The following is a 113,489-nucleotide window of genomic DNA, read 5'->3' as shown; positions in this document are numbered from 1 at the left end:
CCGCGCTTTTGGCGGTGATCGGGTTTTCAGAATTGGCACTGACTACAAAGCAGGCCGCAGGTGCGACGAAATCATACTTCTTGTTCTATATGGTGGCTGCCGTTTTGTATCTGTGCGTGACACTTATATCGAATGTCGTCCTAAAGCGTATTGAGCGGCACTATCGCCGCGGTCAAAAACAGCTCGCATAGGGAAGAAAACATGGACTGGTCCTGGATTCCGCAATATGCGCCTAAGCTGTTAGAGGGGCTTTGGCTAACTCTGCAACTTACCTTCCTGTCGATCTTCTTTGGAATGATGCTGGCCATTCCAATTGGGCTAGTGCAGGTTACCGGGCCAAAGTGGGCTGCACGCCTAGCTCTGGCATTCTGTACACTGATACGCGGCACGCCACTACTGATACAGCTTTGGCTCTTGTATTTTGGACTTGGTTCGTTGTTTCCGTCCATTCCAGTTATTCGCGAGACCTGGCTCTGGCCAATTCTACGTGAGGCGTTTCCTTTTGCGCTCCTCGCATTCACAATTTCAGTGGCCGGTTATTCTGGGGAAGTCATGCGCGGAGCGTTTCAAAACGTCTCGAAAGGGGAACTGGAGGCGGCCCAGTCGTTTGGTATGCGACCTATCAAAGTACTATCGAGGATTTGGGTGCCACGTGCCATTCAGTCGGTTCTGCCGACACTTGTGGGCGAATTCATCATGACACTGAAGGCAACACCACTTGCTGCAACAATCACTGTCTTCGAGGTCTACGGTGTCAGCAATTCGATCCGGCAGAATACTTTTCTGGTTTATGAACCGCTCTTGTTGGTTGCGGGAATTTATCTGGTGCTAGTTCTCATACTGGTTGCAGTGTTTCGATACATTGAGAACAAAATGCCACAACGTGCTTTGCACTAGACCTGACAAAGGTGGACACGAAAGGCCTTGCGAAGCAATCTACGACGGCGGTAACCGATGTAACAATACTAAGTCGTTGAAACCACGGGGAGGCGAGTCTCAAAGAGACGACCTCATTATGTTCGTACCCCGGCAGCTTTTCGGCTACAGAAATACTGCGTGTAAGCCAAATTATGTTCAGACGCGTTAGCTGAGCTACAAAGCAATTACAGAGTTTCTTAAAGCGAAACTATTCTCATGGTTTAGAGAGCCGAGGGTCAATCTGTGTATTTTCATATTCATTTTGAGTTCACTCCGGAAACCCGAGACGCTGCGCTGAAACGGTTTATGGATTCTGGCGACGGAATACCTGACGGCGCAAAGCCCATTTCCAGACCTTGGTTCTCGACAACTCTATTGGAAGAGTGGGGTATCGTTGAGTCAGACGATGCGTCGGTACTTGCGACGCTGCTAAGCAGCAGGACTGATTTGGCTGTTGACCACATCGCACCGGTAATAAGTGGTGGGGATGTCCTCAAACTTCTACCATTGAAGCCCAATCCCAACGAATGACTTCGCAGCTGAGAGCTTTGCTCTGAAGTCGCGCGGAGTGTTGCTTGGTGAAAGTGTGCCATGCCGCGTATTGTGGGAAACAGCCCCAATACAGAGAAAAGTGGACCAGATGGAAATCTTAGGAAAAACTGCGGTTGTTATGGGCGCAGGCAGCGGCATCGGTCGCGGTCTTGCGCGGGTTCTATCCAAAGCGGGAATGAACCTTGTTTTGGTTGGACACCACAGGCCTCCGCTGGAAGAAACGGCGTCCTCTCTGATGGGCGATTCCATCATTGTAAAAGCGGATGTTTCAAACCTTGAAGATGTTCAGCATGTGGCAGAGGAAACGATACATGCTTTCGGCGCAGCCCACTTACTATGCAACAACGCCGGGGTGGGCCCGTTTGCTGCGACGCAGGAGACGACCATAGAGGAATGGGAGTGGGTCTTGTCCGTCAATCTGTGGGGCGTTATTCACGGCTTACATGTCTTTCTACCACTGTTTGAGGCCCAGAACGAAGGTCATATCCACGCGACTGCATCAGAGTCAGGCCTTTATGGGGTGCCCTTTCTAGCCGCATACAATACATCAAAGTTTGCAGTTGTTGGATTGATGCAATCGCTTGAACGAGACTTACGGGCTACGGGTTCGAGTGTTACTTCCTCAGTTCTTTGCCCTGGCGCGACAAACACTCATCTTGTCGACGGGGAACGTCCCGTCGCGGCTCAAAGAGACGTGCCAGTATCAGAGAAAACCGATGCATTTCAAGAAGAGGTTGCACGGGTTGTGGAGGACGGTATGGACCCTGAAACTGTAGCCGAGTGCGTTCTCGAAGGGATTAGAAAGAAGCAATTCTGGCACTTTTCTCACGACCAGGTTCCACAAACGGCATTGAAACAAGCCGAGGTTATGTCAGCCAGTTGTAAGCTCAGCCAGCTATAAACCGAATTGTTTAACCGTCCCAATGGTGTTGTTGCAAAACTCTCACTTTGAAGGATTCACAACGAGAACCCACATGGTTAATCGGGTCGAATGAGTAAGCCATCATCCGCCCGCTACCGCGCCACGAACTGGTCTGACTACTACGCTGCGCTCAAGAGGCGCGGGTCCCTTCTTGTCTGGCTGGACAAGGACATGACCTGGCTCGCGGCGCATGAGGGTCGGCCTGGTCGCCCGCCAGTCTTTTCGAATGCGGCGATCCAATTCTGCCTGTCGATCAAGGTGCTGTTCAAGCTGCCTCGGAGACAGGCAGCGGAGATGGTTGCCAGCCTCTTGCGCATGGCTGGGCTGGACCGGCCGGTACGGTCGGGTGTTATGGAGGCGCTGGACAGGATATCACGCTCAGAGCCGGATCGAGGCGAAGATGCGCTGCCTCAAGGCGTTCGGCGAGCGCATCGCAGCAAGAGACCCCGGCCGACTAACCGCCGAAATGCACATCCGCGTCGCTCTCATGAACCGGTTCAATGCTCTCGGCACCGCCGAAATCGTTCGTGTGGCATGACATCAGCGGGGGAAAAGGGGCGCTCACGCCTTACGCCCGAGTTACGAAACAACGCCGGTCAAATACATCGATGTCTGTCTAAGGTGTTCGCACTTTCGAACAATGATGGAGCGATTGCTCCTCATTCTGGCATTCTCCATGCGCTTCTTCGCATCATAATCCTAGACTTCGAACTCTGATGCCACCAGATCATCAACCCGGCTTGCCTCAGCCACTGTCGTCTTGCCCTGAATGATCTCAACAACCCGTGCTGATTTGCACTTGGCCGATACACACAGGCCAGTTTCACAAAAGAGTTTGCCGGAACTCAACAGTTGGTCACAGACAGGGTCACGCCGGGACGCCCGGTTCGGGAAGCCGGAGTGTAACTCTCTATGACCTAAGGCTCAGCTATCATCAGATCTATTTTCTGGGTCTCTGCGCTCTTTCGTTCTTCTTCAGTAGCTGTGGTTCCATAGTCCGGTCAGAGAAGGCCCAATTGATCCACTCTTCATTTTGTGCAGCCAGACGTTTGCCCTCGGCGGCCGCGGCAGCGTTTGCTTTACGAAGCTTCTCAAGCCGCGACACCAGTGAGCCCATGTAACCTGCGAAGTTCTTAGCATCCTGGGCTAGCGCGAAGAATTCGGCATTCTGGGAAGTTCCGGAAAGGTTGGGGATTTTGGCACACGTCATAAATGCCTTGTTGAGAGCGGTACCATATTTTTGCAACGATCTGGCGGTAGCCAGTTTTCCATCGAGAAGCTTCTGCCTCTTTTGCAGGTCGTGCAAAAGTGTTCTGAGCGTTCGCGCATACGAAGACAATTCCGCTTCGTAGGCCTTTTTCGCCGCCTTGGCCTGCTTGCTGTCATGACCCGACTTGTAGGCTGCGGCAAGTAACTTTGCATATTTTTTGCTTGAGTCTGTTGCGGGCAAAATTGCTTTGACTTTCAACGCAGTGTCCGCCGCCTTAACAGCCGCCTTGGCATTTTTCAGTGCGGTCTCCATCCGACCGTTCTTGAAGTACTTCAAATTATTCCAAGAAAGGGATTTCTTTTTGCTGATCTTCTGTCCGTAATCATGGACATCCTTGATCTCTTTGGCTTTGTCATAAACGTCTTTTACTTTGAAGAAACGGTCTAGTGCTTTCAGCCAGTCCATCTTGAACCTCCGGTTATCAGTAATGGGAAATGCGCTCACAGCGCTTGCCGACTAAGTCGGGTTGGAGCTTTCGGTCGTGGTCTCCGTTGTTCCTCCGTCCTGGAGAGACTTGCGCATGAGAAAGACTGAGAATGAAACCCCACCCTCTGACAGTTGGAGCGTCTCAATCGTCTCGTAGCCGCAGGACAAATAGAGCAGTTGGCCGATAGGGGTCGCGACCAGTTCCAGTTTGTCACGGCCCGACAATCGAGCCGAGGTCTCGCACACCGTAACGATCGCGCGGGCTAAGCCTTGGCGTGCGAAAGCTGGATCGGAATACATCGCTCGGATGCATGCTGGACCGGTGGCTTCGATCGGTGGGGGCCTTTCGTCGCTACCCGGCTGGTGGATCAGCTGGTAGCGCCCGCTCCAGCCGCCCGACGCCCTTATGCGTCCGTCGATCTCGGCAACAAAATACGTGCCGTCAGCGACTAACCAAGGATCAATCGGCGTAAGAACCCCCGCCTGCGCGCGCTGCGCGCTGGTGAGGAACGGGCCAAGCAGATCACGGGTCGCGATCTGTGCCAAGCACTCCAAAGTGGGAAGATCTCCTGTCACGGCCGGTCTGATAGTGAGTGGCACAGTCGCGGAATCCGACGAAAGGGGATCACCAAACGGCAACGGTCTCAAACCCATCTTCTGAGAAAACCACCTCTCGGTACGTGCCGGTCGCATCCCCCTCTGCTGTGAATTCCACGTCACTGGCACCCACATAATTAATCTCAAGTCCCTCGCTTAGAGTGCGCAGACCTTTCCCAATTTCACCGGGCCCGATCTCGATGCCCGGTGCGTTTGCCACCCAGTTGAGCGCTTCGCCCAACTCGTGGCCGCCAGTGACCTCTTTCGCGTGGATTGCCAGCGCCAGTAGGGCAGCAGCGTCATAAGCCTCTGCGCGATAGGGGGCCTGGCCGTCGATCCCATGATCTACGAGCATCTGGTCAAACGCGGTGGCCTGGGGATTGTCGGTTCCGGGCAGGGTACCGATGGTGCCCTTCAGCGCGGAGCCGAACGCGGCCACCATCGAGTTGGCGACCATGCCGTCAGGAAACACGAAGCGCTCAAAGACCCCCAAGTCCAATGCTGTGCGTACGATAGCCTGCCCGCCCTGATCGGCATATCCCGCAACAAGCAGAACCTCGGCGCCACTAGCAGCTAGTGTCGCAACCTCTGCCGAATAGTCACCGGCTCCATCGACATGGGGTAAATCGGCCAGGATTTGACCGCCCCGAGCGGAGAAGGCACGAGCGAAGGCGTTGGACAGACCTTTGCCGTAGTCATTGGCCGTGTAGGTCACTGCCACAGTATTGATCCCGTTTCGGATTAACACTTCTGCAAGCACTTCGCCCTGACGTGCATCGGATGGCGCGGTGCGAAAGAACAGCCCGTTGTCGTCGAGCGTTGTCAAACCGGGCGAAGTCGCGGTTGGAGATACGGACACAATTCCATTGGGTATGGTGACTGCGGTTGCAACAGCGCTTGCGACACCTGAGCAATCGGCTCCGATGAGCGCCTCGATCCGTTCTGCGGTGACGAGGCGCTCGGCCGCCGCTACGGCTCTGGGCGCGTCTATGCATGTGCTGTCTGCGCGTATGGGCAAGATGTCTCGTCCACCAAGGAACAAACCCGATAGAGCAGCCTCTTCCAGTGCCAGTTCCGCTGAAGCCGCTATTTCTGGTGACATCGACTCGATGGGCCCCGTGAAACCGAACAATAGGCCGATGCGAACAGGATTTTCTGAAGCGGCCAGAGAGGTTGCAGCGCAGGTGCAGAGCGCGGCCAGCATACTCGTTCTAAGCATAGTTTGTCTCATAGTAGTGGTTGGGAATGTCATGTGGGGACTTTCTGAGTCTTGAAGGGATTTGATCCTTCGCGATCCTGTTGCCGGTCGCTCTGAGCCGAAACGACCTTGTCAATCTCGTCTCGGGTAATGCCAAGATCGGCCAGAAGGTAGCTCGGCAAACGACGTAGGTGTTGCGCATCTCGATGCCGACGCTGCAGAAGCCTGAGCCAGTCGACGCATCTTCGAATATGTGGGGTTCGGTTCTCTGTGGGTGAATTGAACATAAGGCCTCCGCAGATGATGCAATGACCAAAGGATAGTGACGCCGGATCGACGAGGTTCTCGAATTTACCGCTCAAAAGGCGAGCGCTTCGCAAAACTTTACCGATTTTGCGACTTTCTCTCGGTATATGAAGATATACTCCAAAACGGAGGTTCTTATGGAAGATCTCGACTCGTTTGACCGCCTGTTGTTGGAGCAGCTGCAAATTGACAGTAGGCAAACCGGACGTGAGTTGTCCGAGAAGATCGGCCTGTCATCTGCTGCATGCCTGCGCCGGGTCCAGAGATTGCGCAAGATCGGAGCTATTGAGCGTGAGGCCGCGATCATATCACCTCGGTTCGAGGGCGCGCTCACGCGAGTAATTGTATTGCTCAGTGTCGCGAGGGACCATCCACAGCGGCTAGATGTCCTGAAGCAGAAATTGCGTCGTCTTAAAGAGGTGGAGCGTCTGTTTTACGTTACTGGCGATGCCGACCTTGCGATCATCGTGAAATGCGCCTCAATGGAAGACTATGCGGCCTTCACTGAAAGGTATCTCTTCGAACCGCCCTTGAAAGGTTTCGAAAGCCTGGTTGTGCTCAGAGAGTACCCCAAAGAAAGCGATGACTGACAACTTAGCGAGAAATGGATATGGCAATACGTTTCAACCCGGCCACCGCCTGGCCGAGACAAGGGCGTGCGTTTAACCATGGCGTCGTCGCCCCTGATGGCCGCACTCTCTATGTGACCGGTCAGGTTGCCTGGGACAAAAATGGCCATCTTGTTGGCGAAGGCGACGGTGAAACTCAGATCAGAAAGTGCTTTGATAACGTATGTCAGATACTCGCAGAGGCTGGCGGTAACCTCGAGGATATTGTTTTGTTGACGATTTATTTCACTGATCCTGCTGACCTGCCCGCAATCCAGGCCGTGCGCGCAGAAAAAATCTCTGCCGATACAGCCCCAGCCAGCGTTCTGATCCAGGTGCCCGGCCTAGTCTCACCAGAGCTACGAGTCGAACTCGTTCCCATCGCTGTGGTCCCTCTGGAACGCTTCCGCGAACCTTCAGGTCAATCATGACCGTGTTGCAGTGCGTTTCTCTGATCTGACTAAGCAGAAGGTGCGCTCGTCGCGTGCGGACCCGGCGCTTTGCTCACGTCAAAACGTCGAACTCCTGAAACAAGTATCCGTCACCATAGTCGGTTTGGTAAGTCAGCTTCAGTTTGAGCTGTTGTTGAAACGGAGCGAACAAGGGAATACCGCTGCCCAATATGATGGGCGCGCGTTTCAACCGCAATCCTTGCAAATGTCCAAGCTTCAAGAGCGATGTTGCCAGGATTCCGCCGCCGCACAGGTAGACCGTGGAGGGGCTGCTGTTTCGTAACTCCGTCAGCCAGGCGTCGTTCAACCCCGAGCAAACGGCCACGGTGGCGTCCTTGGGCAGGTCGATGTTTTGTGAGATGACGTATGAGGCCGCGTTTGGGTAAGGGTTTTCTCCCGGCTTCAAGCCAAAACTGTAGCCGAATTCATAGGTTGCGCGACCCATCAAGACCGTCTTGTAGGTTGAGAGCCGTGCGAGATAGTCTTTGACGACCTGCTCTGTATTTGGAAATGCGGAAACGTCATTGCCGAGCCCCGCAATGAAGCCATCGGCGGATACCGCCACGTCATAGACTATCGGTTGCATGGTGTATTCCCGGGGTTGAAAGGCAAGTGATAGGCCCGCTGCGGCGGACTGATCGGATCAGGTTTTCAGGATCATCGGCTGGGCACTCCGGAGTTGGGGGACGGATTTACCACTGCAAAGGCGGCGCCGTCAATCTGTGAAACCCGTCAGACGCCATAGTGGCATTTGGCTATCTGGTACGATTGCGTTGTCCAGGCTGAGGCCTCGTCAGGTGCTTAGTCGTGTGGTCCTGATTGAGCATCTGTCTGTTGTGTGCTGTCAGCCCGGTATCTTGCAAGCCCTGAACCACGCCACTCTCAGCAGATGGGTTACGATTATTCGCCGATGGTCTCCGCGCGCGCAGTCGAAGAAGCGCCCGACACAGAAGCCCAGGAGAATGGACGAGACCTAAGTACGGTTCGCAGCAAATGGATGTAACTCTATCGAGGGGTAGACAATGCGGGAAATACACTTGATTTCATGCTTCCTGAACGATGAAATACGCCTGCGGCAACCAGTTAACTGGCAAATCTCTGTCGTCAAATGGAATCCGAGACAAGATCGTTATCGACAAAAGAAGGTCCCATGCCGCAGAAAAACATGAGGTAAACAAGCTCCTCAAACGGTTCGGTTGTTCGGCCAAAGCGCAGACGATCAGGCCCAAACACCTAATTGACATCGTGAAACAAGCTAACGTTCTATCAAACGCCGTGTCCGACACATGTGCGGTTTCACATCGTTTCCGAACGCGTCCGCCGGCTTTGATAGCGTCGAGATTGCCAACATGATCCGAAAGAAACGATTTCCTCGCATAATGACCTCCGGCTTTCGACTGTTTGTTCAGTACGTTGGGTAAGTGTGCCCAATGCAATGCTGGAACTGTTCGCCTTACAAAGCTGACTACCCAACCTGTAGACCTGCTCATTGACAGCACAGGCATCAAGTTGCGCAATGACGGGGAGGGATCTGAATTTGCGCCCCCCGGTAGATCCCAGGTGGTCAACACGACCGAAATAAGGATTGATTACATTGCCCAGGATTCTCGGCTAAGACGGATTGATGGATATCGTCGTCATCACGACCATCATTGCTTCTCTTTTTGTCGTGATTGGCGTGGCGGAGCCACTGGCTGCTCGGATGCGATTGCCCTACAGCGTAGTCCTTGCCCTTCTTGGGATAGTGATTGGTCTAGCGGCGACCTATTTTCTCAACACTGATCTGACGGATGCGCTGAACCCAGTGGCGAGAGCGATCATCGACCTGCCAATTCGGTCCAACGTGTTTCTTTACGTCTTCCTGCCAACGTTGCTCTTTCAGGCGACGCTTGGCATGAACTTGCGCAGAATGCTGGATGACTGGGTGCCCATCTTAGTGATGGCCGTTGTGGCAGTGGTTGCGGCAACACTTGCCATCGGCTTTGCGCTGAGCTGGGTTAGTATGCTTCCACTGGCAGCGTGCTTGCTGATCGGCGCAATTGTTTCGACAACTGATCCCTCGGCGGTTGTTAGCATTTTCCGGTCGATCTCAGCTCCGCGCCGATTGTCGCGGATCATTGAAGGCGAAAGCCTGCTCAATGATGCTGCAGCAGTGGCGTTGTTTGGACTCTTTATGGGCTTTGTTTTGCTCGGCAGGCCCGACCCAGAACTTGGCGACGCCTTGGGGCGATTTCCGCTGCTGATCGCGGGTGGTGCTGTCACCGGCTGGCTCACAGCGCGTATGGCAGTTTGGGTAATGGCAGTCGTTGATCGATGGGAGGCGGCGCAGATCTCCGTTTCGGTTGGCCTACCCTATCTCTCCTATATCGTTGCAGAACAGAGCGTTGGGGCTTCAGGAGTGGTCGCCGTGGTAACCGCAGGTCTCACGCTCAACCTCACCGGCCCCGGTCGTCTGTCACCCACCGCCTGGACCAATCTGCAAGAGGTGTGGGATCTGCTGGCACATTGGGCTGGAGCGCTGATCTTCATCCTTGCCGCCTTGCTGATACCAAGATTGCTGGAGGAAGTGCGACCATCTGACATCGGCCTGCTCTGTGTGGTGGTTCTGGCTGCCACCTTCGCGCGCGCGGTCATATTGTTTGGGTTGCTGCCTTTTCTCACGGTAATCGGTCTGTCGCCAGCCGTAGACCGGCCGTATCGCACTGCCATTCTTTGGGGAGGGCTGCGTGGAGCCGTCACACTTGCCTTGGCGCTCGCTGTCACCGAAAGTTCGCACATCCCGCTCGAGACCAAGCGCTTAGTAGGAATCTTAGCGACCGGTTTCACGCTCTTTACCCTGACTGTTCAGGGGACGACCTTGCGCATGGTGATCGCAAAATTGGGGCTCGACAAGCTTTCTCCACTTGATGTCGCCTTGTCGCGCCAAGTGGTAGCAGTCGCTTTGCAAACCGTACGCGAAGACGTGTCCCGCACTGCAGACAATTACAATTTGACCCATGATATCGTCCGATCCGAAGCAAAACAGTTTGGTGAGCGCCTCGACGAAGCTGTGAAGGCGGCTGAAGACAGCACTCAGATACTGGATCGTGACCGGATCACCCTTGGATTGATCGCGCTAGCTGGGGCTGAGCGGGATTCAATTCTGGCGCGGATGCGAGAACGCACCCTGTCATCGGCTCTGAGTGAAAAGGTTCTATCCGACGCCGATCGGCTCATTGAGGGTGCCCGCACCGGCGGTCGTATCGGCTATCAGCGCGTGTCTAGCCGTACGGTTGTTTACGGCAGATCATTTCGGATTGCGGTTTTTCTGCACAATCGCCTACGATTCTCGCGACCGCTCAAACGCCTTACGGCAGATCGGTTTGAACGATTGCTCACGCAACGTCTCGTCCTGCGAGATCTCGATGGATTTGTCCGAGGTCGCATTCGCAGGATTCATGGCCGCCGAGTCGCGGAATTGCTTGATGATCTGCTGGCGCGTCGGCTTGAGGCCATCGAGACGGCGCTTGAAGGACTGCGTCTACAATATCCAGGCTATGCCGAAGAACTGGAGCGGCGGTTCATCCGACGTACGGCGTTACGACTGGAAGAGCGTGAATACGCGATCATGCGAGAAGACGGGCTGGTGGGCGAAGAACTCTATACGGTGTTGATGCAGGAAGTGGCGGTACGACGAGGTCTTTCGCAAGGGCGTCCGGCGTTGGACATTGCCCTCAAGGGGCGGGACCTTGTCAGGCAATTTCCGCTGTTCTCGGATCTCGACAAAGCTTCGCTAAGAAAGCTCTGCAGGGCTCTGCGCACACGTCATGCCAATGCAGGGGATATCATCATATCAAAAGATGATCCGGCTCGGAGCGTCTTTTTCATTGCATCCGGGGCGGTCGAAGTGGAATTCGCGGGACATTCATCGCGGCTGGGGCGCGGCGAAATGTTCGGTCAACTGGCGATGCTAATGAAGCGACCCCGCCATGTCGAAGTGCGAGCCTTGGCGCCTTCGACCTTACTGACGCTCGACGAAGTCCGTTTTCGTCGCTTAATACGGCGAAGCAAAGCTATGCGAGAGTCTGTCCGAAAGAGCGCGGAAAACCGTATGATCGACCCGGCCCTGTTGGCACTGGACAAGCCCACAGACGCTCCTGATTGAGAGTTAGGCTTTTGGACACCATACAAATCCTAGGATCAAACACCTAGTGAACTGCCACGTCCACGAGCTGGCAGTTGATCCTTACTTTCAATCTTGAGCGGCCGAAGAAATTTTGATCGAAAGCCGCCAAAATGCACTCATAGGTTTCGAATCCAGACTTTTCGATAAGCATCTTTATCAAATGCGGCATTTACGGCTTCGACAGAAATTTGAAACCGTCGTGACAAGGTCACCGCTTCGACCGGAACAAAGCTAGTAAGGTCCCAAACCTGCCGACCCCAATCAAAGGAAATTATCTCATAGTTATTGCGGGTCCAGTGCACTATCCCACCAAGTAGAACACGCTGATCCCGATCGACGACTTCTAACACCGGATTTGCGAAGAAGTCGGTCCACTGTAGTGTTCCAACACTCACAGCGCGCCCGACAGCCTGCTCAATCGTGTTGCTTCTGAACTTGGACATAATGGAGTCCGAAAGTATGTCGACCAGGCCGGAGGAAAAGCCAACTTGGCGGACGATGCTCTGCGGAGACAAACCAGCCGCTAGCATTATCAAGACATCTCGTTCGTCCCCAGACAAAGGCTCTGCCGGAAATCTGTCGCAGATTTCTTGCAACTTGGCTTCGCCGGGTTGGTGAAAATCTAGGGTACTCTGCCCGATAACTGAAATTTGCATGTTTGTTGTCCTCGGGCGCTTTGTTTGTACTTGCTGGCGTTCAGCTAATGGTTGTTGAAAGCACAAGAAATCATTTCGCCGTGCTATCTTACTGGTTGATTGCCACAGCTGCTTGACAATGCCACGAAACGGAACGAGATCAGACGAGAAGATGTGAGAGCAAATCAGCCAAGCAATTGAAAATTATAGAAAGAAATATTGTCTTCCCGCCGAAAAATGGCAGCGACTTTAAGGAGCTGTTCAAGTACGCGACGGAGATCGGCGTAGGTTTGCCGATAGGTGGCGATGGTTTGCCGATCGGAACCTGGACGCCACAATCGCTTGCGGCTGCTCTCTCTGAGATTGAGACAAACAAGGCTGGCGCTGACCTTCGTGCCGTACAGCACTGGTTCGAAGATAATGACAAAGGAATAAGCGCTCCGAGCATCAATTTGTTGGCCCGGGTGTTCGGTGCTGATGATACCGAAGCCACAACAGCGTGGCGCTCTGAGCTGACCGCTGGGCAAAGGCGGCTGATGGCAAAAAGGAAAGCGACGCGCCAACCCAGCAATCGGCGCAAGCCTGTCTCTGTACTCAATTCAGTAACAGAAAAGTCTGATGGTTCGCAGGACTCCGATGAAAAAAGAGCCGTAGCACCTCACCCAGCCAACACCTATCGGCGCTCCAGACTTGCCACAGGCGTCAGTGCAATGCTGACGGGTAACAATAGCATCTATCTACTGATCATGGTGTGGGCGGCTTGGTCTGTATTGGCCCTTGTCGCGGCCATCCTTGGCGTGGGCGATATCACCTATAAAGCGGCCGAAGGGATAAACAAGCAGGTCGGTTTCTATCACTCACCGACTTGGACAATCGAAAAAATCGTTCTTGTCCCAATCTATCTGATCGTCACATCAAAGGCGGTCATCGCGTGGCTTCAATACCGCGACTCATTCGCCAGTATACCGGGCTTCAGCGCATGGGAGTACCGTGTATCAACATTCAGGATGGCATTCTACGCTGTCCTTATCGTCAGCATAGTCGTCATTTTCGGGCTCCAGTGGTACGGCAACTACTTGCAACCGATACTCGATGGGCCTAATGCGGTCGTCGCGCCGAACTGGATAAGGGTCACAACCAATCCTATCGAATTGGCTCCCGAACGCTTAGTGGTCGGCATCTCGCTGTTTGCTGGTCTGTACATTGGTACAATCTACTGGCTCTGCTTCTCTTCTTTGCTCTTGCTCTATATAGCAGCCCACGACCTTTCGGAGATCCACGAAAAGGACAAATCCCACGACAACACAAGCCGCTATGGCGAAAGTCGCGCTGCCGCACAAGCCTTGATCATCGCACTTTACAGGAGCGTCATTTGCGGCGTTCTCATGTCGATGGTCATCAAGGTCAGCGTACTTTACTTGGATACTGACGCTCCAAATATTACGACGTGGTTTACGAGGGACATCCTATCCGGCTTTGGATATGCGGAACAGTCCTGGAACTGGCTTGGGGACCGCCAGCTTGCAGCACAAACCAGTTTCATGTTCCTGTTCACCATAACGTCTGTGGCCTACCTTGGTATCTACCGCGTCAAGCTGGCGGTGGAGGCAGCCAAACAGCCGCTACTCGTGTCCCATTTGTCTTTGACAGCTGTACCTACCGCGATGATAATGACCTTCGGCCTAGTGGGTGTTTTTCAAGGTTTCTCGTTGCTGGTTTTGCTCAGCTTGATCGTCGGAGCTTGGCAACTTATCACACCAAGCCTGCGGTTCCATCCGACAACTACGCAGTTACCGCCTAGTACTTCCCCCAGACGTTGAAAGCCAAAATCTTGAAAAACTTAGACCTTAACACCCATTTGGCCTTAGCGCCCGCAAACGGCCAAGCATATCAAATCGCCTCGCAAGACGGCGTTAATCTGCGTATTGGTGTTTGGACGGAAGCCTGCCCCGAAAAAGGCACCGTTTTCCTCTTACCCGGACGCGCTGACTTCATTGAAAAGCAGGGACATGCCATCTCCGAACTTTGTGCACAAGGTTTCAGTGTCTGTGTTCTAGAGTTCCGGGGACTGGGCTTATCGGACCGTGTCATCAATGACAAAAGAGCCGGACACGTGCACCGCTTCACAGATTACCAATACGATGTCACTGCGATGATGGCCGCCGCCTCAGACCTAAGCTTGCCGCGGCCATTTTTCCTTCTAGGCAATTCGATGGGCGGTTGCGTCGGCTTGCGCAGCATCATCGAGGGTATCCCGTTCGCAGCAGCAGCTTTCACTTCCCCGATGTGGGGTATTCAGCTGTCCGCGATCTTACACCTCATCGCACCACCTGTTACTTTCGCAGCGCGGACTCTGGGTTTCGGGCATCGTTATGCCCCCGGTAAAAATGGAAAAAATGAAACCCTGGAATGGTCCTTCGAAGAGAACGAAATCACCGGTGATGAGGAAATGTTTGCGCATCTTCAACACGTGAACCGAGAGGTTGATCAGCACTGGATCGGAGGCCCGACCATTGGTTGGCTACAACAAGCCCTCAGAGAAACAAAATACCTTGCCAAGCAACCAGCGCCGATTACTCCAAGCATAGCTTTTGGTGCAGAACATGATTGTCTAGTAGAACTGGCCGCTATCGAAGCCCGGATGCGGTCATGGTCAAACGGTTCATACCATCTCATCTCTGATGCACGACACGATCTGTTGCGTGCAGGTCCAGATATCCGTTCATTCGTTTTGCAGAAGATTAGCGGTTTCTTTGAAGCCCATGCAAGTAGAGGCCTTTCCGCCGCATGATTGGGGTCTGTTTCCGCAACGCAGATTCTCCAAAGCATATGATACGATTCTGCCCCTACCGGAATCTACCCCAGCAGGCCAGTTTGTAGAATAGCCTCTTCTTCCTCTCTCGCTCTGCGCGCCATGAGGCCCGTAAAGCTAGAAATAGCGTTCAGTTCGCCCTTTTCACCGGCTTGGACCATGCCACGGAAGTAGCCGCCAGGACTGACCACGCGCGGTTGCCTCGGATCTGTCAAGCGAGCGCCCATAAACAGACCAGCCACGATCGCATCCTCTATAGCTTGTGTCGCCTAATAACGGACCAGTTCATAATCGTAGTTCGCAAATATGTCTGACCACTCGACGCCAACACCACGGAAATAGGTCGGGCACCTATCCTTGTTCAGGGGCAGCCAATCAGGACGGGGGCCCGGAGCGCGATCCGACCAGTGGAAGTTGGCGTTTTCGTCGTAGGTTCCGACGGCCATGTCCAAGCGGGTTGTGCAAGGGCCCTCACGTTCACGGACCCTGTAGCTGTAGTGACGAACATCCCAAACACGGATCGAGCGAATAACATCAAAATCTGCAGATGATAAATCAACGTTTGCAAGTGTTGGCGCGGGTAGGGCAGGGGAGTCGGGTCCGAGGTTGGTCCAAGACTCTAAGGCAAATGATGCTTCGATAACTACCGAGGGTTCTTGCTCTTCTTGGGGCAGTTCAGGGAGTGGCGTGGCACTGACTTCCCTGAATGCTTCCAGCCGTTGCATCGGTGTGAGATTGGAAGTGCCCAAGGCCGCGCCCATCGGACAGCGCCAAAGTTGCAATGGTGGTTCAACCGGCATGGGCGTGATGCGACGAATGAACTCCGCCCTTGCCGCGTTGCAGTCGGGATCGTTCGGCCATCCACCGGCTATACATAAGAAGATTGCACAGTCGATGGGATAGGCTTTGACCTCAGTGGCGGGCACACTTGCGACTGCGAGCGTACCAACCGCAAACAAGCTTCTAATCATGGGTGTCAAGTGTCTCATCGTGTCTCCTTTCATATATTGCTGCACACTATCAGTATTGACATGTTTTTCCAGTCTCTTCCCATATTAAGGTATCTGCGCAATTTATTAGATTGACACAACATAAGTTTTCCATCACAAATTTTGGGTGTAGAAGGCGGTCCAAGGGGGATCGCCATGGCGGACAATAAGAGACAGTACACCGTGGTAACCATTGATATGGTCCGGGGCTTTCTGGAAGATAACGTTCCCTTTACGTGCCGCTACGAACTCATCGGATTTGCGTCCCATGACCGGCCAAAATATCACTGCATTTACACGTCACCAGATTACGTTGGTGCGCTTTGTAAATCGAGGATCTCAAGGACAGGTGCCGTCCCACGCGAGCTTGTTCTTTGGCCCGGCCTCATCAATCACCACCAAGAATTCGGTGATGGTCGGTTCCTGTGCCTTAAGCCGGATTTCTCCATCGAGTCAGTTTCACCCAAACAACTCGAAGCAGTTCTGGCCATGGACACTCAGCCCTAACTCTATTCGAAGCCTGAACCGTGCCACTTGCCTTAGAAACTGTTCTAGTACTGCTTGCCCGGCCCGGCACGGGGCAGGGGGCACACCCGATGATGTCCATCGCCCCGTTGCCGCAGGGTCTGCCTTTCTCCTTCAGCAAGGAGGGCAGGGCGGATGAACAAACTCCTTCTGTCCTGCGCGGTATTGGCTGGTCTACTGACCGCAAAGCAACACCTTGGCTACACTGCTAAGGTTCTGAGTGCCACAGAGGTTTTTGCCATTGACGGCGACACCATCGACCATGGTGATGACCGGTATCGTCTCATGGGCTTCGATACGCCTGAGACCTTCCGGCCACAATGTGACGCTGAAAAGGCTCTGGGCTTTAAAACGAAAGCTCGGCTGGCAGAGCTCATCGAAACCGCTGGCCAAATCAAGTTGATCATAGAACCAGAACTGGACTTGCATGACCGTTTTCTGGCGGTCGGGCGCGTGGATGGGCAGGACGTCGGAACCATCCTGATTTCAGAAGGTCTTGCGCGACCCTATGACGGTGGCAAGCACCGGTCCTGGTGCATGTGAACGGAGAATAGAATGCAGCAAGAGGAAGGAAACTAATCGAGCAAGAAACGGTCCTGTCGGTTGCGCCAACAACCGACAGGGCCAGAAACGCCCAAGCCCAGGGCATTCCTCAAACATCAAGAGCTAACCGGAACGATGAAGCACACAGCAACCCCGATGCTGCTCCTAAAAAGGACAGCAAATGCGCCGGAGTCAATGGTTCTGACTCCGCGACGCAATAGCGACGTCTGAGCGGTGTTCGGGCGTCCAAACCTGTGTGCTCAGCGTCGCGGCAAACTGCTCGATAATGCCTATTATGTAAATATTACTGACCTATTTTCCGAAAGGCAGAAAATGATCGCCGTGACCTTCAATGCCATCGAACTCAGGTTGGATCGACACTGCGTGACCGTCTTAGCGGTCCGCCGTATTGTTCGGGTGGGCGCCCAATGACCCTGTTCCTGAATGGCAATCAGCTAGCGGTCGATAGCGAACAGGGACAACGCGTCCTGACGGCTGCGCATAGCGCTGGCACGCGCGTTGAATGCCGATGCCGGATGCCCACCCCGGAAATGTATATCGCGGCGACCGCTGGCAGGTTCATCGTCAAACGGATGCCCGGAACCGGGCCGGATCACGCGATTGAATGCCCGTCCTTCCTACCACCTGAAGAACTATCGGGACTGGCGCAGGTTCAGGCGTCAGCCATCACTGAAGATCCTGACGACGGCACAACCACGCTCAAACTCGGCTTTCCACTGCGGAAGAACAGCGAGGGCCGGACGGCCCCGGAAATGACCGGTGGCAAAGCGACCGAGGCCAAGATCGCCCCGCGCAAGCTGACGATCACCTCTGTACTGCACTTCCTCTGGCATGAGGCGGATCTAGGCAAGTGGTACCCCAAGATGGACGGAAAGCGGTTCTGGGGCGTGATCCATTACGCCCTGCGCCGGGCTGCAGCCGCAAAGATCGTCAAAGGCCAGGACCTGTCCCGCATTCTCTATGTCCCGGAATACTTCAAGCCCGGCGACAAGGCAGAGATAGCGGCCAGACGGAACCGGATCTTTGCCAACCTGCGACCGGTGGGGCGCGGTGCAACACCGTTCGGTCTTGTGGTCGCGGAATACAAGGGCATGGAACGCACGGCGCATGGCGCGCGGTTCACCTTCAAACATGCCCCCGACTGCGCGTTCTTCGCGGACGCGGATCTGGCAAAGAAGTTCGAGAACGTGTTCGGGGATCAGCTGCGCTTTCTCGAAGCGATGGGGTCTGGCCATGCCATCCTGATCGCCAGCTTTCTTATCGCCAAGGCGGGTTACCCGGTTCTGCATGAAATCGGCATGATGCTGGTGACGGAGAACTGGATTCCGTTCGAGGGCCTGCGCGAACTGGACGTGCTGAATGCGTTGACCGAACAGTACCGCGCTTTCCAGAAGCAATTGCGGTTCAACCTGCCAGCCGATGCGCCGATCGCATCGGCGGTGCTGCTGGATACCGCAGATCCAATAGCCCTGTTCGTTGCCGACAATCCCGACGATGCCGGTGCGCTGGCACTGCTCACCAAAGGCTCTGAAGAAAGCCGGTATGTGAGCTGGTGCTGGTTTGATGATGGGCCGATGAGCCCGTTCCCGGATCGCGGCGCGTCCCCCTCCAGCCTCCACTCACGGATACCGGAGGGGGGCGCGGTCGAAGCCCCGACGACCACACCCATCAAATCAGTCAACGAGGTTTCGCCCGATGAGGAATGAACAGCTTCAAGTGTTTGGCCGCGACCATAAAGCAATGATGCTGAGTGCTTTTGTGGCGGCTTTTTCCGGATTGGTCTTCGCATCGTCTGCTCAGGCGCAGAACGACGAGGCCGCAATTTGTGCGGGCCGTGATGGCCCGCTGTTGAGTGGAGGGCGCTTGCTGTGTGTGACCGCCCCCGCCCGCACCTGCCTGGAACCGTCATTCCGGGCAGGTGCAATGGTTTGCCTCAAATATGAGGATGGGGGCAATGCTGAACAGGTTGCATCCGTAAAAGCAAGCCCGCGCAGCAAAGGTGAATGGGCTGATGAAGCCGAGCGTGCCGCCAAACGCCACGGCGTTCCGGTGCCGCTGTTTCATGCGCTGGTTCATCAGGAAAGCCGCTGGAACGCTAATGCGGTCAGCCCCAAAGGCGCGCTGGGATTGGCGCAACTGATGCCACCCACCGCCGCCGCGCTTGGTGTTGATCCGCATGACCCGGTCCAGAACCTCGATGGCGGAGCGCGGTATCTCAAGGCCATGTTCCTGAAATTCGGAACGTGGCGGCTGGCACTGGCCGCTTACAACGCCGGACCCAAAGCCGTCGAACGCTATGAGGGCGTCCCGCCCTATTCGGAAACCACCCTTTACGTCGCAACCGTTCTCGAAGGGGCCGGGCTTCCGCCCGACGCCTGAACACCCCAGTCCAAGGAGACTATCTTAAATGAAGCGTAACCCTCAAAACGTCGCAGTGCTGACATTGCTGGCGTTCATGGCACTCAGCAACCCGGCCATGGCGCAATCGCTGTTTGATGCGCCGGTGTCCATCCTAACTCAGATCCGCACCTTTGTGACGGGCGCCAACGGTATTCTGCTTGGTGGTGCCGCCATTGCGCTGGCCGGTATCTCGGCCGCCAGCCCGCGCGTCCCGGTCACATGGGGCCATTTCTTTGTGATCCTCGTCGTGCTGGGTATTTTCTACGGTGCGTTTGGCATTGCCGAAGCCATTCAAGGTTTCGCGGCCTGATGAGCGACGATAACCGCATATTTCAGGCGATTACCCGGCCCTCTGAACGGGCCGGGATGCCGATGACGTTTCACATCGTGGCGATCAGCATCCCTTTGATGACGTTCATCATGACCCAAGGCTTTTTGGGCTTCTGGGGGTTGCTCGCCATCGCGCCGTCTTATGCCGCCGCCCGCTGGATCGTGAGTGTCGATCCGTATCTGCCGGATCACGTGGCGACCATGGCTGATTGCAAGCTGTTCACCAAAAACAAGCCCTTCTGGGGCGGCAATTCCTACGCCGGAGACTGACATGAATATGCACCCGGAGATTCAAAAGGCCATGCCCTCTGCGCGCTGCGCCGCGCGTGAGGTCCCGGCCACCACGCATATCCCGTTCGTGCGTTTCCTGCCGGACGGGACGTTCACAACGCGCAACGGTGATCTGGTGGCGGTCTTGGAACTCACCGGGTTCATCCACGAAACCGCTGACCAGGCTGCGATCAAGGCTGCCAATGATACGCTGGCCCGGCTTGCCTCCAGCTTTGAAGACAATCGGACGGCGTTTTACAGCCATATCATCCGCACCGAAGTGAAACTGTCCGACACGTTGCCTCCCGTGAACGGTCCCGCCTTCTCTGAAGACCTGGATCGTCACTATCGAGGCCAGCTGGACCAGGACGAGACGTTTCAGCTGCGCCACTTCCTGACGATCGTTCGTCGCCCCTATACCAGCGGCGAGCGGCTGCTGGATGCAGGGTTGCGGTCTTTCCGCGCGGCTGCATCAGATCCGGCAGCAACTGCCGCCCGCGCCAAGAACCGCAAAGCCCTGCATGTGGCCACAGAACAGGCGATGCGGGATCTGTCGGTGTTCGGCGCGCGCAGGCTCACGGGTTCAGAGGCGGATCGCAGCCGCACCTTGTCATTCCTCTCGATGCTGCAAAGCGGGATTTGGCAGAAGGCCCCGGCTGTCTGGACGCATCTGGCGGATGCGGTGCCAAACGGTCGCATTACCTTCCGCAAAGACCACATCGAAAGCCTGTCACCGGGCAGGGACAAGGACCGGTTCGCCGCCGTCTTTGCGGTCAACGCTTATCCCGAACGCTCGAAATACTATATGTTCGATGAATTGCTGGGTGAGCGCGGCGAGTTCATTGCAACGCAGTGTTATGCGCCGATGGACCGCGTGTCGGGTGGTGGCAAGATTCGTGACGCCAAACAAGGCATGGCCGACGCGGGCGATGAGGCGGAGTCGCTGCAAAAGGATCTGAATGAAGCGCGCGATGCGGTTGCCTCCCGCGCCATGTCCATTGGACGGCATCACTTCACGGTTTCTGTTCTCGGTGACACGCGTGACGAAATGGAAGACGCGGCCACGCGGGTGAATTCCTGTCTGACCGGCGCGGATCTGCGCACGCGGCGCGAAGACATCGGGTTGGAAGCGGCCTGGTGGGCGCAGCTGCCCGGCAACTTCGCCTATCAGACGCGCAGCAAAAAGCGCTTTGTGTCCGACAAGAACTTTGCCGATTTTGCAAACCTTCATTCATGGCCGACCGGATCGCGGGAAAAGCTGCGCTGGGGCGGGCCCGTGGCCGCGTTTCGAACGCTGGCCGGCACACCGTTCTGGTTCTCGTTTCACCGGGAAGGGTCCGACACATCCAAAGGGCCAGGCACCACGGCCATTTTCGGGGCGACGGGTGAAGGGAAAACGCTACTGGCAAACTTCCTGATGTCCTGCTGCTACCGCTTGCCCGAGCACCCTCACCTCATCGCCTTCGACAAAGACCGTGGCTCAGACACGTTCATCCGGGCCATTGGCGGCACATATCTTGAGCTCAAATCCGGTATGAACCTCGGCTTCAACCCGTTTGCTGTGGCCACGGATGAGGTTGGGATTGAATGGCTCGAAGGTTTTATTCACCGCCTGACGGGTGCTGAGAAGCTGACCCCGGAACAGGAGCGCCGCATTGCAACCGGCCTGCGCCGCCTCGCCGCCGGTGATCCGGCGCTGCGCACCTTCTCGGATTTTGTGACAACGCTGCGGTCTGTCGATGATGCCGACGCGCCAGTGCACCTGCTCGACGCGCTCAGCAAATGGTTCGGCACTGGAAACCGCGCCTGGCTGTTTGATAACCCGCAAGACAGTTTCAGCCTCGATCAGTCGGTCACCGCCTTTGACATGACGGCTCTGCTCAAGGCGTCCGACATTCGCCTGCCGCTGCTGGATTACCTGTTCTACCGGATCGAACGCAAACTGGCTGAAGGCAAGCCGCTGATTATCATGGTGGATGAAGCCTGGGCGCTGTTTGACGACCCAAAGTTTGGTCCCCGTATCAAGGATTGGATCAAAACCATCCGTAAGCTCGATGGCATTCTCGTGTTCATGACGCAGGAACCTTCGGACGCGGCCAAATCTTCCATCTCGGATACTTTGATTCAGTCCTCGGAAAACCGCATCTTCTTCCCCAACCCGAAAGCTGATCATGCGACTTATGTTGGTGCATTCCGGCTGACCGAGGCCGAGTTCAGCGCCATTTCAACGATGCCACCCAAGTCCCGCCTGGCACTGATCAACGATGGCGACGGATCAGCCGTGGTGTCCACGCGCCTCGACCTTCCCGAACCCTTCTATCGCGTACTGTCCGCGACAGGCGACAGCGTTGCCGAGATGGACCAGCTGCGCGCCGAGCATGGCGAGGACGGCTGGCTCAAACCCTTCATGACCCCCAAAGCCACTTAGGAGACCCCCCAAATGACCCGCACATGCTTGTTCCTTGTCTTCGGCCTCCCCCTGCTCGGGGCTTGCACGATTGCGGGTGATGTCGTCGATCCGCCGCGTGAGCTGAAAGTCAATTGCAACATCGCTGATGCAGAGCCGGTCCCACAGACCGGCCTTGCCACCACCCTGCCGCTCAGCGCGGGCAAACTCTGATCCAACCCCTGAAAGGACGAGACAATGAAGACCATTCTCAAAAGCACCGCCGCGGTTGTTGCCCTTGCACTGGCTGGAATTGTCGGGACGGCAGACACCGCCAGCGCCCAGGGCGTGCCAACCTATAGTGTGACCGAACATGCCGAACTGATCGCGCTGCTGAGTTCCAGCGGCGAAATGGTCGGTCTGAACACCCAGATGCTCGACAATGCCCTGCTGCAGCTGCAGGAGCTTCAGGAACAGCTGCGCCAAGCGCGGGCCACGCACAATGCCATCACCGGCGCCCGCGATACAATCAGCAACCTGTTCAGCGGCGATATCACCCCGCGCAAACTGGCCTCGTCTCTCTCAACCCTGTCCATGACAGGGAGTTCGGTGAACAACCGCCTTGGCAGGCACATGGAAGCGCTGAAAGTGGATTTCCAGCCCCTGAGCGGTTTGCAGGCGTTGGGCCAGGCCGCAGAAGATCCGGCCACCAAGTCACATGATTTGCTCTCGGGTTCGAGCCTCGCTGGCCTCGCCGTTGCCGAGGAAGGGTTTGCCGGGGCTGGGGAAGCGATGGAGCGGTATGACGGCTATCGTGAGCAGATTTCCGCAACCGATGATCTGAAAGCTAGCATTGATCTGAACACCCGCATAGCGATTGAGAATGGCATGATGCTCGCCACTTTGTTGCAGACCCTCTCCGCACAAGGCCAGCTAGACGCCGCAATCGTCAACCAGCGCCTGCGCGGTCAGGATATCGTCGCGCGCCAGGCCTACCGACCTGAAGGATCAAACTGATGCGCTTCCCCACCCCCACCCTCCTCATCGCAGCAACCGTCGCCACCACTCTGGCGGCGGGCCAGCCGGTGCTGGCTTTGACGGCTGATGAGAAACGGGAGAAATCTCGGCTAAGCAAAGCGTGGAACGTGTCAATGGCACGTAAGTCCGCTGAAATCCGCTTCACATTTGCGGAGAAATGCGAAGCAGCATTTGTAGCTGATGAACCCATGCCAGAGCCGGATCTGCGTATCACAGAAGAAGTTGAAATCGACGATGACCTGATCGGCATGACCGTCGAGGAAATCTCGGAACAATACAGGCTTTCCTCTGACGCATTCGATCAGTCGGACCGGGCGGTGAAAGACTGCATCCGCAAATTCAGAAAAAGGAACGATGGGTCATGAGCATCAGAGACTTCCTTGTTGGCACAGATCAGAGTTTTGACAACATTATCAACGGTGGGTCGCAGCAGGTGTTCCAGGCGCTTGCCACCCCCAGCGCCCAATTCCTGACACTGCTCGCCGGGGCCGCACTGGCGGTCTGGGCGGTCACGGCGGCGTACCGAGGCAGCTTCTCGCTTGATGGTTTTATCACCTTCGTTTTCCGATTTTCATTGTTCTATTTGGCCGTATCCGGCGGCGCCCTTTGGACCCAATACATTTTTCCGTTCATCACTCAGTTCCCCATCAATGTCGGCAATACAATAATCAGCGAGTTCGGTGGGACCGGGGCCGCTGGGGGAATTGCAACAGCCTTTGCTGAGTTTGCAAATACGGCATTCAGGAACATCGTTACAGCCATAGGATCATATGGGGTGGCGGACTACATCGCGGGCGACGCGCTAGGTGTGCTCCTCTTTGCCTTGTTGGCGGCTGGCGCGATATTGGCGATGATTATCATCGCACTTGCTCTGCTCGTAGCATCCAAAGTACTTTTGGCCATTCTGATTGCCATATTCCCGGTGATGGCAGTCTGGGCTTATCTCCGCAGTTCCGCTGAAATCTTCAATGGATGGGTGCGTGGGATTACGATGCTCATTCTTTTCCAGGTCTTGCTATTCGGTGTCATGGGCATCGCGCTCGCTGCAACTGAAAGTACAGCCGACGCAGTGTCAGCGGGTGTTGCTTCGGGAACAGACATACCGTTGGAGATGTTCAAATTAGCCGGAATGAGCGGGATCACAGCCGGATTGCTGCTCGTCTGCCCAATGATTGCACAACGGATCGGCGGTGCGGCACTAAGCCTTGGTGAATCTCAGATCAAAGGGGCCGGTGAACACGGGCTCAAACTCTTGGGTGGCAGGCTGACAGGTGGCGGGTCGGGTGGCAACAACCTGGGCGATGTCTCCAATCAGCGGGCCAATGCAGCGAATGAGGCCGACAGGCCATCCGCAACAGAGGCCAATAACCAGCGCATTCGAGATTCTGTCAGGCGCGGGGCCGAACGCATGGCCGAAGACGCACGACGGCGCGGTAGCTGATCAAATCCCATTGAAATCATTGGCGGGCTGGCCCCGCAACAGACGAGGAGTCACCAGATGCAACAGGCCACAGCAGATTTGAAGCCTGATCCGCTCAATCCTGACGGGCAGTATCAGGGCTCTCCCCTGCCCGATACAACCACCATTCATGACGGCCACGACCACTGGGAAGACGAACTGTATCTCTCGATGCGACGTCGAACGCGGCTGGCCTATGTCGTCGGCGGGATCGGCGCTCTGATCGGCGTCATGGGGGTAGTAGCGGTCATGGGTCTGACGCCTTTAAAGCAGGTCGTTCCAATCACCATGACCGTCGACAAGCATACCGGCCTGGTCAACGTGGAATCGCGTCTGGGCACTCTCACATTGGACGATGACGAATATGTCACCCAAGCGCTGATGTTCCAGTACGCCCGCGATCGCGAGACCTATGACGCCCATGATCAACGCGACCGCCTGAACGCGGTCTACGGCCAGACATGCGGCGGGGCGGCTGATGATCTGGCCGCCCTCTATGACGAGGAAAACCCCAACAGCCCTATGAACATCTATGGCAGCTATGGCCGCGTGGATGTGCGCATTCGGTCTGTCACTCTGCACAATGGAAACTCGGCGACGCTGCGCATGACAAAAAGCGCGCGGGCGCAACAAGGCGCACCCGTCTCAGAGCGGAATTTCGTGGTGACGATGGGCTACGAGTTCGACCGCACCGGAAACATGACGCTGGAAGAACGCTGGGAAAACCCAACCGGCTTCTGCGTCACCAATTACCGCCTGGATGAGGAGGCCGGCTGATGCTTCGTTTTATTCTAGCTGCTGCCGTGATGCTGGCCGTGGGCGCGGTCCCGATCTCTGCAGAACAGCAGGGGCGCGGCACACGCACCGATACCCGTATCCGGACGCTCAATTACCATCCTGACGATGTTTACAAGATCAACGCCTATACCGGCTATGCCACCACATTCCAGCTGGAAGAGGGCGAGGTGATGGTTGATGAGGTCCGTGGCGACCCCAAGACCTGGGACTTCATCCCCAACACTGCACGGGATGGGTTTGTCATCAAGGCAAGATACGCCACCCCGCAGGCCAGCAACCTCATTCTGGAAACCAATCTGCGCACCTACGTGTTCCTGCTACACGCTAAAAAGGGTGGTCCTCCAGCAGAGGTGGGGTTCCTCTACAGGTTCAACTATCCCGACCGGAAACGGGGATACAGACCCCGGCAGGCCGGAAACATCCAGGCGGCATTCAACACCACGGGGCGTCCCGCCAATCTCCAATATAGCGCCAGCGGTGACAGGCTGTTGCGCCCGGCGGTGGCGTTTGATGATGGCCGCAAGACCTACCTGCGCCTGAGAGAGCAAAGCGTACGCCCCTCGATCTTCGCAATGGGCGCTGATGGCCGTGAGCGCTTGGTGAACTCCACCGATCTGGCTGACGGCACCATTGTTGTGACCGGTGTTTACCCGCGCCTGGTGCTGCGTGACGGGCCCTATGTGGTCTGCGTGTTCAACATCCCGCTCTATGAGACGGATCAGAACCGAGACCCGAACCGCCCAAGAGCAAGCAGATCGCAACGGGCTTCTAATCGGAGTGGGGAGAACCGCTGATGTCTGAGCAAAACAAACTCCTGTCGGACCGCATCGACCCCGAAGAAGAGCAAAAGCGCGGCGTCAACCTGCCTATGATCCTGGGCGGGCTTGCCCTTGTCGGGTTCATTGGGGCGGCGCTCTGGATCAATCTCGGGGACGGTGAGGCTGGTCGTCGGGCCGGCATCATTCCCGAGGTCAACCAGACACCTGATCCGCGCAGTCGGGGCGGCAGCTTGTTCGGAACAGTCCCGACCCAGCCGCTGGCCCCGGTTGAGCCGCAGCAAGATCCGCGCGTGGCGGTGCTGGAGGCTGAACTGGCGGAGTTGCGTGAGTTGATAGCGGCTGCTCAGGCTCAGGAACCCGAACCGGCTCCTGAAGAACCGCAAGAGCCTGCGGCTGATCTGGATGCGCAAGCCCTCGCGGCTCTGGAAAAACGGGCAGAACGGCAAGAGGCGGCGTTGGAGGCCTTCCTGAAGAAGCTAGAGGATGACCGGCTGGCTGCAGAACGGCGCCAGCGCGAACTCATCGCGCGGATACAGGCGAACAGACCAATCACAGAGCCGGGCCAAACTGCAGAGACAGCACCAGATGGCGACACGGAAGCGCAGCGCTTGGAAGCGGCCCGTAAGGCCGAAGAGGAACGGCTGGCGCAGCCATTGACCAACAGCCTGGGCGGCAGTGGTCCGGGTGCTGGCGCGGACGACAACAACAGCAGCGGCAATGACTTCCTCGATGCCGCGGCCTCCCGCTCGGTACAGACGGCCCGGGCCACGCAGTTGAAAGATGTCCACCGCCTCGTGCCGCAGGGGCGCACGATCCCGGCCATCCTTGAAACGGCCATCTCATCGGATCTGCCCGGCGAGTTGCGCGGTCGCGTCAGCAGGGATGTCTGGTCAGCTGATGCAACAACAGTTCTGATCCCGCGTGGGTCAACAATAATCGGTGAGTATTCGTCAGATATCTCGCTGGGCCAGCGCCGGGTTCTCGTGGCCTGGAACCGGGTGATCACCCCGGATCAGCGCTCCATCATGATCGGGTCGCGTGGTGTCGATGCGTTGGGGCGGGCCGGTTTGACCGGAAACGTGCAGCATCACTTCGGGCTCAAGTTCGAAGCGGCGTTCTTCATCTCGATCTTCTCCGGAATATCGAGCTTTGGAAATCGTACCATCAATGACAGTGACGTGGCCGAAGGCACCGATGGGTTTGCAAATTCCGGCAAGGATGCCTTTGAGGAGTACCTGTCTATCCCACCCTCGATCTGGATTGACCAGGGCGAACAGTTCAACGTGTTCGTCTCGCGGGATCTGTACCTGTGATCCACTTGAGTTGATCCAATGCGAAGCTCAACGGCATTGGGACCGCATTGGTTTGAAATGTTCGAATACCACAAATTATTGCCCTGCAGGAGACCGTCATGAGCACAATACAGGCAAAAACTCACATTCCCTACACCATCGCAGTTGCCGTCATCAGCATCCCGCTCTGGGCGGCGCTTCTGATTGCGTGGAAAGTGAATGGCGACATCGAGACATGGCGGCCGTGGCTGCTGCTCAGCCAGCGCAATACTATGCACCCGAAGGATTGGAACCTGGTGCTCTGGGGCGGTATCACCCTCGGGCTGATGACTGGCGCGGGCCTTGCCTACCTGTTCGGCGGTATGGTGTTTGGCGTGACCGCAACTGACGCACATGGTGACGCCCGATGGGCTACAGCCAAAGAGATCCGCGCGGCGCGGCTGGTCAGTGACTGGGGCCTGGTTCTGGGCAAGCTGGGGAAACCGGAGAGAAAGGCCGCTCACCTGCGCGCCCATACCGATGATCAGGGCACGGTTCTGGTCTCGGGCCCGCCACGGTCCGGTAAAGGTGTCGGCATCATCGTCCCCACCCTTCTCGACTATCCCGGTTCGCTGATCGTTTATGATGTGAAGGGGGAACTTTTCGAAACCACCTCGCGTCGGCGTTTGGCAAAGGGCGACAAGGTGCGGGTCCTGTCCCCGTTCGATGTGCAGTTCCCCAACAATCCGGAGGGCTCGCTTGTCGGCCGGTCGCACAGCTTCAACCCGCTGATCGAGGTCGCCGCAATGGCGGACCTGGAAGATCGGCTTGTACGGATCTCTGAAATCAGCGCAGCGCTACTGGCCCCCAGAAGCACAACCGGCGCTGAAGCGTCCTTGATGGAAGATGCGCAGGAAATCTTTGAGGCCGCGGCGGCGATCGTCTGTAGCGAGTCGAAACCGTCGCTCGGGCGCGTCCTGCAGGTGCTGACGCCGGAAGTGGCAGGCGATGACGAGATACCGGATTATAAAGCCATGTTTGCCGGCCTCGCCCCGCGCGCGCCTGATCCGGTCTCGAAAGGCGCGATGCTGCGCATGGCCGGGCAGGACAACAAGCAGCTGGGCATCTATCTGTCTGTGCTGATGGGCGGTGGTCTGAATGCCTGGCGCAACCCCGCGATCGTTCGTGCGACCAAGACCAACGATTTCGACTTTGAATCGATGCGCTGGGAACCGCAGACCTGTTACATCTCGATTCCGGAGGCGCATAAGCAGGTGTCGCGGCCTTTGGTGCGTCTATTCATCCAATGCGCCATCAACGCGCTGCGTCGCCGGCTGATGGCGTCGGGTGAGGATTTCCTGCCGGTCCTGTTTCTGATCGATGAGTTTCATTCGCTGGGAAAAATGCAGGGCGTGCTCGATGCTGTGACCACCCTGCCCGGCTATGGCGGCCGTCTGTGCCTGATCGTGCAATCGCCGGCATCGCTGCGGGAACACTATGGGCAGGCCGGTGAAGAGATCCTGACGGAAAGCTCGCATCTGCATGTGTGGCTGACGCCCAATTCTGAGGAGACCAAGCAAAAGCTCTCTAAAGCGCTCGGCAACAAGACGGTGACGCAGAAATCCGTATCAGGCCGCAACTGGTCGAAAGAGCCCGGTCGGTCTGAGAGCTGGTCGGAGAAAAGCCGGGCGTTGATGACGCCTGAAGAAATCGGACGCCTGGGCAAAGAGGAGGTGATTATCACCGGCAAGGGAATGTTCCCGATCCGGACAAATCGGGTGTCTTATTATAAGGACAGTCGATTCAAAGCGCTCAATGACAGCCAGAATGGTAAGCCCTGGCCGGTTGTGCCGGTTGTCAAAGATGGCGTCGTGACCCGGTTCGATGAGTTCCTGAATGATGCAGGCTCTCCAAAATCGGCTGAGGCCGAAGAACCGGAGCCCGAGCCGGTTGCAAAGCCGCCTCTGTCGCAGCGCGCGGCGGTCTCGGTGCCGGCCGCGCCATCCTTTCCCGACGTTGGCGTGGCCGGCTATGGGTACTTCGAAGATCCAAGCGAGACGGCGGGTGACGAAGAAACAGCCGAGGACCGCCTACTAGCGCAAACAATCAAAATGGTGAAAGCACCAAGCTTTGCGAACAACCTCGGCAACCTCTTGAACCTGGCACCAGTCAGCCCGGACAGTGAGCCTGAACTTGCCGACCTGGCACACCGGCTCTCACCTGACGAGTTGGTCAACAGATTGATGCCGCTGTTCAGCGGCGAAAACTTGAAGATCAGTGGCCATTCGCTGCGTGGGGCATAAACTGGCAAGAAGCGGGACAAAGTTGCTGTAGGCTCAATGGTGGCTGATGAACGGTCTCAGCCCTAAGCGGAAGCGCTGCTCTTGGCAATAATCTGCAAAACTGGACTTTCGTTGCGTCGGTGGTGAACTGGAAAGTCGCGGGACACAGCCGCCTTTTGCCCACGCCGCTACTGCCGACGCAGAAAACTTTCGCACCCGCAGCGCCGAGAATTTGGCAGCGCGGCGATTTTCGCCAGAGCTGTCATTGATCGCCGGTCTGAGGCGCGAAATTCGAACCTCACTTTCGCTGCGGTCTGCTTCGAACATCGAGACGCGGGACTTAGTAAGCCTTCGCTGAGGCTGTTCCAACGGCTGGAATCTGCACAAAGCGCCCTCGCCAAAGCGCAGAAAATGCGAATTCTAACCGACTCCTGCTAACTCCAATGACAATAGATGGGCCGATAACCAGAGCGAAATTGATCGGCCAATTATTTGAATGCCAATCCTCATTTGATGGCAAGCCTTCAGTTTTTACGGGATTTTACGGATTCTTTGCGGCGCTCGCACCCTTGATCTGACGTTGAATTTGCGTGGCTGTGGGAAAAATTAACATCTCACCAAAATGGAGGATACAATGTTTCTAAGCAAACAAATCAGCACCGGAGCGACAAAAAGCAGCGCCAAGACCACCTTTTTCGGGATCATCAAAGAACTTATGATTTGGAACAATGCCTGGCGCGAATACTACCGCCTGCAAGAACTTGACGCAGATGCCATAAGCGACATGGGATTGTCCGATGAGTCCCGGGCATCCGTTACTGTTTCTCAAATTGCAGCACGGATGCGGGGTTGATCTCAGCCTTTCCATCCAGCCAGCCTTAGTCCATCTAGGATCGTCTCGACATGCTCGGGTCGGGCATAGGGGTAGGTTTCGCGCACATATGTCTCGTCAAAGTCTGGCTGCAACGCTAAAACCTTGGCCAGCACTTTGGCGGCCTCTTCGGTTTCACCGGCGTGACCTAGTGTGACCACCACTCGTTGCAGACCCCGACAATAATCCGGCGCGATGTCCCGAAGCTGACGCGCTGATTTAACAGCCGCTTCAATATTGCCCGCGAATAGCTCGCACGTGGTTATGTCTCCCAAAGCTGCCGCGCGATTTGGATAATTGGGATTAAGATCAAAAATTGCCTGGAGGTGAAGAAGCGCCTCTTCGGCGTCGCCGGTCCATTCCAACACACATCCGCAACCGTGCCGGGCATATGGCGCTGAAGGATTAAGTCGAACCGCTTCGAGCGCGTGAAACTTTCCCTGCCCAAAAGCATGTGTTCCAAAGATCAACGTCATTGCCAGAAGTGCCTGACCTTCCCATTCGGTAGGATCAGCTTTGACGGCGCGTCCACAGTAATCCAGAGCTTTTTCAAACGCGGCGTCCCGATCGTCTATCCATCCCTGCAAGGCGCTGCGAAAATAAAAACGGCCGAGCCGCGCCCATGCCCTCGCGTAGTTTGGCTCAAGCCGGATGGCCTCTTTCAGCAACGGGACCTGGGCCTGGTTGGATTCAGGCGAGCCATAACCTTCGCCCCCGGTTCGCTCCAGCTCATCGGTTTGAGCCACAAGTTGCCACGCGGCAATATTGGTAGGGTGCTGACGTACGATACGCTCGGATTCAGCCCTGCCGATTTCCGGTGCTACACGCGCAACGACGGACCGACCGATAGTTTCCTGCATCTCGAAGATATCTGACATCTCACCGTCAAATGTTTCCGTCCAGATCAGATGCCCTCTTTCCGTCTCGGTCAGACTAGCTGAGACCCGGATACGTTCTCCGGCTCTCTGAATGGAGCCGCTGATCGCGTAGGCGGCTCCGACTGATTTCGCGATCTCCCGCAAGTCGCCGTCCCTGTCCGTTTTCCAGCCAATCGCCTCCGGGGCGATTACGGGAAACCAGCGCCATAGTGAAAGCGAGGTGCGCAGTTCAATGACAAGACCGGTTGCGAAGGAGGCGTCCTGTGGTTCGGGACTAGCAGGTACAAACCCCATCACGAGAATCGATGGGTTATCGAAAATGTCATTTGCAGTGGTGTCCAGCACGCCGGGTTCGCTTGGCACTGGTTTGGTGTCAGGTAAACGAGAAGCTTCCGCGCGACGCCAGTCATCAAAGGGTTCCGACCGCAGATCGAGACCTTCAAGGAACTCACCATTTTCCGGTGCACCATGATTGGGGTTGACGGCATCGGCACTGATCCGAACACAGGTAGCGTCGGCCATGATCATGTCGGCGCCGTCCCCGAGAAGCCGGCGCAGGCTTGACAGTTCCTGCCTCAGCGAGGCACGCGCCTGTTCCTCCGCCCGATCCGGCCAAAGAGTGGCCGCTAGTCGATCACGTGCAACGGCCGACTTTGGCGCAAGGGCCAGCATCGCCAGCATTGCCTGAGACCGTCGCGACCCGATTTTGAGTTCGTGACCGTCAAGTGATGCCTGAAAAGGGCCAAAGAGTGAAAGTGACAAACGCATCGTCCTCACTGTGGCATGGGAACCTTGAACGGGAAAGTACCTGTTTTTCGCTGCAGCAAGGCGTTCGGCCAATCGCCATTCCAGATAAACATTTCGACGGCAGGTTTCCGTGGATTGCGCTCCTTCATCCCACGCGCAGCGTTTGTCGCATTGGGCTCTCACCAAGATTTCGCCGCCGCCAGGCCGAACCACGGCTTTGCCCGTGCGGGTGGCAGCGCATCACCGGAAACGCAGCAAGAACAGCCCCTTGGCCGGAACTGTCAATGGCCGGTCTCGTTCAGCCTGCCGCAATAGCATTGCCGCATGGGCATCAGGCCGTTCAGAGCCCAAAGTACTTGATGCTGCACTCGGTTCGAATGACTGCCATGCCGCTGCCTTGCCTGTTGAGTGAGCTTTCAAGAATAAGGTCAATACACCTGCGCCGACGGCGAGCCAGACGGTGCCTGTCTAATCAAGATCGTATGTCTGTATCACCGGAAATGGATCGTTCTAACCCTACCGGAAACAGGAGGAACTTTCTTCCGTGTTTGTCTCGGACAACGGGTGGAATAGGCGCCATTTCGATGAAGGCCTCATGCTACTTTATGGTGGTAATCGCAGCGGCAAGATCCATTACTGCATTGCCCACTGATTTGAATAAGGTGATTTCACTGTCCTTGGTACGGCCCTCCTTGCCTTGCGCCAGCGCATAAAGATCGCCCAGAATGTCTGCGTGTGTGATTGCGCCAGTTTCCAAAGGCGTCTTCAGTTCGCCAGCTTCGATGGTTGCGAACTCCGTGTCGACGAACAGTCGCGCGCGTTGCAGGGCGGTGTCATCCGCCTCGCGCATGGCTGGGGTGAAGGCGCCGATCAGGTCTATGTGCTGGCCGGGGATCAGCCATTCTCCGCGCAGCAGCGGCTCGGTGGCCAGCGTGGCGGCGCTGATGATGTCGGCCTGCGGCACCGCCGCTGCCAGATCGGTGATCGCCTGCGCCTCCCAGCCCTCCGCGCGCAGGGTTTCCGCCAGACGCTCGGCTGCCGCCGGGAACACATCCCAGATGCGCAGGGTTTCGATCGGGCGCACGCTGCGGAAAGCCTCGGGGAGTTGCGCGGCAACCTTTCCAGCTCCGACGATCAGCAGATGGCTGGCATCTTCCCGTGCCAGACACCGGGCCCCAAGGGCCGAGGCCGCAGCCGTGCGCCGCGCAGTCAGGATCGCTCCGTCGAGCAACGCCAGATGCGCGCCAGTCGCGCGGTCGAACACCAGCACGGAACCGGCAATGGCCGGTAGGCTACGGGCCGCGTTTCCGGGCGTCGCGGTCACCACCTTCACGCAGCCCACGGTCTCGGTCCAGGCCGGCATCAGCAGCAATGTCGCGTCCGGCTCCCCCTGCATCGGCATGGTATGGTGGTGGCGGTCCGGTGCAACTAGCCCATGGGCAAACAGCGCCTGCATCTGATCAACAAGAGCGGCAAAGGGCAGCGCGGCAGCGGTCGCGCGGGCATCAAAAATCTTCATAGCTCAGCTTTCGACACGAGAGGGGGCGAACAGCTCAGGCTCGACCCCCGCTGCGGTTACGTTGGCGGGCATGTCCACGCCGGTCAGCAGGGCAGCGGCGATCTGGCCAACGGCAGGCGAGGTCTGGATACCGTAGCCGCCCACACCCGCCAGCCAGAACAGTCCGGCCACTTGTCCGGAAAAACCGATCACCGGCAGCCGGTCGCTGGCAAAGGTGCGCAAGCCCGCCCAGCTATGGGCCACGTGGGTAACCTCCAGCGTGGTGCACTCGCTTAGGTAATGGGCGGCGTAGGCGATATCGAGTTCCTCGGGCCAGGCATCATGCGGTTCGACCGGGGTCTCATCCGCCGGGCTAACCATCATCTGGCCCGCGTCGGGTTTGAAATAGAACAGCTCGTCAATTTCGTTGACTTCCGGCATCATCGAAACGTCGTAGTCCGGAACCTTGACGCTGATGGCGGTGCGCCGGTGCGGGACGATCCCCAGAGGCGCTGCGCCGAACATCGCCGCCACGGGGTCGGCCCAGCCACCTGCCGCGTTAACAACGGTTTGCGCGCGCAACTCGCCGGACGTGGTTTCGAGTATCCAGTGATCGCCTTCTCTCCGGGCGCTGGTGACGGCGGCAGACTGGCGGGTCTCGGCCCCGTTGGCCCGGGCCTGACGAATGTAGCCCTGCAGCAGGTTTTCAACCTCCACATCCCAGCAATCCGGGTCGTAGAAGACCGCTTTGATCCAATTCGGGTCCAGAAACGGCATCTTCTCCTGCGCCTGCTCGATGCTCAGCATCTCAACCGGGGGTGCCCCTTTTGGCGTATTGGCCCGCTCGTGGTCGTAGACCATTTTCAGGTGATCTGCCTTATCAGCATCGGCGATCAGCAGGTTGCCGCGCGGACGCAGCAGGTCCACCTGCGCGAACCCTTCCGGTGGCCGCATCAAGAAATCCGTGCTGGCCTGTGTCAGACGCCCGACCACTCCGGAATGAAACCGCCGGGTGAACTCTGCCGCCGACCGGCCGGTCGCGTGATAGCCCAGCGAGTCCTCCTGCTCCAACAGAACGACCGAGCGCCGTCCGTGCAGGGAATGGGCGACAGAGGCACCGGTGATGCCGCCGCCGATGATGGCGATGTCAAAAATTTCAGGCATGGACCTCATCCAGCGGAAAGACAGGGCGGCGCAGACGGGTATAGCTGCGCCGTTTGACGTCGGGCGTGCACAGCCCGCCTGCGTCGGTGATGATGATTTCTGAGGCGATGGGGCCAAAGGCACCCTTGAAGTGTTGCATGGATTTCACGGCCAGCAACGTCTTTTCCGACGGCTCGATCCCCACCGCGCGGAACACGTTCTTGTCCAGCATCTGCATCCGGTCCGACACGATCATGATGTCGATCCCCTGCACTCGCAGACAGACGCTCAGCCCGCAGGAGCCCGGCAGGCCGGTGAACATCGGCCCCTCGAAGGTGAAGCTGCCATCGCTGACAGCCTGTACCATACCCGTCACCTGCAAGGGCCCGCCGCCCACGGACGCATCGGTTTTACCGCCGATCGAGAGCGTGACTTCGGCACCAATGCCATGGGCGGCGAGCTCGCGGGCGGCCTTGGGGTCCAGCAGCGCCCCGGCAGCCGCGTTTTCGATACCCGCCTCAAGCAGCGCCGCGATCAGCGCGGTGCAGTCGCTATAGGCCCCCGATCCGGGGTTGTCCGAAAAGTCGGCAACAACAACAGGCCCCTTGCCGGGATGGGTGGTTTTCAGGCGGGCGATGCAGTCTGCAAGCGGCACAGGCAGATCCCAATGGTCTCGGAACGACCAGATTCGGTCACATATGCGCGCAGCCACCGCATCGGCCCCCTGCACAGAGGTCTGACCGGTATCATAGGTCACAAGCACCGATGGCCCCGCCGCCTGAACATCCGCGTCGGTAAAGCCCGCGTTGACGGCCACGTTCAGGATGCCAGGTGCCTGTGCCTCGTGCGCGGCAAGGTCCAGCAGGCGGCACATCGGGCCGTCCTCGGTGGTGCGGCCATCATCGCAGCCGACCAGCATCGGGGGACGGCGGATCAACAGCCTGGGGGTGACCTCTCCTTCCAGCGCCCGGTGCAGCAATTCGCAGGCCTCGACCCCAACCTCGCGCATGTCAACGTGCGGATAAGTGCGGAACGAGACCGCGATCTGTGCCTGACCGGCCAGTTCATCAGCGATGTTGGCATGCAGATCGAGGGTGATTGCCAGCGGGATGTCATCGCCCACGACTTCGCGGATGGCGCGCAGGAACTGGCAATCTCCATCCTCGTCCGTTTCCGTGACCATCGCCCCGTGCAGTGCCACAAAGACACCGTCGAACGGGCCGTGTTCGCGCAGGCGACGGAGGCATTCGCCGGTGATCTCGACCCGGGCCGCCTCGGTCACGGGGCCGCCGGGTTCGGCATGGGCGGCGGTAATATAGACGGGGTTCCAGCCGCGCCGTTCTGCGACCTCGATGGCACCGCCGACTTCGGAGCCAGTGCCGCGAAACTTGTCCGGGATTTCGTCGCCCTGGAAGTAATGCGAGGCGAAGAAATCCGCCATGCCGGTGCGCAAAACGGTGAACGTGTTGCTTTCGTTGATGAATTCGATGATTGCGACGCGATGGCTCATGCGGCACCTTTCCGTTGGGCCGCGCGGGCGCAGATGTATTCCAGCGCCAGAGACGCCCCAAGCAATGCGGTGATGTCCGCATGGTCATAGGGCGGTGACACTTCGACGATATCCATGCCGACAAAGTTCATGTCCACGCTGTTCCGCAGGAACTGGATGATGTCATTCGGGGTCAGCCCGTCCACCACCGGTGTGCCCGTACCGGGTGCGTAGGCCGGATCAAGGCTGTCGACGTCGATGGTCAGATAGGCCGGACGGTCACCGACCACCACGCGCACTTTTTCAAGCGCGCCCTTCCAGCCGTGATCGTGCATCCAGTCGCGGTACAACACCGTGATCGGGTCGTCGTCGTCATAGAAGGTGCGGATGCCGATCTGCACGGAGTGTTCGGGGTCGATCAATCCTATCTGCATAGCATGATGGACAAAGGTGCCGTGATCGAACCAGTCGCTTTTCTGGGTGTCGCGATGGGCGTCGAACTGCACCAGCGCCAAAGGCCCGTGTTTTTCCGCATGCGCTTTCAGGGCGGTGTAGGTGGTGCAATGATCCCCGCCCAGCATCAGCGTGCCGGCACCCGCGGTCGAAATGTGCCGCGCCATGGCGATGGCGCTGTCGCGCATCTGTTCAACCTGACCGCGCCGGAACGGTACGTCGCCGCAATCCACGACTGAAAGAATATTGAACGGGTCAAAATCCCAGGGCCAGACCTCGCCCCAAGCCAGTTGAGTCGACGCTTCGCGCAGGGCGCTCGGCCCCAGTCGCGCGCCCGGACGGCCAGAGGTCGTCAGGTCAAAAGGGATGCCGTAAACGCCGATATCGACGCCCTGCATATCGACTGTAGGGCGGCGGCGCAGAAAGGTGCGGATGCCGGAATAGGGCATCTCGACGTGGGTGCCGTCCGGGCCGGTGGCCGTCTGGAAAACCCCCTCGTGTCCAAAGGTGGTGTCATCTGACTGAATTTTCATGATGTGGCCTCAATGATTGATGACTTGGTCGAGGAACTTGCGCGAGCGCTGGTGCTGCGGGTTGGTGAAAAAGCTCTCGGGGTCGGCAATCTCGACAATTTCGCCCGCGTCCATAAAGACGATCCGGTCCGCGACTTTTCGGGCAAACCCCATCTCATGGGTGACGCACATCATCGTCATGCCGCCCTTTGCCAGATCGCTCATGACGTCGAGCACTTCCGAGATCGACTCCGGGTCCAGGGCCGAGGTCGGCTCGTCAAACAGCATGATGTCGGGTTTCATGCACAGGCTGCGGGCGATCGCGACGCGCTGCTGCTGGCCGCCCGACAGTTGCGAGGGGTATTTATGCGCGTGCTGGTCCATTCTGACCTTTGTCAGGAACTCCATCGCGGTCGCCTCGGCCTCGGCCTTGGGTATCTTGTGGGTGCAGATTGGCGACAGCGTGCAATTGTCCAGAACGCTCAGATGCGGAAACAAGTTGAAATGCTGAAAGCACATCCCGACATGGTCACGAATGTCCCGCACCGCAGTCTTGCTGTCATCCAGCAGAATGCCATCGACGGTCAGCTTGCCTGACTGGTGCGGCTCCAACCCGTTTACGCAGCGGATCAGAGTGGATTTCCCGGACCCGGACGGGCCGCAGACCACAATCTTTTCGCCGCGCGCGACCTCCAGATTGATGTCTACAAGCGCATGGTAGCTACCGTAATGCTTGTTCAGAGTCTCGAATTTGATCGCGATATCGGTTGAAGACATGATTTCACCCATTTCGGCCCGTCAGGCCATCCATTTGATGCGCGCCTCGAGACGACGCAGACCCCATTCTATTGCCAGAACCAGCAGCAGATATTGCACGGCGGCGACGTAGTAGACTTTCAGGTCGAAGGTCTCGGAAAAGATGTATCGAGCCTGTCCCATCAGGTCGAACACGGTGATGATCGCCAGCAGTGATGTCGCCTTCAGCAGCAGGATGAACTCGTTCCCGATGGCGGGCAGGGCCTTGGCAAAGGCAATCGGCAGTAGGACCCGGCGGAACGCGGTCCAGCGCGTCAGGTTCAGCGCCTGATTGGTTTCCTGAATCGAGGTTGAGATGGTATCCAGACTGCCGCGAATGATCTCGGCCTGATAGGCGGCGGTGTTCAGCACCAGCGCCAGAAGCCCACAGTACCAAGCATCCCGGAAAAACCACCACAGGCCAATCGCGCGAAGCTCACGGTTGAACTGACCAACGCCGTAGTAGACGAGAAACAACAGAACCAGCAGCGGCATGCCGCGAAACAGGTTCGTGTAGCCAAGCGCCAGCCAACCCAGAATGCCCTTGGATTTCGAGCGGGCAAAACCGATGGGCAGGGCCAGGAGGAACCCGAAGAAAATTGCCAGAACCGTCAGCGACGCAGTGGTGACGAGGCCGCTCCACCAGAGTTCCCGATAGTCGAACCACAACTCAAGCATTGCTGGTCTCCACTTTCACGAAGCCGCGTGAGGCGCGCTGTTCCATGCGCTTCTGGGCGCGGGATGACAGCGTCACAAGCAGGATGTAGACGGTCGCGATGACCAGGTAGAAAAAGAACGGCTCACGCGTCGTGTTGATGGCCAGGGTCGCGACATGCGTGATGTCATGCAGCGCGATAACCGACACCAGCGAGGTGTCTTTCAGCAGGATCACCCAAAGGTTGCCGAACCCCGGTATCGCATGGCGCCAGAGCTGAGGCAGGATGACTTTGAAAAACGCGTTGAACGGCGACATGCCCAAGGATTGCGCGGCCTCAAGCTGCCCCCTGCCAACGGCATTGAACGCGGCGCGCACAACCTCGCTGCCATAAGCGCTGATCACCAGACTCAGGGCAATCAGACCAGCCAGAAACGGGCTGATCGAAAAGGTGCTGCCGGGCACAAGCCAACCGGCGACCCAGGAAATGATCACCTGAGACTGAAAGTAGATGATCAGCAGGGTCAGGATCTCGGGCAGGCTTTTGAAAACGGTCGCATAGCTGCGGCCAAAGATACGCAGCGCCTTGTAGGGCGAGACCTTGGCCCAATGGATCAGGAAAGAAAGGAGGATCGCGACGGGAAAGGTTGCAATCGACAAGGCCAGCGTGATGCCCAGCCCATGCAACAACTCGTCACCCCATCCGTTGTCCCCGTATGCAAGCAAAGAGAACACGTCCATGTCGTTCCTCGTCATTGAATCGGAAGAAAAAGACGGGCCGGGGGGAGAGAGCGGCCCGTCTCGGTAGTGACGCCCAAGTGAGTGGTGGCGTCGCCTTTATTGACTTTATTGACCGTAAAGCTCGCTCACGTATTTCGGCTGACCCATGATGTCGAAGGCGAAATAACGGGACCGGATTTCGTCATAGGTGCCGTTCTCGACGATCGTGGCCAGAGCCTCGTTCACGCGGGCCTGCAACTCGGTGTCGTCCTTGCGGAAAGCCAGCCCGGCACCAAGGGTTCCATCCAGCAGGAACTCTTCTCCGACAAAGTCACAGCAGTCGACGCCGTCGGCCATCCAGTCACCGATGGCGAACTTGGATTCCAGAACCAGATCAACGCGGCCGCTTTCCATGTCTAGGAACGCTTCGCCTAGCTTGGGGTAAAGCTTGACCTCGCTGTTGGAGAAGTGCTCTTGCAGCACCTTCCCGGCAACCGAGCCTGACTGGGTGCCGATGACCATGCCATCCAGCGATTCCGGGGTGGCCTCGGTCAGGCCCAGTTCCTTGAGCGCCGCGAACCGCATCGTATTGAAGTAGTAGGGGTTCGAGAAGTTTACCTTCTCCATCCGCGCTTCGGTGATCGCCATCGAAGCCGCCATGACGTCGAACTTGCCCGCATTCAGTGCCGGAATGATGCCGCCCCAGTCATGGGTGCTCCATTCGCATTCAACCTGCATCTCGGCGCAGATGGCACTGACGATATCAATGTCAAACCCTTCGACTGCGCCGCTTTCCGAAACAAAGTTGAACGGGGCGTATGCGCCCTCTGTGCCAATGCGAATCTTTTCGGCATGGGCCATCCCGACGCTCAGAACCAGACCGAACGTTGCGGATGCAAGTGATTTTGTGAGTGTGTGCATGTCGTCTCCTCCCACAGAGATTAGTTTTTCTAACCCGTCCAAAGGGTCACTGTTGCCGAGTACTATTATTCGTTGGCTATTGCCCTGATCAAAGCAAAAGAACTATTATTAGATATGAGGAAAACTAATGATATGAGTCGGCCGCGTGACTTGCGGCGGCTGCTGACCCATCTGCGGGGATTACGGGCGTTCGAGGCGGCCGCCCATTTCCAGAGCTTTACGCTTGCCGCAGAAGAGCTTGCCGTCAGCCAGGGCGCGGTCAGCCACCAGATCAAGCAGCTTGAGGACCGTCTGGGAACGCGTTTGTTCAGGCGCACACGAAACGGTGTTTTGCTCGAACCGGCAGGCGAGGTTCTGAAGGAAGTGTGCAGCAGAAGCTTCGATGAGCTTTCTGAAACGCTGGCTTTGGTCACCCAGCGGCACGAAGCGCGGATTTTGCGGGTGCGTTCGGGACCGTTCTTCGCGATGAAGGTCATCGCGCCGCGGATTTCCGAGTTCATGAGCGCCAATCCGGGCCTGCAACTGCATCTGAGCAATCTTGAGCCCGATGTGGCATCGCTGGGCGCCGAAGACGTGTTGATCAGATACTGCATTCACCCGCCCGCGAATGCAAAATCCGTAGAAATCCTGAAGGAGAAGCTTGTTCCGATTTGCAATCCCGCATTGATTGAAGAAGGCAGGATGGCAGTAGATATCTTATCTGATACCGGTATAGCCCGGCTTCACTACCGCGATATGAGCGATTGGGAAGAATGGCAGAAGAAATTCGGTTCCGAGGGCAAGGCACCTGTCCAGAATCTTATCTTCGATGACCAGCACACGATACTAGAGGCTGTTCGCTCCGGACAAGGTATTGGGATGGCCGAATGTTCACTGGTCAAAGGCGATGTTTCACGTGGCCGAATTACTATCCTGTCAGAGCAGTACATCCGCCCGGAAGCGTCTTACAAACTCATCTACAAATCTGAACATGCGGCTTCCAATCCCGCCATCGAACATTTCAGAGCTTGGTTGGAACGAGAAGTCTTTGAGCTGCAGAACATTTGACATGTTTCTCCAAACGGCCATTCGGCCAAGTTATGACCACAAGTGCGGCACAGGGTTTAGGCGTAATCCGTATCAGCGCGATAAAAGGTCGGTGCGCATCTCGGGAACTCAAAAGTCTAGTTGGGAATGCCTAGTTTGGGGCTGACTGCGACCCTCCGGAGCATACATGCGGATGTCCAGTTTGTCCGCGACCGGTTAATTGAGGTTTTCATCTTCGCTGCACCAACCATCAATGGCCGCTATTCTCGCTATCGTGCGGCGGTGTATCCAACGCGAGTGCGGCATTTTCCGTGCTGCGTGCGCGTGCAGCGAAGAATCCGAATTTACAGGTTGGGCTCTTTCGTTGAATCCGCTGCGCTTAGCGCTAACGGCGGCTAACCAAAAAATGCTTAGAGTGTCATTTCGCCCTGCACAGCAAAGGACCCCTCAATTGACTTTTTGACGTAGTACCCTGACCGCGACCGGTCGCCTTTGGTCCCCCGTTTTCCGAAACTGGACAATCACATCGATCATCGAGCGGCAGTATTCAAGGATCTCGGAATAGGTCAGGCCGGTATCCGCCTGCAGAACCATCAGAGCCAGGCGTGACAGGGCGGATTCCGGTGATGCGGCGTGCAGGGTGGAAATCCCGCCCGGATGGCCTGAGTTGATCGCGGACAGGAAATCATAGGCTTCGGCACCGCGCAGCTCCCCCATGATGATCCGCTCCGGCCGGAACCGGAGACAGGCTTTCAATAGATCGCTGCTCGATGCGTTCTTGTTCACCACCAGAGACACCGTATTGGGCTGGGCGGGCCGGATTTCCAGCACGTCCTCGATGGTCATGATCCGCTCTGAGTAGTCGACTTCGCCAAGACAGGCGCGCAACCAGGTCGTTTTGCCGGAGGATGTCCCGCCCGATAGTAAGATGTTCCATTTGGCCTTGACGGCCGCTCGCAGGAATTCGCCAAAGCCTTTGTTCTCGTATGCCTCGAAAACAGCCTCATCCGCAGGGTCGGTACCCGATTTCAGATCGTCCATGTTCGCATCCAGGTCCGGCAAGCCCTGCATCAGATCATCGAGCGACAGTTGCTTTGCCACGGCTCGACGCAGGGCAAATGCAACACCATCTTCAACAGCGGGTTTGACCGCGACCTGTGCCCGCCACAATGAGCCGTCGATTTCGAACTGCGATCCGGCCAGCGGAGTGTTTGCCGAGATGGGATTACCGCCGGCCAGGTCGTGCGCAAGCGCCTCTGCATCATCTTCACTCATGCGCTCGTCCAGCTGGCGCATGGCGGGCTCACCACTGCGCTCGATCCAGATTCTGCCGTCCGGATTCAGGACGATTTCAGACAAGAGTGGATCGGAGAGCAATTGCTCTCCGAACACCTTATTCAACGTACTTTCAAGATGACGGCTCATCGGCTCATACTCCGGTCACCCTTGGCGCGTTCCTCCCGCTCCCGGCGCCGCTGCTCTTGCACAGCCGGATCACGGTCAATCTGTCGATCGACGTTCTTCACATCCCAGGCCGTGCGGGTGACATTGACGCGCTCCGGTTCGTCGGTCTCCGGGTTCCGGCGCGAGCGGGTGACTTCCTCTTTGCCCGCTTTGACAAACGTGGCGGTGTCACCGATTGAGATATTGTTCCGCGCCATCTGGTCCTGCAGGGCGGTGCCCCAGATCCGTTCCGGCTCGTCTTTGCCCTCAACCTTCATATCCACATAGAAGGATTTGCTGCTCGGATCGTCGGGACGCACCAGGCTTTCTTTCGCGTCAATGATGACGCCTGTGACACCGGTTTGCGCGATCTGTTCGACACGCTCGGTCCCCTGCTCGATACGTGGGGGTGTTCTCGGCCGGGACGAGTCGCGCAGAGCATCACCATTGGGCTGCAGCTGGTCGCCCGTGTTCTGGGCTCTGTCTGCCTTACGCGACGCGCGCTCGATGTCGGTGGCTTTCCAGGCACGGCGGTTTGCCTCGATGGTCTTCTCTTCGCCGGTCTCCTTGTTAATCTTGCTGACCGTCACCCTCTTGTACCCGTCATGGGCAAGCGTGGCGGTGTCACCAATATTGAGGTTTTCGCGCTGCATAAGGTCGGACAGATCAACGCCCCAGACGCGGAACGGCTTGTCACGGCCCTCCACCTTCAGATCAACATAGGGCGACATGCTGTCTTTCTCGTCTTCTTTGAACAGCGCAAAACCGGCCTTCACGATCTGCCCCCGCACACCGGCGTCCAGATCGGGACGTTGCGGCGCAGACCCGGTGGCACGGGGGGGTGTGGCTTGGCTTTGCCGCTCTGGGCTCGGACGGGCGTCATTGTCATTGCGATCAGGTGATCGGTCCTGAACCCGACCCTCGACATTGGCCCGGTCCTTCAGGAACTCATCCCCCCTGCCCTCGGCAAAGGCGTGATTGATCGCGCGGATCTCGCCACGGGCATCTCGGTAAACCTCGGCTGCATCCTTATACGCGGCCTTCATGTCGATCCGCGCCTGGTTCTCGCTGAGCGAATATGCGTTTGCCAAGGTCCGCACGTCGCGTTCAAACCAATTCTCGCGCGTCTGGCGGTCCACGTCAGCACCATTGCGGATGCGCGACAAGACCAGATCACCATTGATACCCATCGCCTCGAACCGCTCGGCCACCTGCCTGTCTGCATCCTTCAGCACCGCGTTGGTGGCCGCGCGGCGCGGATCGTTTACATCGGCCCGCTCCCGGCCATCTGAGCCTGACCGTTCCTGTCCGATGGGCTGGGTGCGCGTTGGATCTGTTGCATCTTGTTCGGCGGCCCGACGCTGGCGCGTTGGATCGATGTCATCGCGGCCCACCTCGACCTCATCGTCCCGCTCCAGGCGCTTGCCGAAGAATGTCTTGGTCTCTTCATCCATAAGCGGCTCATAATCCCGCAGGACACGAGAGATCGCAGCTTCCGTCTGGATGCGCTTTTCTTCATCCTCCATAGCCTCGGCCTTGGCGTCCATGCCGGTGATAAACCCGCGAACATCGGTTCCAATGGCCCTCATCTCGCCGTCTATTCCCGACGCCTGGGCCGGGTCCATCTGGTTGGCGACTTGCGTATTCATGTCGATTTCCTTTGATCTAAGAACCCCGTCCGTCACCAGGATTGTTGCTGCGCCGAGTACAGCTTTGCTAAAGGCCCCAAGGGTCTCGGCACGCCCTGGGTATTGGGTTGTGAAAGTGCCCTGCGCGACCCCGGCGTGATGCGACCGGAGTGTTTCGCCCAGGGCGGCATATTCGGAATCGCGCTGATCCTTCATGACCTGCAGCTGATCCGGCGCGGCGGCTTGCTGTCGGCCGATCCCAAAAAACGGAAAACCGCTGCGCCGTTCTTGGGCTGGCCGCTCGCGCAGATCCCGACCGTCGCGCCATGCATGAACCCGCGCGTTGCTTTCGCGCTCGGGGCGCAGATTGCGGCTGAACCGGCTGGTGGCGGTCAGGACAATGCCAACGTCCCGCGCGGTCTCAACCTGCAGCTTTCGTAGATCCTGGGGGGTAATCCCGTACCGGTTCAGCTGAAGGGTCTTGCCCGACGTCCCTGCCCGGCTGATCACCAGATGCGTATGTGGGTGGCCAGTGTCGTCGTGATGGGCCATCACATATTTGTAGCGGTCGCCGTATTCGCCATTCGTCAACCGTTCGCCAAAGCTGCGCGCAGCCTGCTTGGCCGCCTCCCGGTCCGTGTCCTTCGGGTAAGACAGGATGACGTGATAACTGTAGTTCGTGACACGCGCATCCATCCGGGCCCAATCCTTTGCCCATTCGTCTTGCACGTCGCGCAGGCCATCCATCCCATGAGACAGTTCACCGGTATCTCCGCGCTCCATTTCAACGGTACCCTTGCGCGTGATATAGGACAGCTGCCCGCCCAGACGGCCGGATGCCGTGACGCCGCCACCGCGGACAATCTTGACCATCGCCTGATTGGTCAGAAGCGCATTGGCGATCATGCCAGCTGCCCCACTGGATGCGCTCGATCGTTGCGCCGGCCTCCGCTGAGAACGCGTAAAGTTCTGACCAGGCCGCGGCTTTAGGTCAGGGATCAGCTGAAACTCTCCAAAAAGCGCATCCCAAGCGGGATCATATGTGGTGGTCAGACTGGTCATGCTTTGGCTTTCGCCTTGGGCGAGACACGCGCCGCACGCTGTTTCTCAGCCAGCCGCTCGATTTCTAATGCATGGGTAAATGACCGCTCATGCGCGGCATCGGAATAATCCTCCAATAGCCGACGCAACAAACGTACCTCGACTTTCATGGCCTCGATCTGATCTTCAGTACGTTTATTGAGCCGAAACTTTCCGGCATTTGCGGCCCGGGTCATCTGGTTGAGGTTGTTCGCCATGCCGGCCAGCTGAACCAGATGTTCCTTGAACTGTAGTATCCGGAACTCTTCCTTTGACGGAATTCCAAAGGCTACGCGGATACAGACACGCACAAGGCCGGTCACACTGCGCAGCTGCATGGCCTTGCTGCGTTGTTTGAGGAACGCCAATTCGTCCTCATCAAAGCGCATGGTTGTCGTGACAGACTTAGGTACGCCTTGTGGCATCGGGGCTTTCTCCACGATCAAAAATCGTGCGTGGCCCCGTCAGACCGCGCGTATGGTGCTTCAAGTGTAAGTTGAATTGGCAGCCGACTGCAAGTCTAACAGATTGTCGATAGCACAATCTGTATTATCCCGCAAAGGAGGCGTAGGATTTAGCCGGTCTGTAGCGGGAGGCACGACCGTTTGTCGCCCGCCTTTACCCAATTGGCGTATGGGCAATGGCGCGCGCCACTCGCAGGTATGACTTCGCCACATGGTTAATGGTAAATGGCACGTGGCGACTGTCGGTCGCCTGTTAGCAGGCGGCACTTGGCTGATAGCCTTATGCCGGTTGGCGGGGGGCAAACGGTTGCTGCCAATAGGCTTTTGGCTTTCATGGTAGTTGGCGGTTGATGATTTCTTAGAAAAGCAATAGCGTAGATTTCAGCGCGGGTGCGGGATCGCGCGATAACTTGAAATCGCGAGCCCGGTTGTGGCACGCCGCTGTGCGGCGTGGCTTTCGGGCACAGACCCGGAGACCAAATTGAAAATCTATGCCGCTGTAAACTCCAAGGGCGGGGCTGGGAAATCTTCCATGCTCGTCGCCTTCGCCTCTGCCTTGCACCATCAGGGAAAAAGGGTGCGTATCCTTGATCTGGATTCACAAGGTACGCTCTCGGAATGGTTGACTCCGAACACCGGGCTGGAACCGATCCCAGCCGATGAACTTCTGATCGAGGCAGGGCAATTCGCTGCGAGCGATGCTGAGAATGCCAAACTTGCATATGCCCACATCCTCGAAGCCGAAAAGGCCGGGGGGTTCGACTATCTGCTGATCGACACCAAGGGCGAGCCCAGCATGACCGCCGCCGTGACAATGGCCGTGGCCGACATGGTGTTGTGCCCGTCTGATGGGTCTTCGGCGGAGTACAAACCGATCATGGTGACCTACAGGTCGTGCGAAGCTGCGTTGAAGCAAATCGGCAGCACGGCCGATCCGCAGGACAAGTTCCGGATCGTCTTCACCCGGCAATCCATCGCGCAGTCAGCCGGTATTCAGAAGGGCAAGCAGGCGCTTGAAAAGCAGTTCCGCTGTGTCGGCGGCATTGCTGACACATCCGCTATGGATGACGCGCTTAGAACGGGAACAACGATTGGACGGTTGATGGGCTTTGCTGACGTAGCCAAGGAACAGGCTGAGACGCAAACGGCCAGGTCGAATGCGCGCCGCATGGCGGATCGCTGTGGGAAGGCGCTGAGCAATGCTGATTATGTGCTGAATGCTCTCAATGAAAGCGAGGTCCAGCATGTCGCGGCCTAAGAGCATAGACAGCCTGCTAAACGGGCCCGCGTCTGAGATCGCCCCAACGGTTACGGATCTGAGCAAGCGGGAACGAACCGAACAGGCGGCTGAACCGAAGCCCGAACCTGCCAAAGAGGCGAAAACTGAACCGGTGGAAGACAAGGCACCATCCGCAGAATCCAGAAGGTTTAAACCAGTCGCGGCCAAGCCTGAGCAAGCGGCACCTGTCCAGTCCGAAGGGCAGAGCGTTGTAGGGCAACCGATCAGGGTTCAGATATCCACTTCAGACGGCAGTAAGATTGCGGCTGCGCTGGAAGAGGTTCGCAGCAACATACCTGCCGCGTTTCAGAAGAACTTTAATCTCGGGGCCTTTTTCAAAGAGGTCCTGCAGGACAACGATGCCGTCATTGCGGCCATGATCCGAAACAGCCTGAATGGGGATGCACAATGAGCAAGCGCAAAAAAGCCACGGGTGAAATCAGGAACGTCGTGCGTACTCCGATCCGATTCCAGATTTCAGCCCTTGAGGGCGGTGAGGTAGAAAAGGAAATACTGGACCTGCTAGAAGATGTTCCGCCTGCCTTGCGAGCGAGTGTGAACGTCGGAAGGTTGTTCCGACAAGTTATGTTGGAGAACGACAAAGAAATCGCAAAAATGATCAGAACGACGATAAAGGATCAAACACTGCATTGATCCCGTTTTGTTCTGTCCCTGCAAATCCCCAATGTCACGCTGGCGGTCGGGGCAGCGCTGGCCGAGGGTTACCCACAGGCTGACGCTGAGATATTTAGTGTCTCTGTTTACAGCCTGCTACCGTCAGGCCAATTTCGCCCAAGGTTGAAATTGACCAGACTGGACAACCCTCGGCCTAGCCAGCGGAGAGGGTATTCCAAAACTCTTGGGTCAATGTTTGCTGTTAGGAATGAGCAAGCCAAGGAAAGGGCGGACATTGCGCGCCTATGGCGGGCTGCAATCACATAAGGAAAGATTGCCAAGGCTGGGGTGAGCGCGCTTTAGCGCGTCGATCCCCTTGCCCTGTCCAATAATCAATGCGAGCCGCGCGCCCCGCGCGGATCTCACAAGACTGAACAGCGGCCTTCCGGCCAGGACGGCTGTCGCGCACGCGATGAGGGGCGGCGTTTCCGCCGCCCCCAGGGCCCGGTGGGGCCTAGATGTGATCACCGCCTTCCTCGGCGTCCCTGGCTTTGGGCTGGAAGGCCACCAGTTCGGTTACAGCAACGGGGAAGTCGAGCTTGATGGAGAGGAAGGCCTCGCCGGTGTCGGTCTTGGTGTTTTCGAACACGGCTCCGACGCGGCGGTAGCTGGTGTGCTCCTGGTTGTCTCTCTTGTAGGTGACGGGAACTGTGAGGACGTAAGTGGTCATGTCGTGATCTCCTTTGTTTCGATGGCTTGAAAAGAGCCGATCGCACCAGGACAGGGCGCAAGCTGAAATGCGGAGGGTCCGCGCGCCGCGTGGAAACCGTATTTCTGCTTGCCGGAGCGAGAGCGGAGGGAACGCACTGGCCGCGATCTGCGACAAGCCCATCAATAAGAAACAAAGGCGGTCACGACATGACTTGCGGCATACGTCCCCGCTCCCGGCTATCTGAAAGCCCACCGCACAGCGTCCAGTTTGGCCGTAAAAAAGGGGGACGCGGTCGCCTGATCGGTAGAACCAAAGGCGGCATGAATACCAAGTTGCACGCCATCTGTGACAGCAAAGGGCGACCTTTGAGTCTCTTTGTTACCGCCGGGCAGGTCAGTGATTACATCGGGGCAAAGGCACTTTTGAGCAGCCTGCCCAATGTCGAATGGCTGCTCGGAGATCGAGGTTACGACGCCGATTGGTTCAGAGAAGCCCTGAAAGACAAAGGGATACGCCCCTGCTTCCCTGGTCGGAAGCAACGCAAGGCCACCGTCAAATACGACAAACGCCGCTACAAGCGGCGCAATCGGATCGAAATTATGTTCGGCAGGCTCAAGGATTGGCGGCGTGTGGCAAAAGAAAATGAGATCCGAATGCACTGATACAGACGCCAACGATTTCGAAGCCGCAACGCTCCTACGTAGTCGGATACATGCACAGGAGACAGAGATCGGGATCGAGGATCTGTCGCTTGTTGAGAAATATGTCATCTGTGCCGCTTCGGAACTTGATCAACTGCGCGGCTCGATCAGAACATCTGATCTCGAATCCCATGATCTGTTGAAACGCGTCTCCCGCCCGACATTTTACCGTGCACTTACGCGGCTCATTCATTCTGGTTGGTTGACCCTGTACCCAACTCACTTGCGCGGCCGCTACAAGTTCAACTTGCCGCACAAGAGTCGACGCAGAAAAACGACCTAAAGGGTTCGCAATGAAGCGCTGTAGGACTTGCCAGGCTGATCTGAGCACTGAAGAGGCGCACCACTACGGAGACCGTTGCGAGACCTGTATCCAGGCTGAATGCGAACGCATTAGAGCGTGGCGGCTGGGCGCAGATGATCCTGAACTGGATAGCCTTTTTTCGATCAAGGTGGTGGACGACGGTGCATACGCACACTCATCGCACCCATACTGGGACTCGTGGCTATGTCGAGCGTCAGTCCGCCGCTCTCTTCGCAGAAATATCGCCAGGCCGATGTCGACTTCTGAAACATTGAATTGTTGTTGTTGATGATTTGCCCTGTTGGCATCCGCACGGTGACACTGATCTTGGGCCCATCACCAACGTGACAGAGGTTCAGGGTATTGGGACTGACAGTCGACCAACACCCGCGACCACCCGTGGTCTCGCCATCACCGGTGGCCGTATGGCCTGATGCACTGACAGAGTAGGTATAGGTGTAAGGCTCCATCACGAATTCACCGTCGGGATGAAAGGTAATGATGTATGCGGACTCGCCGGTAATGGTGAAAGGAATGCCTCGGGCGCGCATCCAGGCCGCTGGTCCGTTATGGGAGGCCTCCCAGCTCTGTATAAGGCATTGGTCGAGAAAATCAGACCCGGCGCACTGGCCGCAATTATCCGGGTCGACGGGTTGACTTGCTACCGGAGCGGCCAAAGCCATCAATGATGCAAAGCAGAGAGGACGCATACCGTATACCTCCTGAGGAAATGGTGTGTGAATTGCGCGTTGGCGCAGCAATATCACACCTCTGTCTGTTCCGGGCTCAGTGTTGGCATTCACCTTCAAAAAAACGGCCCGCCTAAGCGGGCCAGTTGTTCTCGCCACGACCGAGAAAAGCGGTGGCGGGTGCAGATACCCGTTACTCGCTCCGAGATTTGCTGACCACGCCATCCTCGGTGATGGCGCCGACATGGGAGGCTGTGCGGCGGGATACATTAACACCGTCGCCGGACATATGGGCTTCCGCGTAATCGGTCCGTTTGAACACCGACCCATCGGCGTCCACGGAGGTTTCGTCCGCCTCACTCTGGCGCGTGACAGATCCGTCATATCCAATCTTGATATAAACATCATCGGCCGTCCGAACCATAACCGAGTACGCCCAAGATCTGCGCACCTTTGCGCGCTTCACCAAAGACCATCAGCTCGCCGACCCACTGTCGAAAGACGACATCCTCGCCTACCATCGCCATTTGCGCGATGATTTGGACGCTAAGCCCGCGACCATCGAGCGGCGGCTGGTCACCCTCAAATCGTACTTCGCCTGGCGCGCAGACCGGAACAGCGCCCTGCCCTCGCCCTTCGCCGACGTCCGCATCTCGGTCCGGATTCCGCGTCGCCTGCCGCGCCCGATCGACCGTGAGACACTGAAAGCCGTCTTGCATGCGGAAACCGGACCGGCCAATGTGCTGCTTACTAACCGAGCATTCGCCACCGATCACGCGATCACCATCTTGATGATCAAGCTGCTCATCGTGACTGGCCTCCGCATCAGTGAACTTACCAATCTGAAGATCCGCGATGTCTCCACCGACGCCTCCCAAATAATCGTGCACGGCAAAGGCAACAAGGAACGGATTGTGTTTGTGCCGAATGAGGAGCTGCAGGACGCGTTTCGGCGGTACTGCACCGACCGCGCCATGCAAGGATCTCCAAAATCGTCGCTCTTCCTGAACGCAGTCGGTCGTCGGCTACGGTCGCAAACCTTTCGAAAGCGGCTCCGCGCGCTGTCCCATCGCTTGGGCATTGCGCCACATCTGACCCCGCATCGGTTCCGGCACTCGGCGGCAACGCTGCTAGTCGAAGAAGATACAGATATCCGGATGGTGCAGGCCTTGCTGGGGCACGCCAATCTCAGGACCACGGAGATCTATGTGCGGGTTTCGAACCATGCGTTGCGACGCGCGGTGGAGCGGGCAGACATTCTGAGGACGCTAGAGTAGGCGTTGCCTAGCTCCTGCACCGTCAGCGTTTATCCTGATTTATAAGAAAGTAGGCGGTGGGATCACCGCGTGGGCTTCTCTGGCGGCAATCGCTTCGTGACATTTACGGGTATCATACGCCCCATCGGCGGTAACGCTGCCGATGTCTTGGTCGGGAGGGATTTGGTTCAGGAGGTCGGGTAACATGGGAGCGTCACCGATGTTGCTGCTGGTGACTTCGACTGCCCGAACCTCTAGCGGTTCTTCGTCGATACCTATGTGTATCTTGCGCCAGATGCGCCGTTTGGGGCCGCCATGCTTGCGGGCATTCCACTCGCCTTCTCCCTCGGCTTTGATGCCCGTACTATCAATCAGGAGGTTCAGCGGACCAGTGCCGCCACGATACGGCAGGTTCACGTTCAGCGTCTTCTGACGGCGGCACAGCGTGCTGAAATCAGGCACTGCCCAGTCCAGTCCGATCAGCCGCAACAGGCTCTGGACAAACCCAGTTGTCTGCCGCAGCGGCATACCAAACAAGACCTTCAGCGTCAGACAAGTCTGAAGGGTGGCGTCACTGAATTTCTGTTGCCGACCGCGCTTGCCGCTCGGCGGTGGCACCCAAACCATCTCGGGATCAAACCAGATCGACAACGATCCGCGCCGCTTTAAGCTGTCATTATAAGGCGACCAATTCTTGGTCTTGTACTTTGTAGGGGCCCAACTGCTCATGCCTGCAGCTATCACGCTGGATTCATACAGTGAATCCCATCACGCCATTTGTGCAACAAAGCCCATAGATGGCGATAAGACTACGAGGTTCACTCTGGCTTGAGAGAAGTTGAGACTGGATTTTTCAACAAAGCGGCGCGCAAATAAGAGCGCAAAGCCAACACAATTCGATTCTGTTCGATATGCAGAGCATGGACATTGAATTCGACTTCGGCTGACGTAGTGAATAAATCTGTTACATGTTTCCACACTACCTTTTTGTCTGCGTCCAGAGAAAACATGGCTGCATCTTCTCTATCATCACGAAAATTAAGAGCAAGAGAGACAAAAAAATCTTCTTCCGTTCTCACTTCAGGTGGTCGAGAACCCGAGGGATATAGACCACCGGGCGGCACCACAAAGATCACCTTCGGAAGCAAACCCATTTGAGCAATCTGCTCAATCTCCCAACGCAATCCATCGCCCGGATAAGGGATGGCAAAAATTACGGCTGCATCTCGTATTAGGTGTCGAACCTTATCCTTCCAATCGTCTTCGGATAAAGTCACAGCGCTCGGTCCTGATTGAGAAATTTTGTTGTCGACGGCGACAAGAGGCAAAACTTCAAAAAGAGACTCGGCAAGTTTCTTCTCAAACGACTTTTGGTCGCGTCCCAAAATAGAAAATAGGTGTTCGTTTTGCTGCCCCTCTGAGAATTTGACAGAACTGTCAAACTCAAAAGGCCTCAAGAGAAGAGAATACCCAAAGAATGTTTTATCCTGATAAGCATCATCTTCAATGTGACGTTGGAACATTTTGAGTATCTCAGCGCTGGTCGGCCAATAATTCGTCCCACTCGTGTTGTCCCATTCGGCGTCAGATTCCACTAACTTCGCCCAACCATCGGCCACATTATTCGAGATATTCAGGTCAACGTCATAGGGGCTATAGATCAGAAAATGATATATTACTCCCCATATCAATGAGGGGAACCACAAGAGGACACCGACAAGAATCACCTCGCCCCCGCCCGCTACACACCCTGTAACAAACAACAACAGCGACACGATAAAGGGTCCCGTACCCCAGATTAGCCACTTAGTCTCTTTGTCTTGATGTATTTGGAAGTGATCCTTTAGCCTGAGTGCTTTTCCTTTCATTGATAGATCCCTTTCAGTCTCCAGTTCTCAGAAGACTTTCAAATCCAATTGAAGAAAGCCAGCAAACGGCATTACTGGCAGTCTTATTCTATTGATGGCACGGTAAGGTGCAAACAGCTGGCCGACAAGCACATCAGGGCCCCAAACAGACGGATGAGCTTTGTAGCCCCGACATCACCTCGGGGTGTTCTTGCAGCGGATCCGTTCGATCATCATCACTCACGTTTACCCTTGCGTTCTTTCGCGGCGTCACCTTGTCGCCGCATCTGTCTTCTTCAGTCAGGCGGCTGGTGTGGCCCTGTGGGTTAGCGCCACACAACATTGGCCCGAACCGCTCGCCACTCCCTGCCCCAATCGAGACTATTACAATTTCGACAAGCCCGATGATTTAGTTCCAGAATGCGGTTCCTGACTGCGTGCCAGCATAAACGTCTCAGTTGAAAACCCTGAACAAGAAAAAGTAGAGACACGCCCTAAGACGCAACTTTAAGATGGCCTCGACCAAATCGGTGCATCCATACTGAGTCGCATTTGATGGAGAGTGGAAATGCCTCATAGCCGAGATCGTATATTTGTTTCGATTGCCGTCTCAAGGCCTGACGGCGGACTCAGCACACTGCCGGGGGCGATCAAGGCATCTGAGCGGATGGCGGCTTGGGCTGAGGCCAATGGCTATATTCCGCTGCTGATAAATGATGCCATCTTCACAGAGGTTACGACAGAATTACTACGCACAGAAATTACCAAGGTTATTGAGGAGGTCACAAACAGGGTTGTGCTGCGCCGACTGATTATCTTTTTCGCTGGTCATGGTGCGGCCCTTGGTATCGACGACCAGAACTGGATGCTCAGCAACTGGGACAACCGCCCAACCGAAGCCGTTAAGGTTTCGTCATTACAGCGCATGCTTGAATATTACGGTCCAGAACAGGTGACTATAATCGGCGATGCTTGCCAAGAATTTTCGGCCAAGTTTATCGAAGTCGTCGGCAGTCCAATTTTCGACAAGCTCGAAGAAGACCGCCGGGACTACGAACTCGACCGTTTTTTTCCAGTCGACGCCGGCAGCCAGGCCTTCATGATAAAAGCGAAGGATGAGGAAGACGCTTTTTGTCTTTTCACCGAAGTGATGCTCGACGCACTGGAAGGCGATGCCCCTGAGAAATACTTCGAGAAGATCGACGGTAGCCTTCATGTCACCAGCCAGACATTGGCAATGTATCTGAAGGACAATCTCGCAAACGAAGCAGGCAAGTACGGCGTTCGCATGGAACCGCGCCCACGACCAGGTTTCTACACTGATCGAATTTACTACTCCTCGCCAAAAACCGGAGGGCCAGCCAAGCCTGAATCGTCAGGAACGCGCGGATCAAGGGGGGGCAAAACCATTTCGTTTGCTACAGACGGTGCGGGTAGTTCACCAGCTCGCAGAACTGTGCCTAGAGTTAAGCTAACCGCGAGTACTGAGCAACCGCTTGTTAGCAATCTTACTGAAGAGCTTAGAGAAAATCGCCTTGCGACTCAACGAGCCTACGCCGCTGCGGCCGAAGCCGAGGTTCGCGATCACTTTGAGACCGGCTGCGGGATCTGCTTCAGTGGAGCCGAGATCCGCAAGGTTCGCGCTTCAAAGGGCTCGCTCTCGCAGGATTTCCTACCTCCGAATTGGTATCGTCTCGAGCTTAGTGACGAACATGATCCAATGTTGTGGGCGGATGTCGTTGTCGAGCTCGCCGACGGCAACTTTGCCTATGCTTGCATCGTTCAGAACTTTGTCACCGCAATGCATGTCTTCGAGCACGGGGCTACCAATGTACTTCATAGAAAACTATTCGCGCCCGCGTATGAAGGGAGGGACGTTATTGCTCTGCTTGGCAGGTTGCAAGCGGGGTTGATTACCGAGGGCGAGATCGTGGATGCCGCGGCTATGTTGCGATTGGGTAAGCATGAAGTGATCACACTGGGAGCGGTTGTCGCGCAGTTCTACGATTCAATACGCGATACCAAGGGTCTGCGCTCTATTGCGGCTTTCTACGCACAAAACGGTCAACCTATCCCGCTCGATATTGTTTTATTCGGTGGGGGGCGCCTTTTTGCCAAGAAAGATGGCCTATACGCCGACGTCCCTGCTACCAAACCTAGAGAACCTCGTTCGGAAGTCGAGCGTGAGCGGAACTACACTTTCAGCGCGACCCAAGAAGTAGTTAACCATCCAGTTGCAGGACGAGTCCCTTGGTTGCGCCAAGCTTGGAGCGCAATCGAAACAGCCGATTGCGACGAAAGCGCCGAAGAATGGCGTGGTCTCGCCTTGAAAACACTGCCACACCTTGGCGCAGGGCCTTTCAGCTTGGTGAAGCGCGAAGGACGAGACGCACTGCTCGCGCTCGCTGAGATAACCGATAAAGGGCAAAATCTTACCCCTGACGGGGCAAACAACTAGCCCCGATCCACTTGAAGGACAGCACAATGCGAATGATACTGGTTCACGGCATTTCACAAGAGGGAAAAAGCGAACAGAAGATTCTCGATGAATGGCTGACACCGTTACGAACAATCTTGTCAAAATTAGACAACGATCCCCTCGACCACCTAAGCAGGATCGAAGCGGTTTTTTATGGAGACTTACTCGGCGCAAACAGTTCACCATGGCTGAAATCGGAGACCCTCGCGATGGGTGCTGAAGATGCGAGCGACGATTTCGATGAATTTGCTGTTGAGGCACTGGAGGAAATGGCCAGTATCATTGGAGTTACTAGGGCAGACATCGAGGCAGAAGCAACCGAAACGACGGTGCCAATGGGCAAAGGACCACACAAAAAATGGCTGAAGGCCATTGCTCGCAGTATCGAGAACGTCTCGCCCATGAAGGGAACCATTGCATTGCGTATGCTAGGTCAAGCCCACGCGTATATTCGCAATCAATACGTACACGATCTCGTAAACGACAAGGTGCGTCCTGTATTCGAAGACGACGAACCGGCAATCATAGTATCGCACTCGCTCGGGACTATCGTGTCATACGCACTGTTGCGCGAGTTTGCTAGGAATGGTCGACCAAGGCAGTCGCCTCTTTGGCTCACGCTGGGATCACCACTTGGAATCGACGTAGTTCGTAAAGGCTTTACCAAGCCACGAGTACGCCCGGCGGATGTCTCACGATGGGTAAATGCTGCCGATCCTGAGGATTTTGTAGCGTTGCGTCCTGCCCTTGACGCATCGGACTTTGGTCCTGATGTACAAAACATCTCGGATGTTGAGAATGGAACGGAAAATCCGCACAGCATCGCGGGCTATCTGAGCGACATGCGGGTCGCCAAGGCCATCATCGAAGCGATCCCTTAGCGGTGCATTCGCTCTGACCGGATCGTGAGTAGCTTCGAGCAAGACGACTCATGAGTTGTTTGAGAAAACCCTCTGCATTACGCTTCAAGATTTGGGGGGGGGGGTCCCTCCAGTTGGAAATTCGCGCAGCTATGAGGTGGATCGCGACCTGTTCGGACGCCCGCACATCACGCAGGCCAAGCGGGATGATAAGACTATGTCTGACCCAGTGTTGGAGGTGCTGCACGACAATGCCGAAAGCGGGGTCGTGCCTGATGACTTGGATGCGCGCGGCAAGCTGTCCGATCATCGCTCAATCGGTGCGCATATCGGTGAGGCACCGTTCAAGGGCTTGTAGCAGCGCCACAGCAGAACCAGTGCAGCAGTCGCGTCTCGGTATGGCAGAGGTCAAGGAAGGACCAATGCCGCAAAACGTCGCCGCCGTAGGCCCAAGCGTTGTTGAGCATGGTCAATAGCGTTCCGAACAATATATCGCTGTAGCCCAGCGCGAGACCACTCGCTATAGTAGTTTAAGATTTAGTAACTTTAATCTATGGCGAGGCGACGATGGCACGGGTTTTTATCAGTTTTGCAGTTGAGGATAAGGTCTTGCGGGATTTTCTGGTGGGCCAGAAGAACAATACGCGGAACGCTATAGAATTCACTGACTTTTCAGTGAAGCAGGCATGGGATTCTAGTTGGAAAACTAATTGCAGGGCGCGCATTAAAAGCTGTCGCGGTATGATTGGTATCATCACGCCCAATACTCCCAAGGCCGATGGGCAACTTTGGGAGTTGAAGTGTGCAATCGAAGAGAGCGTTCCTTTGATGTTGATTCACGGCTACACTGCGCCAGAACAGAAATTGCAAACTCTGCCGTCTGTCATTTCTGGGCTGCAGATAAATCTCTGGTCTGAGCCAAACATCGTAAACTTCCTCAATCGTCTCGGGTGACATCATGAAAAAGGCAGTTGTTGTTGGCATTGATGCCTACCCGCATCCAAATGAACTTACCGGTTGCGTGAATGACGCGATTGAGTTTGCGACCTTGCTGGAAACCGACGGTAATGGCGATCCCAACTTCGAAGTTCAAAAACTAATCAGTAGTGAGGTGGAAGTAACGGCCAAATTGCTCTCCGATGCGATAGGTAGGCTTTTTAGCGGTGAAGCGGAGACGGCGTTGTTTTACTTCGCCGGGCACGGTATCCTTAATGAGGTAACGAACAATGGACACTTGGTGACACAAGATGGAAGTGACCCGCACTGGGGAGTTAGTCTTGTAGATATCCTTCAACAGGCGAATAAAGCGCATCCCAAAATCAAGTCATCAGTTATTCTTCTCGACAGTTGTCAATCCGGCTTCGCTGGAGAAGTGACGGGCCTTGGCCGAGAAGGAGTGAACGCCATTGGGAATGGCGTCACTATACTCACAGCTTGTCATAAAGACGGCGTTGCGGCTGAGGAGGGCGGGCATGGTAAATTTACTGACATCATGCTTGACGGGCTCAGTGGTGCGGCAAGCGATGTCCTTGGCAGGATCACGCCCGCTTCACTTTATGCTCACGTGGATCAGACATTGGGGGCTTTTGAGCAGCGGCCAATTTACAAGGCCAACGTGCAGACATTCATAACACTCAGATCGGTGTCACCCAAGGTCCCGAAGGAGGTTCTTCGACGGCTACCTGACTATTTTCCAAGCGCGAGCCATGTGTTTGCGCTCGATCCGTCGTTTGAACCGGATAGGGGCGAAGAGGCTGAGCGCCTGAAGAGCATCCCGATCAGCAAGGAAAACGTCAGAGTCTATCGCGAATTACAGCAGTGTAACCGCCACGGGCTAATTGCACCAAGCGAGCATGAGCACATGTGGCATTCGGCTGTTTTCTATGGAGGCTGCAAGTTGACGGCAACGGGTGCACATTTCAGGCGTCTTGCGGAACTCCGGAAGATTTAGAGTAGGGCTGGGCTTTGTTGCACAAATGGCGTGATGGGATTCACTGTATGAATCCAGCGTGATAGCTGCAGGCATGAGCAGTTGGGCCCCTACAAAGTACAAGACCAAGAATTGGTCGTCTTATAATGACAGCTTAAAGCGGCGCGGATCGTTGTCGATCTGGTTTGATCCCGAGATGGTTTGGGTGCCACCGCCGAGCGGCAAGCGCGGTCGGCAACAGAAATTCAGTGACGCCACCCTTCAGACTTGTCTGACGCTGAAGGTCTTGTTTGGTATGCCGCTGCGGCAGACAACTGGGTTTGTCCAGAGCCTGTTGCGGCTGATCGGACTGGACTGGGCAGTGCCTGATTTCAGCACGCTGTGCCGCCGTCAGAAGACGCTGAACGTGAACCTGCCGTATCGTGGCGGCACTGGTCCGCTGAACCTCCTGATTGATAGTACGGGCATCAAAGCCGAGGGAGAAGGCGAGTGGAATGCCCGCAAGCATGGCGGCCCCAAACGGCGCATCTGGCGCAAGATACACATAGGTATCGACGAAGAACCGCTAGAGGTTCGGGCAGTCGAAGTCACCAGCAGCAACATCGGTGACGCTCCCATGTTACCCGACCTCCTGAACCAAATCCCTCCCGACCAAGACATCGGCAGCGTTACCGCCGATGGGGCGTATGATACCCGTAAATGTCACGAAGCGATTGCCGCCAGAGACCCGACAATTTGGCCGATACGGCTATCGTAGGATCGCGGCGCTGCTAAGAGATGCAGGTTGGTCGGTGAACGACAAGCGTGTCGAACGTCTGTGGCGACGTGAAGGGCTCAAAGTGCCAATAAAACAGCCTAAGAAAGGGAGGCTCTGGCTGAACGATGGCTCATGCGTTCGTCTACGGCCAGAGTATCGCAACCATGTCTGGTCGTATGACTTCGTGCATCACCGAACCGATGATGGCAGGGCTTTCAGGACATTGAACATCCTGGACGAACACAGCCGGGAATGCCTGGCGATCCGGGTGAAGCGGAAGCTGAACTCAACAGAGGTAATTGATGCCCTGACGGACCTGTTTATCCTGCGTGGCATCCCTGCTTACATTCGTTCTGACAATGGCCCGGAGTTCATTGCGGAAGCGGTCAGAAACTGGATTGCAGCCGTTGGAGCCAAAACCGCTTACATCGAGCCAGGATCACCTTGGGAGAATGGATTCTGCGAAAGCTTCAATGCTCGGTTCCGCGACGAACTGCTCAATGGCGAAGTCTTCTACAGCTTGCGGGAGGCCCAAATCCTGATTGAACAATGGAGGAAACACTACAACTCTGCTTCATTGCGCCCATCTTTCTATGTTGTTGAAGAAAATAGGTTTTGCTGATCCGGGTGCGATACCGCGGGGTGTTTGGGGTTTTGTCGGGCCCGTTTCTTGAGTTGTTGTGCCTTCGTTTTTGACAGTTCCGCGCGCTCGAATACCCATGGCCCGTCAGTAAGCGGGTGGTCTGCTTTGATATCACCTGCTTCTGCTGCCAACCGCAATGTTTTTTGGCGCTACTCCGATCAGTTTTGCGGCGCCGGAGAGAGTGAGCCAAGGGTCAAGACCATCGGGTTCGGGCTTGTATACCGGGATCTTGCGGTAGGACCGCAATGCCGTGACTCGCTCCCTGGTCCAGCGGTTGCCATTTCCTGTGGAGAGCCCGTTCCGGTTCAGAACGCCGGCGATGACATCGTCGCTGGCGATCCGCGCAAGCTGGCGGACGGCCTCGACAACATCCGGCGGTGTTGCATTGCGCTGTCCGCGGCGGCGTTTTGGCAGGTGGATTTCCGTATGTGCGCCACCGGCCCAATGAACCATCAAAACGATCTCGGAGGCATCATCATCAAGATCTGCCACCACTTCCCGTATGAGTGCCGGACGTAATCTCCCCAAAACCGCCGTTTGAAATTTCCCCAGTCGTGAGCGGTTCTGGCGATTTCTGAACCTCAAATATTCAGAAATTGTCGGGACCGCGGGAACCCGGCCAGATGCCCCCATTTAAGAGCAACAGGGGCAATCGGGTGAAGGGATTGAAGGAGATCGTTTTGATCCAGGATTTACACAAACAAGGTTTGAGCGTGTCCGCGATTGCGCGGAAGGTTGTCTGTGACCGGAAGACCGTTCGCAAGTATTTGGTACGTGGTTTGGAGATGCCGGTTTACGGCCCGCGTGCGCCGAGAGACCGTTTGATCGACCCGTACGAGTCATTTCTGCGCGAGCGCGTTCTTGCTTTTCCGGATCTGAGCGGTGCGCGTCTTTTGCGTGAGATCCGCGCAATGGGATATGAGGGCAGCTATACAGCGGTGACGGATTTTCTGCGGGAGGCTCGCCCTGCCAAACAAACGCCGTTCGAGCGCCGCTTTGAAACCCCGCCAGGCCAGCGAGCGCAGGTGGACTTTGCCGAGTTCAGCGTTGCGTTTGCGGATGAGCCTGGCGTGACACGCAAGGTCTGGCTGTTCTCTCTGGTGCTTGGGCATAGCCGCTGGCTCTGGGGCCGGTTTGTATCGAGCCAAAACCTGCAATCGGTGATGCGGTGCCACATCGCGGCGTTCGACGCGATGGGAGGTGCGCCCGAGCACATTCTCTATGACCGGATGAAGACGGCAGTGATTGGCGAAGATGCTGCCGGGATTGTCACCTACAACACGTCTTTGGTGGCATTGCTCAGTCATTACGGCACGTTGCCACGCGCGTGTCGGCCGTATCGCGCTAAAACGAAGGGCAAGGTTGAGCGGCCCTTCCGCTACATCCGTCAGGACTTCTTTCTGGCGCGGACGTTCCGCAACATCGACGACCTGAATGCGCAGTTCAATCTCTGGCGAGTGGGCATAGCGAACCCGCGCGTGCATGCCACGACTTTGTGCGTCGTCGATGAGGCCTTCGCCGAGGAGCGCCCCAGCCTGAAGCCACTGCCTGCGATCCCATACGATGCTGTCCTCACCGTCGAACGGCGTGTGAGCCACGAAGGCATGGTCTCTGTCGCAGGCAATTATTACAGCGTCCCGGACACCACGAGAAAACGGGTCGTTGAGGTGCAAAACCACACCCACGAGGTTCGGATCTTTGAAGAAGGGACACTCATAGCCCGCCACCCATTCCTTGAGGGCAAGAACCAGCGGCGCGTTGACCCGGCGCATCGCAAGGCTGTGCCCATTCAACGCGCAAAGCCCGTAACATCGCCGGACATCGCACGCCGATCCTTGGACTTTTACGGTGCTGTTGGTGAGCGCATGGCGGCACAGGGGGCAGCGAAATGACGGAGGTTCTGGACCGGATCAGGGGCGCGATGGTTGGGCTGAAGATGCCGCGAGCCCTCGAAGCGCTTGACCACACAATGCAGAAGCTGGAGCAAGGTGAGATCACTGCGATTGAGGCCATCGACAGCCTGCTCAGCGAAGAATACAGCACCCGGGAAACGCGCCGCATCGATGTCGCACTGCGTACATCCAAGCTGCTGCCGATCAAGACACTGGAAAGCTTCGACTTCACCTTCCAGCCCTCTTTGGACCGTGAGCGCATCGCGGCTTTGGCCCAGCTCGACTTCATCCGCCGCGCCGAGGTCGTTCACTTCCTCGGGCCACCGGGAACCGGCAAAAGCCACTTGGCCACAGCGCTTGGCGTTGCCGCCGTCAAGGCCGGCATGCAGGTTTATCGTGCGACTTTGGCGGAACTGGTCGAAGTTCTGGCCAAGGCCGAGCGGCAAGGTCAGCTGGCCGAAAAGATCAGGTTCTACGCGCGATCATCACTGCTGATCGTTGACGAGATCGGATACCTCCCGATCACCCAGGGTGGGGCAAACCTATTCTTCCAGTTGGTCAACGCGCGCTACGAAAAAAGCGCCATGATACTAACATCCAATCGGGGCTTCGCCGAATGGGGCGATGTCTTCGGCGATCCCGTCGTGGCCACCGCCCTTCTAGACCGGCTGCTGCACCATGCCGTCGTCGTCCAGATCGAAGGGGCAAGCTACCGCCTGCGCGGCCACTCAGACCTCATTCCAGAACACGCCCGCACCAACGCCCCGATCACACCGCCACCCGCTCCAAAGCGCCGTGGCCGTCCACCCAAAAATGGAGGCGCAAGTCACTGAAAACGGCTGACAACCGAAACCGCCAAAGTGGGGAATTTTACTCCGGCACTTTTGGGGATTTTTGCTCCGGCGTTGACATTCCCGGATCACCGTGCGAACGATGCGCTTCTTCAACCTGGCATCGGTGGCCGGCGCGAACCAGACGCGTTCGAGATCGGCCCCCAGGGCCGCCAGATCTTCCACCGGCAGCGTGGTCCCGTTCGGGCTGACCGCGTCATGGTGAACGATCTTGTTCTCGATCTCCTGAACCTGCTGAAGTGCCCGGTTCCACCGGGCTTCCAGTTCGGCGGTCACGAGGCGGTTCTCGGGATCGGATGCATCATATTGCCGGAATGCCCGATCAGTCGCGTATTGAGCCGCTTCCAGATCACGGCAGAGCGCATCGCGAACCTGATCCCGCTGGCGCAGTGCTTGCCTGGCGGCCACCTCTGCGGCGGCAATGGCGCCGGGTCCGACTACCTGCAAAAGCGCCTGTTCGATGGCATCGTCGACCCGCAATCCGCCGAAGGCGATGCAGCGCGCTTCGCCGTTGTCCAAAAGGCCGCGCCAGCAGGAGTAACGCGGGATGTCATGCTTCTTGCCGGTATAGCGAACCGTAAGCTTGCGGCCACAGCGTCGGCAACGCAGCAGCCCGGCCAGGAGGGCAGAGCCATGTTTGGCCGCGCCATGATGCCGGCTCTGAGGAACATTGTTGCTGACCATCTTGCGGATCGCCTCTGCCCGTTCCCAACTCACATAGCCTTCATGTGCGCCCGGCTTCAATGCCAGCCAGTCGTCGCGATCTTTCCTGCGAATGGCGGTTGCACCGAACCCCGCCGCTGCCTGGGTCTTGCCATAGGCATAGGCCCCGCCATAGGCATAGGCCCCGCCATAGGCCGGGTTGACGATCATGCGATGGATGGTGGCGTATGTCGGCCGCCGCCAGATCACATCACCCTGTTTGCGTAGCGCTGGCAATTCAAGGCCATGTTCGAGGAACCACATGAGAGCCTGCCGCGCGCTCCCCAGCTCGGCGACCTTGTCGAAAACCAGGGATATGGCCTCTTGCACGCGGCGGTCCGGATCCTTCTCAAGCCGGTCCCCGGTTTTTACGAATCCGACTGGGGCAGCGACGACAAGTTCGCCGCGCCGTGCTTTCTCGTGGCGCGCGGCGAGGGATCGTTGTCGGAGAAGGTCGAGTTCGTATTCGTTCAAGCTGCCCTTCAGGCCCAGAAGAAGCCGGTCATTGCCATCGCGCGGCGCATAAACCGTTTCCTGGTCGATCAGCACTGTGTCGACGACGCGGCACATCTCTATGAGGTGCTGCCAATCCCGGCTGTTGCGTGCAAAGCGGGACACTTCACGCGCTGCGACGGCGCCGACCTTGCCGAGACAAACATCGGCGATCATCCGGTCAAAGCCTTCCCGAGCAACACCACCCGCCGCAGAACGGCCGAGATCGTCATCCACGGTCTCGATCCGGCTCCAACCCAAATCCGCCAGCCGCTCCCGCATGGCATATTGCAGGGCGCTGCTTTCCCGGTTGTGCAGGACCTGGTGGGCCGATGATTGACGGACGTAAAGGATCGCCTTGCGCTCCAAATGCTGCGGACCAATCTTCTCATGCTTCATGATCATTCCCCCCTTCTGCCGCGCCTGCATGTTCCGCCATCAGGCGTGCCATCAACCGTGTCAGCGTTTGCCGCGTGTCGTCGGGGAGGCTCTGCCAAAGCGGGGTTTGCGTCGCGGTCGTGGACCGGATGTCCGGGAACAGTTCGAGTTGCGTCGTCGTCATTTTGCGCGGCATAGGCCAACCTCCGAATCTCGTGTTCAGAGTCCAATGCTGCGTCAACGCGGGATGGGGGGTCGGATTTATTGAACGACTTACAGTCGATATCGCAAACAAGCCCCGCAAGAGCCTTCAGAGCGTCCAGGCCCACATGCGCCGTATCGACCCGACAGCAGGCGGTACATGCAGCCCGGTCGAACATCCATATCGGGACTTCCAGAAGCCGGTCCGACCGGCGGCCTGTGAGATTGCACCGAAACACGGCTTCGCCGGATTTATCGATCACCTCATGGACATAAACCGACCGGCCAAACCAAGGATGCCATCGATAAAGAACCTCGCGCCGGTCGGTAACGTGGGTGTTCTGGCGTTCAGTTGTACAATACAAAACGACCCCACAGTGCTTTGGGCTATCGTCCACCGGCTCCGGAAACCATCGTCCAGATGGACCAGAGACCGGTCATGCACTAACTTTCAAATTGGACCACTCAAGTGGGGCTGATTAATGTGTGGGTTCAAATCGTTCAGATCCGCATCAGCTACTTTGGACGGCATCGAGGTCGCCAACATGATCCGGAAGCGGCAATTTCCCAGCAATACGACGTCTGGCTTCCAGCTATTCGCCGAGATCGCAGGATAGGTGTATCCAGTAAGTCGCTGACCTTGGCCGTTCCAAATGTTTGCGACACATCCGATCACCGCGGCCTGGTCTTTGTGCCATGGTCGCCCACGACGCGGTGATCTTGTCGGTGGCCGGCCCTGCCGGCGACCGACTAGCGCGCGGTCATGCCGCCCAGGGGGGTCGGGATTTGCCCGGTTTAATAAGCCCAGATAGAGGCTTAGGAGAGAAAAACGGCGGAAATATAAGCATCCGTAGCATGAAATGTGAGTACCAATGCGTTAAAACCCTTGAAGCCGCCTACCGTTCAACCAAACTCTAATAGTATGAGGACATGGTTGGGCTGGGGCCCAGACATTTTTTAAGTGCTGCCCCACACAACCCCAATAGAGGGGAGTTTAACTTGAAACCCCATTCTTACGATGACCAACGTATCATACTGAATGAGTTTTTGGCTGACCTGCTGGCCGAAAAAACCCAGCCCGACGCATATGCGTCAAAAACCGAGAAAACCAAACCGCCGTCAGCGGTTTCCGTATCCCCAAAGGGTGGGCTCCAAGTGGTTGGGAGCGAGCAATTCGTTATAGTCGCCATGACAATTTTCTTCCTCGGCGCAGGAAGCCTTATGTCGCTCGGCATAGATCTGATTGAGCCACCTCTATCGCCGACAATCCAAAGAGACGGCGAGCGACCGTGATAGGCCGGGGGCTGTCTGCCCCCACGCCTAGCGGCGTTCCCCCGAGGATATTTGGCGAAGGTGAAAACTGGAAACTGCTATGTCCGGCGCGGTAGTGTGAACTTCAGCTTCAGGAAGATGAGGTTGATTTTAACGCTCATGCTCAAGTCGATCTTGCGCAGCTGCTCTCGGATCGTTTTGAGGCGACGGGCTGCGCGGCGGCGAAGGCTGGTTGATCTTTTACGAATGTATTTCATGGGAATCTCCTTTGTGAATAAACGAGCTTTCCAGACACGGCGGGAAAGGGGGCCAGCCAACACGCGCGTAGCGCGACTGTGTTGCAGGGATCGGTCGCTCAAAGTATTCTCAGCGTTTTCTGTGACGTGAGCGACGGTCGATGCCCCACAAATTCAATGATGCCCGTCGCGACAAGTTTCCCAAAGCTAAGTACCGGGTCTCGAACTGCCCGGAATACAATGAAAGTCTCCGGCGTCGAGGTGACGTGACGATCTGGGTTTCTGATGATGTGGTGCAGAAATGGAGATCGCCGCGCCGCAAGACACGCGGCGGTCAGTCGCGGTACTCTGATCTGGCTATCGAGATCTGCCTCACTCTGCGCGTCGTGTTTCGGCTCCCGCTCAGGCAAACTCAGGGCTTTGTGCGGTCGCTTGCCAAGCTGATGGGCATGGCCCTTGTGGTGCCGGACTTCTCGACCTTGTCGCGGCGCGGTAAAGGGCTGAAGCTCCCCCAAAACCGGCGAGCTGCGAGCAAACCAACCACCCTCATTGTGGACAGCACGGGTCTGAAAGTGCATGGCGGCAACGACTGGCATGAAGAGAAGCACGGCACCAAGAAGGCCCGCAAAACATGGCGCAAGCTCCACATCGCCTTCGATCCGGAAACCGGTGATATCGCCGCGACTGAGTTGACCACTGAACATGTGGGCGATGTAACGGCGCTACCAGCTTTGCTAACAGACATGGATGCCGATGTGAGCCGGTTTCTGGCAGATGGTGCCTATGACGTCCAGGGCGTGGCAGACTGCCTGATCGAGAAGTTCGGGCACGGGGTTGAGATCATTATTCCTCCGCCGACAACCGCGGTTCACGGCAAGAATGCACAACGCAACCACCACATCGACGTCATCGCTCAAAATGGTAGAATGAGCTGGCAAACGAAGACGGGATACAACCAGAGATCACGGGTCGAAGCCCAGATCGGAAGATGGAAACAAGCTATCGGCGACCGGCTGCAAGCGCGCGACTTTGACAATCAAATTGCCGAAGTGAAAATGGCATCAAAGGCGCTCAACCGCATGACTGGTCTCGGTCGTGCGGTGTATGAGCGCGTCGTCTGAAGTGATGGGGTAAGGGGCCAATCCGCCTCAATTCTGATCCATGCAACACGGTCCTCGCCTGGCAAAAGCAGGTGCAACTGAAGTCAATGGATACTCTGCTAGGTCGCATCGAAACAAAAGACCATCTCCCGCGACGTTCTTGTAGATGGTTTGGCTGCGAGTAAGACTGGCTGCCCCGCCCGAATTGTTTGCAGGCCAGGCCTGTACCGACGGTCTCGACCCTGCCAGCGTTGCCGAATTCATGTGCCACGCTACATAGCCAATCGCCTCGACAACCTTTGAGGCGTTTCTGTAGCTGGCGACCTCCTCTTGGCGGTCCTTTGCAGCGGAAATTGCGAAGGACAGCTGTCGAAACCGAGTTTGCGGGACCAGATGCTACAATTGGCAAGAAGAGTTCATTTGACGCGCCCAGATCTCAAAGCCTATAGCTGCGACCAGCCAGTGATTGAACCTTTGTGTGTGAGTTTGGGGGAGTGTTGATCTTGGTCAGGGCCGGAAGGGCGTGTGTTTGCCCTCCAGCCCCTCAAAAGCCCAAAAGGACGGAAATTTCTGACTCAGTGACGCCTGAACGGGACAATCGAGTCATTAGTCATGAATGTGATGGCGCCAGCTTCCTGCAAGGCGTTCACGGCCGCGTTGCGGGCGTCTTTGTCTGAGGCAAACTGCTCATCCCAGACATGCGATGTCCCGTCCTGGTCGACGACCTCAAGTGTCCACCCTGTCTCGAAGTCCAGCCGGTGAATCTCGATGTCGAAGCGATAGCCATCGACAATAATGGATTGGCTCTTGGGTGAGGAAACCAGGGCTGGTTCATCGGTCATATCGGGGTCTATGCTCTTGGGCTCAGATCAGCTCTGGTTTTAGCAGCGATGAGAAGCGTGGCACAAGTTCGCAGTGATGCGCATGGAGTTGACGCGCCCAATAGGCTTTGTCAGTAAGCCATTCCAAGCGTTTCGATTTCTTACCCGAACGAGAGTTTCCATGCCCCATCTGTTCAACTTACTCGTCGCCATTGGGGTGGCCCTGTTCCTCGCCACAACTGCGGTCGCAGACACTATCTCGCCTAAAGAGACGTCTCAATATGTAGGCGCCCAGGCGACGGTTGTCGGCGTTGTCAGCCAGGTTTCAACAAGCAGCGGTGGAACCACGTTCATCAATTTTGGGGGTCGCTATCCCAACCATGTGTTCTATGCGGTCATTTTCAAAAAACACGCGTCAAAGTTTCAAAATGTCCATAGTCTGAAAGGAAAGGCGGTTGCGATCGCTGGTCCAATCGAGCTCTACAAGGGCAAGCCGCAAATCATAGTATCCTCGCCAGGCCAGATCGCACTACGCTAAAGGGGCGGGCCATCACGGGGCACTTAAATGGGCAGCATTGAACTAGGATCGCGTTAGAATAGATTGAACCGGAAATCTCCCGCAGATGATCGGAAAGAAACAGTTTGAACTGGGGTCGATGGGACCGCGCAGTTTGCATCCCTCGCAGAAGAACTGTGTCCAGCCGATAGAAAGCTCCTGGACCAATTGAGAGTTTTTTACCAAGGCCCAATCGCATCGATGCTCATGATGTACAGACCAGACCGTGCCGTTCCGTTTCGTCCCTGGCAGTGGCGTTTAATTGCTCGGTGACGCCACCACCCTTGCGTCACTCCCGCTATTGGTGTTGTTTAGCGCCCAGTTTCAAAAAAGAGGCAGGGACATGAAAATTGATTTGAAGAAAATGAATGCAGCAGACCTCAAAGCTCTCGCGAAGGACATTGAGGAGACTCTTGTGCACGCCGAAAAAGAGGCACTGTCAAAGGCACTCAAAGAGATCCACAAAGTCGCCAAATCTCATGGTGTTACACTTGAGGAAATAATCGCGCATTTCTCCGGCCCAAAAAAGAAAGCGAAAGCCAAAGTCGCCGCGAAATACCGCAATCCGGACGATCCGAAACAAACCTGGTCCGGTCGGGGTCGTAAGCCAAATTGGGTCAATGACGCGATCAAAGCCGGAAAGTCCATCGACGAACTGGAAATCTGACGCCTGGGAGTCACTGCTAGCGGTGAAGAGGTGCCCGATTTGGACATCCCCTCCGTGTTTTTCCACCGAAGAGAGGGCGGGCCTGTGACTAATCCTGCAGCAGTGCAGTCCTCTCCAAAATGCGGCCAGGTCTCCCCTGCGCACGCAGTCGGACCTGTTCCAACAGTTATGTCGGTAAACGTCTTCATTTTGCACTCTTCGACATCGAACAGTGTCGAACGCTCAATCAGACCGTCGCGAACCAGAAATCCCCAACCTCGATGAAGCCCGGATTGCACGCAGTAAATCAGACTGCTCTGGCCGGATCGGGGGTTGACGGACCCAGTCCTGGTCGCGTCCGATGTGGTCATGGATATAGATGAGGACAAGGTGGATGACGCAGTCCTGGCGTTGCTCTGGCTGACGTTGCATGGCGAGCGCCGCGCCTGGAAGGGTTTTGATTGGAACGCGCTCGACCGCCTGCACCAAAAAGGGCTGATCCTGGATCCGGTTGGCAAAGCAAAGTCGGTGGTGCTGACCGAGGACGGGTTGCGCCGATCGGAAGCGCTCTTCAAAGAGCTTTTTGTTCGGGCACCCCGGCAATAATCTTCCCGCAACGAGACCACCGAGACGAAATACGCCACCGCAAACCTGACATCTGGCTAACAGTCGCGCTCTGCGCTAGATCGCCCCTGTCCGACACACGATGGAGAAGGATGCAGGTCGATGGGACATGATCTTGAAGGGCTCATCGGGTTCATCACCCGCGACGAGACCTGGCACGAGCGACTTGCAGATGTTCTGGATGAGCATCTCCTGCCAGCTCTTGAGGCATTCGATCTCGACTTTGAGGACCTGGGGGATTTGCTGGGCGAGGACTGGCCAATGATCCTGTGGGGCGGCGGGCTGGAGGATCTGCTGGGCAGGTCATTCGGGCCGAATGGTGAAAACGCAGGCGATGCGTATCTCAGGCGGCATGGATCAAAGGAGGGTGTTCAGACCCGAGCCTATATCACGGGATTGCGGGATGCCCCCATCAGCCTCTACGAGGTCAGCGCGATCGTGCCGGGAAAATCCATGGCTCTGCGGGACATGCTATCTGACGCCAAGCCGGTCACCGTCAGGGAGCAAAGCGCCACGCGGATGTTTCAGCAAGGGGATCGCATTTCCGTTCGGGTTGTTTCGCAGGGCGATCACAACGTGATTTCGGGCGCTCTGCTGCCGTTCGATCCGGATGCTGTTGCGATGCTCGAAGATGGGCTTCGAACTGTCCTGAAACTGAACGCAAAGGACGAGCTTAGGCTGACGCAGGATCAGTTGCGGCGCTCCGCCCCACTTTTTGCCAATGCCTGGCTCTTCGCACATCTGCCAGACCTGCTGGACCCGGAGGTGCCGCAGATCAGCAACAGCGATGGCGACGACCTGGTCTTCCATGAGATGCGCTTCCCGCTCGCAAATGGGGTCACTCAAAAAAAGGTTGCGCAGACGCTGTCTCAGGCCGCGGATCTGGTCGCCACGGGCCCGAAGGGCTGGACCTGGCTTGCCCTGGACAACCGGGATGGTACCCGGCGTGGCACTGGCCTGGTGTTGGACAGCTCAATGTCGGGCGCGTCTGTCCTCGGATCCCTGACCCTGAAAGGCAGGGCGCTTACACTCTCCGTGAATTCTGCGGCGCGCGCCGTACGCGGCGAAGCCCTCATTCTTGAGATGCTGGGTGATTTGGTGAGACCGCCGCTGACGGCGATCCAGACCGTCGAACAGATGATGGCAGAGGACAACCCGGAAACCGAATCCGCTGCTGACAAGGACATCCCCCCTGCCCTTGCCCGCCAGATTGCCCATGAGCATCTCGACCACCACTACCGCGACACGCTTGACCAGCCGATACCGGCCTTGGGTGACAAGACCCCCCGCCAGGCTGTTCGCAGTGCAAAGGGCAAGAAAGAAGTGATTGACTGGCTGAAGACCATCGAAAATCGCAGTGCCCGTCAGACAGAGTCCCACGTCGCAGAGTATGATTTCGGCTGGATGTGGGACGAGCTCGGCCTGTCGGAGCATCGGAAATGACTCGGCGCGCTGATGAGGTCGGGTCAGTCAACGGTATCCCAAAAGCATATGCTCGATCTTCTGGAATTCCACTCGGTGCAGGCAACAAGGACTTTCGTCATCGCGCAAGCAGGCTAGAAATTGAGCCTTTTGCGACAGGCATGGGCCAAGCACAATCCGGGCATTGCGAATTGCTCGATGCAATTATCCAATTTTGCCGGTCAGGAAGTACACGTCGATTTCGCCTTTACCCTTGAGTCCGATGGGTCCGCGCGCCTCGAAAGTGTAGGTGTCTGCAAGTATCCGCCGTGTCTCTTCGCTGACCTGTATGCGCCCGGGTTTTCCTTGCGCTTCCAGGCGCGAAGCCAAGTTTACGGTGTCGCCCCATACATCGTAAAAGAACTTGCGCGTCCCGATGACACCCGCAACTGCCGGGCCTGTGTGGATGCCGATGCGAACCGTCACTTCGTCATGCAATTCCTTGCTAAGCGCATTCATGACAACAAGCATCCCAAGCGCCATATTAGCAACTGACGAAGCGTGATCGGCGCGTGGCTCGGGCAGTCCACCAGCAACCATATAGGCGTCACCAATCGTCTTGATCTTTTCCAACCCAAACTGGTCAGCGAGCTTGTCAAATCGCGAAAACACACCATTGAGGAACGCCACCGTCTCGGGCGCAGACATTTTCGATGCGCGCGGCGTAAACCCTACGATATCAGCAAACAGGACAGTTATTTGTAGAAGGTCATCAGCAATGATTTTTTCGGGCTCTCGCTTCAATCGCTCGGCAATTGAATGCGGAAGTATGTTTTCGAGCAGCTGTTCAGCGCGCGCGTGCTCCTGTTCGATCTGCTCCTTTTGAACGCGGATCAAGGCGTTGGCATTCTCAAGTTGCTTGTAGCCGGAATAGGTCAGGAAATAGACAAAGAAGACGCCGATTGCCATGGCGAGCCCCTCGCCGATTTCGATGGGGCGGCGATACGACGAGTCGAACAGCGACCCTGTGGGATTCAGGACCGTTTGATGGGCGGCCATTGTGAACTCAGGCAATGCCACTTCAATAAATGGAAGAAGAAGCATTACCACCATCGAAACCGCAAACCAGGCTCGCGACCGGTCCGGACCGAGTACCACCACCGCAGCCGCGGGGATGACGATAAACGGCAGTATATCGCCTTCTCGGTTTCCATTCAGCAGCGTAAAACCGAATTGAATGAACATGAGCATCGGGCAGAAGAAATAGAACAGTGTCTTGGCACTACGACTGACATGCAGCACCACGAGTGCTGCGACTTCAGTTCCCAGCGCCGCTATGTCAAAGCTTCGCAGCAGTACCGACCGATCCGGTTCAAAGAAAAAGAAAGACAACGACATCGCCATGATCACAAGAATGATGATGGTTAACACGGACTTCAGTCGCCGGGTGGCGAGATCGTCATCGGCAGCGTAGCCGATGCGGAGGAAATCGAGAGACATGATCAGAATTGGTCATCAAACAGCTATGATGGAAATCGTAAGACGCCCCTGCACTTTGGTCAAATTGGCCTTGTCGGGACCCAAGAAATCGGCATCCACCGCAAAACACTAGACGGTGAAGTCTGCTTTGTTGATCCTATTCGTATGGGCTCGTAACTTTGGGCGCGGAGCCCGATGTCGAATTCAACGCGATCACTAATGCTCACCGGCATAGGTCGTCTGGGCTATCCTCAGCGAACGTTTCTCGACCGGCGGTCCACCAGAAAGAAACCACCAACGGGCGCACGCACCATGGCAAAGCGCAACATCATCATACTTCTTGTTGGGCCGAAGGGCGCAGGCAAAACCTATCTTGCCTCGCGTATGGAGGATGAGATTGGCATCTCATTTCTGAGGGTTGAGCCAATCTGGCTGGAACTGATGAAAGAGATGAGGCCTGGCTCAAGCGACTTCGACATCGAAGGGTTGTCTCGGGTCATCGAGGGCGTCCGCGAGCGCTTGTCTGCCCGTAGTAGTGTCGTGTTGGAGAGCACGGGAACCGCCCCATGGTTTTCCGAGATGCACAACGCGCTGGATGCGATGGGCGAACTTATTCTGATCAAAGTCAGCGCTCCCAATGAGATGTGCCTTGACCGAATTCGTCAGAGGGACGCGTCGCAACACATCCCAGTTTCGGATGATAGGATCGAGCAAATCAACATGCTTGCCGAACGGGTTCAACTTCCGTGGAGCGTTGAAATTCAGAACACAAGTGAAACGGAGGTTGTTGAATTTTTGGAGTTCATCCGAGCCCGCGTCTCCAAGTGCGCGTCAGATCAATTTTGAAGTTTTACAGTCAAACCAAGTATCGCGGAGGTATTGCGGTCACTATAATTTGTGGCGGTTGCACCGATGACAGCCCCTCGGCTTTTCTATGCAAAGCATGGCGATCAGGACGCGACCGCCATGCTGTGATGTTTCGCCTATCGGATCCACTGCATAGCGCAACGAACAGGGGCACCCGTTTTGACGATCAAGTTTGGATATTCTACACTGCGAGACCCTGTTTGGCCTTCTTCAGTTCATTGTCCAAACGCTCAAAGCCGCCGAGGCAGATTTCCATCAGCCGGTTTTGATAGTGGGCGCCGGAATGGCAGTTTTCGATCGTCTCCCTGGTTTCTGCAGCGCTCGAGGGATCGGATCTTACCTCTTTCTCAAACAGCGCCCGCGCCTTGATCGACATTTCTGCTTTGGTTCGACAAACGGCATAAGCCTCAGCGTAGATCTGGAACAAGCTGTTGTATTCCTTCGAAACTTTTTTGATCTCTGGGCGTCTGTCTTTCTTGATGATGACCAGGATCTGCGATACCTGTTTCTTAACCTTCATATAGTGCGCCAATTTCTTCTTGAGAAGCGGCGCTTAGTCGGGGGTTGACAGTTTCAGATCGATCTTGGGCGCTTTCGCTGCTTTCATCAGCTTCGGCAGTGTTTTCTTCCCGACGATGCCGTCGACTTTAAGGCGCTTCTTCGACTGGAAAGCCTTCACCGATTCCTCAGTCAGAGCATCAAATGTCGCATTTATCTTGACCTTTGGCTTCGTTCCTGAAGCGATAAGTGCCTTTTAGATCTTCTGAACATCCGGGCCTTTAGCCCCCTTTTTGAAGCTTTTCATAATTGTCACCTTTTCAGTTCCGTGAGGGCCGCAATCGCGAGTTGGCCCGAGTTGTGTTCAATGCTGGCCGATTATGGCGCGGGCAGGTTGCCCTCCCCGATCAGTCCGAAAACCCTAGCTCTGACGTCTCCAGGATGCATGGCGAAGATCGGGCGTAAATCTGGTGATGAGGGGCTGCGATCTGCTCTTTGGTGCGCGCAAAACTCTGATGTTCAAAGCAATTACCTACGATTGGGCCGATGCGCTCGATTATGATCCCCCGAAAACCCCCAGAATTCCCGCAAGTCTGTTCAGGTGACCCCCATGGTGAAGAAGAGAGACCGCATCACATTCCAGTGCACCGAGTGCGGGCTCCCGGTTGCTATCAGCGAACTCACCCCGCCGAAGAGCGACGAGGTGATATCGTGCTTCGACTGCGGGCACGAGTTCGGCACCTATGGCGAGGTCAAGACCGTTGTGATGGAGTTGGCCAAAGGCGAAATCGACGCTGTGATTGAAGAGACGTTTGGCAAGAGGCCAGATCGGACGAGGGCGTGATAGCTCCAAATGCGTTGTTTGAATTCGCCCGCAGGGGCGTTATATTCCAAAATCTCGCCGCATTTTCTTGCCATCTCTGCACGCATGCAGATCCCGCCTGACCAACTCAATCTGATCCAAAGCAACATCGCAAGGGCACTCACCTCGGTGGGCCTGAATGAGTGGGAGCGAAAGTTTCTCGGTGATATGCATGCCAAGTTCCGCCGCCATGGCACCAGGACGCGGATCAGCGACAAGCAATTCAGCCATCTGACGCGGGTGCTAACCAAATGCAGCATTGACCACCGCACCCGAACACCAGTCAAAAAATCACGTGCCCGCAGGCGCAAGAGCCGTAGATGGCCTACGCGCAAAAATAGGTCGTCCCTTCTAGTTGTGACCATTCTGCTTGTCGTATTGGCAGTAATGCGGTTTCCCGAATTTGTTGGCGCTTTCTCAGAATACCTGGCCGGGCGAAACCTGGAGGGCTTGGTAACTCATGTGCGTGATGCAGACACGATCGAGGTAGATGGCACCCCTGTGCGACTACAGGGCGTAGATGCCCCGGAACTGGACACACAGGCCGGGCAGTCAGGCAAGCGATGGATGGGGAACCATCTGCGCGGCAAGGCCGTCTCCTGCGACCTGACAGGCGAGAAGACCTATGACCGGTACGTCGGTGTTTGTTACGCGGACGGCCAGGACATCGGTGCTGCAGTGATTGCCGCCGGATATGCTCTGGATTGTCGCCGTTACTCAGGTGGGCGCTATGCCCGGTTTGAGACGTCTGCTGCCAAGTCTCGGGTGAAGCGCGCACCGTATTGTTGATTTGATTGACCGCCCTGTTCGTGTCACGCCCATGAGTGGTGAGCGACTAACTAGTTCGTCCTGAACAACCGGTATGCATCTGATTTTGTTGATAAACGGTCCAATTTTATTGGGTAAAAAGTGCAAGGTTTGATATTATCTTGGTAGGAACCCTGCAATTTTGAGCCATGATATGAAGCCGAGAAAGCCACCCCCGGACCAAGACGATCTCCTGCGCGCCCGATTGGTCGAGATGATCGACATGCGGCATGAGTTGGTGAAGCTGGAGGGCTTGATCGACTGGGATGTTTTTGAGCGGGAATGGCTCGGTTTCTTTCCGTCCCATACCGGTCGACCGGCGACCTCGCCACGCCTGGTGGCTGGGCTGCTGTATCTTCAACATGTCTATGCTCTGTCGGATGAGGCGGTGGTGGCCGGTTGGGCCGAGAACCCGTACTGGCAGCATTTCAGCGGCGAGACGTTCTTTCAACATCGACTGCCGCTTGATCCGTCATCCATGACGCGCTGGCGAAAGCGGATCGGAGAAGAAGGTGTCGAGTGGATGTTGACCCAGACGATAGATGCCGGGAAGCGCGCCGGGGCGGTGAAAGGCAACGATCTCAAGCGGGTCACGGTCGATACCACGGTGATGGAAAAGAACATCGCCCATCCGACGGATGCCCGACTGTATGAAACGGCGCGGCGCAAGCTCGTCGGGTTGGCCCACGAGGCCGGGGTCAGTCTGCGACAGAACTACAATCGCCTCGCGCCTCGCATTGCCAGTCAGGTCGGTCGTTATGCCCACGCCCGCCAGTTCAAAAGGATGCGCAAGGCGCTGCGTCGCCTCAAGGGCTACACTGGTCGCGTGCTACGCGACGTTGGGCGGCAACTGGACAAGGTTCAGGAGGGCGCATTGAAGGCGCGCCTGGTGGAGATGATCGCGCTGGTGAACCGACTGCTGGCGCAGAAGCCGAAGGACAAGAAGAAGCTCTACAGCCTGCATGAGCCAGCGGTGGATTGCATCTCCAAGGGCAAGGCGCACAAGCGCTACGAATTCGGTACCAAGGTCAGCGTCGCCACGACCAACCGGGGCGGCTTTGTGGTGGGGATGCGGGCGCTGCCGGGCAATCCCTACGACGGCCACACGCTGGACGAGGCTCTGGAGCAGGTCGAAATCCTGACAGACCAGAAACCGGAATTCGCGTTCGTCGACCGCGGATACCGTGGCCATGGCGTGCAGAATGTGAAGGTTTTTATCAGTGGTGCCAGGCGCGGCGTCACCAGGACGATTGCCAAACTCCTGCGTCGGCGCAGCGCAATTGAGCCGATGATCGGGCACATGAAAAACGACGGCAGACTGACACGAAGCACCCTGAAAGGAACCGAAGGCGATGCTCTTTTCGCTGTGCTCTGTGGATGCGGACACAATATCCGCATGATCCTCAGGCACCTGAGAGCCGTCTTGCACTATTTGATCCGGCTGATCCGCCGAGTTTGTACGATCATTGACGCCGAAATGGCATTCGGTCGAAGTGATCGGGTCGACAAACCGACCGCCTGAAGGCGATATTCAGGACAGACTAACTATCTTCTTGGCGGGAAGGGATGCTTTAAAGCAGAACGCGGGCAGGATTTACCCCACCCGCTCTCCCTGAAACTAATACCGCGCCAATGGGTAACATCGGACATTCGTTTCGCAGCCAGTTCAAAGACTGCATGGATTTTGGCAAGTAAGGACCGCAACGACAACACATGCGACCCAATCAAAACAAGCTCGCTGTTCGTTGCCCGCTCTTTCCTGCATTGAGGAAATCAATCTGGCCACTGCTTAGGTGTGAAGAGCGGCTGAAACGCAAGACCCCCGCTGCCATAGAACAACGGGGGTAATTTCTAAAGCATCGAGGAATGACCTACATCAACCTTCGCGTTCCAACTTCTTGCGTGCCAGCTTACGGGCGCGGCGGATCGCTTCGGCTTTCTGGCGCGCGTTCTTCTCGGACGGCTTCTCAAAATGTTGCTTGAGCTTCATTTCACGGAAAACGCCCTCCCTCTGGAGCTTTTTCTTTAGAACCCGGAGGGCCTGATCGACATTGTTGTCGCGAACACTAACCTGCATGTGGTTTTCACCACCTTTCTAGTCTGAAGTTGCATTGATTTGCAGGAATTGGCCAATTAGCAATCTTGTCCCAGTTTGTACAGTCTAACAATTGCGGGCTGCGCTGACCGGGATGAGTGGCGATGATCCAATGGAATTGAAGGAAACCGAGCTTGATCAAAACACCCAGTTAGAGAAGCTGCCTTTAACCCTCGGATCAATATGCTGTAATGCGGCCCGGGGTTCCGGCCATTTTTTGCAGAGCGCATCATTTTGGCTTCACCAAGAGTCCGCAACGCGGGACTGTGCTCGCCATCAATCTCATGTTTGGGTTATCCCGTCTGCAATCCTGAGTCTGCTGCAGCTCGCGATGTTGCAGACCAATCAGTCCGGCATGTTTGCTATTGCCACTCCGTCGATACAGTCTCTCGCCAATTCAACCAGATGGACATGATGCGTAAAGAGAATTGCCTGCCCGTTCAGGCCGATCTCGGAGCAAAGCTGCAGGGCCGCCCGAGCACGCGTGTTGTCAAATGTTTCCATGATGTCGTCCAGGATCATCGGCAGTGGTCCGGGCTCACGGGCAAAGCTGCGATATCCAGCGAGGCGCAGCGCAAAATACAACTGACCCATCGTGCCCGTTGACATCTGTTCAACAGGAACCGTGTCGCCGTCAGGTTGGACACCCACGAGCTTTTCGCCTTCGGCCTGGCTCCAGACGTCAACACCTGTCCACGCGGGGGAGGTCATCGTGACAAAGGCCTCTTCGACGTCGCGCAACATGTCACTGCGCCGCTCTGCCGCAAGTCGACGCAGCGCCCCACGCGCCGCCAGCACCCCAAGCCGGGCTACAGCCGCCTGACGCGCGCCGCTCCGGAGTTCTTCGAGCAGAGTCGCCCGTTCTGTGGCGAGATCGCTGCGGTCGGCGGCCTCAAAAGCTTCACGATACAGGCGGGCGGCCTCGCGCTGTGCATCGCGGGCGGTGTCGCGGGAGTCCTGAGCGTCTTTCAGAGCCTGTTCCAGTTCTGCCGCGCGCGTTGCGTCCGGCATCTGCTCCAGTTCCTCAGCAAAGAGATCGGCATCTACGCCATTACGGGCCTTCTGCCGATCGCGGTCCGCCGTTGCTTTTTCGATGCGCAGACGATCACGTTCAACCAGCTTTGCGATCCGGTCGCGCGGCGAGAAGTCTCGCCCACCCTGTCCTTCGAAACAACCGTCTAGATCGTCGATTGCTGTCTGAAGTTCGCTCTCTGCGCGGCGTTTCGACCTGTCCGCTTCATCCCGCCGCAACTCTGCTTCGGTTCGTTTTTCGTCAAGCCGCGTCGATGCCGCCACGCGCAAACGCGCACGGTTGATAACTTGAACGGGAGAGATATCAGTCCGGTCTTCTTGATCATCCGTCACTCGAGCCAGGCTTTGCGCGCCCTCGGCAAGGGCAGCGATCGCCTGCTCGAGGGCCTCGATCCGGGAGGAGAGCTTTTGATGCTCGCCATAGAGCTGCTGCAGGCTGCGCAGACGCGGTAAGGCAGCTCTAATTCCCTCGAGCGAGCGATCCGGTAAAGGCAGGGCGGAGGTGAACCGGTCGAGCTTTGCCTGCGCCGTTTCGCAATCGGTTCGACATTGCTCCGACTTGCTGACCAGCTTGGCGATGGTTTTCTCGCCGTCCTGCCATTTTGCCCAAGCCCGGAGATCGCTGTCCTCCAACGTCAATGCGCGTTGCACCTGAGTGGGCAGATCACCCTTCGCTTGGCCAAGTCCAAGGGGCCGCGCAGCATCCATCAATGCGTTGTAGGCCGCCTCCTGATGGGCAAGACGGGCTCTCAACGCTTCTTCAGCGTTGGAAAGATCAGCGGAAGATTCGGCCGCTGCGGCCAAAGCCTGTTGGCGCACACTGAAAGCAAGTGGGGTCGCGTCTTCTTCCAATCCCAGCGCAAGCGCCAATCTGGAACAGCGCTCCGACAGGCGGTCCCGGCGATTGACCAGTTCGTCGTGACGCGTCTTTGCGGTTCCATGCCTTGCGTCGGTGGTCCGCACCTGGCCTTGTGCCGCGAGCAACCGCTGCCGCGCCTCTGCACCAGTAAGGTAATGCGCACGTGCGCCATCATCGGCATGCATCGCTGTCTCGAATTGATCCGCGCTCTCGGAGGTCAGATCGTCGCGATGTTGCTGCCAAACAATGTCACGCCGACGCCGGGTCTCTTCAATCTTGACGATATCGACGGCGCCAGGTGCGGCTTCATGCGTGGAGAGGTCAGCCCGCGCCACGGCCAATTCTGCCGCGCGAGCGTCGAGGTCACTGCGCGCCGACGCTAGGTCGGCGGCCATGGCCGACCAGTTCCGGGCGACCTCGTCCAAAGTTTCGGGCGCAGGTAAGCCCGCGGCAACAAGGTCTTTCCAAGACCTCGGCAGGCCAGCGGAAGCCTTGGTCGAACGCGCCAAAGCCTGACCTTGGCTTGCCTCAAACGTGGAGACATCCGCGACGGTCTTCCAAATATCGAAGGCGGCTCGCAGAGCAGTCAAATCTTGTGGTTCAGCAGGCGCTTCGCCAAGTTGGGCGCGGGCTGCTTCTATGGCCTCCCGTGCGGCATCGGCTGAAAGACTGGCGGTCGAGCACGTCTGCGCCACAGTCGCGAGATCCTCAAGAACGCTTACCTCCAGGGCAACTGTGGATGCCGACGCGTCTGGCACCTCAAGGTGCCCTAAGATTTCGTCCATTTGGCGACTGAGTTTATCGCGATCTTCGCGGCGGCGGTCCAGATCGGCCTGCGCGGTGCTGGCCCTCTCCATCAACGGCGCTCCGTCAATGGCCAGTTGATTGAGCCTTTCCAACTCTGCTGCCAAAGGCTGGGCCAGCTTATCGACCGGGTGGGCTCCAATGATCTGTTCTTGTTTGATAACCTCTTCTTTCGCCTCCGTGACCCGAACCGTCTGAGACGCGATTTTTTCGACAAGCCCCGCCACCCGCTCTGCCGCACCGGGAGGAAGGTCAGGGCCGTCGGGGAAATTGGCCAGGGCCTCTGTAAGTTGCTCGATCTCCTCGGTCCGATCATACCAAACCTCTGCTGCCTTGGAGGCAGCCTGTCTTTGATAGGTCTGTCGGAGCTCGACATCGGCAGCTTCGAACTCTGCCGTTGCCTGGTCGCGATCATGACGCAGGTTGCGCTCTCGCTCTGTCGTCAGGCGATCAGCCCGCAATTTCCGGCCAATCTCCTTCAGTCGATCGCTACCGGTTTTCAACACGGTGCCCCGGCCACGTTTTTTATGGAACCTGTCGGCCCGCTCCGCCAACAAGTCCAGCGTTTGTGCCATGCCTGTCAGGCCAGAGAGACCCGCATGCAGAAGCTGGCCAAGGTCCCCTTGCGCCCCGGCGATCCGTTCGCCACCTTCCTTCAAACCGTTTTCGTTGAGCGAAAACCGTTCCTCGTATGCATCTCGCGTCAGGCCGTGCAACGCGCCCGATAAGATTGCCTCGTTTATTGGGCGGTCATTTGTGTCCAACAGCGATTGGGTCCTCTTGCTGTTGCGGCGCAAAGCCATGACCCCCCGCCCAGGCAGGTCGAGCTCTGCCCCCACCACAAGATCACTTCGGTCGAAACGAAAAGCAAATGGATGCGCCCCGCCCTTGAAACCGAAGATCAATTCCAGAAAGCCGTTGAAGGCGGTGGATTTGCCTGCCTCATTTGGACCATAGATCACCGTCACGTCGGGCACGCCCTCGGCACGCTTAGGAAATACAATCTCGGCGTCCTTGAAACGGCCGTAGCGAATAAGATCCAAACGGTTCAACCTCATTGCAAAGCACTCGCGTGCAGTGTCAGAGACACTTCGGCAATCGCTTCCTCGAAAAGCGCATCCAGCCCGTCCTCACCAAACTCGTCCATGATTTCGGATGGCAGGGCGAGGCGCAGTTCCTCGAGCTGCTGCAGAGCGACCTGTCGAAACCCCTCTTCGACCAGTTCGTCCTGCATGAGGCGAACAAGGTCGTCGGTCTCGGCCCCCTGTTTGCGGGGCGGCGGGGTAGATTTTACCTTGTCGAGGAACACACCTTCGATGCTGTCCAGCACTTCTGCGGCCAGGTCCGCCACCAGCTCCGTCCCGTGACGATCCGAGGTGGCGTGCAGGCGGACTGCCATATCGTGACCCGGCACTTGCGCCGACATCAGCGCGTCGCGCAGGTTGCGCAAGACCTCCTGCTGGTCAGAACAGGCGCTCAAGTCCAGCGCGCATTCGGAAAAGCCAAGGTGGCCAACAGTTCGACGTTCGAACTCTGGCGCACCTTCGCCCAGAGACACCAAGGTCACGGTGCCACCGTTGCGCTCGCCAAAGTGACGCGGCTGCGGGATACCGGGCATGACCGCCAGCACCGGTCCGTCGACCCGCTCAAAGGGCGCATGAATGTGCCCGAGGCACCAGAGGTCGTACCCATGCGCCATCAGGTCCCGTTCAGCGCAGGGCGCATAGGGATCATGACCCGGGGCACCGTCAAGCGAGGTATGCATCAGCCCGACGTTGCGCTTGCCCGGCATCGGCTTGGGGTAGTCAGGTAGGAAGCTCTTCGCTACATGCGCCGCGTCGAAGGAGAGACCATGGAAAGCCGTGTCGCCGATCTCGACCGTCGGTGCGCCCTTGTGCAGCAGGTGGATGTTTGGCCCCAAATCTCCATGCGCCCCATGGTCTAACAGCGCATCATGATTGCCCCTGATCAGCACCGTGGGCAGACCCACCTCCGAGGCACGCGCCAACTGGGCAATCAGGAAGGCACGGGATTTCAGATCTGGGTAGCCATTGTCAAAGATGTCGCCCGCCAGCACCAACGCATCGACCTGTTCCGATATCGCCAGATCAACGATCTTGGCAAAGGTATCGCGGCTGGCCTGTTTCAAGCGAACCCCGAGGTCAGGATTGCGCAGCGCTACGGACCGGATGGGAGACCCGAGGTGAATGTCAGCTGAAACGAGGAGGCGCATCATGTTCCGTCCATATCCCCGCAAATGATGCGGCTATCGCGTCGATACAACAATTGAGCTGTTGGTCTACTCCATTTTGCTGTTCATCGATGAAGAAACCGGCCCCAACCAGACATTTAGATTTGCGCGAATTAGGGACTGTCCTGGTTCTTCATACCGGACGTTCGCAAGGTCGCGCAGCATTTTGAGATAGACCCCGCAATGGGCTGCTCAAAGATAACCGTGGACCGACCAGGGAAAAGAATCCTCGTCAACGCCCTTGCAGCAACTATGCTCTAACATGAAATGTAACCGCTAGTTCAGAAGCAAGCGCTCGGCTGCAAGAAGCAGCAAAAAGCGCTCATTTGTTGCGCAAAAGGAGGGAGATGCTGGGTCACTGCCATGTTTTCATCATCGACCCCCGCCGTTGCACCCTACAAAACTGACCCATCGTCACATCGTGATTACTTCGCAGACCGCCGAGCGAAAGTGGATGAGTTTGTAGCGAGGCATTTCACTTGGCCCGGAACGCTTCATCTTCACCGAGCGGCGCTCGGCTTGGACGTTATTCGAGCTCCAATGAATGTGGTGTTGTCACCGGCATTTGTGCTGACACGCATCGGTTCATTCCTTTGTCGTCGTATTGGGTGGAATGACGGCGCGGACTTCTTGGCGTCACGACGCATTCTGCTGCGTACTAGCGTAGCTCGCAGGGTAGAGGCCTGCATAGTAACCGATCTGCTGCAGCTGCCTTTGGCCCGGGGGGCGGCACATGATCCTGATGCGCTGTCGCACGCCGTGCTTGCCGCGCCCCAATTCCGCGAGATGATACGCAAGCGCAAGGACACAGCGGATACTGAGGCCCTCGGCCATAGAATTGCATGCGCGATTTCTGAGTATGTGGGAACGCGCTCCGCCGTGGCCGAGATGACCACTGTAATCTGCACGCTTAGTATCGGTGCTCTGGTCTTTCAGGCAATAACGCCAGGTGCGCTGTCTATGGCACCAGGTGTTGCCGAAGCCATGGCTAGTTCCACAGCGATCGCGGAATTCCCGCTGGGCCAAACAATGGGCGGGATGTGGTACAGCCTTTTCCCGGCGGGGGCATCGCCTGAATTGATCACCGCTACGGTGGCCGGGCTTGTCATGACCGGGTCGGTTGTAGGCGCGTTTGCGGGTGTGCTGGCCGACCCTATACAGAGCCGCCTTGGTATCCACCGCAGACGCCTTTTGCGCCTGATCGGCACGCTCGAGGTGGAACTTGCCGGGGCAGGCTACCGACCCTTCGTCGCACATGAGCACTTCTACGCCCGGCTTCTGGACCTTTGGGATGCCGGAACGAGCGCATTTCGGTTCTTTCGGAACTGACACGCAGGCCCGCAGGAAAAGTTCATCTTAGTCGCAGCATCGGCCCACAGGAGACATTCGCAAGTTTGCGAATTCGACTTGTACGCTTTCCAGAAGCAGCCGCTCGTCGCCCGCGCAGAAGCTTTGTGTCTGGTCGGGCGGCTTATTGACTATGGCAAATTGTTTTGTCTCGGCGTCATCACTTAGGAGCCCTTTTTTGAAACCCACCAAGGATTGACGCATGACGTCCGTCTAACGAACGTGATGCGGATGAACACAAGCGAAACGGACCTAGCCCTCGCTGCTGCGGGCGGAGACGCTGCGGCATTTTCGGCATTGTTGTCGCTGTGCTATGACGGGTTGTTTCGGTTGTCGTTTCGGCTGACCGGGTCGCAACACGAAGCAGAGGATTTGACCCAGGATATCTGTGCCAGTCTGCCCGCCAAGCTCACGGCTTTTCGGGGCGACGCGCAATTCACGACTTGGCTATACCGCATCGCGGTGAATGCTGCCCATGATCGTCGCCGCCGGACGGCCAGTCTCATGAAGGCGGCTGAAGGTTGGGGAGATTGGGAGCAACACAGACAGGCGGCTATTGCAGAAGATGCCGCACTGGTCGGTTGGCTAACCACAGCCATGGCAAGCATGCCCGAGGACCTGCGCGATACGCTGGCGCTTGTGCTGGACGATATGACCCATCGAGAGGCCGCTGCGGTGCTCGGGGTCTCGGAAGGGACAATCAGCTGGAGGATTTCTGAAGCAAAAAAACATCTGCGCATCCTACGCAGAACGGAGGATCAGACATGACCGACGATCTGAAAGATCTGAAGCTGGCGTTGAAGGCGGCCACGCCTGACCCCGATCCTTCGACACGAGCGGCGCATCTTGCACTGGCTCGCAAAAGTTTTTCCGATCTCCAAGGATCCCGCGATGGCATGCGTCCTACTTCCAATCGCCCCAACCGGGGCTTTTGGACAGGAGCACTTTCAATGCTGAACACTTTCCCTTCCCGCACCGCCTTGACTGCAGCTACCGCAATCGTCGCCTTTGGGTTTGTGGTTTTGCATTATTCGGATCTGGGCAGGTCGAATTTTCCAAGCCGTGATACGCCTGCACAGCAGGATATCCAACAGGAAGAAGCCAGTTTTGCTGACCTGAGCCGGACACCGAGGCCGAAAAGCCGCGCAGAATCCCGTGAACTAGACGGTGCAGCACCATTGGGAACCAGCACCGCCAACTTTGGCCTCCGATCAGAGGAAAGAGCCACCGGCATCACCAGCAGACTTGTCGAGGGAGCAGTATCGGATTCTGATGCGGCTTCCCCAACTGGAATACGGAAATTGGCCGAACCGGTGGCTCCACCGCTCGCCTTGGATCGCGAGGAATTTGCCAATGCAGACCCCGGCCAACTGCTGATCACGTCGGAAACACCGGTTTCAACGTTCTCGATCGACGTCGACACGGCGTCCTACGCGGTCATCCGCAGCTCTTTGATGAGCGGCCACCTGCCCAGCCCTGATGCCGTGCGCATAGAAGAGATGATCAATTACTTCCGTTATGATTATCCCGCACCTGATGAGGCTCCGTTTCGACCGACAGTGTCTGTTGAAGCAACGCCCTGGAACCCAGATACCAACCTGGTTCACATCGGCATCCAGGGCGCGTTACCGGAAGTCGAGGACCGTGCGCCGCTGAACCTTGTGTTCCTGATCGATACATCCGGCTCGATGAAGCAACCCAATAAACTGCCGCTTCTCAAGCAATCATTTCGCCTGATGTTGGGTCAGTTGCGCCCTGGCGATCAGGTGTCGATTGTCACCTACGCGGGCAGCGCCGGTCAGGTTTTACCCCCCACAAACGCCTCGGACCGCAGCGTGATACTCAATGCGCTTGAACAGCTGGATGCAGGCGGATCTACGGCAGGCCAAGCTGGATTGCAGCAGGCCTATGCAACGGCCGCAGCAATGGCTGAGGACGGTGAAGTGTCCCGGGTGATCCTGGCAACGGATGGGGACTTCAATGTGGGCGTTTCAGATCCTGACGCGCTAAAGAGTTATATCGCCAACAAACGAGACAGTGGTACCTACCTGTCTGTTGTCGGGTTCGGGCGCGGAAACCTGCAAGATGCGACGATGCAGGCTTTGGCGCAGAACGGCAACGGGCAAGCGGCCTATATCGACACGCTGGCCGAGGCACAAAAGGTGCTGGTGGACCAATTAACCGGTGCTTTGTTCCCGATCGCCAATGACGTGAAGATCCAGGTTGAATTCAACCCGGCCCAAATCGCGGAATACCGGCTAATCGGCTATGAAACACGTGCCTTACGACGCGAGGATTTCAACAATGACGCCGTCGATGCAGGTGATATCGGTGCAGGCCACAGCGTCACTGCCCTCTACGAGATCACACCTGTCGGATCTCCAGCGCAGCTCAGCGCACCGTTGCGATACCAAGCTGAAGCAACGGGTCACGGCCGTGAAGAGTTGGGATTTCTGGCGCTGCGCTATAAAGCACCCGGCGCGGCGACCAGCCAGGTGATCGAAATGCCAATCACACCTGACATTGGACCCAGATCGGATGCCGGGTTCGCAACCGCGATAGCTGGCTTCGGGCAATTGCTTCGAGGAAGCGACTACCTGACCAATTGGACCTTCGATGACGCGATCGCGCTGGCCTCCCGGACAAAAGGAGAAGATCCTTTCGGCTATCGTGCCGAAGCAATCCAACTCATGCGACTGGCAGCCAGCCTTTCTGAAAACTGAACAACGGCATCAAAACTGCCGACAGCGGTTCAACGCCAAAGGTGATCTATTGCCAAGTCGGCCCTAACCGGACCTTGACTTGCCGTCGGCATTGCTGTGGTGCGGCCCGTCATTTCGGACTTTCGCTGCACGGGCGAAATCAGGCACAACCCGGATTCACACAATGCGCAACAATGCTGACTTTCGTTTTCTTCTGCCGATGGCTGCTTCTTGCTATGTTCGCCTGCCCAACATACCGTTTCAAGGCAATGGGAGGAATATGTGCCACATACTCAAAGTGAACTGGACGATCTGGCCAAGCGATACACAGAGGCCTGGAATTCAAAAATCCCCGAGAACGTTGCTGCCTTTCATGCGCCAACCAGCAGTATCGTTATCAATCGCGGCGAGCCCTCTGTTGGTCACGAGGGCCTTACAGCGATGGCAGCGGGCTTTCATGCAGACGTGCCGGATTTGCACCTGACCTGTGACGGCATTCGCGGCGCGGGGTCGCATGTCGTCTACATGTGGACCTTCACTGGACATCATGCGGAGACCGGCAACGCCTTGAATGTTAAGGGCTGCGAAGAGTGGGAACTGAACGACGATATGAAGGTCACATCCGCCTTAGGTTGGTTTGACGGTGAAGATTACGAACGCAAAGTTGTTGGATGATGTCCGGCGTGCTGTCAGGCAAGCGGGTCATCGTCTATGGCGTCGGTGCGATGGGTGCAATTATCACTCGCCTGCTTTTTGAAAAGGGCGTTGAAATCGTCGGTTCCATCGGGCGTAGCCCAACAAAAGTCGGCCGTGATCTTGGAGATGTCGCAGGGTTGGGAAAAACCCTAGGCGTCGAAGTCGAAAACGATCCCGACCGAGTTCTTTCGCGTGGTGCTGACGTCGCAGTTGTTTGTGTGAGCAGTTACCTTGATGCTATGCACGACCATTTTGCACGCTGCCTCAAACATGGCGTCAATGTCGTCACCATCGAAGAAGAAACTGTGTTCCCTTGGACAACAGCGCCAGAGCATGCACGGTCTCTGGATGCTTTGGCCAAGGAAAACGGCGTTACCCTTGCTGCCTCAGGGGCACAGGACGTGTTCTGGCTCAACCTTGTGACAACCCTCTTGGGCGCATCTCATCGGGTAGACAAGGTGGTTGGTCACTGCACCTGGAATGTCGACGACTACGGGCCAGAAGTCGCCAATCATCTTCATATCGGCCACGCGAAAGACGAGTTTGACCGGTTCGTGGCTACCTCCGGGTGGCCAGAGTTCGTTGCGCGCCAAACTCTTGAAGCCCTCGTGTCGCGTCTCGATCTGAGCGTGAAGTCCATTTCATCGGACGTCACACCGATCGCGAGGAGCGAAGCGATCTATTGCGGTAGCCTCGGTGTTGAAATCCCGCCTGGTTCAATGACCGGAACTGTTGATAGGACCGTTGTCACGACGCGCGAAGGCCCGCAGTTCGAATTCACTATGGAAGGTCGCGTGTATCGTGATGGTGAAACCGATAGCAACCATTGGCAGGTTTTTGGCGAACCGAACCTGCAACTGAGCAATAGTGAAGCGTCCTACCGTTTCACCACCTGCTCGACGCTGGTCAATCGCATCCCTGATGTTATTGGCGCGGCTCCCGGATTATGTTCTCTCGATAAGATGTGTACACCAAGTTATAAGCATCGGTGAGACCCCCAGACTTTGTCTTGAGTAATCGTTTCTCGTGGCTGGACTGAAAGCGCCTGTCTTTGGAAATTACACCCGCGCAAACAACCATCGCGGCCATTGGTGCATAGCGCAGTATTCGTCGCGAAGGGCGCAAGGCTGCCGTCGGAGGCGGTGCAGGAAAGCCCCCTGCCCCTCCGCTGACAGATCTCGAGGACGGCCCAAAGCGGTCACTCGACATGGGTGGCAGATGCTGTGGTCTCAGCTCGCATTGCAGACATTCACAGCGCAGACAAATTCGGCAGCGCATCAGCTGCCTGAGTTGGCAAAGGAACGTTATTCACACAAAACTCCAGTGTAAATCGGAACGTTCGCGGTCAGTTACAGTTACTGCGAAATCTGGCGCACCACTTTTCCACTCCGAACATAGTTCATGGTAAGGTGTATTGTAGAATGCCCTAAGAACAAAATTGAGGAACCTGTGTGGGGTCAACGCCCCAATCACTGGTATCCGACAGTTCCGGAACTGACCAACCGTGAAATGTGACGCCGGATGAACATAGTCTTTAAATGCAGCGAGATCGAAATCGAACCTTACCGGAGTTGTCACAATATCCTTCATTACGACCTCGGCAAAAAGTATATCGGTTTCATAGACTTCGGGATCATTTTGATATTCAAGCAGGTCAGGCGACGGATAAAAAGAGAGTACGTGCTTGACAAGTTCATCCTTCCGAAAGCGATACCGAAACTGGATCAATGCACCATCAATGAGCCGCATGTTGAACGCACGTTTTTCCCGAAGAACTTCATATGTCTCAGAGTATGGCCTGTTTCTAAGCGCGACAGATGCTTCTTCCAGCCCAGATATCGAAACCTCGTTGATAGCACCATCGTCTGAGGCGAAGGTTGTCTGCCTGGGGAAATTTGACTCCACGCACAGTCCAACCTCAATCATCTTTGAGGTCAAATCACGGATTTCTGACGCTACAGATTTTATGTCTGCCATCACTGCTTGCCTAGCAGGTCACGAAGAGCCTGGAGGTCCCCTTCCGGTAAGTCGTCCAGTTGAACATCTCCCGCCGCAAGTTGCTGAACCAGCGAGGACATGGTTTGCTTGGCCGATTTCACCTTTTGCTTTTCTTCTGCGGACATATCCCGATTGACGACACGAAGTCGCGCCCTGAGTTCCTCATTCGGATAGACAAAGTCTAGACAATAGTCGCTCTTTGCAATTGCTTGATATTCCCTTGTGAGTGCCTCCATATTTGCGCCGTGCCCAACGACGCGTACCCAAGCCTTACTTCGGGTCATCGCAGTAAATAGCCTATTCCTGACCTTCCCGATTTCGCCAAACGAACTGTAGCAATCTTGAGCATTGATGACGTAGACCATCCCAGCTTCGTTACCCTTTGCTCGGAAGATTCCAGTGAATGCGACGGAACCTTCATCGGGCTTGAAAAAGACATCTCCTGATGTGTCCACGCCCGCGAGATGCGAAGGGATTCCTTTGTCGAATAGGATCTTTCTGATCGGTCCAACCTGTTTAGCGGTGCTTACAGGATCAGGGTTGATAACGATAATATCCTCTGGGCGAAGCTCGTCCTTTGTCAGGTTTTTGATAATTTGATCTGCGATCCATTGAGCCTGTTCATTCGCGTTGTTGAGGTGGCCAAAGACAATCAAGTCATCGACCTCACCAGGGTTCTCTAGGAAGTCTGGGCTTGCCAGCTTCGTTCGACCCAACCTCACCCTATGGTCGTCTGCAAGTTGACCATCAAGGACCTCATAGCCCACATCTGTCCAAAGCTCTGCTCGATCAAACATTTGGGTTAGACCGGTACCCAGCTTCTTGTCTGGTTCACGATATATGCCAAACCCTAGTGCATGTGCCGATGCCAATACTGGACGCGAATTGCGATAGCACTTGTCCAAGATGATATCTTGGCTGGCTACTGAACCATCAAACGTCACAAGGGGCTTACCTTGGGCATCGACACCAAAGATCTCTTCAGGTGCGGGGAGACTTGCGTCGGTCAATGATTGCAGCTCGTCATATGCGTATACCAATCGTTTTTCAGCGGTCAGCGAATGGTAACACAACTGCAAGAAAGATGGATCAAAGTCCTGTGCCTCATCGATTAGGATGGCGTCGTACATCGGCGTAATTGTCTTCACCTCAGACATTGCTGACGAAGTTACACCAGAGAACGCATTCCCGTAGCCATACTTGTTCTTGGCCTGCTGGAAGTCGTAGTAGGTGGCTCCGTTTTCAACACAGAACTGGTAGTATACTCCTGTGCGACTTGCTCCCCCTGGGGCACCCCATGCATTGATGACCTTGATGTTATCGTTGGGTTGCTCACCCGTTTGCTCGACGACAAAAGTCTCAATCAATCGGAGGAACTGTTCTTTTAGCGACCTAGTATTGAAGGTTACCGCGATCTTCCAATCAGGGTTTTGCGAATGAAGGTAGGCAGCCTTTAGCGCCAGAACGATAGTCTTTCCCGATCCCGCAAGCCCCCGTATGCGTTGGACGCCCTCGACAGTCTCAATAACTGCCTTGCTCTGCCGTGCATCAAGATTTGCTATCGAGTCCTCCAGAGCTTGAAGAGCCGCGCCATGCGAGTCCGGTCGTACATTGGTTCGACGACGCCGGTTCCTGCGAATTGTGGAGATTGATTGAATGACGGATAGAACTGACTCGTACAACTGCGGATCAGCCCATTCAAAGGATTTGATCGCATCGACAATATCTGAGTCATTTACCAGCCTATGAAGATCATCATCCTCGTCAGGTTCAAGCAGAGGTGCATAAGTGAGCGTCTCAGGTATGGCCAACAGCTTCCGACCTTTGCGCAACGCTTTGTGCTGCATGAATTTTGCATCCAGCAGGCTGGCAATATCGTCCTGCAATTCGCCGTAGCCCTCGGCATCCTTGCCTTCAACAAGATTGATCGCAATCACTCCATGATCCCTAGAGATCAACAGTGCATCGATGGATACAGATTCATCAGAAGACGACAGCACCGGATATCCAACGTATAGGACACCTTCTAGATCGGAGAAGCTGTCTTCAAAAATCTCCACAAGCCTGTCGGTCGAAACAGGTTTTCTCGCTGACCCCCTGATGATTTCCATACGATCTTCTTTCGATTTCTTACGTTTTCAGCACCTCAGTAACAACAATCCTCCGTTCCTGAAACCGCGAACAAGACTTTGATCATCGAAGTCAACATTCTTTGTAACTTCATCTTCTCCAATCTTTCCGAAATGGCATCTGGGAAGAGGCCTAATACGCTTCCCAAAGGGGAAGAACCATGCGAGAACATTGTCATTTGATGGAGAGTTTCCATGGGTGCAAATTCAAAGATCGAGTGGACTACCCACACCTTTAACCCGTGGTGGGGTTGCACAAAAGTCTCTGAGGCCTGCAAACACTGCTACGCAGAGACTTGGGCAAAGCGCGTCGGACAGGACGTCTGGGGGCCGAAGCCTCAGCGGCGCGTCATGAGTGAAAACCACTGGAAACAGCCACTCAAATGGAACCGCGAGTCAGAGGGGCTAGACGAGCGACCACGCGTGTTCTGCGCTTCGATGGCCGATGTCTTTGAAGACCGTGATGAACTGCTTCCACATCGCTTACGCCTCTTTGAGATGATTGAGCAAACCCCACACCTTGATTGGTTACTTCTCACAAAGCGCCCTCAGAACGTCGTCAGGATGACGAGTTGGACAGGCGAATGGCCCAGTAACGTTTGGCTTGGCACTACCGTCGAGATGCAGCACCGTGCTGAAGAGCTACTGCCGTTTCTTGAGGCAATTCCAGCTAAGGTACGTTTTATCTCGGCCGAGCCTTTACTCGGCCCGCTCTCGATCGAGCCTTGGCTCGGCACTACGATCGATTGGGTGATCACTGGCGGTGAGAGCGGCCCGAAAGCGCGACCGGCTTCACCCGAGTGGTTCCGTTCTCTTCACGCACAGTGCATGGAAAATGAAGTTGCCTTCCACTTTAAGCAGTGGGGCGATTGGGCTCCAGGACAGGGAGAGAACCTTCCAGCGCGTCGAATGAAGCGCGCACAAGATGGTACCGAGATGTTCCGCGTAGGCAAAAAGGCCGCCGGCCGAACATTGGATGGCCATCAATATGATGGCTTGCCGAGAGTGCGGCGGTCTGTCTAACTACTTTTGGTAGAGTCAAAAGGATTCAGTTTGCCTAATTTGTATGACGGGCGCGAACAAAGCCGCGCAAAGCATGATATCCTACAGAGATATTTGGAGCCATTTTCCAATAAGATACTATCGAAATGGAAAAGCATCGATTTCATAGATGGTTTCTCCGGCCCATGGAAAAACTCTGACACAGAGAACTTGTCGGACACTTCAATTGGGATATCCCTTCGCACCCTCTCGAATGTCGCTGAGGCGCGTGGACATTCGCCGCGTTCTCCCCAAATCAGATGCATCTTTAATGAGAAAGACTCCAAGACCTACGCTCGTCTTGAGAATTACATCAAGCGGTCTCGCGACGCGTTTCCCTTAATCGAGGTTACGACGTTTCAGGGAGAATTCTCCGAGAATGCGGCTGCGATCCGAAAAGCCGCTAACAATACATATCAACTGCTATTTGTTGATCCTACGGGCTACACAGGTTTCCCTCCAGCCGCTCTAAAGTTGTTTGGCAATAGATCCAGCGAAATCATTGTAAACTTCATGCGCTCGTTTATGGAGCGGTTTGTTTCAGGCGATCATGCGGACAAAGAAGCGGCTCTTGTAGGGCTCGTAGGAGCAAAACGAGCTCAGTATCTGTTAGATACGGGAGCTGACATCGAAGACGTAGAAGCAGAATACCTGAAGATGTTGCGCGGCGATTTGGGCTATCGTTTTGCTGGCTTCTCACCGATTCACAACCCAGACAAGGAGCAAATCCACTTTAACTTAGCATTTGCGACAAACCATCCAATGGGCATGGAGACTATGCGGACAGCCGAGTTCAAGTCCCTTTCAGACTACGATCGCGCACGGTTTAACAAGAAACAGCCGCCTGAAGATGACCTATTTGGATGCACAGGTGAACAGCTCTATGTCAGGGGACCTTACCTAAGAACACGTGAAAGTCATTTGCAGCGCGCAGCAGACGAGGTACTCGCGCTGCTAGCAGAGAATCCAGGTGGACTGAAATTTGATCTACTATCTGCTCTCGCACAACAGGGCCTCTACCTGCGGCGAACTGACCGCGAGCGCCTTTCTGGTCAGACTTTGCGGGTTTGCTGCGGTGCAGGAAAGATCTTGGCCAGTTTCCGGAGGTTTTGGGCGGTGGCGGCGAGGAGGAATTCGTCATTTGCGCCGCACGGGCCACGTAATCGCAATCGCCCCAGCCCGAGAATACGCTTGAGGTGGGCGAAGAGCATCTCGACTTTCTTTCTGAGCTTCATCGCGATCTCGTATTCTTCGGTCTTGGCCAAATCCCTGGCGACCTGACGCGCATCTTCGTGCTCTTCACGAGTGATCGATCTAGCGTCGGCGTTGGGGCAGCATTTGGCTTTCGAGGGGCAAGCCTGGCAGACATCTTTCAAGGCGCGATAGCGAGCTGTGCCTTTGCCGGTCGGCCCCCGGTTTGGATCAGAGTAATTCCGGCGGAACTGTTTAAGCGCGTGACCCTCTGGGCAGATATATTGGTCATTCTCAGCGTCCCATTCGAAATCTGTGCGTGTCCAGGTGCCGTCGGGGCGTCCGGCCTTGTCGATTACCGGGATGTAAGGATCGATTTCGCGATCTACGAGCCAGCCGAGCATCGGGCCAGAGCCGTAGGCGGTATCGGCGATCATCCAGTCTGGGATCAGGCCGAACTTGTCTTTCACCCGTGTCAGCATGGTCTCCGTCGATCCTACCTCAGCTTGCCGGATCGAACGAGTGCCTTCGACGTCCAAGATAACACCATGATCCGTGTCGATGAGGTAATTGTCGGAATAGCTGAAGAAAGCAGGCCCTTTGCGAGCCGCAGTCCACTGACTGGCCGGATCGGAATGCGAGGTGAACTTGGGTTGGACATCGCTGGCAGCGCCAAATGCAGCCTCGTCCAGCGTATCGAGATACTCACGAACTGCGCGGGGCGTGTCGGCGGGATTGATGGTCGACGCATCCCAGTCTTCCTTCGGCGTCGAGTTCTGCTTGTTGGCATCCGCCTCGATCAGGCTGGCATCGACCGCCATGCGCTGGCCGCTGACCAGACCTTCCGCGATGCAGCGGGCAACGGTCGTCTCAAACAGATGACGCAGCAGTTCACTCTCGCGGAACCGTCCATGTCGGTTCTTCGAGAATGTTGAATGATCCGGGATGCGGTCATTCAGGTCGAGGCGGCAAAACCAGCGGTATGCCAGATTCAAATGCACCTCCTCACACAGCCGTCGCTCGGAGCGGATACCAAAGCAATAGCCCACCAGAAGCATCCGGATCAGCAGCTCCGGGTCGACCGATGGACGCCCGGTGTGACTGTAGAAGTCAGCCAAATGGGCGCGAATGCTGTTCAGATCGACAAACCTGTCAATCGATCGCAATAGGTGATCTTGCGGGACATGATCTTCCAGCGAGAACTCATAGAACAGCGCAGCTTGCGCCTCTTGCTTCGGTCCCAGCATCCTCAATCCTCCCGCTCGATACGGGAATTGAATCAGCAGTCCACCTGTCGATCAAGCAGGAGTTTTTCAACAAAATACGCCCATCTTCCGATCGATATGCATTACCAACGCGCTCAATCCGCTAGGAAATCTGACCAATTTCGCCTGCTGTGAACGATACGAAGGACATCAACTACAGTCTCGTCAGATTGGAAGATGATTAGGTGCTTCTTGTAAGGATGAATCCGTACCGCAGGTGTGAACTCCACTCGCAATCTGGCCAAATCAGGGAACTCCGCGATCAACTCAAGCGAGGCACCCAATCCGGTCAGATAAGCCTTCGCTTGGGCCACAGACCAGGCTTCTACTGTATGGGCCCAAATTTCATCCAGATCGGCCTCAGCTCTAGGACGCAGTTCAACCTTGCGGATCAATTGTCGCGTTCAGCAATCTTGCGTTCGACGAAGCCCGACATGTCGAACGGTCGAGGTCCACCGCTATTAGTCCCATCTTCGATCAAACCCTGAAGTTCCATTATCGCCGTTTCCCGCTCCTGATCTTTGCGGATCAGGTCACGGACATAGTCACTGACATTGCTGTAGCGGCCGTCTTTTGTACGGGATTCGACCCAGGATTTCATCGGGTCTGGTAGGGATACGTTCATTGTTGCCATGTGGGTAATCTGGTGGTTTTGGCAAAGATTGTCAATCGCCGAACGCGGAGCTCTTCCCACATCGTTATCTGCAATATCTGGTCTCCTGCCCCGCCGTATTCAGACCTCGTGCAACAGATAGTGAGCGAGATCGACTGGTTTTGGCCGGATATAGTTATGGATCTTCCTCCAGGGCGTCGCGCAGAACAGCTGTAGTGCAATTCCACCCGCCCTACCCGGCTTTGTGTCGCCCCAGCAGCGCTGTTGGCTTCATCTCCCCTTCCTCAATTTTGCTGATCAATGATGTGAAGTACGCTCTGTGGCTTCGAATTTCCTCTGCGCGTTGCAAGATGTACCCGAGAATAATGAAGCGCATCGCTGGGCCGTGTTCAGCTTTCATTGAATACCAAGTCTCTCCAAGCAGCAAATGGTCAGCTAGCTGGTCCATCAGTCGATCACAGTGTGCCTGATCTCGTGCAAACCGCAATTCGGTGCACAGCCGAGGGAATGCATGCTCCATTTGGTCTTGGGTCACCTGAATCTGAGAAATTTCTCTCTTTTTACACTTCTGATTCAATGAATGCTCTTTATGCCCCTCAATTTCCCTGTCGCCATCCCTCAATTTGATGGGCTCATGGATTTCTGATGGATGGATTTCCACAGACGCAAGTGCATTGATATCGTCCAGCAGGCCCTGGAGCGCATCTTGTTTTGGCTGACGGCGTAAGATGCGGCGGGCACGATCCAGTAGATCCTGAATACCCTCTGTGACGGTCTCCTGCAGGCGTCCGATTGCAAGTGTGCATTGATCTCGCAACAGTTGGAGTGCCTCCTGTGAACGGTGGTATCTGGTTGCCAATGCTGTGAACTCAGCGTGACGGGTGGCGAGCGGTAATAGTGAGAGGCCGCTGACCAGTGTTACCTGCCCTGCCCTGTTTCTTCGGACCCAGCGTTTGCCATTGGCTGCTGCGAAGCGCTGGATCACGCCAATACTCACCAGTCTTGCCACATGGCGCTCAACGGTTTGGACACTAACATGAGCGCGCTCGGCTATTGCGGCGTTGCTGGCATAAACGATGTGGTGATCATCCGCTATCTCACTGACTCGATCAGCGGACATGAAGCTGAGCATGGCCCGCAAAATCGAGATGCTTGTCGCTCTCAGCCCAAGTGGTTCTCTGGCTTCCTCAATTGCGCGGAGTTGAAACCACTTGGGCGCAATACTTCCGTGCCCGGCGGTTGGCCCGGCTGCTCCATTTGGAGCGAAATTTTTCACTGTCTTCATGGATTTTTGCCAGCAGACCAAGAAATCTCGTTCGCCCAAAGACGTTTTTTGTTGTGAAGTGATTCGTGGGCTGCTAAAAATTAGATGCTTAGACTAATTCCACAGAGATGTGGTGCAACCCTCGGAGCCTCTGGTTTCGAGGGTTTTCTTTTTCCGCAATCTCCTTTCTGCTCGTTGCCTCATTCGGACTTCACAATTGTGAAGTCAGTTCTTCCCAGGGTTCTCAGCTTTGAACCTCTTCAGGGATTCTTCCATAATTTTCTCGATGTTCAAATCGAGCCAATCAGCGAAACCTGCCGTGGTTTTTGTGTCGGTTACTGTGAGTTTCAGACCCGACGACCCCCTCTGAACCTTCGCAATTCCGTTAAGTGTGCGCACCTCCTGTAAGATCTTCTTTTCTGATTTTCTCTTGATTTCAAACAGGAGAGTGTTGAGGCGGTCATCAGATGTGCGTGTGGGGCCCATTTCCTTCAGCAGTCTTGTTGCCTCTTGGGCGGTGATGATTTTGTTTTCCAGTCCAGCTGCCAGGGCCTCCCATTTGGGTCGGCCGCTGCCGGATGCGGCTCCGATCATATCTCCTAGGGAATCGGGCACGATGCGAGTGATCTTAAGTAGGTTGGAAAGGTTGGTCGCTGACATGTTCATCATACGAGCAACCTCCTTCTTTTCGATACCGGTGGAATGAATGATGTCGGCAAAGCGCGCTTTTTCATATGCGGATAGGTTCTTTCGGGCCGCATTCTCAAGTGCCTGGGTGACAAGTGATTGGTTGTCAAAATCCTTGTCTGATTGCCCATCTGCCTTGGTTTCGATATTGGCCTTGATCCTAAGGTTTCTGTCTTCATCCTCCATGTCGATTCTCGGGTTAGCCCGAATATAGCGGATGGCTGCAAGTCTACGACGGCCAAAGATGACCTCGTAGCGCCCTTTTTCCTTAGTTGAGTTTCGTACCAAGATTGGAACTTTTTGACCATGAGTTTGAATGCTGTCGACCAATTGATCCAGCGATCCATCTTGATGGTCATCGTCCTGATCCTCGGTTATAGATTCAGTAGACTTCACAATTGTGAATAGCTCTAGCCGGTCGGTGAATGCAGAGTCATCAATTAAGTTTGGATCGATTTCTCGCACGGCATTGTACGTTTTTTCAATCAGTTGAATGCCAGGAGCGGTTGGAGTTTTTCTAGGCTCTTCTTTGGGTTTTGCAGCTAACATCTCAGCCGACGGAGACTGCAATGCACCCATCAGGCTCGCACCTGGGTTTCTCTTCTTTTTGGTGGCCATTATTCACGCCCCCATGATGCCAAGATCATCTTCTCTACTTCAGTGCCCACAGCATCCATGCTGGCCTTAGCGCGATCATATGTGGACCGTGTGATGTCACTCCGGTTCAATTCGTAGATGCTCTGCTGAAGCATTACGGCATCAGCAATCGCTGTAGATTTTAAGCTCGTTGCCATCATGACGCGCTCTTGGAACAGGGCGCGTAGGAATGAAACAATAGTTTGAGACGGGATGTCTGTTGGCTCATCCCGTGTTACCAGCAGCCGGAATTCATCGTAACTTAGTTCGGCGCCAATATCTTGGATTACTTCCATGTAACTGCTGGCCATTTGGAGGAATTGGGCGGTACTCGCCACATCCAGCATACTGGGGGTAAGTGGAACGACAACAGACGTCGCGGAGGCCATGCCTGACATCGTAATAAAGCCGAGGGATGGAGGGCTATCGATGATCACCACGTCATAATCAGCTTCGACACTCATAATCGCATCATGCAGTCGCATGAAGAATGGCTCATCAAGGCTGTTCAGTTTCGCTGCTTCTGTCTCGAATTCCGAGAGCATCAACCCACCTGGCGCTATTGCTAGGTTTGGGAAATAAGTCTGCCTGACGACATCAGTCATGGGGATCGGATCATTGTACGTGATCGCATCATAAACAGTCTCGATGTCCTGATCGAGTTCTGTCTGTAGACCGCACATTGATGTCAGAGAGGCTTGCGGGTCGAGATCGATTGCTAGCACACGATAGCCCTGGAGGGCGAGATAGTGCGCCAGATGAATGCAAGTTGTCGATTTGGAGCTGCCGCCTTTGAAATTCATCACCTGAATTCGTTGTAGGTGCTCGCCATCACGACGGCGAGGCACATAGCGACCGGGCTTCTTGGCGTGGCTATCCAGATCGCGCCGAAGCTGAATAATCTCTTGTCCGGAGTAGTAGCGACGGCCGCCTCTAATCTCCGATGCTTCCGAAACTTTTCCTTCTGCAGTTGCCTTTCTCAGGTATTGATGACTGATGTCGAGAAGGTCACAGGCCTCGGTTGCTGGAAAGAGTCTGAGTTGCTTGTTAGAGTCGGGCGCGTAGGCTGCAAGGAGATGTTCCTTGATCGCCATATTCAAGCGCGTGCTGATCTCAGCTGCGATATCGACTGGAGATGTCGACGCAATCGGATTGGTCGGGATCATAGTTACCTCAATCTGCTCGGTTTGGCGTTTGCCGCTCTACTATTAGAGAGACCCGATGAGGTGATTCATGTCAACGACTTTTTATATGTAGGGTAATGAGTTTATGAGTTGCACTACATGTTGATATTCTAGGCTTCACAGTTGTGAAGCGGTGAATCTGCGCACTTTCAGCCTATGGAAGCCCGAAACCAACGTCCTGGCGAGCCGAAAATGCCTGAAGAAGCGGATCTGGGATCTGTCGGTTGAACTCGAGATAGTCCTGAACTCGCAGACCGCGCCTCGCAGAAAAACCAGTGGGATCACGTCCATGTCGGAAAAGAATCCCAGGTTGACCTCCGTCAGCAGTGTGTCCGGCTGACGTGTTGTGCAGGCTGGATTTTGGCATGCAGCCAGCCGCCAGATGTTCTGGGACTTTGTCGCAATCTTTGATCGGCAGGTTGTGCCTTGGTGTGGTTTGATCCACTGGCTGGTTGGTATTTGACGGAGTTTAGGAATACCCGATGATCGACTGCAAAGGTGCGCACAATCCGCAATCGGTGATTCTGTTCGCGGTCTATTTCTACGTCCGGTACGGCGTCTCGTGCCGCGACCTGGAAGAGATCATGGCGGAATGTGGAGTGACGGTTGATCGCGCGACGCTGAACCGCTGGGTCGTGAAGTATTCACGTGAGGCCGCTTGCGAGGCCCAGAAACGGAAGGCTATCACCGCTGAATCTTGGCGCATGGATGAAACCTATGTCAAAGTCCGTGGTGAATGGGTCAATTTGTACCGCGCTGTGGACCGTGACGGGAAAACCCTTGATTTCAGGCTTTCAGAGAAGCGCGACACGAAGGCCGCAAAAAAATTCTTCGCCAATGCTTTGTCCAACAATGGCATTCCGAAACGGATCACCATCGACAAGAGCAGAAGCAACGCGGCCGGGATCAAGGAGGTGAACAAGATCTTCAAGCGATTGCAGATACCGGTTAAGATCGACACTGTCAGATCAAAGTACCTGAACAACATAATCGAGCAGGATCACCGGTTCATCAAGCGGCTCACGAGGCCGATGCTCGGCTTCAAAAGCTTTGCATCAGCAGCAGCGACACTTGCGGGGATCGAGGCAGCCAACATGATCCGAAAGGGGAAGCTCGGACCTGCGACAAGCGGATTCCGTCGATTTGCAGAGCTCACAGGATAATGACGCCCAGTCAAAGCGATGGCTTTGAACCACGCCAATGTTCGCGAAAGAGCAGGGACTTACGACTTGAACTATCCAAAGGCGCGGCAAAGCGAAGAAGGGTAGGGGGGCTGAATTTTGTTCCGTGTGCAGCCCGGCAGAACATGGGAAAACTACGGCACCCGCCTTTTCTGAACGTGGCGGACCCTGCGACCAGTATCTCATGTAATGCCTACTGAAAGCACTCGGTGGCACGCCAGCAGCACACAAGAAGCGAGGAGCTCGGCTTGGGCATAGCGATCTCTTGTACGCACGACCTTGCCCTTCTAGATTTCGGAGCAGCTTCTTCCAGCGTTTGGCTGAGGTTTGAATCTTAAGTTCAAAAGAGCCTTATTGTGAATTAGTCTCTTGAAGGAACAACACATGAGAATATGCGGGTGTGAAATATCAGCAAAGGAGGTTCGGCTTGCCGTCGTCTGCAAAAATGATGACGGCAGCATAGAAATGCTTCGACCAAAGACCACCCGGATAGAGCTCGAGGACGACACATCCGAGGCTGATCTTCGATCATTTCTAGCTGCTCTTCACGAGTTTTGCCGCGAAAACGAAATTGAAACATTCGTGATTAAGACACGTGCCAAGAAAGGTAGAATGGCCGGTGGAGCCGTATCCTTCAAAATCGAAACTCTGATCCAGCTTGTGGAAGGAAGTCAAACGAGGTTCGTCAACCCTGTGGCACTATCTCATTTTGCTAAGAAGGAAGTCGAAGCGTACCCAGAGAAGCTGCCTGTCTACTTGAAGAATGCCTTTCTTGCGGGCGCCTACGCATTGGCTAAGGGTTAGATCCCAATTCTGGTGCGCTGTCTCTCACAATACGCAGGCAGGCATTGATGAAGTGCATGACCCAAATCGGTCATCCGATCTATACGCGCAGTTCATAGCCACATGCGGGATGGGGACCTCTCATACCAATCTAGATCCGTGCAATACGGTCCAGCGGAGCAGGGCCGACGATCTTGCGAATTAGACACGCCTCAGATACACTCCTAATTCATACGGATAGTATCGGAGCCTGAAATGGGGCGTGTTAAAGTGAATCTAACCATCGATGCAGACCTGTCGCGGGAAGCGCGCAAACTCGGCGTAAACATGTCGCGGGTAGCGGAGAAGGCCATTGCCGAAGAAGCGCGGGAGGCGCGCAATCGCCGCTGGCGTGAGGACAATCGCGATGCCCTGGCGGCCTATGCCGAGGAAGTGGAACGCGAGGGGCTGCCCCTGGCACGGTTCCGATCATTCTGAACGGGAGTCTGCATGGCACAGTTCGACGTCTATCGCCTGTCTGATGGGCTCCTGGTGGTGGATTTGCAAACCGATTTGATTGGGATCGAGGCCTCTCGCATCGTTGCTCCACTGCGCGAAGAGGGGCGCTATGCAGCGTTTCCGGGACTGACGCCACGCGTTATTGTGGACGACGGAGCCTGGATCGTGCGGGTGCAGGAGCTGGCCGCAGTGCCAGGTGCGGAATTGCACGATTGCGTGTCATCACTGGCCGCTGAGCGGGACGCGCTGAAGCGGGCGCTGGATATCCTGATCGATGGGGTTTGAACCGAGGTTGGCACGTGGCTTTCTCCTGCCTGCAGCTCGCAGATTTCTCGGAAAATCAATGAGGCGCGATAAGCGATACTTATCGTATGTGATGAAGGATCCCACGAAAGAATCAGGTGGCAACCAAAATCGCTGAATTCTGCACGTCAGGAGGGTAGGGGCACGGCACAACGACTGAAATCAGCTGTTAAAGAAGACCCATCAAGGTTCGAAATCGCGACAAATCCTTCAGAGTATATGATTGCCGTAAGTGCCAGGGTATGGTGTTGGGAGAAGAGACGGGGATGACTTGATAACCCACAGACCGCAAAGCCAGAGCCCAGTGACATTCGCCTTTGATACGTTCTTAATCGACAAAGATACGCGAGAGTTAAGAAACAACAATCAATCGGTCCGCATCGAACCGAAGGTGTTCAACGTTTTGGTGCATCTGCTCGAAAATCGAGAGAAGGTGGTTTCCAAGGATGAGCTGATTTCCGTTGTATGGGATGGTCGGTTCATTTCGGATGCGGCTGTCTCAAGTAGCGTAAGCGCAGCCCGTAAGGCACTTGGCGATAACGGCAGCGATCAGCGATTCATTCGCACGGTTCACGGTCATGGATTCCGATTTGTCTATCCGGACGTTGTGCTGAGCACTGCGCAGCCCGTCGACCGCCTTGCGGGCCAAGGGACAACGACCTCCCAGGAAGTCCGCTTTTGCCAAAGCGCGGACGGGGCGCAGATCGCCTATGCTACTGCGGGATCGGGACAACCGCTCGTAAAGGCGGCCAATTGGCTGAGCCACCTGGAATTCGATTGGGAAAGCCCGGTCTGGAGCCATTACTTTAGCAGTCTTGTTCGAGGGCGCCGCCTTATCCGCTACGATGCACGAGGCAATGGGCTGTCAGACTGGAACGTGAACGATCATAGCTTCGAGCGCCAGATGGAGGATTTGGAGGCGGTTGTTGGTGCTCTTGAGCTCGAGAAATTCTCAATTATCGGGATATCGCAGGGATGCATGAGAGGCGTTGCCTATGCTGCAAAATATCCTGAGCGCGTCAATAAGCTGATCCTGTTAGGGGGGTATGCGCGTGGTTGGCAACTCCGCGAGGACGACCCGGAAGGCATGGTGTTTCGTCAGGCGGCACACGACATGATCAAGCACTGGTGGGGAAAGGACAACCAGGCCATCCGGCAATTGTTCACGAATATGTACATGCCCGATGCGCCAGCCGAAAGTCAGAGTTGGTTTACCGATCTGCAAAGAAAGACCACATCATCAGAAAATGCAGCCGAGATGCTGGTTGCGGGAGCGAGCGAGGACATTCGGCCGCTACTAAGCAAAGTCAAAGCTCCGACCCTCGTCATCCATGCTCGCGGGGATGTGGCCGCTCCCTATGACCAGGGCAGGGAATTGGCTGCAGGCATCAAAGGCGCGCGATTCGCGACGCTGGACACAACCAACCACTTGATGCCTGAGTCCGATCCGGCCTGGCAACGGTGCACAGAATTAATTTCAGAGTTTCTCGCCGAATGATGGGCTGCAGCGGTTTCAGCCTAAGCGAAAGTCAATTCATTGGTAACCGACGCGTCTCGTCTTTGAGACGGGCGATGTCCTGACGCGTGATACCCATGTCTTGCAGGGCCAGGTCGCTCATTCCTTCAAGCTTCTTACAATCGCGCATGTAGCGAAATTTTTTCGCCAGCCGGGCAAAGATTCCCTCGCTGCCTTGTGAGTCAAACTGAACCGTGCGTGCCATTGAAAACTTGGTATCTGTGGACATTTTCCTTTTCCTTCTAGTGAGCCGCAATCGGTAGATGACCGTTGTGTGTTTCGTTTGTTCGATGAATATGTTTTAGACCGCCGCGCGAACGGAATCTTTGAGACGGTATGGAGATTTCTTGGGGAAATCGCGTGGTTTCTGGAAGGCTTCCGATAAGCTATTGAATTGTAACGGCTTGGTGCACACAGATTGGAGGAAAACGACCTTGTTGCATAGATCGCAGAGCCGCAGTATCTCCGGCGTTCACTCTGACGCGAGCGACGGTAGATGCCCTACAAATTCAATGATGCCCGTCGCGATAAGTTTGAAAAAGCAAAGTACTGGGTCACGAACTGCTCGGAATACAATGAAAGTCTCCGGCGTCGAGGTGACGTGACGATCTGGGTGGCTGATGATGTGGTGCAGAAATGGAGATCGCCGCGCCGCAAGACACGCGGTGGTCAGTCGCGGTACTCTGATCTGGCAATCGAGATTTGCCTCACTCTGCGGGTCGTGTTTCGACTTGCGCTCAGGCAAACTCAGGGCTTTGTGCGATCGATTGCCAGGCTGATGGGTGTGGACCTCGTAGTGCCGGATTTCTCGACCTTGTCGCGACGTGGCAAGGGTTTGAAGATTGCCCAAGGTCGGCGAGCTGCGAGTCAGCCAATCACACTCATTGTGGATAGCACGGGTCTGAAAGTGCGTGGCGACAATGGCTGGCATACAGAAAAACACGGCATCAGGAAGGCCCGTAAAACATGGCGCAAGCTCCACATCGCCCTTGCTCCGGAGACAGGCGGCATCGCTGCCACGGAGCTGACCACCGAACACGTGGGCGATGAGACGGCGCTGCCAGACTTGATTGCTGACATTGATGCCGATGTGAGCCGGTTTCTGGCAGATGGCGCCTATGACGGCCAAGGGGTAGTTGAGTGCCTGGAGGAAAGGTTCGGGTCTGGGATAGAGATCATTATCCCTCCACCGAAGACCGCGGTTCGCGGCGAGAATGCACGGCGCAATCGACACATCGCTGCCATCGCTGAACACGGCCGAATGAACTGGCAAACGGAGACGGGATACAACCAACGATCACAAGTTGAAGCCCAGATCAGCAGATGGAAACAAGTTTTCGGTGATCGCCTGCAAGCACGTGATTTCGACCGTCAAATAGCCGAAGCGAAGATTGCATCAAAGGCACTCAACCGCATGACATCTCTCGGTCGTGCGGAATATCAACGCGTCTTCTAAAGTTATGGGGTTTGGGGCAATCTCGCCTCACTTATGATCCGTGCAACACGGTCGGAAGTACCGGAGTGACCGAGGCGCTGACGCCCCGGTCACTGACTTAGACGACTTTTCTACCTTCCTTTTTTGCCTGACGTAACTCGCGCAAGAAAGTTGTCACGATCAAGACCAAGACGACGGCGGAAATGGTCGGCCAGATAAGGATATAGAATGTCAGCATGGTATGTTCCTTTCGGTTTTCTCAAGTGTGTTTCAGTTGTTCATCCACGGCTCGGACAGCCGCCATCGCTGCGTCATCGTCAAAGCTCGTGACACGTTCGTTGATTAAGTCGAAATCGAACTCTTCCTTGCCCATCAGGCTTAGGGCAACGCAGATGATCGTGCTCGCTCCATAAGCGGTCAGTGACCCCAAAAGGACCGTGTAATCCCGCAGAAAGCTGTTGAAGTAGATGACGCAGACCACAAATCCCACTACGCCAACCAGCAACCCAACGATGCGGCCGAAGAATCCAAAAGCCATCAGGGCCAGAACCACACCACCGCCTACTGCCGCGACGATCTCAAAGAACGCGCCCACAACACCGACGAGTGGCAGAACTTCGAAGCGTACGATGGTGAACAGGATCAATCCGCCTACCACGGCCCAGATAAAGGCCGTATTGGTGACACGGTTCCAGTAGCAACTTGCAATAACCGGAAACACGATGGCGCCCCAAAGCGCGCCGACGAATACCAGCATCACCAGAATGTCGAGTGAGAAGCTCGCCAGGATCAACCCCGCGACGGTGGCCACGATCATCGTCAAGCGCCCCAGCAGCAACATCTTGCGCGGGTTTGGATTACCCTTGGCGAGATTGCGACCATAGATATCGGTCATCATGATCGCCGAAAGAGCCGACAGATCGGAATCCGCTGTCGATGACAGAGACCCAATCACCAGAATGAAGAACAACCCAATCATGACAGGCGGCAGATAGGCCGAAGCCATCTGGGGGATGATATTGTTCAGATCACCATCATGTGGCGCTACACTCAATAGCAACGCCATCAACCCGAGCATGCCAAGGCCGATGACGATCGAACCATAACCCAATGTTGCCGTGACAAATGTGGGTTTGATCAGGTCCTGCCGAACAGCGAAGAGGCGTTGTGCAATGGTTTGGTTGCCGATGGCGTAAGCCAAAACCGCCACAAAGAACGGTGCGCCTTGTTCAAGGATTGCCGTAGTCGAGAAGAAGTCAGCCTGCTGTTCCGTCACTTTGGCCAGTCCCGCAGACAAGGCCTCGCTTCCCCCAGCACTGAAATAGACCCAAGGGATGATGACTACCGCAATAGACATCATTGCGACCACCTGGGCGAAATCGGTCAGAATGGAGGCACGGAATCCGGACCATAGCGTATAGGACAAAACACCGATCCCAGCGATGAGCACGCCCGCTTGGAAAGAAAGCGGTGACAGCACCGATACCAGTGCGCCCGCGGCGGTGAAGTTTACCATTAGGCTGATCACACTGCCCAGAAGGTTGGAAATAGCCAAGATCAACTGACTGCCGGAACCGTGGCGGGCGTGCATGATCTCGGCCAGTGTATGGGCGTTGGGTGCAAGCTGCCTAAAGCGCAATCCGAACGGGTATATGAAGAGGATCATCAAGGCGCCCCAGAACCCATAGTGCATTGGTCCAGACAGGCCGTAATTGTAACCGGAGATTGCTGCGCCATAGAAGGACGCCGCCCATATCCAAGTTGCAGTCATACTCGCGGCAGAAATCCCAAAACCGACTTCGCCGCTGGAGACCATGAAGCCATCAACGTTCTCATCCTTTTCGTTGACATAGGTCGACATGTAGAATGTAGCGCCGTAGAAAACGGCCAATAGTATTAGGACAGTGGTCGTTGAAAACTGGAAAAATACCGGATCAGGCATCGGTCAAACTCCCTGTTGTTCGAGTTCCGGCAGGCTTGTGCCTGCCCTGACGGAACAAAGGGTTTTAAGAATCGTCAGAACGAGTAAGTTGAACCCAGCCCATGTTTCCGTGATTCATAAGTTAAAGTTGTGCTTGAATTCGCTCAAACGATTTAAACTGTGCTTATCTCATCAGGAAAGCTTATGGAAAAGGTTCGAAGTCAGCTACCTCCAATGACGACACTTGCGGCATTCGAAGCCTCTGCGCGTCTTCGAAGCTTCACGCGCGCGGCAGAAGAATTGTTTGTTACGCAAGCAGCGGTAAGTCGGCAAATTAAGATATTAGAACAATATCTTGGGGTAAAACTGTTCGACCGGACACATAGACGGGTTGAACTGACTGAAACCGGCCAAAAGTTCCAGCATGCTGTGTCCGTTGCGCTTGATCTGCTTGCAAATTCTGCCGGCGCGATACGCGTTGACGCAACACCTCATGACTTGACTTTGGGTGCAGACCTCTCGATGGCCCACTTGTGGCTGATGCCTCGGTTTCCAGAGTTTCAGGCACAGTTTCCAGAAATATCGGTAAACATAATTGCTTCAGATAGTGAGGAAGACAGCCTAAAACCTGGCGTCGACATGGCTCTGTTATACGGTGATGGAAATTGGCCTGGGTTTGACACCACGTTGCTGGTCTCCGAAGAAATCTATCCCGTCTGTGCGCCAGATTACTTGAAGTGCAACCCTACAATTTCGGACCCGAGCGATTTCCTCGAACACACATTGCTCGATCTTCGAGGAGACCGGTGGGATTGGGTCGATTGGCATCAATGGTTCACAAAAAAGAAGATTCCATTTTCCGAGAATATGCGGTCACTTGGGTTCAACAATTTGCCGCTTCTCGTTCAGGCGGCTTGTGCAGGGCAGGGGATTGCGCTCGGATGGGACAGATTACTGGACCATCAACTGGAAACGGGACTATTGGTGCAGCCCTTAAACGTATCTCTTAAGACCGGGCGTGGGTACTTTCTTGTGAAACGTTCAGGCGTAAAATTGACTCAAGAAGCAACTATCCTGGAAAACTGGATTCTTGATATGCCCTAAAGGGGACATGTTGCACGGATAGTGTGATCGCGGTTTCGCCAACGTTCACTCCGACGCGAGCGACGGTAGAAGTAACAAGGTCGGCCGCGCCGTATTCCTGTTTACGTATCACAATTGCATTCAACCGGGTCTAGGGTCAGGATTCAAAACCAATAGATGACGATAGCCGCGAGGGCGATGGCAGAGAGGAATACCTTTGGACAGCGGTCGTAGCGGGTTGCAACGCGCCTCCAGTCTTTGAGCCTGCCAAACATTATCTCAATGCGATTGCGCCTCTTATATCTGCGCTTGTCGTACTTGACGGTGACCTTGCGCTGGCTTCGGCTAGGGATGCACGACCGTATCCCTTTGTCTTTCAACGCTTCTCTGAACCAATCAGCGTCATAACCACGATCACCGAGCAGCCAGTCCACCTTTGGTATGCTGCTGAACAGAGCCCGCGCACCGATGTAATCGCTGACTTGCCCGGTGGTAACGAACAGGTTGAGCGGGCGTCCCTTGCTATCACAGATGGCATGCAGCTTGGTATTCATGCCACCCTTGGTTCTACCGATCAGGCGGCCACGCCCCCTTTTTTGGCGGCCATGCTGGTCGCCGTTCGATGTGCCTTCAGGTAGGTCGCGTCGATCATCACGGTCTTCTGTTCAACGTGCTTGGCGGCCAGACCCGCCATCATCCGCGCGAAGATACCTTTCTCGCTCCAGCGTTTCCAGTGACCGTAGAGCGTTCTCTGATTGCGGCTTTGTCAAGCGTGGGAGGGTGATGTCCGTCCGGGGTCATGGTTCTCTTCGAGGTCGCATTGAGCGCCTCATGATGGTTTTCGGTGGCGGATCGTCTCCAATGTCTTGTGCGGGGTGTGGCACCTGGCCATCCCATACTCTACAGCGAGATCGATCAACCTCCGTCCCGTCGGGACTGCGCTCCCCGCTTCAAGCGCGGGAACTCAGATCAGGCGGTGGCCTCCTGTGTCCATTGATAGTCGGTTTCGTTTTTCCACAGCGTCAGCATGATCACGGCGATTTTGCGGGCCGTCGCGACCGCCGCCTTGCGGAAGCCGCGCCGTCCGGCCAGTCGCACGGCCCAGCTCTTCAGCCGCGAGAAACGTTTCACCTGGTGGATCACGCATGACGCCGCCTCGAACAGTAGCCCGCGCATCGCGCCGTCACCGCATTTCGAAACGCGCCCCGACCAATCCACCTCGCCAGACTGATGCCGCTTAGGCGTCAGCCCAAGAAAAGCGCCCACATCCGACGTCCGGCTGAACCGACCGGGATCATCAATCAGGGCTATGAAGCTGAGCGCGTTGACCGGACCTACGCCGGGGATTGTCATCAGGCGGCGCGCGACAGGATGGGCCTTGGCCCTTTTTTCACCGCCTTATCCAGGTCGTCTGCCACTTGGCACAGTTTGGCATGGGCAGCGATGAAGGCATCGGCTATGGCCCGCAGAACCGGGTCGGTCTCGCCCGCTGCCGCCAGTTGATCGCGGAACGCTTGCCTCTGCCGCCCCTGGCCAATGCTGATCATACGGATGCCGAAGGTTTTGAGGACGCCACGGATGTGACCTTCGAGGTCCTTGCGCAACCGGATCAACCGGCCCCGCGCGCCTACCAAGCTGCGAAGCCGGTCCGCCTCCTCGCTGCGGATGTGAACCGGTGTGAACCAACCGGTGCGCGCAAGCTGTGCCAGACCTTCGGCGTCGGCGGCATCCGACTTGTTGAGCCGTGCCGACAAGCTCTTGTGCGCCTTGCGGGCATCAATGCAGGTCGCAGGCAGACCGAGGCCGGCGAGGCCGCGCTGCAACCAGATCGACAGCATTCCGCTTTCATGCACGATCCGTCGGGGCGTGAGATCACGGTTGCGAAACCAGCCCGCGACGCCCTCGGGATCGGCGGGACAGACGCCACGCGCCACAGTCTCGCCGTCCCTGTCTACAGCGCAGATCGAAATCTCTTTCAGCGACACATCCAAACCGACATAGTATTCCATAAGTCGTTCTCCTCGCGGCTTATATCTATGAGGCCAACATACCGGACCTAGTTCGCCCCCGGAGAGCGACCGCCGCAATCACACCATGTCTTGTGCGGGCCATAGGCTGCAGGGGCATCGCGCCACCTTAACCCATTGTGGTTGATGAAGATAATACCGCTCAGAACCCGCTTGTCATCAACCCGAGGCTTACCATGCGACTTCGGAAAGAAGGGGTTGAGACGCGCCATTTGCGCGTCGGTCAGCCAGAAAAGATCGCTCATATCAACGCTCCGTTTTCGGAGTCGTGAATCATGCGGCGCGGCGGAAATCAATGCGTCCTGACCCTAACTCGGGTGAGCAGCTATTCGGGCAGCCCCACCGCGCGCAGCCCATCCAGGATTGCGTCCCAACGTGTGGAGTCCTGAAAATGGAACCTGCGCACGCCGCTAATCCGGAAGTCCGGATCAGACGCCAAAAGGGCATCCCGCGCCCTTTCTCCTTGAACAGGTAGGCCAGCCTGACCAGCCGCGCTGGCAAGATACAATTGCGCAACCGGCAGCCCCGGCGAGTTTTGCAGCGCTCGGTTGGCGTTGGCGATGGCATTCTCGAAATCGCCCATAACCAGATAGGTCTGGGCTAAGGCTTGTGGGACACGGTGATATATCCGGTTCTTGGCAAGAGAAAACGACCCCTTTTTGATGGATTTCAGTGCGAGCTCTGGTTGGGCCATCAAGTTCTGGATCCAGCCAAGTACCATATGCCCCTGGGCAAACTGCGGATTGATTTCGAACCCACGTTCAACACATCGCACCGCCGCATCCAAATCGCCGGTAATGCCGTAGTGAAAAATCCCCCGGATCAGGTGCACGTAGTCGCTTTGGTCATTCAACGACACCGCTTTGCTCAACCCTGCGTCGGCGGCTTCGATATCCTCGGGGTTTATCGGACGGTAACCCCATACCAATTCGCCGATCAACGTGTTCGCCTTCATCCCAACGGCCATGAAATTGCGTGGCTGGACCGTCAGGATCCTGTCCAACAGACGGCCCGCCGCCTCCCATTCTTCAGGCTGCGATCCCATCATGTAGTGCCCTGCAAGGTTCAGCATTGCCTCGGGATCGTTTGTTTCTGTCTCAGCCGCGCGCTCAGCAATTCGTTGCAGAATTCCGTATCGGATCGTTGTCGCGATTTCCCCTGACAACAGATCCTCAGCTGCGAAGGGGTCCGAAAGATCACCGTTCATCCTCTGGGTCAGGTAGGTTGCCGATGTACTCGTTTCACGCAGCTTAAGGGTGGCTCGGACCTGGTTGCCAGAGGCTTGAAACACTGCGGTGGCGATATGATCCGGGTCCGCGTCGGGAGCGATCAGATCCAATCCCGTCAGATTGGCAAGCGCCGCCTCTACCGTGTGATTGCAGGCTTCGGCCAGCATCTTGGCATCGTCATTGTTGCCAAGCGCTTCGAACGCAGCGAGGGCTATCTTTGGTTTTTTGGATGTTACCCCGATGGGCGGTGTGGTGGCATTGTTCATTGCATCACGTTGGTCGGGGGGCCAGACAAATGCGCGGATCGGACGCGAGATATTTTTCAGCGTCAACTCACCGACATCCGTGAACAACTCGTCCATTACGCCAACGATCTGATCACGGACGGCAGCGGAGATGCAGACTCCGCCCGTCGGGGCTGCGCCTTCTAAGCGAGCCGCGAGATTCACACCATCGCCATAAATGTCACCGTCATCGACAACGACGTCGCCTATGTGAAGGCCCATGCGGTAACTGATCTGCCGATCTTGAGGCGCGGATTCTTCCTCTGCGCGAACCGCTTCTTGCGCCGAAATCGCGAACCGCACCGCTTCCACCACGCTTGAAAACTCGGCCAGAAATCCGTCGCCTGTCGACTTGATGATCTTACCCCCAGCATGCTCGATGCCGGGGTCAAACACGGACAGGCGCAGTTCTTTCTGACGCACCAGCGTGGCTTCCTCGGCGGCCTCCACAAGCCGCGAGAAGCCGACAATGTCGGCAGCCAAGATCGAAGTGAGTTTGCGTTTCACCCTTTGGCTCGCGTGTTCAAGGATATCCAACCGGTTCTGTCCGGTTCGGGCACAGCGACCCCATCTCCTCCGAACGATGTCGGAACCGTATTCCACTTCGGCAGGCCATCGGCCATGTCGAAAACACGCTCGCCGTAGAAGATGTGAAAAGTCGGCTCGAAGCTCAACCCGGATTCGGCCAGCGACATCGCGTAGACCGCTACAATGTCCTTACTAGGTTTGATGTTCACCAACGCCCCCCCGCATTTGCCGCAGGAAACACGATGGCTTTCATCATTATTGGTCGATTGAACCGTCGGTCCCGTCAACGAGACCTTGTCTGCCGACCAGAGACACCAAGCAGTGACCGGCGCCGAATGCCATTTTCTGCAGGAGTGGCAATGACAATAAGCCATGACCATCGGCTTACCGACGGTAGAAACACTACATGCGCCGCAATAGCAGATACCTTGGTAGGTTTCAGAACCGCCGCTCATCATCTTTTTCCCAAATCGATCAGGGGCGCTCTTTGTAACACACTAGGGACACCCCGCTTCCTCAATTCATTTCTACACATACATCCCAATTGTGCTGCCCCAAAGTGGCTTCTTCATATCCGCTGCTGAACTTCGAACGGTGTCGACTTGCGGGATGGGGTGGATGGCTCCTGCTCCACCGGCGTCGCAATGCGCCATACTGCAGTTGTCATGAACTGCTAGGAAAGGAGCCACCCAATGCAGCTTACAACAGTCGGCCTCGATCTGGCCAAGAACGAGCGTTGTTGCATGGGTCGCCGATTTCGTAGAGGAACCGCGTGCTGTTAGACCGAAGGTTGCCTTGTATGCCCCACAAATTCAATGCCAGCCGTCGTGGCAAATTCGCGGCGGCCAAGTACAAGGTGACTAATTGGCCGGAGT

Annotated in this window: 109 protein-coding genes and 10 pseudogenes (1 of these 119 running past the window's edge); 67 read left to right on the top strand and 52 right to left on the bottom strand. The window is 56.1% G+C overall.

What is annotated here, in order from left to right; all coding sequences use genetic code 11:
- From AB1E33_RS20760 to AB1E33_RS20740, 5 genes and pseudogenes are all read left to right on the top strand, one after another.
- A protein-coding gene (locus AB1E33_RS20760) for an ABC transporter permease (protein ID WP_372579162.1) crosses the window boundary here: on the top strand, positions 1-191 show its 3' end. 535 nt of this gene lie to the left of the window's left edge; the window shows 191 of its 726 coding nt (coding positions 536-726); its start codon lies off the left edge, out of view; its stop codon occupies positions 189-191.
- Positions 192-201: 10 nt separating this feature from the next.
- Positions 202-897 (top strand): ABC transporter permease, encoded by a 696-nt coding sequence (locus tag AB1E33_RS20755; RefSeq protein ID WP_372579161.1) that lies wholly within the window; start codon positions 202-204, stop codon positions 895-897.
- 264 nt (positions 898-1,161) lie between these two features.
- Positions 1,162-1,449, top strand: coding sequence for a DUF3303 domain-containing protein (locus AB1E33_RS20750; RefSeq protein WP_372579160.1), 288 nt, complete (start codon positions 1,162-1,164; stop codon positions 1,447-1,449).
- Between the two features lie 109 nt (positions 1,450-1,558).
- Positions 1,559-2,371 carry an SDR family NAD(P)-dependent oxidoreductase gene (locus AB1E33_RS20745; RefSeq protein WP_372579159.1) on the top strand — a complete coding sequence of 271 codons (813 nt, stop codon included), beginning with the start codon at positions 1,559-1,561 and terminating at the stop codon, positions 2,369-2,371.
- A gap of 90 nt (positions 2,372-2,461) precedes the next feature.
- Positions 2,462-2,930 (top strand): annotated as a pseudogene (locus tag AB1E33_RS20740) (transposase).
- Positions 2,931-3,332: 402 nt separating this feature from the next.
- Here AB1E33_RS20740 and AB1E33_RS20735 read toward each other — a convergent pair.
- The 4 genes from AB1E33_RS20735 to AB1E33_RS20720 are packed head-to-tail and all read right to left on the bottom strand — an operon-like array spanning position 3,333 to position 6,170.
- A complete protein-coding gene (locus AB1E33_RS20735) occupies positions 3,333-4,067 on the bottom strand; it encodes a hypothetical protein (protein WP_372579158.1) in 735 nt (244 codons plus the stop codon).
- Between the two features lie 51 nt (positions 4,068-4,118).
- Complete coding sequence (locus AB1E33_RS20730; protein WP_372579157.1) at positions 4,119-4,664, bottom strand: GNAT family N-acetyltransferase; 546 nt, start codon at positions 4,662-4,664, stop codon at positions 4,119-4,121.
- Between the two features lie 49 nt (positions 4,665-4,713).
- Positions 4,714-5,904, bottom strand: coding sequence for an ABC transporter substrate-binding protein (locus AB1E33_RS20725; RefSeq protein ID WP_372579156.1), 1,191 nt, complete (start codon positions 5,902-5,904; stop codon positions 4,714-4,716).
- 29 nt (positions 5,905-5,933) lie between these two features.
- Complete coding sequence (locus tag AB1E33_RS20720) at positions 5,934-6,170, bottom strand: DUF1127 domain-containing protein (RefSeq protein ID WP_372579155.1); 237 nt, start codon at positions 6,168-6,170, stop codon at positions 5,934-5,936.
- Between the two features lie 156 nt (positions 6,171-6,326).
- On the opposite strand from AB1E33_RS20720, the gene AB1E33_RS20715 reads away from it, so the two are divergent.
- Both AB1E33_RS20715 and AB1E33_RS20710 read left to right on the top strand, forming a co-directional pair.
- Positions 6,327-6,779 carry an Lrp/AsnC family transcriptional regulator gene (locus AB1E33_RS20715; protein ID WP_372579154.1) on the top strand — a complete coding sequence of 151 codons (453 nt, stop codon included), beginning with the start codon at positions 6,327-6,329 and terminating at the stop codon, positions 6,777-6,779.
- 20 nt (positions 6,780-6,799) lie between these two features.
- Positions 6,800-7,228 carry a RidA family protein gene (locus AB1E33_RS20710; RefSeq protein WP_372579153.1) on the top strand — a complete coding sequence of 143 codons (429 nt, stop codon included), beginning with the start codon at positions 6,800-6,802 and terminating at the stop codon, positions 7,226-7,228.
- Positions 7,229-7,301: 73 nt separating this feature from the next.
- On the opposite strand, the gene AB1E33_RS20705 is transcribed toward AB1E33_RS20710, so the two are convergent.
- On the bottom strand, positions 7,302-7,814 hold the full coding sequence (locus AB1E33_RS20705) for a dihydrofolate reductase family protein (protein ID WP_372579152.1): 513 nt from the start codon (positions 7,812-7,814) through the stop codon (positions 7,302-7,304).
- Positions 7,815-8,873: 1,059 nt separating this feature from the next.
- Here AB1E33_RS20705 and AB1E33_RS20700 point away from each other — a divergent pair.
- Positions 8,874-11,393: a cation:proton antiporter gene (locus AB1E33_RS20700; RefSeq protein WP_372579151.1), complete on the top strand. Its 2,520-nt coding sequence runs from the start codon at positions 8,874-8,876 to the stop codon at positions 11,391-11,393.
- Between the two features lie 137 nt (positions 11,394-11,530).
- On the opposite strand, the gene AB1E33_RS20695 is transcribed toward AB1E33_RS20700, so the two are convergent.
- Positions 11,531-12,070 carry a helix-turn-helix transcriptional regulator gene (locus AB1E33_RS20695; RefSeq protein ID WP_372579150.1) on the bottom strand — a complete coding sequence of 180 codons (540 nt, stop codon included), beginning with the start codon at positions 12,068-12,070 and terminating at the stop codon, positions 11,531-11,533.
- 176 nt (positions 12,071-12,246) lie between these two features.
- On the opposite strand from AB1E33_RS20695, the gene AB1E33_RS20690 reads away from it, so the two are divergent.
- Complete coding sequence (locus AB1E33_RS20690) at positions 12,247-13,869, top strand: hypothetical protein (protein WP_372579149.1); 1,623 nt, start codon at positions 12,247-12,249, stop codon at positions 13,867-13,869.
- Between the two features lie 11 nt (positions 13,870-13,880).
- Complete coding sequence (locus tag AB1E33_RS20685; protein ID WP_372579147.1) at positions 13,881-14,840, top strand: alpha/beta hydrolase; 960 nt, start codon at positions 13,881-13,883, stop codon at positions 14,838-14,840.
- 290 nt (positions 14,841-15,130) lie between these two features.
- Here the strand turns inward: AB1E33_RS20685 and AB1E33_RS20680 are convergent, their stop codons facing one another.
- Entirely contained in the window at positions 15,131-15,850 is a 720-nt protein-coding gene (locus tag AB1E33_RS20680; RefSeq protein ID WP_372579146.1) for a hypothetical protein, read from the bottom strand.
- A gap of 156 nt (positions 15,851-16,006) precedes the next feature.
- Between AB1E33_RS20680 and AB1E33_RS20675 the strand changes: the two genes are divergently transcribed.
- The 16 genes from AB1E33_RS20675 (at position 16,007) to AB1E33_RS20600 (ending at position 30,805) form a co-directional block, all read left to right on the top strand.
- Positions 16,007-16,357, top strand: coding sequence for a hypothetical protein (locus AB1E33_RS20675; protein ID WP_372579145.1), 351 nt, complete (start codon positions 16,007-16,009; stop codon positions 16,355-16,357).
- Positions 16,358-16,510: 153 nt separating this feature from the next.
- A complete protein-coding gene (locus AB1E33_RS20670) occupies positions 16,511-16,918 on the top strand; it encodes a thermonuclease family protein (protein WP_372579144.1) in 408 nt (135 codons plus the stop codon).
- Positions 16,919-17,346: 428 nt separating this feature from the next.
- Positions 17,347-18,645, top strand: a complete 1,299-nt coding sequence (locus AB1E33_RS20665; RefSeq protein ID WP_372579143.1) for a DUF1173 family protein — start codon at positions 17,347-17,349, stop codon at positions 18,643-18,645.
- The gene (locus AB1E33_RS20660; RefSeq protein WP_372579142.1) at positions 18,635-19,318 is read left to right on the top strand and encodes a lytic transglycosylase domain-containing protein; all 684 of its coding nucleotides are present in this window, start codon (positions 18,635-18,637) and stop codon (positions 19,316-19,318) included. Before AB1E33_RS20665 ends, AB1E33_RS20660 begins: the two co-directional genes overlap by 11 nt.
- Positions 19,319-19,346: 28 nt before the next feature.
- The gene (locus AB1E33_RS20655) at positions 19,347-19,649 is read left to right on the top strand and encodes a TrbC/VirB2 family protein (protein WP_372579141.1); all 303 of its coding nucleotides are present in this window, start codon (positions 19,347-19,349) and stop codon (positions 19,647-19,649) included.
- Entirely contained in the window at positions 19,649-19,939 is a 291-nt protein-coding gene (locus AB1E33_RS20650) for a VirB3 family type IV secretion system protein (protein WP_372579140.1), read from the top strand. Before AB1E33_RS20655 ends, AB1E33_RS20650 begins: the two co-directional genes overlap by 1 nt.
- Before the next feature lies 1 nt (position 19,940).
- Positions 19,941-22,367, top strand: a complete 2,427-nt coding sequence (locus AB1E33_RS20645; protein ID WP_372579139.1) for a VirB4 family type IV secretion/conjugal transfer ATPase — start codon at positions 19,941-19,943, stop codon at positions 22,365-22,367.
- 12 nt (positions 22,368-22,379) lie between these two features.
- Positions 22,380-22,559, top strand: a complete 180-nt coding sequence (locus AB1E33_RS20640; protein WP_372579138.1) for a hypothetical protein — start codon at positions 22,380-22,382, stop codon at positions 22,557-22,559.
- Positions 22,560-22,583: 24 nt separating this feature from the next.
- Positions 22,584-23,342 (top strand): type IV secretion system protein, encoded by a 759-nt coding sequence (locus AB1E33_RS20635; protein ID WP_372579137.1) that lies wholly within the window; start codon positions 22,584-22,586, stop codon positions 23,340-23,342.
- Positions 23,342-23,728 (top strand): hypothetical protein, encoded by a 387-nt coding sequence (locus tag AB1E33_RS20630; protein WP_372579136.1) that lies wholly within the window; start codon positions 23,342-23,344, stop codon positions 23,726-23,728. The genes AB1E33_RS20635 and AB1E33_RS20630 overlap by 1 nt, the downstream gene beginning before the upstream one ends.
- Complete coding sequence (locus AB1E33_RS20625; RefSeq protein ID WP_372579135.1) at positions 23,725-24,804, top strand: type IV secretion system protein; 1,080 nt, start codon at positions 23,725-23,727, stop codon at positions 24,802-24,804. The genes AB1E33_RS20630 and AB1E33_RS20625 overlap by 4 nt, the downstream gene beginning before the upstream one ends.
- A 57-nt stretch (positions 24,805-24,861) precedes the next feature.
- Positions 24,862-25,599: a VirB8 family type IV secretion system protein gene (locus AB1E33_RS20620; RefSeq protein WP_372579134.1), complete on the top strand. Its 738-nt coding sequence runs from the start codon at positions 24,862-24,864 to the stop codon at positions 25,597-25,599.
- Positions 25,599-26,414 (top strand): TrbG/VirB9 family P-type conjugative transfer protein, encoded by an 816-nt coding sequence (locus tag AB1E33_RS20615; protein ID WP_372579133.1) that lies wholly within the window; start codon positions 25,599-25,601, stop codon positions 26,412-26,414. The genes AB1E33_RS20620 and AB1E33_RS20615 overlap by 1 nt, the downstream gene beginning before the upstream one ends.
- Positions 26,414-27,712, top strand: coding sequence for a TraB/TrbI/VirB10 family type IV secretion system protein (locus tag AB1E33_RS20610; RefSeq protein WP_372579132.1), 1,299 nt, complete (start codon positions 26,414-26,416; stop codon positions 27,710-27,712). The genes AB1E33_RS20615 and AB1E33_RS20610 overlap by 1 nt, the downstream gene beginning before the upstream one ends.
- Positions 27,713-27,810: 98 nt before the next feature.
- Positions 27,811-29,973 (top strand): type IV secretory system conjugative DNA transfer family protein, encoded by a 2,163-nt coding sequence (locus AB1E33_RS20605; RefSeq protein WP_372579131.1) that lies wholly within the window; start codon positions 27,811-27,813, stop codon positions 29,971-29,973.
- Positions 29,974-30,586: 613 nt separating this feature from the next.
- Positions 30,587-30,805 carry a hypothetical protein gene (locus AB1E33_RS20600; RefSeq protein ID WP_372579130.1) on the top strand — a complete coding sequence of 73 codons (219 nt, stop codon included), beginning with the start codon at positions 30,587-30,589 and terminating at the stop codon, positions 30,803-30,805.
- 2 nt (positions 30,806-30,807) lie between these two features.
- On the opposite strand, the gene AB1E33_RS20595 is transcribed toward AB1E33_RS20600, so the two are convergent.
- From AB1E33_RS20595 to AB1E33_RS20555, 9 genes are all read right to left on the bottom strand, one after another.
- Positions 30,808-32,541 carry a hypothetical protein gene (locus tag AB1E33_RS20595; RefSeq protein WP_372579129.1) on the bottom strand — a complete coding sequence of 578 codons (1,734 nt, stop codon included), beginning with the start codon at positions 32,539-32,541 and terminating at the stop codon, positions 30,808-30,810.
- 505 nt (positions 32,542-33,046) lie between these two features.
- A complete protein-coding gene (gene lhpI, locus AB1E33_RS20590; RefSeq protein WP_372579128.1) occupies positions 33,047-33,967 on the bottom strand; it encodes a bifunctional Delta(1)-pyrroline-2-carboxylate/Delta(1)-piperideine-2-carboxylate reductase in 921 nt (306 codons plus the stop codon).
- Positions 33,968-33,970: 3 nt separating this feature from the next.
- On the bottom strand, positions 33,971-35,110 hold the full coding sequence (locus AB1E33_RS20585; protein ID WP_372579127.1) for an NAD(P)/FAD-dependent oxidoreductase: 1,140 nt from the start codon (positions 35,108-35,110) through the stop codon (positions 33,971-33,973).
- Complete coding sequence (locus tag AB1E33_RS20580) at positions 35,103-36,599, bottom strand: M81 family metallopeptidase (protein ID WP_372579126.1); 1,497 nt, start codon at positions 36,597-36,599, stop codon at positions 35,103-35,105. The genes AB1E33_RS20585 and AB1E33_RS20580 overlap by 8 nt, the downstream gene beginning before the upstream one ends.
- On the bottom strand, positions 36,596-37,564 hold the full coding sequence (gene speB / locus AB1E33_RS20575) for an agmatinase (protein WP_372579125.1): 969 nt from the start codon (positions 37,562-37,564) through the stop codon (positions 36,596-36,598). Before speB ends, AB1E33_RS20580 begins: the two co-directional genes overlap by 4 nt.
- 9 nt (positions 37,565-37,573) lie before the next feature.
- Complete coding sequence (locus AB1E33_RS20570; RefSeq protein ID WP_372579124.1) at positions 37,574-38,320, bottom strand: amino acid ABC transporter ATP-binding protein; 747 nt, start codon at positions 38,318-38,320, stop codon at positions 37,574-37,576.
- Between the two features lie 21 nt (positions 38,321-38,341).
- A complete protein-coding gene (locus AB1E33_RS20565) occupies positions 38,342-39,016 on the bottom strand; it encodes an ABC transporter permease subunit (RefSeq protein ID WP_372579123.1) in 675 nt (224 codons plus the stop codon).
- The gene (locus tag AB1E33_RS20560; protein ID WP_372579122.1) at positions 39,009-39,734 is read right to left on the bottom strand and encodes an ABC transporter permease; all 726 of its coding nucleotides are present in this window, start codon (positions 39,732-39,734) and stop codon (positions 39,009-39,011) included. Before AB1E33_RS20560 ends, AB1E33_RS20565 begins: the two co-directional genes overlap by 8 nt.
- Positions 39,735-39,839: 105 nt before the next feature.
- On the bottom strand, positions 39,840-40,634 hold the full coding sequence (locus AB1E33_RS20555; RefSeq protein ID WP_372579121.1) for a transporter substrate-binding domain-containing protein: 795 nt from the start codon (positions 40,632-40,634) through the stop codon (positions 39,840-39,842).
- Between the two features lie 72 nt (positions 40,635-40,706).
- On the opposite strand from AB1E33_RS20555, the gene AB1E33_RS20550 reads away from it, so the two are divergent.
- Positions 40,707-41,681 carry a LysR family transcriptional regulator gene (locus tag AB1E33_RS20550; protein ID WP_372579120.1) on the top strand — a complete coding sequence of 325 codons (975 nt, stop codon included), beginning with the start codon at positions 40,707-40,709 and terminating at the stop codon, positions 41,679-41,681.
- A gap of 426 nt (positions 41,682-42,107) precedes the next feature.
- Here AB1E33_RS20550 and AB1E33_RS20545 read toward each other — a convergent pair whose 3' ends face one another.
- The 3 genes from AB1E33_RS20545 to AB1E33_RS20535 form a co-directional block, all read right to left on the bottom strand.
- Positions 42,108-43,085 carry an ATPase, T2SS/T4P/T4SS family gene (locus tag AB1E33_RS20545; protein WP_372579119.1) on the bottom strand — a complete coding sequence of 326 codons (978 nt, stop codon included), beginning with the start codon at positions 43,083-43,085 and terminating at the stop codon, positions 42,108-42,110.
- Positions 43,082-45,637, bottom strand: a complete 2,556-nt coding sequence (locus AB1E33_RS20540) for a relaxase/mobilization nuclease domain-containing protein (protein WP_372579118.1) — start codon at positions 45,635-45,637, stop codon at positions 43,082-43,084. Before AB1E33_RS20540 ends, AB1E33_RS20545 begins: the two co-directional genes overlap by 4 nt.
- Positions 45,638-45,789: 152 nt before the next feature.
- Positions 45,790-46,236 (bottom strand): MobC family plasmid mobilization relaxosome protein, encoded by a 447-nt coding sequence (locus AB1E33_RS20535; protein ID WP_372579117.1) that lies wholly within the window; start codon positions 46,234-46,236, stop codon positions 45,790-45,792.
- Positions 46,237-46,756: 520 nt separating this feature from the next.
- Between AB1E33_RS20535 and AB1E33_RS20530 the strand changes: the two genes are divergently transcribed.
- The 3 genes from AB1E33_RS20530 to AB1E33_RS20520 all read left to right on the top strand — a co-directional run bounded on the left by AB1E33_RS20530 (position 46,757) and on the right by AB1E33_RS20520 (position 48,208).
- Positions 46,757-47,533 (top strand): ParA family protein, encoded by a 777-nt coding sequence (locus tag AB1E33_RS20530; RefSeq protein ID WP_372579116.1) that lies wholly within the window; start codon positions 46,757-46,759, stop codon positions 47,531-47,533.
- Positions 47,534-47,666: 133 nt separating this feature from the next.
- Entirely contained in the window at positions 47,667-47,966 is a 300-nt protein-coding gene (locus tag AB1E33_RS20525; RefSeq protein WP_372579115.1) for a hypothetical protein, read from the top strand.
- Positions 47,963-48,208 (top strand): hypothetical protein, encoded by a 246-nt coding sequence (locus AB1E33_RS20520; RefSeq protein WP_372579114.1) that lies wholly within the window; start codon positions 47,963-47,965, stop codon positions 48,206-48,208. Before AB1E33_RS20525 ends, AB1E33_RS20520 begins: the two co-directional genes overlap by 4 nt.
- Before the next feature lie 475 nt (positions 48,209-48,683).
- Here the strand turns inward: AB1E33_RS20520 and AB1E33_RS20515 are convergent, their stop codons facing one another.
- Positions 48,684-48,899, bottom strand: coding sequence for a hypothetical protein (locus AB1E33_RS20515; protein WP_372579113.1), 216 nt, complete (start codon positions 48,897-48,899; stop codon positions 48,684-48,686).
- A 219-nt stretch (positions 48,900-49,118) separates the two neighbouring features.
- Between AB1E33_RS20515 and AB1E33_RS20510 the strand changes: the two are divergent.
- Positions 49,119-49,516 (top strand): annotated as a pseudogene (locus tag AB1E33_RS20510) (IS5 family transposase); the annotation flags it as partial.
- Positions 49,517-50,029: 513 nt separating this feature from the next.
- Here AB1E33_RS20510 and AB1E33_RS20505 read toward each other — a convergent pair.
- Together AB1E33_RS20505 and AB1E33_RS20500 are read right to left on the bottom strand one after the other, a co-directional pair.
- Entirely contained in the window at positions 50,030-50,596 is a 567-nt protein-coding gene (locus tag AB1E33_RS20505; protein ID WP_372579112.1) for a hypothetical protein, read from the bottom strand.
- Positions 50,597-50,768: 172 nt separating this feature from the next.
- A complete protein-coding gene (locus AB1E33_RS20500; protein WP_372579111.1) occupies positions 50,769-50,999 on the bottom strand; it encodes a hypothetical protein in 231 nt (76 codons plus the stop codon).
- Between AB1E33_RS20500 and AB1E33_RS20495 the strand changes: the two genes are divergently transcribed.
- Positions 50,998-51,852 carry a tyrosine-type recombinase/integrase gene (locus AB1E33_RS20495; protein WP_372579243.1) on the top strand — a complete coding sequence of 285 codons (855 nt, stop codon included), beginning with the start codon at positions 50,998-51,000 and terminating at the stop codon, positions 51,850-51,852. The two genes, AB1E33_RS20500 and AB1E33_RS20495, sit on opposite strands and share 2 nt — an antisense overlap.
- A gap of 54 nt (positions 51,853-51,906) precedes the next feature.
- On the opposite strand, the pseudogene AB1E33_RS20490 reads toward AB1E33_RS20495, so the two are convergent.
- Positions 51,907-52,560: pseudogene (locus AB1E33_RS20490) on the bottom strand (IS5 family transposase); the annotation flags it as partial.
- Positions 52,561-52,649: 89 nt separating this feature from the next.
- Complete coding sequence (locus AB1E33_RS20485; protein ID WP_372579110.1) at positions 52,650-53,699, bottom strand: hypothetical protein; 1,050 nt, start codon at positions 53,697-53,699, stop codon at positions 52,650-52,652.
- A gap of 547 nt (positions 53,700-54,246) precedes the next feature.
- Here AB1E33_RS20485 and AB1E33_RS20480 point away from each other — a divergent pair.
- The 7 genes and pseudogenes from AB1E33_RS20480 to AB1E33_RS20450 all read left to right on the top strand — a co-directional run.
- Positions 54,247-56,136, top strand: coding sequence for a hypothetical protein (locus tag AB1E33_RS20480; RefSeq protein ID WP_372579109.1), 1,890 nt, complete (start codon positions 54,247-54,249; stop codon positions 56,134-56,136).
- A gap of 26 nt (positions 56,137-56,162) precedes the next feature.
- Positions 56,163-57,038 carry a hypothetical protein gene (locus AB1E33_RS20475; protein ID WP_372579108.1) on the top strand — a complete coding sequence of 292 codons (876 nt, stop codon included), beginning with the start codon at positions 56,163-56,165 and terminating at the stop codon, positions 57,036-57,038.
- A 196-nt stretch (positions 57,039-57,234) separates the two neighbouring features.
- Entirely contained in the window at positions 57,235-57,375 is a 141-nt protein-coding gene (locus AB1E33_RS20470; protein ID WP_372579107.1) for a hypothetical protein, read from the top strand.
- 209 nt (positions 57,376-57,584) lie between these two features.
- Positions 57,585-57,971, top strand: a complete 387-nt coding sequence (locus AB1E33_RS20465) for a hypothetical protein (protein WP_372579106.1) — start codon at positions 57,585-57,587, stop codon at positions 57,969-57,971.
- Between the two features lie 4 nt (positions 57,972-57,975).
- Positions 57,976-58,968: a caspase family protein gene (locus AB1E33_RS20460; protein WP_372579105.1), complete on the top strand. Its 993-nt coding sequence runs from the start codon at positions 57,976-57,978 to the stop codon at positions 58,966-58,968.
- A gap of 73 nt (positions 58,969-59,041) precedes the next feature.
- A pseudogene (locus AB1E33_RS20455) lies at positions 59,042-59,671 on the top strand (IS5 family transposase); the annotation flags it as partial.
- 4 nt (positions 59,672-59,675) lie between these two features.
- Positions 59,676-60,275 (top strand): annotated as a pseudogene (locus tag AB1E33_RS20450) (IS3 family transposase); the annotation flags it as partial.
- A 183-nt stretch (positions 60,276-60,458) separates the two neighbouring features.
- On the opposite strand, the gene AB1E33_RS20445 reads toward AB1E33_RS20450, so the two are convergent.
- Positions 60,459-60,839: a hypothetical protein gene (locus tag AB1E33_RS20445; RefSeq protein WP_372579104.1), complete on the bottom strand. Its 381-nt coding sequence runs from the start codon at positions 60,837-60,839 to the stop codon at positions 60,459-60,461.
- Positions 60,840-61,003: 164 nt separating this feature from the next.
- On the opposite strand from AB1E33_RS20445, the gene istA reads away from it, so the two are divergent.
- On the top strand, positions 61,004-62,239 hold the full coding sequence (gene istA / locus AB1E33_RS20440; protein WP_372579103.1) for an IS21 family transposase: 1,236 nt from the start codon (positions 61,004-61,006) through the stop codon (positions 62,237-62,239).
- Positions 62,236-63,072, top strand: coding sequence for an IS21-like element helper ATPase IstB (gene istB / locus AB1E33_RS20435; protein WP_372579102.1), 837 nt, complete (start codon positions 62,236-62,238; stop codon positions 63,070-63,072). Before istA ends, istB begins: the two co-directional genes overlap by 4 nt.
- On the opposite strand, the gene AB1E33_RS20430 is transcribed toward istB, so the two are convergent.
- Complete coding sequence (locus AB1E33_RS20430) at positions 62,968-64,683, bottom strand: recombinase family protein (RefSeq protein WP_372579101.1); 1,716 nt, start codon at positions 64,681-64,683, stop codon at positions 62,968-62,970. The two genes, istB and AB1E33_RS20430, sit on opposite strands and share 105 nt — an antisense overlap.
- Positions 64,673-64,858 (bottom strand): hypothetical protein, encoded by a 186-nt coding sequence (locus tag AB1E33_RS20425; RefSeq protein ID WP_372579100.1) that lies wholly within the window; start codon positions 64,856-64,858, stop codon positions 64,673-64,675. The genes AB1E33_RS20430 and AB1E33_RS20425 overlap by 11 nt, the downstream gene beginning before the upstream one ends.
- A 351-nt stretch (positions 64,859-65,209) precedes the next feature.
- Here AB1E33_RS20425 and AB1E33_RS20420 point away from each other — a divergent pair.
- From AB1E33_RS20420 to AB1E33_RS20415, 3 genes and pseudogenes are all read left to right on the top strand, one after another.
- Positions 65,210-65,311, top strand: a pseudogene (locus AB1E33_RS20420) (integrase core domain-containing protein); the annotation flags it as partial.
- Between the two features lie 34 nt (positions 65,312-65,345).
- Positions 65,346-65,480, top strand: a pseudogene (locus AB1E33_RS29605) (IS6 family transposase); the annotation flags it as partial.
- A gap of 382 nt (positions 65,481-65,862) precedes the next feature.
- The gene (locus AB1E33_RS20415; protein ID WP_372579099.1) at positions 65,863-66,156 is read left to right on the top strand and encodes a hypothetical protein; all 294 of its coding nucleotides are present in this window, start codon (positions 65,863-65,865) and stop codon (positions 66,154-66,156) included.
- Between the two features lie 77 nt (positions 66,157-66,233).
- Here the strand turns inward: AB1E33_RS20415 and AB1E33_RS20410 are convergent, their stop codons facing one another.
- Positions 66,234-66,392: a hypothetical protein gene (locus tag AB1E33_RS20410; protein ID WP_372579098.1), complete on the bottom strand. Its 159-nt coding sequence runs from the start codon at positions 66,390-66,392 to the stop codon at positions 66,234-66,236.
- Between the two features lie 140 nt (positions 66,393-66,532).
- Here AB1E33_RS20410 and AB1E33_RS20405 point away from each other — a divergent pair, with 140 nt between their 5' ends.
- Entirely contained in the window at positions 66,533-67,492 is a 960-nt protein-coding gene (locus tag AB1E33_RS20405; protein WP_372579097.1) for an IS5 family transposase, read from the top strand.
- 554 nt (positions 67,493-68,046) lie between these two features.
- Here the strand turns inward: AB1E33_RS20405 and AB1E33_RS20400 are convergent.
- Complete coding sequence (locus tag AB1E33_RS20400) at positions 68,047-68,313, bottom strand: hypothetical protein (protein WP_372579096.1); 267 nt, start codon at positions 68,311-68,313, stop codon at positions 68,047-68,049.
- Positions 68,314-68,473: 160 nt separating this feature from the next.
- Between AB1E33_RS20400 and AB1E33_RS20395 the strand changes: the two genes are divergently transcribed.
- The 4 genes from AB1E33_RS20395 (at position 68,474) to AB1E33_RS20380 (ending at position 71,561) form a co-directional block, all read left to right on the top strand.
- Entirely contained in the window at positions 68,474-68,830 is a 357-nt protein-coding gene (locus AB1E33_RS20395; protein ID WP_372579095.1) for a nucleotide-binding protein, read from the top strand.
- A gap of 361 nt (positions 68,831-69,191) precedes the next feature.
- The gene (locus AB1E33_RS20390) at positions 69,192-69,515 is read left to right on the top strand and encodes an H-NS histone family protein (protein WP_372579094.1); all 324 of its coding nucleotides are present in this window, start codon (positions 69,192-69,194) and stop codon (positions 69,513-69,515) included.
- 312 nt (positions 69,516-69,827) lie between these two features.
- Positions 69,828-70,100 carry a DUF6429 family protein gene (locus tag AB1E33_RS20385; RefSeq protein ID WP_372579093.1) on the top strand — a complete coding sequence of 91 codons (273 nt, stop codon included), beginning with the start codon at positions 69,828-69,830 and terminating at the stop codon, positions 70,098-70,100.
- Between the two features lie 120 nt (positions 70,101-70,220).
- On the top strand, positions 70,221-71,561 hold the full coding sequence (locus AB1E33_RS20380) for a DUF7986 domain-containing protein (RefSeq protein WP_372579092.1): 1,341 nt from the start codon (positions 70,221-70,223) through the stop codon (positions 71,559-71,561).
- 183 nt (positions 71,562-71,744) lie between these two features.
- On the opposite strand, the gene AB1E33_RS20375 is transcribed toward AB1E33_RS20380, so the two are convergent.
- Positions 71,745-73,019, bottom strand: coding sequence for an adenylate/guanylate cyclase domain-containing protein (locus AB1E33_RS20375; RefSeq protein ID WP_372579091.1), 1,275 nt, complete (start codon positions 73,017-73,019; stop codon positions 71,745-71,747).
- Between the two features lie 291 nt (positions 73,020-73,310).
- Between AB1E33_RS20375 and AB1E33_RS20370 the strand changes: the two genes are divergently transcribed.
- Positions 73,311-73,844: an AAA family ATPase gene (locus AB1E33_RS20370; protein WP_372579090.1), complete on the top strand. Its 534-nt coding sequence runs from the start codon at positions 73,311-73,313 to the stop codon at positions 73,842-73,844.
- A 202-nt stretch (positions 73,845-74,046) separates the two neighbouring features.
- On the opposite strand, the gene AB1E33_RS20365 is transcribed toward AB1E33_RS20370, so the two are convergent.
- Both AB1E33_RS20365 and AB1E33_RS20360 read right to left on the bottom strand, forming a co-directional pair.
- A complete protein-coding gene (locus AB1E33_RS20365; protein WP_372579089.1) occupies positions 74,047-74,385 on the bottom strand; it encodes a hypothetical protein in 339 nt (112 codons plus the stop codon).
- Between the two features lie 33 nt (positions 74,386-74,418).
- Positions 74,419-74,610 carry a peptidoglycan-binding domain-containing protein gene (locus AB1E33_RS20360; protein ID WP_372579242.1) on the bottom strand — a complete coding sequence of 64 codons (192 nt, stop codon included), beginning with the start codon at positions 74,608-74,610 and terminating at the stop codon, positions 74,419-74,421.
- Between the two features lie 363 nt (positions 74,611-74,973).
- Between AB1E33_RS20360 and AB1E33_RS20355 the strand changes: the two genes are divergently transcribed.
- From AB1E33_RS20355 to AB1E33_RS20345, 3 genes are all read left to right on the top strand, one after another.
- A complete protein-coding gene (locus AB1E33_RS20355) occupies positions 74,974-75,207 on the top strand; it encodes a hypothetical protein (RefSeq protein WP_372579088.1) in 234 nt (77 codons plus the stop codon).
- Between the two features lie 375 nt (positions 75,208-75,582).
- A complete protein-coding gene (locus tag AB1E33_RS20350; protein WP_372579087.1) occupies positions 75,583-76,014 on the top strand; it encodes a thermonuclease family protein in 432 nt (143 codons plus the stop codon).
- Positions 76,015-76,186: 172 nt separating this feature from the next.
- Complete coding sequence (locus tag AB1E33_RS20345) at positions 76,187-77,554, top strand: IS5 family transposase (protein WP_372579086.1); 1,368 nt, start codon at positions 76,187-76,189, stop codon at positions 77,552-77,554.
- Between the two features lie 354 nt (positions 77,555-77,908).
- Here AB1E33_RS20345 and rpsU read toward each other — a convergent pair whose 3' ends face one another.
- The 3 genes from rpsU to AB1E33_RS20330 form a co-directional block, all read right to left on the bottom strand.
- Entirely contained in the window at positions 77,909-78,109 is a 201-nt protein-coding gene (gene rpsU, locus AB1E33_RS20340; RefSeq protein ID WP_114869331.1) for a 30S ribosomal protein S21, read from the bottom strand.
- Positions 78,110-78,472: 363 nt separating this feature from the next.
- Positions 78,473-81,880, bottom strand: a complete 3,408-nt coding sequence (locus AB1E33_RS20335; protein WP_372579085.1) for an AAA family ATPase — start codon at positions 81,878-81,880, stop codon at positions 78,473-78,475.
- On the bottom strand, positions 81,877-83,058 hold the full coding sequence (locus AB1E33_RS20330; protein WP_372579084.1) for a metallophosphoesterase family protein: 1,182 nt from the start codon (positions 83,056-83,058) through the stop codon (positions 81,877-81,879). The genes AB1E33_RS20335 and AB1E33_RS20330 overlap by 4 nt, the downstream gene beginning before the upstream one ends.
- Before the next feature lie 378 nt (positions 83,059-83,436).
- On the opposite strand from AB1E33_RS20330, the gene AB1E33_RS20325 reads away from it, so the two are divergent.
- From AB1E33_RS20325 to AB1E33_RS20305, 5 genes are all read left to right on the top strand, one after another.
- Positions 83,437-84,402, top strand: a complete 966-nt coding sequence (locus AB1E33_RS20325) for a DUF6635 family protein (RefSeq protein ID WP_372579083.1) — start codon at positions 83,437-83,439, stop codon at positions 84,400-84,402.
- Between the two features lie 249 nt (positions 84,403-84,651).
- Positions 84,652-85,188: an RNA polymerase sigma factor gene (locus AB1E33_RS20320; RefSeq protein ID WP_372579082.1), complete on the top strand. Its 537-nt coding sequence runs from the start codon at positions 84,652-84,654 to the stop codon at positions 85,186-85,188.
- Positions 85,185-87,143, top strand: a complete 1,959-nt coding sequence (locus AB1E33_RS20315; RefSeq protein WP_372579081.1) for a vWA domain-containing protein — start codon at positions 85,185-85,187, stop codon at positions 87,141-87,143. The genes AB1E33_RS20320 and AB1E33_RS20315 overlap by 4 nt, the downstream gene beginning before the upstream one ends.
- Before the next feature lie 261 nt (positions 87,144-87,404).
- On the top strand, positions 87,405-87,797 hold the full coding sequence (locus AB1E33_RS20310) for a nuclear transport factor 2 family protein (RefSeq protein WP_372579080.1): 393 nt from the start codon (positions 87,405-87,407) through the stop codon (positions 87,795-87,797).
- Positions 87,797-88,810 (top strand): NAD(P)H-dependent amine dehydrogenase family protein, encoded by a 1,014-nt coding sequence (locus AB1E33_RS20305; RefSeq protein ID WP_372579079.1) that lies wholly within the window; start codon positions 87,797-87,799, stop codon positions 88,808-88,810. Before AB1E33_RS20310 ends, AB1E33_RS20305 begins: the two co-directional genes overlap by 1 nt.
- 316 nt (positions 88,811-89,126) lie before the next feature.
- Here AB1E33_RS20305 and AB1E33_RS20300 read toward each other — a convergent pair whose 3' ends face one another.
- Both AB1E33_RS20300 and AB1E33_RS20295 read right to left on the bottom strand, forming a co-directional pair.
- On the bottom strand, positions 89,127-89,795 hold the full coding sequence (locus AB1E33_RS20300; RefSeq protein WP_372579078.1) for a DUF2290 domain-containing protein: 669 nt from the start codon (positions 89,793-89,795) through the stop codon (positions 89,127-89,129).
- The gene (locus AB1E33_RS20295) at positions 89,795-91,927 is read right to left on the bottom strand and encodes a DEAD/DEAH box helicase (RefSeq protein ID WP_372579077.1); all 2,133 of its coding nucleotides are present in this window, start codon (positions 91,925-91,927) and stop codon (positions 89,795-89,797) included. The genes AB1E33_RS20300 and AB1E33_RS20295 overlap by 1 nt, the downstream gene beginning before the upstream one ends.
- Positions 91,928-92,140: 213 nt before the next feature.
- Here AB1E33_RS20295 and AB1E33_RS20290 point away from each other — a divergent pair, with 213 nt between their 5' ends.
- Together AB1E33_RS20290 and tcmP are read left to right on the top strand one after the other, a co-directional pair.
- Positions 92,141-92,968 carry a DUF5131 family protein gene (locus AB1E33_RS20290; protein WP_372579076.1) on the top strand — a complete coding sequence of 276 codons (828 nt, stop codon included), beginning with the start codon at positions 92,141-92,143 and terminating at the stop codon, positions 92,966-92,968.
- A 6-nt stretch (positions 92,969-92,974) separates the two neighbouring features.
- A pseudogene (gene tcmP / locus AB1E33_RS20285) lies at positions 92,975-93,763 on the top strand (three-Cys-motif partner protein TcmP); the annotation flags it as partial.
- Between the two features lie 275 nt (positions 93,764-94,038).
- On the opposite strand, the gene AB1E33_RS20280 reads toward tcmP, so the two are convergent.
- The 6 genes from AB1E33_RS20280 to repA form a co-directional block, all read right to left on the bottom strand.
- On the bottom strand, positions 94,039-95,424 hold the full coding sequence (locus AB1E33_RS20280) for a transposase (protein ID WP_372579075.1): 1,386 nt from the start codon (positions 95,422-95,424) through the stop codon (positions 94,039-94,041).
- 113 nt (positions 95,425-95,537) lie between these two features.
- A complete protein-coding gene (locus tag AB1E33_RS20275; protein WP_372579074.1) occupies positions 95,538-95,837 on the bottom strand; it encodes a type II toxin-antitoxin system RelE/ParE family toxin in 300 nt (99 codons plus the stop codon).
- Positions 95,834-96,076, bottom strand: coding sequence for a type II toxin-antitoxin system ParD family antitoxin (locus AB1E33_RS20270; protein WP_372579073.1), 243 nt, complete (start codon positions 96,074-96,076; stop codon positions 95,834-95,836). The genes AB1E33_RS20275 and AB1E33_RS20270 overlap by 4 nt, the downstream gene beginning before the upstream one ends.
- 211 nt (positions 96,077-96,287) lie before the next feature.
- Positions 96,288-97,340, bottom strand: coding sequence for a helix-turn-helix domain-containing protein (locus AB1E33_RS20265; RefSeq protein WP_372579072.1), 1,053 nt, complete (start codon positions 97,338-97,340; stop codon positions 96,288-96,290).
- A 204-nt stretch (positions 97,341-97,544) separates the two neighbouring features.
- The gene (locus tag AB1E33_RS20260) at positions 97,545-98,624 is read right to left on the bottom strand and encodes a ParB N-terminal domain-containing protein (protein ID WP_372579071.1); all 1,080 of its coding nucleotides are present in this window, start codon (positions 98,622-98,624) and stop codon (positions 97,545-97,547) included.
- On the bottom strand, positions 98,624-99,808 hold the full coding sequence (gene repA, locus AB1E33_RS20255; protein WP_372579070.1) for a plasmid partitioning protein RepA: 1,185 nt from the start codon (positions 99,806-99,808) through the stop codon (positions 98,624-98,626). The genes AB1E33_RS20260 and repA overlap by 1 nt, the downstream gene beginning before the upstream one ends.
- Before the next feature lie 500 nt (positions 99,809-100,308).
- On the opposite strand from repA, the gene AB1E33_RS20250 reads away from it, so the two are divergent.
- The 5 genes from AB1E33_RS20250 (at position 100,309) to AB1E33_RS20230 (ending at position 104,089) form a co-directional block, all read left to right on the top strand.
- Complete coding sequence (locus AB1E33_RS20250) at positions 100,309-100,989, top strand: IS6 family transposase (protein ID WP_372579069.1); 681 nt, start codon at positions 100,309-100,311, stop codon at positions 100,987-100,989.
- A 402-nt stretch (positions 100,990-101,391) separates the two neighbouring features.
- Positions 101,392-101,811 (top strand): DUF3010 family protein, encoded by a 420-nt coding sequence (locus tag AB1E33_RS20245; RefSeq protein ID WP_372579068.1) that lies wholly within the window; start codon positions 101,392-101,394, stop codon positions 101,809-101,811.
- Positions 101,812-102,045: 234 nt separating this feature from the next.
- Positions 102,046-102,267, top strand: coding sequence for a type II toxin-antitoxin system CcdA family antitoxin (locus tag AB1E33_RS20240; protein WP_372579067.1), 222 nt, complete (start codon positions 102,046-102,048; stop codon positions 102,265-102,267).
- Positions 102,268-102,279: 12 nt separating this feature from the next.
- A complete protein-coding gene (locus AB1E33_RS20235; protein WP_372579066.1) occupies positions 102,280-102,573 on the top strand; it encodes a CcdB family protein in 294 nt (97 codons plus the stop codon).
- Positions 102,574-102,895: 322 nt separating this feature from the next.
- Complete coding sequence (locus tag AB1E33_RS20230; RefSeq protein WP_372579065.1) at positions 102,896-104,089, top strand: alpha/beta hydrolase; 1,194 nt, start codon at positions 102,896-102,898, stop codon at positions 104,087-104,089.
- Positions 104,090-104,120: 31 nt separating this feature from the next.
- Here the strand turns inward: AB1E33_RS20230 and AB1E33_RS20225 are convergent, their stop codons facing one another.
- Complete coding sequence (locus AB1E33_RS20225) at positions 104,121-104,336, bottom strand: DUF1127 domain-containing protein (protein WP_372579064.1); 216 nt, start codon at positions 104,334-104,336, stop codon at positions 104,121-104,123.
- Between the two features lie 267 nt (positions 104,337-104,603).
- On the opposite strand from AB1E33_RS20225, the gene AB1E33_RS20220 reads away from it, so the two are divergent.
- The gene (locus AB1E33_RS20220) at positions 104,604-105,563 is read left to right on the top strand and encodes an IS5 family transposase (RefSeq protein WP_372579063.1); all 960 of its coding nucleotides are present in this window, start codon (positions 104,604-104,606) and stop codon (positions 105,561-105,563) included.
- 97 nt (positions 105,564-105,660) lie between these two features.
- Here AB1E33_RS20220 and AB1E33_RS20215 read toward each other — a convergent pair whose 3' ends face one another.
- A complete protein-coding gene (locus AB1E33_RS20215; protein WP_372579062.1) occupies positions 105,661-105,780 on the bottom strand; it encodes a putative transporter small subunit in 120 nt (39 codons plus the stop codon).
- A gap of 21 nt (positions 105,781-105,801) precedes the next feature.
- On the bottom strand, positions 105,802-107,484 hold the full coding sequence (locus tag AB1E33_RS20210) for a sodium:solute symporter family protein (RefSeq protein WP_372579061.1): 1,683 nt from the start codon (positions 107,482-107,484) through the stop codon (positions 105,802-105,804).
- Positions 107,485-107,667: 183 nt separating this feature from the next.
- Between AB1E33_RS20210 and AB1E33_RS20205 the strand changes: the two genes are divergently transcribed.
- Complete coding sequence (locus AB1E33_RS20205) at positions 107,668-108,567, top strand: LysR substrate-binding domain-containing protein (protein WP_372579060.1); 900 nt, start codon at positions 107,668-107,670, stop codon at positions 108,565-108,567.
- 143 nt (positions 108,568-108,710) lie between these two features.
- On the opposite strand, the pseudogene AB1E33_RS20200 reads toward AB1E33_RS20205, so the two are convergent.
- From AB1E33_RS20200 to AB1E33_RS20175, 6 genes and pseudogenes are all read right to left on the bottom strand, one after another.
- Positions 108,711-109,297 (bottom strand): annotated as a pseudogene (locus AB1E33_RS20200) (IS5 family transposase); the annotation flags it as partial.
- 218 nt (positions 109,298-109,515) lie between these two features.
- Positions 109,516-109,899, bottom strand: coding sequence for a transposase (locus AB1E33_RS20195; RefSeq protein WP_372579059.1), 384 nt, complete (start codon positions 109,897-109,899; stop codon positions 109,516-109,518).
- Positions 109,899-110,555: an IS110 family transposase gene (locus AB1E33_RS20190; protein WP_372579058.1), complete on the bottom strand. Its 657-nt coding sequence runs from the start codon at positions 110,553-110,555 to the stop codon at positions 109,899-109,901. The genes AB1E33_RS20195 and AB1E33_RS20190 overlap by 1 nt, the downstream gene beginning before the upstream one ends.
- 86 nt (positions 110,556-110,641) lie before the next feature.
- Positions 110,642-110,818, bottom strand: a pseudogene (locus tag AB1E33_RS20185) (transposase); the annotation flags it as partial.
- 80 nt (positions 110,819-110,898) lie between these two features.
- Complete coding sequence (locus AB1E33_RS20180; protein ID WP_372579057.1) at positions 110,899-112,593, bottom strand: adenylate/guanylate cyclase domain-containing protein; 1,695 nt, start codon at positions 112,591-112,593, stop codon at positions 110,899-110,901.
- Positions 112,590-113,069, bottom strand: coding sequence for a GFA family protein (locus AB1E33_RS20175; protein ID WP_445758220.1), 480 nt, complete (start codon positions 113,067-113,069; stop codon positions 112,590-112,592). The genes AB1E33_RS20180 and AB1E33_RS20175 overlap by 4 nt, the downstream gene beginning before the upstream one ends.
- Between the last annotated feature and the right edge of the window lie 420 nt (positions 113,070-113,489).

The organism is Ruegeria hyattellae (assembly GCF_041537925.1).
In the GTDB taxonomy this organism is placed as follows: domain Bacteria; phylum Pseudomonadota; class Alphaproteobacteria; order Rhodobacterales; family Rhodobacteraceae; genus Ruegeria_C.
The sequence above is the reverse complement of the archived record's forward strand: the minus strand, read 5'-3'. Positions and strand labels throughout refer to the sequence as shown.

Coding starts and splice junctions, on each gene's coding strand:
- AB1E33_RS20235 (WP_372579066.1), top strand. CDS start 102,280: ATGGCACAGTTCGACGTCTATCGCCTGTCTGATGGGCTCCTGGTGGTG.
- AB1E33_RS20305 (WP_372579079.1), top strand. CDS start 87,797: ATGTCCGGCGTGCTGTCAGGCAAGCGGGTCATCGTCTATGGCGTCGGT.
- AB1E33_RS20720 (WP_372579155.1), bottom strand. CDS start 6,170: ATGTTCAATTCACCCACAGAGAACCGAACCCCACATATTCGAAGATGC.
- AB1E33_RS20375 (WP_372579091.1), bottom strand. CDS start 73,019: ATGTCTCTCGATTTCCTCCGCATCGGCTACGCTGCCGATGACGATCTC.
- AB1E33_RS20755 (WP_372579161.1), top strand. CDS start 202: ATGGACTGGTCCTGGATTCCGCAATATGCGCCTAAGCTGTTAGAGGGG.
- AB1E33_RS20670 (WP_372579144.1), top strand. CDS start 16,511: ATGAACAAACTCCTTCTGTCCTGCGCGGTATTGGCTGGTCTACTGACC.
- lhpI (WP_372579128.1), bottom strand. CDS start 33,967: ATGAAGATTTTTGATGCCCGCGCGACCGCTGCCGCGCTGCCCTTTGCC.
- AB1E33_RS20430 (WP_372579101.1), bottom strand. CDS start 64,683: ATGAAGCATGAGAAGATTGGTCCGCAGCATTTGGAGCGCAAGGCGATC.
- AB1E33_RS20290 (WP_372579076.1), top strand. CDS start 92,141: ATGGGTGCAAATTCAAAGATCGAGTGGACTACCCACACCTTTAACCCG.
- AB1E33_RS20515 (WP_372579113.1), bottom strand. CDS start 48,899: ATGACCACTTACGTCCTCACAGTTCCCGTCACCTACAAGAGAGACAAC.
- AB1E33_RS20545 (WP_372579119.1), bottom strand. CDS start 43,085: ATGAGCCGTCATCTTGAAAGTACGTTGAATAAGGTGTTCGGAGAGCAA.
- AB1E33_RS20680 (WP_372579146.1), bottom strand. CDS start 15,850: ATGAGACACTTGACACCCATGATTAGAAGCTTGTTTGCGGTTGGTACG.
- AB1E33_RS20500 (WP_372579111.1), bottom strand. CDS start 50,999: ATGGTTCGGACGGCCGATGATGTTTATATCAAGATTGGATATGACGGA.
- AB1E33_RS20475 (WP_372579108.1), top strand. CDS start 56,163: ATGCGAATGATACTGGTTCACGGCATTTCACAAGAGGGAAAAAGCGAA.
- AB1E33_RS20630 (WP_372579136.1), top strand. CDS start 23,342: ATGCGCTTCCCCACCCCCACCCTCCTCATCGCAGCAACCGTCGCCACC.
- AB1E33_RS20325 (WP_372579083.1), top strand. CDS start 83,437: ATGTTTTCATCATCGACCCCCGCCGTTGCACCCTACAAAACTGACCCA.
- AB1E33_RS20270 (WP_372579073.1), bottom strand. CDS start 96,076: ATGGCAACAATGAACGTATCCCTACCAGACCCGATGAAATCCTGGGTC.
- AB1E33_RS20465 (WP_372579106.1), top strand. CDS start 57,585: ATGGCACGGGTTTTTATCAGTTTTGCAGTTGAGGATAAGGTCTTGCGG.
- speB (WP_372579125.1), bottom strand. CDS start 37,564: ATGAAAATTCAGTCAGATGACACCACCTTTGGACACGAGGGGGTTTTC.
- AB1E33_RS20600 (WP_372579130.1), top strand. CDS start 30,587: ATGTTTCTAAGCAAACAAATCAGCACCGGAGCGACAAAAAGCAGCGCC.
- AB1E33_RS20215 (WP_372579062.1), bottom strand. CDS start 105,780: ATGCTGACATTCTATATCCTTATCTGGCCGACCATTTCCGCCGTCGTC.
- AB1E33_RS20585 (WP_372579127.1), bottom strand. CDS start 35,110: ATGCCTGAAATTTTTGACATCGCCATCATCGGCGGCGGCATCACCGGT.
- AB1E33_RS20485 (WP_372579110.1), bottom strand. CDS start 53,699: ATGAAAGGAAAAGCACTCAGGCTAAAGGATCACTTCCAAATACATCAA.
- AB1E33_RS20300 (WP_372579078.1), bottom strand. CDS start 89,795: ATGGCAGACATAAAATCTGTAGCGTCAGAAATCCGTGATTTGACCTCA.
- AB1E33_RS20240 (WP_372579067.1), top strand. CDS start 102,046: ATGGGGCGTGTTAAAGTGAATCTAACCATCGATGCAGACCTGTCGCGG.
- AB1E33_RS20735 (WP_372579158.1), bottom strand. CDS start 4,067: ATGGACTGGCTGAAAGCACTAGACCGTTTCTTCAAAGTAAAAGACGTT.
- AB1E33_RS20470 (WP_372579107.1), top strand. CDS start 57,235: ATGTCTGACCCAGTGTTGGAGGTGCTGCACGACAATGCCGAAAGCGGG.
- AB1E33_RS20665 (WP_372579143.1), top strand. CDS start 17,347: ATGACCCTGTTCCTGAATGGCAATCAGCTAGCGGTCGATAGCGAACAG.
- AB1E33_RS20620 (WP_372579134.1), top strand. CDS start 24,862: ATGCAACAGGCCACAGCAGATTTGAAGCCTGATCCGCTCAATCCTGAC.
- AB1E33_RS20395 (WP_372579095.1), top strand. CDS start 68,474: ATGCCCCATCTGTTCAACTTACTCGTCGCCATTGGGGTGGCCCTGTTC.
- AB1E33_RS20695 (WP_372579150.1), bottom strand. CDS start 12,070: ATGCAAATTTCAGTTATCGGGCAGAGTACCCTAGATTTTCACCAACCC.
- AB1E33_RS20330 (WP_372579084.1), bottom strand. CDS start 83,058: ATGATGCGCCTCCTCGTTTCAGCTGACATTCACCTCGGGTCTCCCATC.
- AB1E33_RS20520 (WP_372579114.1), top strand. CDS start 47,963: ATGAGCAAGCGCAAAAAAGCCACGGGTGAAATCAGGAACGTCGTGCGT.
- repA (WP_372579070.1), bottom strand. CDS start 99,808: ATGATCCCGACCAATCCGATTGCGTCGACATCTCCAGTCGATATCGCA.
- AB1E33_RS20655 (WP_372579141.1), top strand. CDS start 19,347: ATGAAGCGTAACCCTCAAAACGTCGCAGTGCTGACATTGCTGGCGTTC.
- AB1E33_RS20645 (WP_372579139.1), top strand. CDS start 19,941: ATGAATATGCACCCGGAGATTCAAAAGGCCATGCCCTCTGCGCGCTGC.
- AB1E33_RS20175 (WP_445758220.1), bottom strand. CDS start 113,069: ATGAGCGGCGGTTCTGAAACCTACCAAGGTATCTGCTATTGCGGCGCA.
- AB1E33_RS20190 (WP_372579058.1), bottom strand. CDS start 110,555: ATGGAATACTATGTCGGTTTGGATGTGTCGCTGAAAGAGATTTCGATC.
- AB1E33_RS20715 (WP_372579154.1), top strand. CDS start 6,327: ATGGAAGATCTCGACTCGTTTGACCGCCTGTTGTTGGAGCAGCTGCAA.
- AB1E33_RS20570 (WP_372579124.1), bottom strand. CDS start 38,320: ATGTCTTCAACCGATATCGCGATCAAATTCGAGACTCTGAACAAGCAT.
- AB1E33_RS20260 (WP_372579071.1), bottom strand. CDS start 98,624: ATGGCCACCAAAAAGAAGAGAAACCCAGGTGCGAGCCTGATGGGTGCA.
- AB1E33_RS20700 (WP_372579151.1), top strand. CDS start 8,874: ATGGATATCGTCGTCATCACGACCATCATTGCTTCTCTTTTTGTCGTG.
- AB1E33_RS20400 (WP_372579096.1), bottom strand. CDS start 68,313: ATGACCGATGAACCAGCCCTGGTTTCCTCACCCAAGAGCCAATCCATT.
- AB1E33_RS20320 (WP_372579082.1), top strand. CDS start 84,652: ATGAACACAAGCGAAACGGACCTAGCCCTCGCTGCTGCGGGCGGAGAC.
- AB1E33_RS20710 (WP_372579153.1), top strand. CDS start 6,800: ATGGCAATACGTTTCAACCCGGCCACCGCCTGGCCGAGACAAGGGCGT.
- AB1E33_RS20675 (WP_372579145.1), top strand. CDS start 16,007: ATGGCGGACAATAAGAGACAGTACACCGTGGTAACCATTGATATGGTC.
- AB1E33_RS20405 (WP_372579097.1), top strand. CDS start 66,533: ATGCCCCACAAATTCAATGATGCCCGTCGCGACAAGTTTCCCAAAGCT.
- AB1E33_RS20280 (WP_372579075.1), bottom strand. CDS start 95,424: ATGCTGGGACCGAAGCAAGAGGCGCAAGCTGCGCTGTTCTATGAGTTC.
- AB1E33_RS20610 (WP_372579132.1), top strand. CDS start 26,414: ATGTCTGAGCAAAACAAACTCCTGTCGGACCGCATCGACCCCGAAGAA.
- AB1E33_RS20505 (WP_372579112.1), bottom strand. CDS start 50,596: ATGCGTCCTCTCTGCTTTGCATCATTGATGGCTTTGGCCGCTCCGGTA.
- AB1E33_RS20580 (WP_372579126.1), bottom strand. CDS start 36,599: ATGAGCCATCGCGTCGCAATCATCGAATTCATCAACGAAAGCAACACG.
- AB1E33_RS20640 (WP_372579138.1), top strand. CDS start 22,380: ATGACCCGCACATGCTTGTTCCTTGTCTTCGGCCTCCCCCTGCTCGGG.
- AB1E33_RS20225 (WP_372579064.1), bottom strand. CDS start 104,336: ATGTCCACAGATACCAAGTTTTCAATGGCACGCACGGTTCAGTTTGAC.
- AB1E33_RS20615 (WP_372579133.1), top strand. CDS start 25,599: ATGCTTCGTTTTATTCTAGCTGCTGCCGTGATGCTGGCCGTGGGCGCG.
- AB1E33_RS20210 (WP_372579061.1), bottom strand. CDS start 107,484: ATGCCTGATCCGGTATTTTTCCAGTTTTCAACGACCACTGTCCTAATA.
- AB1E33_RS20355 (WP_372579088.1), top strand. CDS start 74,974: ATGGTGAAGAAGAGAGACCGCATCACATTCCAGTGCACCGAGTGCGGG.
- AB1E33_RS20380 (WP_372579092.1), top strand. CDS start 70,221: ATGGGACATGATCTTGAAGGGCTCATCGGGTTCATCACCCGCGACGAG.
- AB1E33_RS20390 (WP_372579094.1), top strand. CDS start 69,192: ATGAAAATTGATTTGAAGAAAATGAATGCAGCAGACCTCAAAGCTCTC.
- AB1E33_RS20660 (WP_372579142.1), top strand. CDS start 18,635: ATGAGGAATGAACAGCTTCAAGTGTTTGGCCGCGACCATAAAGCAATG.
- AB1E33_RS20625 (WP_372579135.1), top strand. CDS start 23,725: ATGAGCATCAGAGACTTCCTTGTTGGCACAGATCAGAGTTTTGACAAC.
- AB1E33_RS20410 (WP_372579098.1), bottom strand. CDS start 66,392: ATGAAATACATTCGTAAAAGATCAACCAGCCTTCGCCGCCGCGCAGCC.
- AB1E33_RS20635 (WP_372579137.1), top strand. CDS start 22,584: ATGAAGACCATTCTCAAAAGCACCGCCGCGGTTGTTGCCCTTGCACTG.
- AB1E33_RS20295 (WP_372579077.1), bottom strand. CDS start 91,927: ATGGAAATCATCAGGGGGTCAGCGAGAAAACCTGTTTCGACCGACAGG.
- AB1E33_RS20370 (WP_372579090.1), top strand. CDS start 73,311: ATGGCAAAGCGCAACATCATCATACTTCTTGTTGGGCCGAAGGGCGCA.
- AB1E33_RS20345 (WP_372579086.1), top strand. CDS start 76,187: ATGAAGCCGAGAAAGCCACCCCCGGACCAAGACGATCTCCTGCGCGCC.
- AB1E33_RS20560 (WP_372579122.1), bottom strand. CDS start 39,734: ATGGACGTGTTCTCTTTGCTTGCATACGGGGACAACGGATGGGGTGAC.
- AB1E33_RS20315 (WP_372579081.1), top strand. CDS start 85,185: ATGACCGACGATCTGAAAGATCTGAAGCTGGCGTTGAAGGCGGCCACG.
- AB1E33_RS20725 (WP_372579156.1), bottom strand. CDS start 5,904: ATGCTTAGAACGAGTATGCTGGCCGCGCTCTGCACCTGCGCTGCAACC.
- AB1E33_RS20250 (WP_372579069.1), top strand. CDS start 100,309: ATGATCGACTGCAAAGGTGCGCACAATCCGCAATCGGTGATTCTGTTC.
- istB (WP_372579102.1), top strand. CDS start 62,236: ATGACGGAGGTTCTGGACCGGATCAGGGGCGCGATGGTTGGGCTGAAG.
- AB1E33_RS20425 (WP_372579100.1), bottom strand. CDS start 64,858: ATGCCGCGCAAAATGACGACGACGCAACTCGAACTGTTCCCGGACATC.
- AB1E33_RS20220 (WP_372579063.1), top strand. CDS start 104,604: ATGCCCTACAAATTCAATGATGCCCGTCGCGATAAGTTTGAAAAAGCA.
- AB1E33_RS20245 (WP_372579068.1), top strand. CDS start 101,392: ATGAGAATATGCGGGTGTGAAATATCAGCAAAGGAGGTTCGGCTTGCC.
- AB1E33_RS20540 (WP_372579118.1), bottom strand. CDS start 45,637: ATGATCGCCAATGCGCTTCTGACCAATCAGGCGATGGTCAAGATTGTC.
- AB1E33_RS20745 (WP_372579159.1), top strand. CDS start 1,559: ATGGAAATCTTAGGAAAAACTGCGGTTGTTATGGGCGCAGGCAGCGGC.
- AB1E33_RS20650 (WP_372579140.1), top strand. CDS start 19,649: ATGAGCGACGATAACCGCATATTTCAGGCGATTACCCGGCCCTCTGAA.
- rpsU (WP_114869331.1), bottom strand. CDS start 78,109: ATGCAGGTTAGTGTTCGCGACAACAATGTCGATCAGGCCCTCCGGGTT.
- AB1E33_RS20265 (WP_372579072.1), bottom strand. CDS start 97,340: ATGAAGACAGTGAAAAATTTCGCTCCAAATGGAGCAGCCGGGCCAACC.
- AB1E33_RS20335 (WP_372579085.1), bottom strand. CDS start 81,880: ATGAGGTTGAACCGTTTGGATCTTATTCGCTACGGCCGTTTCAAGGAC.
- AB1E33_RS20555 (WP_372579121.1), bottom strand. CDS start 40,634: ATGCACACACTCACAAAATCACTTGCATCCGCAACGTTCGGTCTGGTT.
- AB1E33_RS20365 (WP_372579089.1), bottom strand. CDS start 74,385: ATGAAGGTTAAGAAACAGGTATCGCAGATCCTGGTCATCATCAAGAAA.
- AB1E33_RS20195 (WP_372579059.1), bottom strand. CDS start 109,899: ATGACAATCCCCGGCGTAGGTCCGGTCAACGCGCTCAGCTTCATAGCC.
- AB1E33_RS20480 (WP_372579109.1), top strand. CDS start 54,247: ATGCCTCATAGCCGAGATCGTATATTTGTTTCGATTGCCGTCTCAAGG.
- AB1E33_RS20460 (WP_372579105.1), top strand. CDS start 57,976: ATGAAAAAGGCAGTTGTTGTTGGCATTGATGCCTACCCGCATCCAAAT.
- AB1E33_RS20565 (WP_372579123.1), bottom strand. CDS start 39,016: ATGCTTGAGTTGTGGTTCGACTATCGGGAACTCTGGTGGAGCGGCCTC.
- AB1E33_RS20535 (WP_372579117.1), bottom strand. CDS start 46,236: ATGCCACAAGGCGTACCTAAGTCTGTCACGACAACCATGCGCTTTGAT.
- AB1E33_RS20605 (WP_372579131.1), top strand. CDS start 27,811: ATGAGCACAATACAGGCAAAAACTCACATTCCCTACACCATCGCAGTT.
- AB1E33_RS20205 (WP_372579060.1), top strand. CDS start 107,668: ATGGAAAAGGTTCGAAGTCAGCTACCTCCAATGACGACACTTGCGGCA.